The organism is Pseudoalteromonas sp. S8-8 (assembly GCF_000497875.1).
Lineage (GTDB): Bacteria > Pseudomonadota > Gammaproteobacteria > Enterobacterales > Alteromonadaceae > Pseudoalteromonas > Pseudoalteromonas arctica.
The window spans coordinates 1-115,343 of the sequence record NZ_AUTR01000070.1 but is presented as its reverse complement, the minus strand read 5'-3'; the positions used below and the strand labels follow the sequence as shown (position 1 = coordinate 115,343).

Sequence of the window (115,343 nt, the reverse complement as noted above, 5' to 3'; positions counted from 1 at the left end):
CGTTTTGAATGGGTAGTGCTTGACTGGAATAAACCCGCTATCGATTTTTACAATAACATTGGTGCAAAGCCGCAAAACGAATGGATTATATATCGCTTAACAGGGCAGGAATTATTAGACTTCGCTAAATAGTTAATGAAAATCATTTGCATTTAGTTTTGTGGGTGTGTAAGTTAAATACACACTCATAAATAAACGTGCAGATGATTATATGATCTCAAGTCAAAAACAACCCCACTCAGATTTACTTTATCTTGATCAAGCATTAAGCCCTTGGCAGTCGAATATAATGCAAGGTAATTATGCATTTGAACAAGGTGCACTTCTCGAAGCCCGCGATAAATACTTATTAGCTAAAACACTTGCAGATCATCTTCTTCAGCAATTTTTATATGCTCAGATTAATAACACTGTCATTCATGCTATTGAGCACTGTATACCCGCACTTGTTGTTGCGTCACATAATTTAGCTGATACTTATATAGCTATGCAACAGCCTGAAAATGCATGCAAATGGCTATGCGAAGTACACTTAACACTCTCTTCATTAATTAAGCATACTCATTACGATATACAAAAAGTGAGTAAGCATCATTACATTAAAACTTCCTCTGAACTTGTATCATTTGCAAGACGTTATCATTTTTTACCTGAGCTAATAGAGCAAGTGAATTTTTGCTTATGCTCTAAAGACTCAACAAACAGCCTGCTACATTAAAATAAAGGAGTAATTTATGGCGTTTACATTGCCAGCACTTGATTATGAATATAATGCGCTTGAGCCTCATTTAGACAGCAAAACTATGCATATTCACCACACATTGCATCATCAAACGTATATCAATAAAGCCAATGCTGCTTTAGCAGATACTGTATATGCAACCGCAAATGCTGAAAAATTACTTAAGGGAATAAACAGCCTGCCTAGTAATTTGCAAAAAGCAGTACAAGAGCATGTAGGAGGGCATTTTAATCACAGCTTATTTTGGCAAGTAATGAGCCCACAAGGAGGAGGTGAACCTGAAGGTATTGTGGCTCAGGTTATAAATGAGCAACTAGGCAGTTTTGATAAATTTAAAGACCAATTTACAGCCGCGGCAATTAGCCAATTTGGTAGTGGTTGGGCGTGGTTATGTGTAACGCCGGATGAAAAGTTGATTGTAGAAAATAGTGCTAATCAAGATTGCCCTTTAATGCAGGGAAATATCCCTATTTTGGGACTTGATGTATGGGAGCATGCCTACTATTTGAAGTATCAAAACAAACGCCCTGAATATATTGCTGCATTTTACAATGTAATTAATTGGCAAGAAGTACAAAGGCGTTATTTATTGGCTATTGGTTGAGTGCCGAATATGGCTAGTAATACAGTTTTTTTTGTATAAGCTAGGCTCTATAAGGTTTAATTTATAGAGCCGTTTATGGACACTTCACATTGGCAAAAAGCACGTCAGAGTCGCGATCCTCGTTTTGACGGGCTTTTTTATGTTGCGGTAAAAAGTACCGGTATTTATTGCAGACCTATTTGCCCTGCACCAACGGCTCACGAAAAAAACGTTGCTTATTATCAGTTTGCCCATAACGCGGCGCAAGATGGTTTTAGACCCTGTATACGATGCAGACCCGATAGTGCCCCTGGCAGCGCAGCATGGCAGGGTACAAAAACGACTGCACTTAGAGCAAAACAGTTAATAGATCAAAATGACGAGCACGACTGCGAAAAATTAGCAGCTCGTTTAGGTGTAAGTAGTCGTTATTTAAGACAGTTGTTTAAGCAGTATTTTGGCGTGTCGATTACGCAATATCGATTATTTAACCAATGTCACTTTGCTAAGAAGCTGATTCAAGAAACACATTTACCCCTTACCGAAATAGCGTTTTCCGCAGGCTTTAAAAGCATTAGGCGCTTTAATGATGCATTTTTACAGCAGTTAAATATAGCTCCCTCGAAGCTGCGCAGTGGCGATAAAAAACCAACGTCAACACTCACTTTAACCCTGCCATTTAGGCCGCCTTATAATTGGCCTGCTTTGCAGGGTTTTTTACAAAGGCGCTTGATAAAACCAATGGAGTGGATAACACAAACGAGCTACGGACGTACTTTTGCAAGTGAGGAATATAAAGGAAGCTTTACCGCTGAATTTATAGCGAGTAAAAACCACTTTAGTGTATCTATCAATATAGACAATACGGTGTACTTACAACCTGTTATAAATAATATACGCCGTGTGCTTGATTTAGATGCCGATATTAATTTAATTGAAACGCATTTAAGCGCCAATATAAACAATGCGTTTACAGTGTGTGAAGGGCTCAGGCTTCCAGGGATTTGGTCAAGTTTTGAAGCCGGTATAAGGGCGGTACTCGGACAACAAGTGAGTGTTACTGCGGCGCATAATTTAGTAACAAAGTTAGTTGACGAATTAGGCGAAAAAGAGGGCGATGCCGTTTATTTTCCTACAGCTAAAATTGTTGCTAATAGTGATTTTGCATTTTTTAAAATGCCACAAGCACGCAAAAATGCGCTACACAACTTAGCCCAGTTTTGTGCACTAAATCCTGAAAATGACGATTTAGACGAATGGCTTAATTTAAAGGGAATTGGTCCTTGGACGGTAAATTATGCAAAGTTGCGAGGGCAAAGCCAGCCCGATATATTACTTGATGGCGACTTAGGTGTTAAAAAAGCTCAAGCGGCGGCAAACCCTTTCGTACCTGCTAACAGCGCTCCTTTTCGCTCTTACTTAACTTTTCAACTTTGGCAGCAATTATAATGATCATTCAAACATCAATTTCGAGCCCTATAGACGACATAATTATTCAAGCGACAGATAAAGGAGTGAGTTACGTTGGGTTTTATCCTCCAGTTGAGCACCCTCATACGCCATTTGAGCAAGTCGCTAACAAGGCGGTGCTTATTTGTGCTGCGCAGTTAAATGAGTACTTTGCAAAAAAACGCACTACTTTTGATGTACCACTTGATACAAACGGTACAGCATTTCAACAAAGCGTATGGCAAGCACTATTAACGGTACCTTTTGGAAAGTCGCAAACATACGGCTATATTGCAAACCAACTCAATAATCCAAAAGCAGTGAGGGCAGTAGGCGCTGCGAATGGTAAAAATCCGATTAGTATTATAGTGCCTTGCCACCGAATTATTGGCGCAAATGCAAAGTTAACGGGCTATGCTGGTGGGCTTGATAGGAAGCTTTGGTTGCTGAAACACGAAGGATTAATGTAAATTAATGTAACGAATATTTTGTATGTTTAGTTCTACATACTACACTGTAGATTTAGTTTATAAATAAAAATCACTATGAAAATTAGAACGTTGCTTTATATTTTTGTTTTGAAGTGTATTGTTTTTTGCGATGGCGTTACGGCCAAAGAATTACTTTTTTGTTATGAAGATAAAAACGCAGCACCACTATTTTTAGGTGTTGATAAGGCTATACCTATTGATCAACCTGATGCCTCAGTTGAGGTTTTAAGTTTATTAGATAAAGCGATTGATGGTGTTGAGATTAAGTTTGTTAGAAAACCATGGCGTAGATGCTTAAGCGATTTAGAATTTAATCGAGTTAATGCTGTTATTGCCAGTTACCGCAAAGGACGAGAAAACGTTGCTGTTTACCCTGTTGATCAGCAAGGTAAGTTACAAGATGACTATGCAGTAAGTGAATTTAGTAGCTGCCTTATAGGGCGTTATAAATTTCATAAAGAATGGGAGACTCGCGAAGTATTTCAAAATAAAGCATTTACGATAGCTATTCCTAATGGCTATGGACTAAATAGCGCGTTAAAAGAAGAGCCATTTTTTATTCATAATACGTTTTCTAAAAGCAAAGCTTTTGAGTTGCTAGATAAGGGCGTGGTGCAGGCGAGCGTTGATCTATGCCAAGTTGATGGCTTAAAAGTGTCGAGTTATCCGTATGAGGGTAATAATGTCAAACCTATTTATCCCCCTTACGAAACCAGCCATGGTTACCTTGTTTTTTCAAAAAAATTCTACGAAGAAAATAACACTCTAAGTTGGGAAATATGGCATTGGCTATCAAAATTTGAAAGTGCACCTGTGTATATTAAATACTTACAAACACCTAAATAACCTCATTAAATTCGCGTTTGTAAATTGGTATTAATTTAATATTAAGGTAGCATAAGCGCACTTTTTATAAAATGGCACCACAATGGCTCAATTATACTTTTACTACTCTGCAATGAATGCAGGTAAATCAACCACGTTATTACAATCTGCATTTAATTATAAAGAACGTGGCATGGAACCTGTGATCCTTACTGCTGCCATTGATGATAGACAAGGCGTGGGTAAAGTATCGTCTCGTATTGGCTTGCAAGCAGATGCGCATGTATTTGATGCTAGGAAAGATGTTTTTGATCTTATTCAATCACTCAATAATGAAAAAAAACGCCATTGTGTGTTAGTTGACGAGTGCCAATTTTTATCAAAAGAACAAGTAATGCAATTAACCGATGTGGTTGATGAATTAGGTATACCGGTATTGTGTTATGGCTTGCGCAACGACTTTAGAGGCGAGCTATTTATAGGGTCGCAATATTTGCTTGCGTGGGCTGATAAGTTAGTTGAGCTTAAAACTGTATGCCACTGTGGACGTAAAGCAAACCATGTACTGCGTACCGATGAAAATGGTGAAGCAATAGCCGATGGTAACCAAGTAGAAATTGGCGGCAATGACCGATATGTTTCGGTATGCCGCAAACATTATAAAGCCGCGTTAAATATGGGCCGACAAAGCATTTAAAAATGTATCAATATCTTCGCGCGTAATATCTAAATGCGTTACTAGCCTAAGCTGCTTGCTTGGGCTAAATAGTATACCTTGTTGTTTAAGTGCCTCAGCAATCTCTTCAATGTTTATACTGCTAGTGTATGTTGCGTAAACCATATTAGTGGTGTTACTCAGATCTACATTAAAACCACTGATTTCACTTAATTGTTTAGCCAAATAACGTGCATTTGCATGATCGTCTTTTAAGCGCTCTACATTGTGCTCAAGTGCAAACTGCCCGGCGGCTGCAAGCATTCCGGCTTGGCGCATACCGCCACCAAGTACTTTTCTCCATCGTCTTGCTTTATTAATAAGTGCTGGTGAGCCTAATAATAAAGAGCCTACGGGCGCCCCCAATCCTTTAGATAAACAAATAGAAACTGAATCAAAGTGTTTTGTAATTTCAGTGATATCAATATTTAGCTCAACAGCGGCATTAAAAGCACGTGCGCCGTCTAAGTGCAGTGCTAAATTATGTGTATTAACAAAGTCACGAGCTTGGGCTAAGTACTCAAGCGGGAGTACTTTTCCGCCTATGGTATTTTCTAAGCTAAGTAATCGCGTTTTTGCAAAATGACAATCGTCTGGTTTTATAGCGGTCGTTATTTTACTAAAAGGTATACTGCCATCAGCATCGTTTTCAATAGGCTGTGGTTGCACAGACCCTAAAACAGCTGCTCCGCCGCCCTCAAACTTATAGTTGTGAGCATTTTGGCCACAAATGTATTCGTCACCTCGCTCACAATGCGCCATTATTGCAAGTAAGTTGGCTTGTGTACCTGAGCTGCAATAAAGTGCGGCTTCAAAATTAAAACGCTTACACGCATAGGCTTCTAGTTGGTTAACGCTTTCATCATCACCATATACATCGTCACCAACCGGTGCGTTGTACATAATATCGCGCATTGTTTTTGTTGGTTTTGTAACTGTATCAGATCGAAAATCTATCATGATTGCCTTATCCTTTTTATTGTTTTTAATAAAATTGGTACTAAGCCAGCTCGCTACAAATTTGTTCACGGGTTTCTTTATCAAAGTAGCTCCATGCAATAAAGCGGCTAATTTTTTGACCTTGTGCCATATCAACTATTTTATATTGTGCTATTGGGTGGGCTTTTAATACCTCTTCAAGGGCTGCAATATTATCTTTTTTAGAGACTAACGACGTAAACCACAGTACTTGCTCTGCAAAGTCTTCGCTTTCTTTAATCATATTAGAGATAAACTGTACTTCACCGCCTTCACACCATAATTCATTATTATGGCCACCAAAGTTAAGTGTGCTACTGGGTGTTTTTCCTAAGTTTCTCCATTTACGTTCACTGCCTTTACTTGCCTCTTCTTCGTTTGCATGAAACGGAGGGTTACAGAGCGTTAAATGATATAGATCTTTTTGATTTACAACGCCTTTAAAAATATGTGATGCGTTTTTTTGTTGTTTTAGGGTTATTTTTAAACCATTAAACTGAGCAATTTGTTTTGCTATTTTTACTGAGGCTGCATCAATATCAGTCCCTGTAAAATGCCATTTATATTCACTTGTACCAGTAAGCGGATAAACTAAGTTAGCGCCAGTGCCAATATCAAGCACTTTAATTTGCTTACCTAAAGGTATTTGTTGTTGGTTATCGTCACTTAATAAGTCGGCTAAGTAATGAATGTAGTCAACACGCCCAGGTATAGGTGGGCATAAATTATGCTCAGGAATATCCCAAAAATCAATATTGTAGTGAGCTTTTAAAAGCCCTTGATTAAGTGTTTTAACGGCTTTGTTATCACTAAAATCAATACTTTTAGTACCTGCAGGTGTGGTTATAACAAAAGGCAGTAGAGCAGGGTGCTCTGTTGTTAATAAATCGAAGTCGTACCCATTTTTATGTAGGTTACGAGGGTGTAATTTTGAACGTGCTTTATTTTCTTTCATGGCTTCATTTTAACAACAGATATGATGTGGTGATTGTAACAAATGCTGATGAGTAAAGTGCAGACATTTCCTTTGGTATATTTAATATTGCTGGTAGGATGAGTTGAAAATAATAAAAAGGAATAACTGTGGCGATTTCTCAGCAATCAATAATTATCAATTTAGACGCTCACCAAACACTTCATTTACGTCGAATCAGCGATGATAATCAGCAAGGGCCTGTCGTATTTTTTATGCATGGAGCTGTAGAAAACGGTAAAATTTTTTACACCCATTCTAATAAAGGGCTTGCCCCTTTTTTGGCTGAGCATGGGTACCGATGCTATGTGGCTGATTTACGTGGCCGAGGTGATAGTAAGCCGATTATTTCAAGTGACGCTAAGTACGGGCAAACCGAGGCCATTTTAGAAGATATTCCAGCCTTTATTAAGCAAATAGAGTTGATTGAAGGCAAGAAGCCTGACTACTGGGTCGCTCACTCTTGGGGCGGGGTATTGATGAACAGCGCGTTTGCACGTTTTCCAGAATATATTAATGATGTAAAAGCGTGTGTGTATTTTGGCTCTAAGCGTTCTTTATTTAATAATCATCCTCAAAAATTATTACAAGCCAATTTAATTTGGTATTTTATGGCACCTTTACTTGCTAAAAAACACGGCTATTTAAATGCTAAAGGTTATAAGTGGGGAAGCGATAACGAAACTCAAAAGTCGCATTATCAAAGTATGCAATGGGCTAAAAAGAAGCCATGGATAGATTCTGATGATAATTTTGATTATGCAAAAGCGCTAAACAACCTGCATTTACCGCCAACGCTTCATATTGCTGCGGTAAAAGATAAAGCATTAGCGCAACCAATCGATATTCAAAAGTTTATGGACGAATCAGGGCCTGGCATTCAACAAATGCGAATTTACGGTCGTAAACACGGGCATAATTTTGATTACGATCATATTAATATGCTTACCAACCCAAGTGCGCGTGATGATCAATTTAAAGATTTACTTAATTGGTTTAAAGCACGTCCGATTAATTCTCATCAAGTAACTTTAAAAGAGGTGTTTTGTAACGCTCCCACTTAGCGATTGCGGCGTTATTAATAGGTTGGCGAATAGCATGTTTACTCAACGTGGTTACCGGTGTTTTTTGTTTATAAAACGCTAAGCAGCGCTCTTCAAAATGACAGTTTAAAAAGCCAAGTAACTGCGTTAGCTGCTCTTTTGGGTTGCTCACTAAATCTTCGTAACTGACATCATAAATTGGCATACCTTTAAAGGAGTGCCAATGGCTCATCAGTTTTTCATACACACTATGGTAAAGCTTAAACTCAGGTAGTGAGCAAAAATAAGGCTCGTTTTCGGCAAAGTAATTAGTGAAAATAGAAAACGCAGTAGCATTAAAATTACGACTTAAATTTATAAATTTGGCATTTGGAAATAGGATATATATTAGTCCGAGCGACTGATAATTACTCGGCAGTTTATTTATTATAAAAGGTCTGATGGGCGATGCTGTTTTTAATGTTGTGATATAAAGCTCGCGGGCTTTTTTGATTAAGTCAGGTGTTAAATGCGCTAAACATTGCGGGTAAGCAACTCCCGTTTTTTGTTCGATAAAAGCAACCGCGTTATTACTAATACTCGTACTTTCTCCTAGGCTCGAAAACTGACTATGGCTTGCCAATATTTGCTCCAGGAGGGTAGAGCCACTACGAGGCATACCAATAATAAATACAGGTGTAATATTACGGGTAAATTTTTTATCGGCGGAGGCAATAAATTCCTCGGTGTTGTATTTTATTATTTCATCGTAAAAAGGGATTAAATCTTTAGTGTTAAATTCACTTAATTTTCTTTGTAATTTATTCGCCAATATAAAATAATTAAATGCTTGCTCGGTATCTTCAAGTGCATCGTAACTGTTTGCTAATGCGTAGTAACACACCATTTTTAAGCGTAAATTGCTCGTTTGAGTTAATAAGTGATGCAAATTACTTACATAATTATGCTCTTTATCAAAGCGGCCTAACTGCACAAGTTCAAATAAAATATAAGCTGTTACAGGGTATACCCCAATACTGAGTGCATGAGCAAAGGTTGTATGGGCTTTATCTAACTCGCCATGTGTTAAATAGTGCTGTGCTAAGTAGTAATGAGGCTCTGGGTTATGACTTGCTAATTTCTTAGCGTATTCGAGCACCGTTAACGCATCGTTTGGCGAATTAACACCGTTAAATGCATCAGCAAGGGCGTGTAATGGTTCAAGCATATGAGGCAAGCGCTCACAGGCTTTTTGGAGTAGGTATACGCCAGCGTCATAACGTTCTAGTCGTAAGGCAATTCTGCCTAAGCCAAATAAAGCTTCACCATTTTCAGGGTTACTATTTAATAGCGTTTTAAAATGAAACTCAGCTTCTTTGAGTTTATTTTGTTGCAGTAGTTGGTTGGCTTTATTAAGTAACATAGTTATACCAATTTTATTAAAAAAATAATCATTCTATCGCATTAAATAGCGAACTCACTGCGTTAAAAATTATTCATATAGAGCAACTACATATCATAGTTTTCGCCTTGTTATTACGCTATTTTCTGAGCGCTATAATAGAACACTTATTCAATGCAATTGGTATTGTTCATTATTATTTTTATTAACTATAAAATTAAAAAGGCGAAATGTCTTTAACATTTCGCCTTTGGTTCTTCATGAAAATAGTTTAAAAAGTATATGTTGCTTTAGCGTAGTAAAAGCCACCGTTAATACCAAACGGAGATGTTTCGTAGAACTGACCACCCCAGTTGTTATTAGGGATACCCGTTGCATCTGCAAAATCAAGTTTTTCAGCATCTTGGTCGAATAAGTTTTGAGCGCCTACAGAGAAGCTAACTGATTCATTTAAGAAGTAAGTTACTTCAGCATCAATAGTGACTGCAGCATCTGCTGTTTTAGCTGTTGCATCATAATCAACGTGAACACCTTGGTATTCGCCGTAGTAGTTTGCACGAGCAAATGCAGAAACTGATTCCCATTGTTGAGACAATGTGAACGTTGCACGATGGTTAGGTAAATCTTCTTCTAAGCGTTTAACTTTAAACGCACCTGTAATTTCACTAAATTGAGTTACTTCAGTATCATTCCAGTTATAAGCAAGGCTAAATGTAGAGCTACCGCCCATTAGTTCAGCAGTATAGTTTGCAACTAAATCGATACCTTGAGTTGTTGTATCAAAGTCATTTGTAAAAAAGCTTACCTGAGCAAGACCTTGTACATTAGGAACTCCAGCTGCTGTAAGTGTATCTTTATCTGCTTGGCTTAAGTTGATTTTATCTGATTGGCTAATACGGTCATCTACTTGTATGTTGTAGTAATCAAGCGTTAAAAATAACTCGCCGATTGTGTATACAGCACCAAGTGTATAGCTTTGTGATTCTTCCGGCTCAAGCTCTGTACCACCTAATTGCACTGCAATAGGGTTTGTTGGTGGAAGAAGCGCTGAATCTTGTAATACACCGCTGTCTAAGCTTGTTTGTACGTTACTTACGTTAGCTTGACCAACTGTAGGTGCACGGAAACCGCTACTTACAGAACCACGAATATTTAAATCTTCAGTTAAATGGTATTGAGCCATTACTTTGTAGTTAGTTGTAGTACCAAAGCTGTCGTAGTCTTCAAAGCGAAGCGCTACGCCCATTAAGAAATCTTCAGTAAATGGTGCTTCAACATCAACATACGCTGCATAGTTACGACGAGAAAACTCACCTGCTTGTGATGGTTTAAAACCAGGGAAGCCGTTAGAGCCAATACCAAAACCTTGTGCTGTTAAAGGGCCTGCTGTGTAAGATTCTTCATCACCAGAAATGATAGTGAATGTTTCTTCATGCCATTCAAAACCACCGGCAATGTTTACATCATAAGCTAAACCAAAGTCGACACCCTTTGATAAATCAAAGTTAAAGTTTTTCTCTAGCTGTTCATATTTACCCGGACTGAAGTCACGTGGTGTATCTGCACCTAAAGAAGCATTAACCGTGTCATAGATGAAGTAACGTGATTCATTTAAACCCACAGTACCGCTTAAGTCATAGTAAGTATCTTTTAAGAAACCACCAGTGAATCGCCCTTTAGTACCAATAGTTAAAGAAGTATCAGTAATGTTGCCGCCAAAGTTAGGTGTAAAGCCACCTGGAAGCGTTTCGTTAAAGGCAAAACAATCTGGGTTGTTCGCTACACCATTTATATAAGCAGGATCATCTAATACGTTGCCATCTGTTATTGCAATAGTAGGACAGTTAGCGCTCATATCAGGTGTTAAATCTGCAACAAGTAGTGTTTCGCCACCATCATTTGAGTAAACGCCAGAACGTGTTTGCGGGTTACGGTAGTAAAAGCCACCACGTACATCACGTTCAGAGTAATTACCAAACATGTAAAATTCAGAATCGTTTGTTAGCTCTAAACCTACGTTACCAAAAATTGTAATATCGTCGTTTACTTCTGGTGCGCCCCATACTTGTGCAAGAGAAGATACATCAGGAACACCGGCAGCTGAAAGTGCTGCGGCATCGGCACGTTGAACTGAGCGGCTTGTTGCATCAGCTGTTTTATATTGAAAGCTTAAATTAGCAAAGCCATTGTCGGTAAACGGTAAACCCACGTTACCCGACACTTGTGTTGTATCGCCATCACCTTCATAAAATTGACCATGGCGGATTTCTAATTTACCACCTTCAGAAGCGTCTTTTAGTTGGAAGTTCATTACACCGGCGATTGCATCAGAACCATATTGTGCAGCTGCGCCATCACGAAGTACTTCTACTTGTTTAATAGCAATGCTTGGAATAACTGAAATATCTGCGCCTTGCGCGCCATCGTTAATACCACCGCCTAAAAATGCAATTACAGAAGCACGATGACGACGTTTGCCGTTTAAAAGAACCAATGTGCTGTCTGATGGTAAACCACGTAAGTTAGCTGGGCGAACAAGAGAGGCCGCATCACTAATAGGATTTTGATGTACGTTAAAAGATGGCACGGCACCTTTTAAAAGCTCAAGCATGTCGGTATTACCTGATCTTTCTAATTCTTCGCCGCCAATAATATCGATTGGAACTGGTGAGTCACCGATTGAACGTGGAGCTGAGCGCGTACCTACTACGGCAATTTTCTCTACGTTTTTATTTACTTTAGTTTGCTGTTGCTCGTCTGCTGCAATAGCAGAACCCGAAAAAAACAACCCTGCAGTGGTTGTAGCTAAAGCAAATTTGATTGCTTGGTTTAGCGCATTATTTTTTAATTTCATTCTAATTTTCCCCAGTTAGAATAATTCTTATTTTTGATGCTAATTTCACATCATTTATTTTTTACTTAATTTTTGTTTCACATAAGTTTGAGGTCTTACCTCAAAAGCCTAATCAATTAAGCTTACTTTTTGTGAAGTCCTATCTACAGACTATAGGTAAAAAACGAGGAGAGCAATTGTTAATTAACCGTTTGATAACAAAAAGGTTCAATTTAATAAAAAATGCAACAGTGGTGCAAAGTGAAGTGGAAATGAACTAAATAAGTGCAAATAGGGTTGTTAAGAGGAATTTTAATGCGTTGGAAATATTAAAATGTTATTTATTTGTTTCTTCCTTGTGTTTTTTAATGTTTTGTATGCAGCGCCAAGCCACTAATTTTTCTTTATATTCATCCCACACACAGGGGCAGCAACTGCCACCACCACAACATTCATCAGATTTTGGTTTTTCAGGTTTTTGCGGTAGTTGGTTTGTCATATTCAGTGTTGTTGTATGTATTTAATACTAATTTGGTGCAAAGGATAAGTTAAAGGATGTTGTAAGTAAATTATTCTTTGTGAACCCGTGCTGCTGTGTAAAAATAAAAGTTATGCGATTATATAAAGTTATTCACCGTGCACCTTGGCGGGTAGTTAAAATTAGTAAAAAACGCCAACAGCTGCGTTTTCGCCGTGCTATGGTGGCGCTTAAAATTGCACTTGCGCAAGAAAAACAAGAAACCAAAGAAATGCTCTCTATTTATAGGCGCTACACTCAAGGCCAAACAAGTAAAGAGGAGTTAAAACGCGCTAATGAACAGTTTGTTGATATTTTAAAAGGGTTAGGGCTCGGTGTGTTTGCAGTATTACCTTTTGCCCCGCTTACAATTCCTTTAGTTGTTAAATTAGGGAGTTTAGTGGGAGTTGATGTACTGCCAAGTTCGTTTAATATGAACAAATCTATTAAAGAACTTGATGCTAAAATAGATCAAGAAAATCAAAAGCAAGAATCCAAAAATAGCTTAAAAAAGTAGCTAAAATCCCTTCAAATTAGCGATACCTTTTAGGTGCGCTTATTGATATGCTCTTAAGTACCATTTTTATATTATATGAGCTTTTTAATGAGTGCATTACTACGTCATACATCTTCTGGTATTCCTTTATCTTTTATTCTTAAAAACGAATTATCTGACTGGCAAGCACAGCAGCCTGCATTTATACAAAATTGGTTAACTAATACAGGTTTCGAAAAGCAAGGTGTTGCTTTAATCCCTGATGCTAAAACGGGCGAGTTAAGCCAGGTATTTTGTTTAATGCAAAGTAGCGATGATTTTTGGGCTGCGGGTAATTTAGCAAATACACTTCCTACTGGTACTTATCAAATTCAAGGTGAGAGCGCTTTTGTAGAGCAAGTTGCTTTAGGGTTTGTGCTTGGTGGTTACGAATTTAGTGAATATAAAGAAAAACCAACAGCAAAAGCGCAATTAGCCATTAGCGATAAAGCGTTGTTTGAGCGTATTAGCCAACAAGCTGATGCCATTACACTTGCACGTGATTTAGTTAATACGCCAGCGGTAGACATGATGCCGCAACATTTATCGCAAGTAATGGAAGATTTAGCTGCAACTTACAATGGCGAATTTTCACAGTGGATTGGCGATGAGTTACTAGAGCAAAACTACCCGACTATTCACATGGTGGGTCGTGCAAGCGAAAATAAACCGCGTTTACTTGATTTAAAATGGGGTGCGACAGATGCTCCATTAATTACACTAGTAGGTAAGGGCGTATGTTTTGACTCAGGCGGACTTGATTTAAAACCAAGCTCTGGCATGCGTAACATGAAAAAAGACATGGGTGGCGCGGCGCACGTAATTGCACTAGCACAGCTTATTATGGCAGCTAACTTACCAATTAGATTACGAGTGCTTGTACCTGCTGTTGAAAATGCAGTATCGCGCAATGCATTTCGCCCTGGCGATGTTGTTAAAACACGCAAAGGCATTATGGTCGAAATTGATAATACAGACGCAGAAGGGCGCTTAGTATTGTGTGATGCATTAAGCGAAGCACAAAACGATAATCCTGAGCTAATTATTGATTTTGCTACCCTTACGGGTGCATGTCGTGTTGCGTTAGGCACGGAGCTTCCGGGCTTTTTCTCAACAGAGCGCGATGTAGCAAACGGTATTATTGATGCAGGTTTAAGTGTCCATGATCCTGTTTGGCAACTTCCGTTGTTTGAGCAATATAAAAGCTTACTAAAAAGTGATGTAGCCGATATGGCAAACTGCGCAAGTACACCGTTTGGTGGTGCTATTACTGCAGCGCTTTACTTAAAAGAATTTGTTGAACCAACAACACCGTGGGTACATTTTGATGTAATGGCGTGGAACTTACGTGCATTACCAGGTCGCCCAACGGGTGGTGAAGCATTAGGTATTCGTGCTGTATTTAACTACTTACAAAATCGTTTTAATAAATAAGTTTTTGATTCAATAGTAAGAACTTGAGCTTATGAGTTTTAAACCTCATAAAGCTCAAGTGGCAAGTTATCTGGATCGGCAAAAAAGGTAAACTTTTTGCCGGTTATTTCATCCACTCTAATATCCTCAACGTTTACTTCGCACGACTCTAAATACGTTTTTGCAATCTGTATATCCGCTACCTTAAAAGCTAAATGTCTTAAGCCTTGTGCTTCGGGATAGGTTGGTCTTGCGGGAGCTCCATCAAACGAAAATAGCTCTATTTGGCTACCATCTGGCATGGCTAAATCTAATTTATATGAATTACGATCAGCTCTAAAGTGCTCATTAATAACGTTAAGTTTAAGTACATTGCTATAAAAGTGTTTAGAACGTGCATAGTCACTACAAATAATCGCAGCGTGGTGAATACCTAAAAGTTTCAAATTTAATTCCTTAAAAAGCAAAAACGCACTTAAATAAGTGCGTTTTATATGTTGCTTACTACATGTTGTGTTAGCTTGGCTGCGCTTCTTTACATGCTTTAACGGCCGGTGCTACAAGTTCTAAACCGGTTTTATCACATGGCGGTAAAGCGGCATCGCTTACACTAATAGGCGTTACGCGTTCGCCCCATTTTATGTAACTTGCAGCCCAGGTAAGGCCTGCACCAAATGCAGCAGACATAATGTTTGAATGCGGTTTAATTAACCCTTGCTCAACGGCTTCACATAACGCAATAGCAATCGTAGCAGCAGAGGTATTACCATACTCACCAATGTTAACCATTACTTTTTCGTCAGGTACTTTTAAACGATGCTGAATAGCTTGAATAATACGTAAGTTAGCTTGGTGTGGAACGAGTACATTAATGTCATCAAGGCTCAAATCGGCTTGTTTAAGTACATCGTCGCACGCTTCGCTCATGCCTTTAACAGCACGTTTGAAAATTTCACGACCTTCAAATAATAAATCAGATGGTCCAATTGGCTCATATTTATTTAAATCACTACCAAAGTTAGTGATGTGTAAAATATCGCGGTCTTCACTGTCACAACCAGTTTTGGTTGCTAGTAAACCAGCTGGCGTATCTGTCGCTTCAAGTACTACTGCACCTGCGCCATCGCCAAATAAAACAGCGCTATCGCGACGTGCCCAGTTTACGTACCAGGTCATACGCTCAGCGGCAATGACCACTGCTTTTTTGATCATACCCGCTTGAATTTGTGCTGTAGCAGCTTGCAATGCATATAAAAAGCCCGAACATGCCGCGTTTGTATCCATTGCGGCAGCGCCTGTTGCACCAATGTTTTTTTGCACTTGTGAGGCGGTATTTGCCACAACAGTAGAAGGTGTACAGGTTGCTAATATTACTAAATCAATATCTTTAGGATCAACGCCTGCGCACGCAATAGCATGCTTAGCTGCAACGGTTGCCAGCTCGGCGGTACTTACATGGCTCACTCGGCGAGATTTAATGCCTGTACGCGAGGTTATCCACTCGTCGGTGGTATCAACTATTTCACTAATTTCATCGTTGCTAATGCTTGCTGGTGGAATGCATTTACCCCAACCAGTGATATGTGCGTAAGGCATAGTATGTTCTCTTAAGGTGGTCTGACATGTATTACTAATGGGTGAGTTATACCAAAAAACGGCTTTCAAGACTAGTTTATAGCATGCTTTGTGTCGTAAATATTCGCAATTACAGGTTATTTAAGGTAATGCTAGTACAAAAAAGGAGCAAGTATGAAAACAACACTAATAACAACATTCACTGCAATAACGCTGGCATTAATAGCAAATGGGGCTTTTGCTCAACAGCATAAAATTATTTATGCGGGCAGTTTACTTGCATCCGAGGATCAAAAAGTAAAAACAGAGCAAACGTTAGTCATAACAGATAATTCAATAACAGCCATTAAAAACGGCTACCTCACAAAAGCAGAACTTAACCTACCTGATGCCGATATTATAAATCTTAAAAATCAATTTGTAATGCCTGGTCTTATTGATATGCATGTTCACGTTACGTTTGAGCGAGATGCTAAAGCAAACCCTCACCGCTGGGCAACTGAATATGATGCCGATTATGCTTTGCGCTCAATTAAATATTTACAACGTACGCTCGATGCGGGTTTTACATCAGTGCGAGATTTAGGTAGCGATCACAAAGTAATATTTCCGCTAAAACGTGCTATTGAGCGAAATGATATTAACGGCCCTCGCATTTTTGCAGCGGGTAATACAATATCGCCTACCGGTGGACACGCAGATATGCACGGTTATCGAAAAGATATTACAGATGCGGTTACAGGCGGGATTGGTATATGTAATGGCGCGGATGATTGTAGCCGTGCGGTACGCGAGGTAATTAAAAGTGGCGCTGATGTAATTAAAATTACTGCCACGGGTGGAGTACTAAGTAATACCGCTGCTGGTGTTAACCAACAACTTACAGATGCAGAGCTGATTGCAATTGTTGATACTGCTCATCACTTGGGTCGTAAAGTTACAGCGCATGCACACGGTACACAAGGTATAAAAGCGGCCTTAAAAGCCGGTGTAGATTCTATTGAGCATGGCTCTTATTTAGATAAAGAGGCAATAAAGTTATTTAAAAAAACGGGGGCTTATTTAGTACCGACGCTTTTAGCGGGTGCAACGGTAAGTGAAGAGGTGCTTACAAATCCAAATATGCCACCGGCAATAGCCGACAAAGTGCGTGAAGTGACTCCAAAAATGCAGGCTTCGTTTAAACTTGCACTGAAAAACAAGGTTAATATAGCTTTTGGAACAGACTCTGGGGTGTCGCGTCATGGGCTCAATGCTAACGAATTTAGTTTAATGGTAAACAATGGTATGAGCGAAGCCCAAGCTATTAAATCAGCAACCATACATGCAGCTAAACTGCTGGGGCAAAGCGCACTCATTGGCGACTTGAGTGTTGGTAAACAAGCAGATATTATCAGTGTGAATGGCTCACCGCTTAAAAATATCGACGTACTTAAAAACGTGCAATTTGTTATGAAAGCCGGGCAAGTTTATAAACAATAGGGAAGGTTATGAGCAGCAAAATAAAAGTGTCGTTATTTAATCATTTAATTGACGCTGAGCGCCAGTTACTCGACCCAGAAGTTCGCCAATCTGAGCGCGCATTAGATGCTTTACTCGATGATGAATTTATCGAAATTGCTGCCAATGGCACTACATTTAATAAATACCAAGTACTAACTCGTTTACCTACCGAGGTTGTGCCACAGTTTTATAATCAGCATTTTAAGGGCCGAATGCTAAGCGATGATGTAGTGCAACTTAGTTATCAAGCTGCTTATAGGCGCTCTGCTCGCAGTGAATTTAATTATTCATTGCGTATGTCGCTTTGGCGTAAACAAGGCGAGCAATGGCAAATGGTGTTTCATCAAGGAACGCCTTGTGCGCCGTTTTCAATTTCGATGGATGATGATTAAAAATCATATAACCGTTAAAATAACCTTATTAAACATTTGATTGGGCAATAACCTCTTGTTAATGCGTACCGACCCCACCATTAGTCGATTATTAATGCTGCGAAGCGGCGCAATTGCGGTGCAATTAATTGCGGTGCTTAGCGTTTATTTTTTATTAGAACATCAAATTGCATTACTGCCTTTACTTATTGTTATTGCCGTTGAGGCTGTGTTTCAGCTTATTAGCCTGTTTGCCTATCGTAATGTAAGCCGTGCTAAACCTTTGGGTATGTTGATGCAGCTAACTGCCGACGTACTATTTTTAACGGTTTTGCTATCGCTAAGCGGTGGTGCAACTAATGCATTTGTATCACTGTTATTGCTCCCGATAATGATAGCTGCTGTTACGCTGCGAGAAAAAGGATTAGCTTATATTGCGGTATTAGCCATTGCCGCATACAGTTTGCTACTGATTAAGATGCCCGATCACAGTATGCATCAAATGAATATGAGTGGTCACTTTATTGGCATGTGGGTCAATTTTGTTTTAAGTGCCAGCGTAATCGCATTAGTGATTGGCGCAATGAGCAGGGCACTTAAAGAGCGAGAGCGAATTATTGCAAACGTGCGTGAAAAACAATTGCGTAATGAACAGCTTGTTACCCTTGATGGGGCCGCTGCACAAATCACCCATCAACTAGCGACCCCAATTGCAAACTTACAGTTCTTGTTTGAAGAGCTATTAGAAGAGCAACCAAACAATCCTATTATTAAGCACATGCAAGCGCCGCTTACTCAGTGCAGTACACAACTTAACGACTTTAGAAAGCTCTCGGAGCAGTTACGCCTTAAAAATTCACAAGAACATGTGACGGTAAAGCAACTGCAAACACAAATTACAGATACACTTTTACTGCAATACCCTTATCAACAAATTAAATGGATTACGCCACCTATTGCGGCAACGCTATTGAGTGATGCGATGTTATTGCCTGCTATTTTAAATTTATTGCAAAACGCCGCGCTCGCTAATCAAAAACAAGGTCAAGCTCAATTAGAGCTGAGTTGGCAGCAAGATAACTTACATAGTGAATACGTTTACTTGTTAATTCGCGATTTTGGCCCTGGCTTTTCATCATCGCAATTAGCAGAGCTGGGCGGGCAACTTATGCCAAGCGATCAAGGGATGGGGATTGCTGTGCTTTTATCAAATGTTACTTTTGAACGTTTAAATGGCTCACTTACCTTGTTTAACCATACCGATGGCGGCGCTGTTGCCAAAGTTAAACTCGCTATTATAAACACTGAGAATAACGCCTCATGAAGTTACTTATAATTGAAGACGACATAAATTTAGCCAGCACACTGGCAAGGCGTTTAACTAAACAGGGCTTTACCTGTGAGGTGGCGCATAATCAAAGTGATGCGTTACTTACCGCGCGTAAACTATTGCCCGACTTTTTTTTATTAGACATGAAACTAGGTGACGATAACGGACTTGCACTCATAAAGCCGCTGCGTAGTTTGCTCCCCCAAACTCATATTGTTTTACTAACTGGGTTTGCAAGTATAGCAACCGCAGTAGAGGCAATGCGTTTAGGCGCAAACGATTACCTTACTAAACCGGTTGATATGGCAACATTATTAAAAGCGCTTAACACCGAGCCTGTGGCATCGGCATCGAATGTTATTGATGATGCAGTTATGTCGCCGGAGCGCTTAGAGTGGGAGCATATTCAACAAGTACTGCACAGTAATAATGGCAATGTGTCGGTTACCGCGCGGCAACTTAATATGCATAGACGTACTTTGCAGCGCAAGTTACAAAAAAAGCCGGTGCAGCAGTAATTTAGTACTTAATTTAAGGAAAGTGTTATGAGCGATGATGCAGCTACACTAATGCAAAATCAAAAAATTATATTATTTGATGCGCAATGTAAGCTTTGCAGCGCGTGGTGTAACTTTATTATTGCTCACGACACTAATACCATTTTTAAATTATGCAGCGTGCAATCTCCAAAAGGAGAACTGTTGTTAACACATTTTGGTTTTTCAACAAGTGAATATGCCTCAATGGTTTACCTAGAAAACAGTAAAGCGTATACGCAAAGCCATGCTTTTTTTAATGTTGTTAAGCAGCTAGGTTACCCATATAAACTAGCAAACGTATTTAGTATTTTGCCAAATAGGTTTAATAATTGGTTATACGATAGGGTTGCTTTAAATAGGTATTCGTTATTTGGAAAATATCAGTATTGCAGAATTCCCAACCCAGAGGATGCTAAACATTATTTAACCTGAACGCAGGTAAAGAAATTTACTAATGTTTTGAATCATAGTGCTCCATTAGACAAATACTTTAAGCAGTGGAATAACCGCAATGATGCAATATAAGCTGCTTATGCATCGGTCAGCTGTTAGGGTTTTTTCTTCTTGCCTTTGGTTGATTACTGCTAATCTTGAGGTATTAATTTATACAAATTGATAGGTTATAAAATGGCTAGGCCTCTCAGGTTAGAGTGTACGGATGCGTTATAGGGCTATCCTCCCCGAAAATTAATAGAAGCCAAATGTATAATTTTTCTTATTGTAAACATAGGAGGAAAATATGAAAAATTTATATCTATGTCTAAATTGTTATTTTTAATAGTAGCTGTTTTTTCTGTAAAAGCATTTCCTTTACAGGAAAATATTGAATGTAAAAAAGTATCATGGGGTCAACTGTTTAAGAATCAAAGTGAGCTGATTGGAACTAAAGTGTGCTTAGTTGGATATTATGGACACCTTGATTTTTATGAAGATCGTGCAGCTTTAGAGAATATGTCAAAGCAATACTTAGTATTCCCATTTTACGGTGATGTAACGGAGGGGTTTGTTAAGCGTTGTAGCAATAGAATGCTTTTAGTGGAGGGCGTTATTTCCAGCCATGAAAAAAGTAAAGCACCACGAATAAGGAAAGTAACTAGGTTAAGCCCATTCTCAGACCCTGAATATAGCTGCTTAGATCAAATATCAGGTTTCGTGAATTAAAGTATACTATTGAGTGTTGCCAATTATTAGATTGGTTAGCTATAAGTAGATGCTAGGTTTAGGTGGCTGTGCTAAAATCGCCGCGTTTAATTTTAGCTAACGGTATAAAAGGCTTTTTTAATGGCAAACACAGCACATGCACTTCACATTTTGGTTAAGCACAAAGAAATTGCAGAAGATATTATTAAGCAATTGGGTAAAGGTGCAAAGTTTCAAACCTTAGCTAAAAAGTATTCGTCATGCCCATCGGGCAAAAAAGGCGGAGACTTAGGTGAATTTGGACGCGGCCAAATGGTTCCACAGTTCGATAAAATTGCGTTTAAAGGCGCAATTTTAGAGCCTCACCTAGTTAAAACAAAATTCGGCTGGCATGTTATTAAAGTGCTTTATCGTACTTAGTTTATCTAAACTGTTTAGCAATTGACGCGTCTTAGCAAGCGTCCTTCTCATCACCTATCCTAAATTTACACTTTGACGAACTAAGAATTAGGGTGGGTGTCATCTTAATTTATTCCAATATGGGCAGAATATGAAAAAATGGGAGGGGTAAGTCATGTTGATTTTTAGACTTTACATATTATTCAGTTTTTTTCTATTAGTGTCGTGTGGAGCGGATGAAAATTACGAAGCTATAAGTGAGAGTTTAATTTTAGAAAGTGAAAATATAGCTTCTAAAATAGTTTCTAATAATCATAAAGAATTAATTGCAATATTGAAATATTTAAAAGAAAACCCAAATGAATATATAGCAGGAAGCAACTTTCCTTTAGTCAGTAGTGATTTAAAAAAAATCGATGTGGAGCTATATGAGATCACTAAGATAGCAAGCGAAATTGGGGTTTTATCTGGAAAAAGAAACTCATATGGGATTTATGGTTTAGAGGTTATTAGAAAAGATACTAAAGACTTTAAGTTTACCTATGCTATAGCAAGCAAGAGTAAGGATAATATAGATAAAAATACCTTCACAAACACTTGTAACCCTATTTCTAAAGAGGGCCTATGCTTACATAAGAAAAGTGATAACTTTTATTTTATTTACAGCTTCAAGAAAAAGTAAATAAATAGAGTCAGGTCTTTTTGTTTTTAGGTGATGAGGTTTATTTTTAATAAGGATATTAAATAAAATGTTATTTAGAGTATTTATTAGTTTTTTATTTTCTGCCAATGCCAATGCCAATGCCAATGCCAATGCCAATGCCAATGCCAATGCCAATGCCAATGCCAATGCCAATGCTAAATAACACTTACACCTACCCCTATTTCTTAGGGAAAAATGGAAAGGAAAAAGATGAACTCTAAGTTTAAAAAGTAAATTTAGTAGCACAGTTTTGTTAGTCCAAATAACGTGACAGTCTATTTTAATTATTGAAGCAGCTATTAAACAACCAAGGATCTATACATGGTAATTAAATGATTGAAACAATTATTGGTTTTGTCCTTTTATTTTTATTCTTAATATCATTTTTAAGTGTGCTCGGCAATTTATTAGCTGCTTTAATGAATCCTATTGAAATGAAATTAATTGCCTTCAAAAGGTTGAGTATATCCTTGGCTATACTGATAGTTACATTTTTAGTCGCATATAAATTAGGTTATTTTATTGATAAGTATTAATAAATAAAGGAAATTATGAAGACACAAATGAATGTTCCCTTTTAGTCAAAATGAGTTAGTTATTATTTTGCTAAATTAAAATCTATAGTCATTTCTAAGTCTTCATCAACTACCGCAATACCATTAACTACTTTAGGTGCGTAACGCCATTTAGAAAGAGAGCGAATCGCTGCTTTATCAAAAATTTTCACAGGCTCAGCTTTAATCACTTTAATATTAATGGGCTTACCAGATGTATTTACATCAAAAGACATTGTCACACTACCTTCAATTTTTTCACGGACACTTTTAATTGGATACTCCGGAGGGCTGGGCATTATTAGCGTAGAGTTAGGGCTATCAGGTAGAGGTGTTGTCGAACATGCGGTTAAAAGAAACAGTGACGTCAATGTTGTAATTATATATTTCATTATAAATCCCTTTATAGGTATTGTTATCGATTTTTTAGATGTCGTTTCTATAATGACACCAAAAGAGATTCAAGGTAAATAATAAATTTGTATTTTTTTGCACTGATGAATATACAAGAAAGGCTGCAATGTGCAGCCTTTCTTAATTTTAAACTTTATTTGTGTATTAAGCGTCTTGCTTAGCTTCTTCTTCACTAATTTGTTTAAGTGCTTGAATGAATGAGTCGCTTGGTTGTCCGCCAGTAAGTGCATATTTATCGTTTATGATAAATGTAGGTACTGACGTAATACCCATCTGTTTAAAGTTGTCTTGCTCTTGGCGTACGTCTTGTACGTATTTGTCTGAATGTAGAATACCGCGCGCAGTTTCTTTATCAAGACCCACTTTTTCAACAACGTCGAGCAACGCTTCTTCTTGGTTTAAGTATTTTAAATCTGTGAAGTGCGCTTCAAAAAAGGCGAGTTTTAGCTTCGTTTGTTTACCTTCTTCACGTGCCCACATTAATAAACGATGCAAATCAAAGCTGTTGATCATGATGCGTTTGCCATCAAAATTAAAGGTAAACCCAGCACGCTGACCGGCTTCGAACATGTTTTTACGATTTTCGTCGCCTTGTTCTTCACTTAGGTTGTACTTTTGCATTAAATGTTCGTTTAAGTCTTGACCTTCAATTGGCATATCTGGATTTAGTTCAAAAGGATGCCACGTAATATCTGCGCTCATTTCGTCTTTAAGTTGCTCTAGTGCAGTTTCTAGGTTTTTATAACCCACTACACACCAAGGGCACATTACGTCTGAAACGATATCAATTTTAAAGTTTTTCATATTTATCCTTTTGAGGATTGCTTATAACTAAGTATAAAAAAGGATATTGGGATTAATTTAGCTTTATCAATACCAAACTAAAAAGAGCAACTAAACAGCTGCTCTTGAAGGTATTCAGTTTTAAGCGTTAAGCCCAAATGGGTCGTCAATACTATAACTTGGTTGTGTAAACCAATGAGGGCCGTTGTCGGTCATGTAAAAATGATCTTCTAAACGTACGCCAAATTCATCAGGTATAACTAACATTGGCTCGTTACTAAAGCACATGCCTGGGGCAAGTGGGGTTTTATCACCGCCAACTAGGTATGGCCATTCATGAATGTCTAGCCCAATGCCGTGACCAGTTCGATGCGGGCAACCCGGTGTTTGGTAATGCGGACCTAGCCCTTGCGCCGCTAAATAAGTACGTGCGCCAGCGTCTACGTCTTCGCAGGTAGCACCAATTTTAGCGGCATTAAACGCAGCCATTTGCGCTGCTTTTTCATGATCCCAAAACATGCGTTGGCGCATTGTTGGTTCGCCAAATACATAGGTACGGGTTATATCTGATAGGTAATCGTGTACTTTACAGCCGGTATCTATTAATACCATATCGCCTTTTTTAAGCACTTGCGCGTCTTTAACACCGTGCGGAAAAGACGTTGCAACACCAAATAAAACAATACAAAAATAGTTACCTGGTGCGCCTACTTTTTGATGTGCTTGCTTAATAAAGGCTTCTACTTCGGTGGTGGTTATTCCCTCATAAAGCATGCTTGCTGTGGCTTGATGCACGGCTAAGGTCATATCCATTGCGCGCTGCATTAAGCTAAGCTCGTGAATTGATTTATGCATACGGCAATGCGCCGTTACAGGTTGTGCGTTTATGAGTGTTAAACCCGTTTGCGCTTTATTAATGCCGTCGAATATAAAAAATTGTGCGCTTTCATCAATGCCAATGGTTGCGTTTTCATTAATGTTTAGTTTTTTTAGTACTTCAACAAAAAGTGCATAAGGGTTTTCGTGCTCTTGCCACCCATGAATAGGCCCCTCTATTACTTTAAACCCGTTTAGTGAACCAATTTCGAAATAAGGCGCAATGTATTGTACTTCACCAAGGGCGGGTAATATCGCGCCAACCATGCGCTCGCTCGCGTACCATTTCATGCCTGTAAAGTAGGTAAGGTTGGTGCCAGCGTTTAAATAAATTGCATCTATGTTGTTTGCTAGCATATACGCTTGCGCTTTGGCTATGCGCTCTAAATGTTCGTCAGCAGCAATAGGGGTTAGCGTTTGCGTCATATTACTTAGGCTTGCCAACGCTTGCTCGCTCGATTGTGTACCAATACCGATGGTAGTCATATTTTTCTCCTTGGATTTTTAGCTAGTGTGATTAATACCAAGGTAAAATTCAATGTTATGCGATAAGAGGCTAATAGTTTATAGCCTCTTAAATGGTCATATTATTTTTTAGCGTAAGGTAAACGCGTGAGTTTATTGCTTGTGTGGTAGCTATCAAGCCCGGTTACTGCCACTGTTTCTATTGCTTGTAAATCTAGGAAACCATCGCTTTGCAGCGCGGCTTTATCAACAAAAACATCCATAATTTCGCCAATAACGAGCTCAGTCCCATTGATGGCTAAATGTTGGTTTTCTACAAGTTTAACCGAGTACTTTAAGCGGCTTTCTTTTACAAAAGGCGCTGCAAAGTCGTTTAAGTATTCAGGAGTTAAGCCTGTAGCATCAAACTCAGACTCGTCTTTATCGTACCGAGCTGAGGTTTGATGAGCTTGCTTATAAATCGACTTATTTACTTGATTAATAGTGTAAGTGCCCGTTTGTAAAATATTTTCAAACGTATGACGCGGCACACTATGAGGGCGCATAATCATGGCGACTAACGGTGGGTTAGCCCCAAGGTGAATAACCGAGCTTACAATCGACAAGTTGGTATTGCCGAGTAAGTCTTGCGTGCCAATTAAATTAGCGCTTTTAAAACCCGAAAGGGAATTAATTAAATGTGTGCGGGTATGTTTTTCAAGTGCGTCTATACGCGCTTTAGTAAAATGCATTAAAAATCCTTACCACGGTATGGTTGAGCCTTGCCAGTCTAAATAAGCAGGCTCACCGTTTAGTTTTAAGTCAGGGTTATTGTTTGTTAATTCAAATAGTTGCTTGGCTACAAATTCAGGCGTAAATAATTTGCCTTCGGGTACATTTTTTTGAAAGGGCTTTGAAAGTGCTGTATCGGTAGTGCCAGGGTGAAACAGAATGAGTTTGGTATTTTTAGCACGACGAGCAAGCTCTATAGCAGCGGTTTTAAATAGCATGTTAAGCGCCGCTTTAGATGCGCGGTAAGTATACCAACCACCTAATTTATTGTCGTTTATGCTGCCTACGCGCGCACTTAATGCAGTAATAGTACACTGCGTTTTGTGGGTTAATAGCGGTAATACGCTCTGTAAGCAAAGTAGGGGAGTTAGAGTGTTTGAATTTAGAAGTTGGCTAAAATACTCAGCGTCTAAATCCTCCAGCTTTTTTTCGGGCATATGGGTTTCGTTGTGCAGTGTACCATTGAATATAATAACTTGTTGTATATCGGCATTTTGCTCTTTTAGGTAATTAGTAACGCGCACTAAACTTTGCTTTGTGTAGTCAGTATGCAGGTGGACAACACTTGAGCCAGACTCAATACTTTTTGAACTAATACAAACGATCTGATGAGTAGGCGTGTTTATTTGTAGATGTTCTATATATGCATTTGCTATGGCACTGCTTGCGCCGAATAAAACAATAGTTTTCATTTATCACCTTTTGCTTTTAGTCCACATTGGCCGTTACTGCACTGAGTATTTGGCATTAAAAAGCGACTGATGGGGTGCCGATACTTAGCAAATAATAGGTATCCGCAGTCAGCGAAAAAGCGAATTATTGGCAAGCGAAAAATTTTCAACCAGCTGTGTTTACCCACTATTTTCCATGCTTCGTAAGTTACATCAAGCCCATAAATCATTTCACCTGATCGCTTTTGAGCTTGCAGGTAGTTCATTGCTTTGTCTTTATCAATATACGGGTAGCGCTCACTGAAGTCGCTCGCGTTAAGATCTTCAAGCGTAATTAAGTTTTTGTTATCAGCGTGTTTTAGTTGCTGCATTTCGGTGCTACAAAGAGGGCAGTTACCATCGTAAAAAATGATCATGTGAATGCTTTGTGATTATTTTATATATACTTTTTTACGACAAGACATTGCAAATGGATCTATTAAATATCTCTTCATGATGATATTAATAGTGTCCTACGAAAAAATGGAGACTGATAAATGAGTGAACAATACGCCGCCTTGCGAGGTAATGTAAATTTACTAGGGCAACTACTAGGACAAACAATCAAAGATGCCCAAGGTCAAGCGATTTTAGATAAAGTGGAAGAAATTCGTGCTTTATCAAAATCATCTCGCAGTGGTAACGAAGACGACAGACAAGCGCTAATAGATGTTTTACATGCGCTTAGTGATGAAGAGCTTTTACCGGTTGCCCGTTCATTTAATCATTTTTTAAACCTTGCTAATGTAGCAGAGCAATTTCATACCGTTTCGCGTTTTAATGACGTTGGCCTTGGTCAACAAAACCCTCTCACTCAAACATTAAAAACGTTAGCTACAAAAGCAGAACAAGGCCAGTTAGACAGTAATCATTTGGCCGAAACACTCTCAAAACTCCACATAAACTTAGTATTGACCGCTCACCCAACCGAGGTTACGCGCCGTACTATTATTAACAAACACGTTGAACTAAGTGATTGCTTAGCGTCATTAGAGCGAAAAGATAACTTAGTGCAAGAGCGGGACAATATTTTAAATCGTATTGAACAGCTGATTAGCCAAGCTTGGCATACCGACGATATTCGTCGCTCTCGCCCAACGCCAGTTGATGAAGCCAAATGGGGCTATGCAGTAATAGAAAATAGCCTGTGGCATGCGGTTCCGCGCTTTTTACGTGAATTTTCAGCGAATGTTAAAGACCAGTTGAGCTTAGAGTTACCAATAGATTACAGCCCAATTGAGTTTACATCGTGGATGGGTGGAGACCGTGATGGTAATCCATTTGTAACATCGCAGGTAACAAAAGAAGTGCTTGATCATGGTCGTTGGATGGCACTTAACTTATACATTCAAGATTTAAAAACGTTGTGCGCTGAACTCTCTATGTCAGATGCCAGTGATGAGCTTGTTGAGCTTGCAGGGCAAGAGTTTGAACCATATAGAGCGGTAATCAAAAAGCTTAAAAACCAAGTTGCAGAAACAGTGGCGCACTTAGGTGCTAAAATTAAAAATAAGCGCAGCGATTCACAAGATTTAATTACTAATATTAATCAGCTTAAGCACCCAGTTGAAGTGTGCTATCGCTCGTTATTAAAGTGTAATATGAAAGTAGTTGCGGATGGCTTATTACTTGATTTACTGCACCGTATAAATAGCTTTGGTTTGCGTTTAGCTAAACTTGATGTGCGCCAGGATTCGTCTCGCCACGGCGATGTGTTTTCAGAACTGACTCGTTACTTAGGTTTAGGCGACTACAACCAATGGCAAGAGCAAGACAAACAAGCATTTTTACTTGCAGAGCTTAACTCGCGCAGACCGCTTATTCCAAAACATTGGCAACCAAGCCCAGATGTACAAGAAGTACTTGATACCTTTGATGTAATTGCCAAGCAAGACGAAGCAACATTTGGTTTGTATATTATTTCGATGGCGCGAACAGCGTCAGACATCTTAGCAGTACAACTATTGCTAAAAGAAAGTGGCTGTAGCTTTGATTTACCAGTAGCACCGTTGTTTGAAACACTCGACGATTTAAACGCAGGCAGTGATGTAATTACCACATTGCTTGATAATGTTTGGTATCGCGGGCACATTAAAAACACCCAAAACGTAATGATTGGTTATTCTGATTCAGCTAAAGATGCTGGCATGATGGCAGCAGGTTGGGCGCAGTACGAAGCAATGGATAAACTAGTACAGCTTGCTGATGCACGCGGTATTGAGCTTGTTTTATTCCACGGACGTGGTGGTACAGTAGGGCGTGGTGGTGCACCCGCTGCACAAGCGCTGCATTCACAACCGCCTGGCTCATTAAAAGGTGGCTTGCGTGTAACCGAGCAAGGCGAGATGATTCGCTTTAAATTTGGTTTACCCGATGTAGCACTGCAAAGCTTAAATATTTACGCAGGCGCAGTTCTGCAAAGTAACTTATTACCGCCACCAGAGCCAAAACCGCAGTGGCGCGAAGTAATGAAGCTAATAAGTGAGGAGTCGTGTGAGCATTACCGTAATGTAGTTCGCCATGATGAAAACTTTGTACCTTACTTTAGAATGGCAACACCTGAACTGGAACTGTCTAAGCTACCGCTTGGCTCTCGCCCTGCAAAACGTAATCCTAATGGTGGCGTTGAAAGCCTGCGTGCTATTCCATGGATTTTTGCGTGGAGCCAAAACCGTTTAATGCTTCCTGCATGGCTAGGTGCGTTAACAGGCTTAAAAGCTGCGCTTAATAAGTACGGCGCTGAAACCCTAAACGAAATGAGCTTACAGTGGCCGTTCTTTAGATCGCGCCTAGAAATGCTAGAAATGGTATTTAGTAAAGCCGATTGTTGGTTGAGTGAGCATTATGATAATGCGCTGGTGGAAGATATGTACAAACCACTGGGTGTAACACTTCGAAAAGAGCTTCAAGAAGCCATTAGCTTGGTACAATCACTTAGCCCGCAAAAAAGCCTACTAGCCGAACAACCTTGGATTAAGGAGTCGATTAGTTTACGTAACCCGTACACCGATCCACTTAACTTACTACAGGTTGAGCTTTTACGCCGTGCTCGCTCAGAGGAAAAACGCAACGAAGGTGACATTGATAATGCATTAATGATCACGATGACAGGTATTGCAGCAGGTATGCGTAATACCGGCTAACACTTTATTTTGTTAGGTATACCTATTGGTATTAAAAGGGAGCACGCGATGTGCTCCCTTTTTTTGCGTTAAATAGGCTGGTATTTAACATCCTAACCTTTTAAACTACTTAGCCATTGAATAATTAAAAAATGTTATGGCTTCAGCAACTTTTACTGTACAGCAAGATACAGCACTTACAAATTCTCACATCACATTAAACGTAGCGCAAACAGCGTCATTACGTAGTCAATTAAAATCACAACATGGCATATTAAATTCTAATAATATTAAAGCGTTATGCGCACAACTCAATGTGTCTGATGATGCATTATTACAAGGTTTAGTACTTTTGGCTTCTGAGTATGCTGTTGCGCCGATATCAGATTTTCATGTAGGCGCAATTGTTAAAGCACTTGATGAAAACGATGAGGTAAACTTTTACTTTGGTGCAAATGTAGAGTTTGATCATCAAGCATTGAGTTTAGTGGTTCATGCAGAGCAATCGGCTATAAATAACGCATGGTTAAACGGCGCCAAAAAAATAGTTAAAATAGCGATTAGCGATGCACCGTGTGGGTATTGTCGTCAGTTTATGAACGAACTCGCTGATGCGAAAGAGTTTGATATTTTATTGCCAGAGCAACACTTTAAATTGGCAGAATTACTGCCGCACTCGTTTGGGCCGACTGATTTAGATAACGCGTTTAGCTTGTTTAATCCAGAGCCTCACCAGCAAGTATTTGCAAATGATCAACTAGATGAAAAACTAGCAAGTACAGCATTAAACGCATACGTACCCTATAGTAAAAACTTTAGTGCAGTAAAAATTAGTACATTTGAAAATGGTGATTTTTACGGAAGTTACGCAGAAAACGCAGCATACAGCCCAAGCTTGTCGCCACTACAAAGTGCACTTAGCCAATTATTTATCGCAGGGCTTAGCTTTAACGAAAGTACAGTAAAATCAATTACACTTTTAGAAACCGCAGGCCATGAAAACCAAGCGGGTGTAGCACGTGCTGTACTTGCAAGTTTTAAAAATCTACCGGCAATAGAAGTAATTAGCGCTCAGCTAAAATAACCTCTTAAAAACAATAAAGCACAGCCAGAGCTGTGCTTTATAATTTTATCTATTGAGTTTACTTGGTATTAATCAAGTAATACTTTAGCCGCTTCTAATACTACCGCTACAGATTTACGCTCAATTTCACCATGGTCAACATTTGGTATTTCTTGGCGAGTACGATTAACAAGTACGCCTGCTACACATGCTGCTTGTAAGCCAAGGGCTGCACACATAGTAAATAATGTTGCTGATTCCATTTCGTAGTTCATCACGCCCAGTTTTTGCCACTCTTCGCAGCTACCTTGTAGTGATTTAGGAACGTAACCAGAATGCGTATCGTAACGCTCTTGTCCTGGATAAAATGTATCGCTTGATGCAGTAATACCAATATGAAAATCGATATTTAAGTTTTTACATGCTTGTACCATAGCTTGTGTTGCATAAAAGTCAGACACAGCAGGGTAGCTAAGAGGAGCAAAATGCTGGCTTGCACCGTCTAAACGTACAGACGCTTGGCTAATTAAAATTTCACCTTCGTTGATATGTGGCTGAATCGCACCTGTTGTACCAATACGTAAAAATTTACGCACGCCAAGTTGTGCTAATTCTTCTACTGCAATCGACGTAGATGGACCACCAATACCCGTAGAACAAACAACCACCGAATGGCCGTTTAGTTGACCTAAGTAAACATGAAACTCACGAGTTTGAGCAAGGCAGGTTGGGTTGTCTAGGAATTGTGAAATGCGTGCAGCACGATCTGGATCGCCCGGTACAATCGCAAGTTTTGCACCTTTAAGATCGTCAATACATAGTCCTAAGTGAAATACCTTTTCCATAGCTAAGCCTTTTTATAATAAATTGTGTCAATCTAGCATCATTGCTAGAAACGTTTATCAAGTACAGGACGATTGTCCGTTTTATCTTAACTCCTCCAATTAAGTCTTAATAATTTTAAGAACTAATTTGATTTATTCATCAACTATGAATATTCAATCAAGTGCTTATACAAGTAGCCTTGTTGTGCTGTTGACATGTTCAAGCAGACATAATAAGTATCAACCAAGCGCGTAACTACAATTAAATAGTTTATGGTAAATGTTCATTAATATTAAATTAATTCAATGGCTTAAATTTTTATTAAGCACGTAAAAGATAACGTGTTTATTTATATTAGGTTCAGACTTATTTAGCAAAGTGGAATTTATTTGAAGTTTAGGCACTTTTGGTGATTTTGCATAACTAATCAAAAGTAATTAGCTACGTACAGAATAAAAATCGAAGGAGTTTATTATGAGCACACAATTTGAAGCATTTAAAAACAAAGTTGAGCACTGTTTGTGCGCACCGGGTGATGGCGTATACACAGTAAATACTGCAAAGGAGCGCAAAGCCGCACTGCGTAATAAACTTTATGGACAAACTGAAAACGTTGATAATTTGTGGCGCGAGTCTTTAAATGAATTACCAAATTCTCCACATAAAGCCGTTATGTTAGGTATTAGCTCAGACTGTGGCGGTGGTATTTTACGCGGTGCAAACTGGGGGCCACTGTTTGTGCGCTCAGCTTTAATTGATCAGCAACCGCAGTGTCACTCGTTTGATTTAGGCGATGTACGTGTAATCCCACATTTACTTCATGATAAATACCTAAATGATGCAACCATTTCTAATTGCCAAAAAGCCCTATACGGTAATGAAGATAACGACTACTACGTAAGTCCGTTATCAATCACAGAGGATGTATGCGACAGTTTTTACGCAACATTTAAAGATAAAGGGATATTTGGTATTGGTGGCGATCACTCAATTAGTTACCCACTTACCAAAGCCTACTTAAAAGCAAAACGTGAGCAAGGTAAGCGTACCGCTATTATTCACTTTGACGCGCATACCGATTTACTTGTTGAGCGCCTAGGCATAGATTTATGTTTTGGCTCGTGGTGTACGCATATTTTAGAGTTTTTACCGGCACCACATCATTTAATACAATTTGGTATACGCTCAAGTGGCAAGCCTAAAGCGCACTGGGAAAGTACCTTTGGCGTTAAGCAACATTGGGCACATGAAATCATTGAGTGCGGCGCAGCAGCGGTTGCTGCCGACGCTATTGCACAATTAAAAGCTGATAACGTTGATGAAGTATACGTAAGCTTTGATATTGATGCGCTTGATGCAGAGTTTGCATCTGCCACAGGTACGCCAGAACATAATGGTTTAACACCACAGCATGCGCTTGATATTTTATCAGCCATTGCGGATGAGTTTCCGATTACGGGTGCGGATATGATGGAAATAGCGCCATTTACCGACAGCTCTTTAGTGGGCCAATCAAGCTCTGAAACGACACTTAGAGAAGGCGCTAAAATTTCAGCCTTTTTAATTAGTGCGATGAACAAGTAAGCTGTATGCGCTATAAATACTAGCACTATCAGCGTATAAGTGTGCATTACATGACTAAAAACTAGCAGTTCATAAAGCCTCAGCTATATTTATTAAATACTTATAATGAGTTAGTTGAGGCCTTGCTGAATGAAATTATTGATCTTTTTATTGTTCATTAGCTGTATTAAAGTTGATGCAACTGAAATCACAATAGTAACGGAAGTATTTCCGGACTTTCAGTATCTCAATGAAGATAATAAACTCGTTGGCCGTTCTGTCGATAAAGTTCATAAAGCGCTAGAAGGCACTGGTATAAAATACACTATGTTGGCGCATAGTTGGGCCATATCTTACAATGCAGCGCTACGCGATAAAAATACCTGTATATTTTCAATTGTTCGACTACCTAATAGAGAAAGTAAGTTTAACTGGGTAGGTGAACTGGAAAGCTTTGATTCTGCTATTTATGGTCTAAAGTCCAGAGGTATAAAGTTAAATACTCTCAATGATGCTAAAAAATATAAAATAGCAGTACTGCGTGATAACTTTAGTCATCACTATTTGCTTGAGAGGGGCTTTAGTGAGAACAAGCATTTATTACTCATCGATAGCCTAGATAAAATAGATAAACTCATAAGCACTCGGCACGATATTCTTGATTTTGTTGTTCTTAGCAAAAAGCAATTTAGCTATCGAATAAAAACTGAGCCTAGGCTTGAGCTACTCGAGCCATTACTAAATCTAAATACAGCTCAATCTCCATTATTTTTTGCTTGTAATATAAATATGGATCCGGCCTTAGTTGTTCAATTAAAAGTCGCCTTTAAAGGCAATTAAACAGTTTAAAAAAACAGTTTAATCAATGTAACCTCATGAAATTAAATTACTTTAATATATTTTATAAATATAAATTGCCGCATTTTAAAAACCGATTATAATCCAGCTGCTTTTTGTTTAAAAAAGCACTAACTTTTTGGAGCGTTAAATGGGTGATTTAATCGGGATTAGCTTATTGATCTTGATCAGTGCGTTGTTTGCTATGTCAGAAATAGCAATTGCAGCGTCGCGTAAAATAAAACTGCGAGTAATGGCAGATGAAGGGAATATAAAGGCAGCAGCGGTACTAAAGCTACAAGAAAATCCAGGGGCTTTTTTTGCCATGATCCAAATAGCACTCAACGCGATAGCGATTTTGGGTGGTATTGTGGGCGAGCAGGCCTTATCGCCTTATGTTGAAAGTGTGTTGGTATTGTTTTATCAAGGTGCGCATTTAGAAAAAATTAGCTTTTTATTCTCGTTTTTTACTATTACATCCTTGTTTATATTGTTCGCCGATTTAATGCCAAAGCGTTTAGCGATGATCATGCCAGAAGCGGTCGCTGTTAGAGTGGTTACAATAATGCGCTGGGTTACCTTTGCATTAACCCCGCTGGTGATGTTTTTTAATGGTGTCACTAACTTTGTGCTGCGCTTATTTAAAGTGCCCGCTGAGCGAGAAGACAATGTGACAACAGAGGACATTGTTGCCATGATGGAAGCAGGTGCTGCATACGGTAGTTTGCAAAAGCAAGAATATGAACTCATTGGCAATGTGTTTGACCTAGAAGCGCGATTTTTATCAAGCGTAATGACGCCACGCGACCAAATTGTATATTTTGATTTAAACGAATCTAGCCATGATATTGCGACTAAAATTATTGACCATCCTCATAACCACTTTTTAGTGGTGTCAGGAAATTTAGATAAGTTGCATGGCTCTGTTGAATCTAAAGATATTTTACGACAAGTACTAAAGGGCGAAGCTGCCAATATAAACGATGATCTCATTGATAAAGATGTTTTTTACTTACCGGAAACACTAAGCTTATCTGAAGCTTTAAATGCGTTTAAAAGTGCAGCAAAACCATTTGCTGTTGTCGTAAACGAATATGCGCTTTCGGTGGGCATTGTAACGGTAAAAGATTTAATGAAAGGGTTTATGGGTGATTTAATTACTCATCAAGGCGACGAATTAATCATAGAACGCGATAAAAATTCATGGCTTGTAGATGGCTTAACCCCAATTACCGATTTAGCAAAAGTACTTGATATAGAAGAATTTCCTGACCAGATGCACTATGAAACGGTCGCTGGCTTTTTAATTTACAATATGAAGCGAATACCTAAACGTGCGGAGCATTTAACTTTTTCAGGTTTTAAGTTTGAAGTTGTTGATGTAGAAGGAATTAGGGTAGAGCAGTTGTTAGTTTCAAGGGTTATTAACCCGCAGAGTGCTAATATCCTTTAAAATAAGGTGTGTGCTTTAGTTTTTATATAAATAGCCAAGCTGTATTTGCTTGGCTTTTTTGTGTCTGTTAAAAACTTTGTTTCTAAAATGGGATATTATTTCAATATGTTAAGTTGTTTTATTTTCATACAGTCTTGATTCTATTTTCATCTAATTAACATTAAATGCAACCTAAGACGTATATTGTACTGAGGAGTGTAAGTTTGTGTAAATTTCTTCTAATTAAGATTCATTATCAGCGCGTTTTAATTTAGAATGATCGTTCACTCTAAACTAAAAGGTATTTAACATGCAGCGTTCCCGCATCGCTTTATTTGTATTGTCAGCCCTCGTCGGTTCTGTTGCTTTAACTGGTTGCGATCAGGCTGCTGAGCAGTCACAAGCTTCAGCTCCTAAAGCTGTACCAGTGGGTGTACTTACATTAAAAAGCCAAGCGCTTACTCTCAAAAAAGAACTTCCTGGTCGTATCAGTGCATTTCAAATTGCTGAAATTCGCCCACAAGTAAGTGGTATTGTGCAATCTCGTTTATTTGTTGAAGGTAAAGAGGTTAAACAAGGCCAAGGACTGTATCAAATAGACCCTGCGACATTTGAAGCAGACTTAGCAGCAAGTGAAGCAAGCGTAGCACGTGCTCAGGCGAGTATTTCAAGTAGTAAAGCTAAAGCATCTCGTTTTAGCGAGCTTTTAAAAATAAAAGCGGTAAGTCAGCAAGACTTTGATGAAGCAGATGCTGCATACAAACAAGCAAAAGCAGAATTATTAACGGCTAAAGCGCAGTTAAAATCGGCGCAAATTAACCTTGATTACAGCCATGTGTCGTCACCAATTAGTGGTCAAATTAGTAAATCAAGCGTAACTGTAGGTGCACTAGTTAGTGCTAACCAAAGTACTGCACTTGCTACAGTGACTCAGTTAGATCCAATTTATATCGATTTAACACAATCAAGTAATGAGCTTACCAAACTTAAAAAAGCAATATCATCAGGTGCTCTAAGTGTTGATTCGACTAGCCAAACTGACGTTGAACTTATTATGGAAGATGGTTCTGTTTATCCTCATAAAGGCACATTGCAGTTTTCTGAAGTGACAGTTGATCCAAGTACTGGCTCAGTAATACTACGTGCTAAATTTTCAAACCCAGAAAAATTATTACTGCCAGGCATGTATGCCCGAGCTTCTATTGTGGAAGGTGTTAAGGCGGGTGCTATTTTAGCTCCGCAACGTGGTGTTAGCCGTAATTCAAAAGGCGAACCAACAGCAATGGTTGTGAGCAAAGACAACACAGTAGAAAGCCGTGTTTTAAAAGTAGACCGCACAATAGGTTCTGATTGGCTTGTTACTGATGGCTTAATGGATGGCGATAAATTAATAGTTGAAGGCTTACAAAAAATCCGCCCTGGTGCACCAGTGAATCCTTCTGAAATTCAATCGTCTACTAAAGCCGATCAAGCGCAATAACGGAGAGTTTTAATGTCACGATTTTTTATCGATAGACCGATATTTGCTTGGGTACTCGCTATTGTAGTGATGCTTGCAGGTATTTTGGCGATTAGGAGCTTACCTATTTCGCAGTATCCTTCAATTGCACCGCCTGCAGTAAGTATTACAGCAACGTACCCTGGTGCATCTGCACGTACACTTGAAGATACGGTAACGCAAGTTATTGAGCAAAAAATGAAAGGCCTTGATGGCTTGCTTTATATGTCATCTACGTCTGAGTCGAGTGGTTCTGCTACACTTACACTTTCGTTTAGCGCCGAAACAGACCCTGATATTGCACAAGTTCAAGTGCAAAATAAACTAGCGACAGCGACTCCACTTTTACCAGAAGCCGTACAAAGGCAGGGTGTTGTAGTTGCAAAATCAGCGCGTAACTTTTTAATGGTTTATGCATTTGTGTCTAAAGATGGCAGCATGACCAATATTGATATTGGCGATTATGTTTCATCAAACGTGCAAGATATTGTCTCGCGTGTTGAAGGCGTAGGTGAAGTACAACTGTTTGGTTCTCAGTACGCGATGCGTATTTGGTTAGACCCTGCAAAGTTACAAAATTATAAGCTTACACCTGCTGATATTAGTGCATCAATTAGTGCGCAAAATGCACAAGTATCTGCCGGTCAACTTGGCGGTATGCCTGCCGTTGATGGTCAGCAACTTAATGCAACAGTAACGGCGCAAAGCCGATTACAAACGCCAGAGCAATTTAAACAAATATTAGTTAAAACCAATCCAGATGGCTCTTTTGTACGTCTAGAGGACGTTGCTAAAGTAGAGCTTGGCGGTGAAAGCTATCGCGTTGTAGCTCGTTACGATGGGCAACCTGCATCAGGTTTAGGTATTAAATTAGCCAGTGGCGCTAACGCACTTGATACCGCAGAGGGCGTTAAAAAAGCAATTGAAGAGCTAAAACCGTTTTTCCCTGAGGGGTTAGATGCCGTAATACCTTACGATACAACACCGTTTGTATCGTTATCTATTGAAAAAGTTATTCATACATTAATTGAAGCTGTTGTACTTGTTTTTGTGGTTATGTATTTGTTCCTACAAAACTTTAGGGCAACGCTTATTCCAACTATTGCCGTACCTGTGGTTTTACTAGGTACATTTGGTATTTTATACACCTTTGGTTATTCAATAAATACGCTAACGATGTTTGCGATGGTACTTGCCATAGGCTTATTGGTAGATGATGCAATTGTTGTTGTAGAAAATGTTGAGCGTTTAATGACCGAGGAAAAACTCTCGGCACTTGAAGCTACACGTAAATCTATGGATGAAATTAAAGGCGCGCTGGTAGGTATTGCCATGGTGCTTTCTGCGGTATTTATTCCAATGGCATTCTTTAGTGGCTCTACCGGTATAATTTATCGTCAGTTTTCTATAACACTCGTATCGGCGATGGGGTTATCTGTTTTAGTGGCTCTTATTTTAACGCCAGCATTATGTGCAACGCTTTTAAAACCAAGCCATGTACATAACAATGACACGTTGTTTGGCCGGTTTTTTACAGGCTTTAACCGTGGTTTTGATAAAACAAATTCAGGTGCACAAAGCTTTGTAGGGCGCATGCTTACTCACTCTAAACGCTACTTACTTATTTATGGCGTGATTGTGGGCGGTATGGTTTATGTATTCTCAAGCTTGCCAACGGCATTTTTGCCTGACGAAGACCAAGGTATTTTGTTTAACCAAGTATCATTACCAGCGGGTTCTACAACACAACAAACGCTTGAGGTTGTTAAAAAGGTAGAAAACCACTTTTTAAACGATCAATCTGAAGCAGTAAACGGTATTTTTACCGTGACTGGTTTTAGTTTTGCAGGTTCTGGCCAAAACTCAGCAATTGCCTTTGTAAATCTTAAACATTGGGATGAGCGTCAGCGTGACGAGTTATCTGTTCAAGGTGTTGCAGGTAAAGCGATGGGCTACTTTTCAACGATAAAAGAAGCATTTGTTTTTGCCTTTCCGCCACCTGCAATTGTTGAACTGGGAACCGCTAATGGCTTCAATATTTTCTTACAAGACCGTGTAGGCCTTGGCCATGACGCACTTTTAGCTGCACGAAATCAGTTATTAGGCTTAGCAAGCCAAAGTCCAATTTTAGCGGGCGTACGTCCAAATGGACAAGAAGATATGCCAGAGCTACAACTTGATACAGATTTGGCAAAAGCCGAAGCGCTTGGTGTGTCGCAAAACGATATTAACAGTACACTTTCGACAGCATGGGGTAGTAGTTATGTGAATGACTTTATTGACCGTGGTCGAGTGAAAAAAGTGTATATGCAAGGTGATGCACAATCTCGCATGGTGCCTGAGGATCTAAATAAGTGGTATGTACGCAATGATAATGGCGATATGGTGCCGTTTTCAGCGTTTGCTAGTGCCTACTGGACGTATGGTTCGCCGCGTTTAGAGCGTTACAATGGTTTTTCAGCAATGGAAATTCAAGGTAGTGCAGCGCCAGGTTACAGTACAGGCCAAGCAATGGATGAAATGGAGCGCTTAGTTAAACAATTACCAAATGGTATTTCGTCTGAGTGGACCGGTATTTCATTCCAAGAGCGCTCTAGTAGCGGTCAAGCACCTCTACTATATGGCTTATCGCTGTTGTTTGTATTTTTATGTTTAGCCGCGCTTTATGAAAGTTGGTCGGTACCGTTTGCGGTAATGATGATTGTGCCACTGGGTATATTTGGTGCAATTATGGCAGCGCTTGGCGGTGGCTTATCTAACGATATTTACTTGCAGGTAGGCTTGTTGACCACCATTGGTTTGGCATCTAAAAATGCGATACTGATTGTAGAGTTTGCGATTCATAAAATGGAAGAAGGGCTTGGCTTAGTTGATGCGGCTATTGCTGCTGTTCGCCTTCGTTTGCGTCCAATACTTATGACTTCGATGGCCTTTATTTGTGGTGTTTTACCGCTTGCTATTGCCTCAAGCGCGGGTTCTGGTGCGCAAAATGCGTTAGGTATTTCGATTATTGGCGGCACACTTGCATCATCAATATTAGTTGTTGTTTTTGTTCCGTTATTCTTTGTGTTAGTACGCCGTGTATTTCCTGGCAAAGCTAAAGAGACAACGAAGGAGAGCGCAGAATGAGCATTAAAACATTCAGCCTAAGTGCAATTGCTTTATTGGTGCTAAGTGGTTGCCAATTAGCGCCAGAGCAAAAAGACCTTGCTCTACCAGTATCTGATGCTTATGCATCAGATACTGGGCAAAGCGCTGCGCAGCAATTAAATTGGCAGCAGTTTTTTAATGACGAAAAACTACAAACGTTAATTAGTCAAAGCCTTGAGCATAACAAAGACATGCAAATTGCAGTGCTTAATGTGCAGCGTGTGCGTGGTTTATATCAAATTGAAGACTCTGCTTTGTATCCATCCCTTGATTTAAATGCCTCAGGTACGCGCCAGCGTTTACCGGCTGACTTATCAGGTACTGGCGATGCAGCTATTAGCTCGCAATACAGTGCAACAGTGGGTATTACCTCTTACGAGTTAGATATTTGGGGCAAGGTAAGTAACCAATCAGCGCAAGCACTGCAAAACTTATACTCTACAGAGCTTAGTCAATACAGCACGCAGGTGTCTTTAATTTCAGAGTTGGCAAATGCGTGGCTAAATTATGCAACTGATTTGCAACTGCTAGAGCTTGCAAAAGAAACGCTTACCTCTCAGCAAGAGTCATTATCGCTTACGCAAAAAAGCTTTGATTTAGGTGCAACTTCTTCAATTACCCTTGAGCAGCTTAGAAGTACAGTTGCTACAGCAAAAGTAGACATAGCAACGTACAAGCGTTTGTTAAAGCGTGATAAAAGTGCCCTAGATTTATTAGTGGGTAAATCTGTTTCAGCTGATTTACTGCCTAGTAAAGACCTGACTAACTTGATCAGCATGCCAGAAGTGCCGGTTGGTTTACCGTCTGACCTGTTATCGCAACGCCCTGATATTAAAGCCGCTGAGCATTTAATGCTTGCTGCAAATGCCAATATTGGTATTGCACGTGCGGCGTTTTATCCAAGTATTAGCTTAACAGCCAATGCCGGATCTGCTTCAAGTGATTTAAGTGGCTTGTTTGATTCAGGCTCAGGTACATGGAGTTTTGTGCCGTCAATTAGCTTACCTATTTTTAATATGGGACGTAACCAAGCAAATCTTGATGTAGCAAAAGCTGATCAAGAAATTGCAGTGGCTACTTATCAGCAAAAAATTCAAAATGCGTTTCGCGAAGTTGCCGATGCACTTGCTGACAGAGAAGGTTACCAAGAGCAATTAAGTGCCCTTGATATGCTTATAAGTAGCCGACAAATCACGTTTGATTTATCAAAAATGCGTTACGAAAAAGGCGCAGATAGCTACTTGCAAGTACTTGATGCTCAGCGTACGTGGTACGGCGCTCAGCAACAATTAATTTCGGGTCAGCAAGCGTATCTTGCAAGCCAAATTAATCTGTACAAAGCGCTTGGTGGCGGATGGAACGTAACCAGTGAAACAGCTCAGGAAGAGAAATAATATTTGCGGCTTTTAAAGCCGCATTACATATTTATATAGCGAGACTATTTATAGCTCTTGCTTTACTGAGTTTATGACTTGGTAGTGGAGTTGAACATGAAGCCTAAAGCAAAAAGGCAAACAGATCCCGCGATAGCACTTGCTAGGCGTGAGCAAATATTAACAGCTGCTGCAGAGTGTTTTCGCCGAAAAGGTTATCACGGTGCAGGTATGGCTGAAATATCTAAAACGGCAGGGATGAGTGCAGGCCATATTTATAATTACTTTGAAAGTAAAGAAGCCATTATAGAAAGCATTATTGAAAAAGACATGGAAGAAATGTTTTCTATCTTCCAACAGTTTGAAGATCACCCTGGTGATGTTTTGGCGGCTCTTTTAGATGGCTTAAACATTGGTGTTCAAAGGCACATGGACACAGGGGCATGTGTAGTTGACTTAGATATGATGGCTGAAGCAGGTCGAAATGTTAAAGTAGCTTCATTGCTACGTGATATGGATACTCAAGCACGCGGGCGCATGAGACAGCTTTTAACAAGCGAGCGAAGTGCGCTCAAAGACATTGATGAGCTTGAACTTGAAAGCCGAATTAACGTTATTTTTTCGATGATGGCGGGGTTATTACTCAGAAAGTTACTCTACCCTGAGCTAACCGAAGAAACGGTACTAATAGCGCTTCGCCCTGCGATGAAAACATTACTGATGCCATTTGATGAAGCCCAGTAACGCTCAAAATAAATAACCAAAAGTAAGCTAGCCAATACTTTGGCTAGCTTTTTTATTTTAGTCTATTTAAAAGCGCTCGATTGACCACTGAAGTGCAATGATTACGATAGCAACGGAGCCCATTGGCATTAACCACTTTTTATACCAAGTGTAGTGTCGTACATAAATGAGTATTGGTAAGGCTACTAGTAAGATACTAAGTTGACCGATTTCGACGCCTAAATTAAACGCCAATATACTAAGCAGCTGATAGTCGCTCGACAAGCCAAGCTCGCCAAGTACGCTCGCAAATCCCATCCCATGTAGTAAACCAAAAGCAAAAGTAAGCCAACCTAAACGAAGTACCAACGGCCACACATTATTTAATGCTGCAAATAAAACCGATATAGCAATTCCAAGCTCTACCCAGCGGCTATTTGGTGATACAAGGTTCATAGCTGTTGCGGTAAGCGTAATAGAGTGCGCAAGCGTAAACGCGGTTACTATCCATGCTGTGTGTTTAATAATTTGTTTTTTAGAGCTAATACCTTGCCATGCTTTATCGCTGCGTTTTAAAACACAGGTAAGTAACAGGGCGATTAAAAATAAAATATGATCAATACCAATCCAAATATGTAAAACACCCTGATACACGTATTGATTAAACGTACTTAAATAACTTGTTTGCTCAAAGCTGAACGTTTGTTGTGCCTCGTTGATATTAAATACACGAGATACACCGTTTATATTTACGATGGATTTATGATTGGCATCGGTATTAAAAAAAGCAGAATAGGAAAGGGAGATTGCTTCATTGTCATCACAGCTAAACAGCAACGGAATCACCAAATAAGGCTGGTTAAAATGGTTATCTAGCTGATAGATACCTTCACTTTTTAAAAGGCATGATTGCGCGTTTTGCGTGATATTTAAATTTTCTTCAATGAAGTTATTAATTGAGCTGCGTTTTGCTTTTATTTCTGCCCACGAAATTTGCCCGTTTTTATCTAAATCCAGAGGCACTGCGTGCTCTAAGTCGGCTATATTAATTTGCCAAGTACCCGTGTATTGGTTTTTGTTGGTGTCGTTATTGTTCTCGCTATTTAAGGTTATATAACTTGTACTTAGTTGATGGGCAAAGCTGTAAGTTGAAAAAATGCACAGCATTAAAGTGAGTATAAATAGATAAGGCGTTTTCATAGTGTATCTCGTTGCATCGCTTTTGCTTGAATAAGTAATTGCTCATCGGTGCTCATTTTAGCCTGCTGCCAATTAATATGAGCCCAGTAAAGTGCTTTTTCGCGATTTGGTTGTACATCAAGGTAATATTTAGCTAAGTCACTTGCATGAAAAGAATCTTTGCGAAGCTCTCGTAGTGTAACTCTTTGCGCTATTGTATTTTGCCATTTTTTATCGCGTTTATTTAGTTTTTTTTCTGCGATTGAAAGTCTTAGCAAAATAGCATCCTCTAAATTACTTTTATCAGGAAGCAGTACGCTTAATGTGTTTAATACTTGTTGTGGTTGATTTAGAGCAATTTGAATATCGGCCCATAAAACAATAAGGCTCACAGGGGCTTGAACTAAATCTACACTTTGTAAGTGAGACATAGCTTGTTTGTAGTTATTTAAACGGTAGCTCATTTCACTTAAAACATGGTTTGTAGCTAGGCTAGTTTGATTATTATTTATAATTTTTACTAATCCTTGGTAGCTGTCTAAAACGCTTTCATGTTGGCTTTGTACATCGAGTACACAGGTGCTAGCAGTAATAGTGCTTACTTGCCCAATTAAGACTACGCAGTGTTTTTTTGCTTGTGCGAACTTACCTTGAGTCATAAATATATTGGCTAGCAATAAATGGCTATTACTATGTTTTGGCTCTCCAATCAAAACGTTGTTAGCAATATCAATGGCTTCGTTGAAAAGGTGCTCTTTTTGTAAAACGCGAGCATATAAGTAACCAATTTGAGATGAGGGTGTTTGTTTATATAGCTGGGCTAAACGGGTTTTAAGTAGCCCCTGTAAGCGCTCTGTTTGGCCGGCATATTGGCTGTTAGTGACTAATGTATTTATTTCGTCAACAGAGAGGGAAGCACTAAGCGTTGAATTACTTTTAGCAATAACTGCATCATCTTTTGGGGTAAAAGGCGCAGCGCTTAACGCAAGGGGTGTTAGGCATAAAGTAATAAATGCGACGGACTTAAAAATTGATAAATGCATTATAAATATCCTTTGAAAAAAGCCATCCATGGCCTGTCAGCTTAATTACTTGTTTAGTAGCTAATTTATTTACCGTTTGTTGAAATCAATCCATCAACATCGGTATCGGTGTTTGTAAACACCCGACCGTTAACAGTTAACGGCTCTGCATTTGGGGCTTGATTAAATGCATCGGTTGCAAATTGAGCAAAGTCGACTTGTAGTGCGTCAATTGTAATGTTCACTGTTGCAGTTACTTGCGAATTAACGCCATCACTTACACCAAACATAAAACTATCTGAACCTGTCACTTCTTTATTCGGTGTATAGGTAAAGTTACCATCGCTATTAAGGGTAACAGTTCCAAGAGTTGGCTCACTTGTTAATGAGTAAGTCAGTGAATCGCCATCATTGTCGGTTGCGCTAAGCATATCGGTAATGCTTACTTCAGTTTGTGTAGTTAGCATTGCATCACTTGCTGTAGGCGCTGTGTTTACAACCGGTGTAGGCTGTTTTTTATCATCATCGCTACTACATGCTCCCAATGTTAATGCACTGAGGAGAACACAAATATGGGTAGTTTTTAAATTACGCATTATTTTACTCCTTATTTAGAGCCAGCAAGCGGTGTTGCAAGGTATGGGAATGATGAATCCATCATTGTTGCATCAATAGGTGCACCGTCTGTAAATGGCACTGTGCCTGTATTAGCATCCTCTGGTGCACAAAGTCCTAAATCAGTGCCTTCACCATTTACAGGAATAGGATGACATAAACGACCCATCACAACACGAAGTGCAATATCAACCACATCATCACCCGGGCGACGACCATTTGGGAAGCCGGCTAAATCATTACCCGCTACACCAAATGCAGATTGATCAGCTTGCGCTGTTGCTGCAATGCCTGTATTTAAACGTAGCATTTCTGAAGGTGTTACCGTAGCTTGTTGATTAACGCCTGCAAAACCTGTTAAAAATGCAGTGATTAAATCAGTACGCGGGAAGTTTGTGGGTGCCAGTGTTTCTAAGTTTGCGCCAAGGGTCGTATTAACAGCATCTTTAAACAAAATGTTTAATAACTCAGGTAGTGCTGGATGAGATACATAATCTAAAAATTGTGCATCATCTTTAGGGTGAGCAGTAGAGAATGTGTCTTTGTCTTTAATGCCAATTACAAGCTCGTTTACAAGCGGGCTACCCAAGCGTGAAACTTGTGTTAAAGCACCACCATTAACGGCGTTATTAGCAAATTTAGCATTAGGGTTTAATACGCGAGCTTGAGGTAGGCTTGCTGTTGTCCACGAACCTATTACGCCATTTCCTTCACCTACAACACAGCTTTTAGGAATTTCGATAGCGATTGACGTTACGTTTTTATCTGCAAGGTCGTCGTTATCAGCTGATTGTGTTATACCACCTGGAAAACCACCGCCGTCACCAGCACCAGGGGCGCTATCACCCTCTACAGGTACATAGTTAACTAAATCAAATGTTTTACCTAGGTTAACTACAAATGGGTCTTTACGTTGTCCTACAAAAACTTGTGCCATGCTTTCACAGTTAGGAATTGAAACCTGATACACAAATTGGTCAGCGTAAGTTTGGTAATCGCTCATTGAACCAAATGTTTTATTGCCCACATAATCAAGTGGTTTAGAAAATGTACTTGAGTTTGATGCTGTGTTGTTTAATACCGTTGTTTCGCCAGTACGCTGCGCGCCGCTAATCATGCTCATTGTGTATGATTCACTAAAATTTGCAGCGCTGTCATCACCGGCAGATACACCGCCTACATTTTTAAGCGGTACAGACACGGTGCGTTGATTACCTTCAGGTCCAACAGTTAATTGCACACCTTGGTTATCATTAGGGAGCATGCTTTTAAAGTTAAATGCAAATGTAATATCTTCAACGGCATCGCCGTCGTTATCTATATGAATGCTGTAGGTAGCATCTGGGTCCATTGCAAAGTAATTAGGACCGCCGTATGCATCTTGCAGCGGGATATAGTTAGCAATTAATGTTACAAAATCATCACGACCTTGCTCGTAACTATTAAATACATAAAAATCGGTTGAATCTAAAGTCGGGAAACGGCTTATATTTGGCGCTTCTCTGTGGCTTGATGCTTCACTTGGTGCACTTACAAACGTACTACATATTACTACTGCGAGTATTGATGGAGTTAAAGCTTTCATGACTTTGTCCTTTAGTTTTGATTGAAGTCATAGCTAATAACGGGGCAGGATTTAAATTGGATGCAAAAAAGTTAAATTATTTTTATTTTTTGTTAAAAATTTTAAAAGTAGGTTGGCTGCTTTGTGTAAGCAGCCAACTTTGGTCATTATTGTAGGGTTATAAAAGTACTAGCTCTGTGGTGTAAAGCACTTCAGTAGGAGAGCCATTTGGCGAGCCGCCAATAGGTTCTAAGCTTACGGCAAGCAACGCTATGTCGGTTGCGTTAAAACGGTTATCTTTTAATAATATTTTATTGCCTTGCTTGGGAAGTAAACCCAGTGAAATAGGTGCATCTTGCCCTTTTAAAATCATCCACAACTCATAATCTTTATTAGTTTGAGCAACCAATTGGCTACTGGCTTTAATTGAGAGTCCTTGCTCGTTAACATTAATAAACCACAATGATTGTTTATCTTGATTTTGAACCAAAGCAATTTGTTGAGTGTGCATAACATTGGTACTAGGTTGAATAACTAAAAAGGCTAAAACAATACACGCAGCAGTTGCCACAAAAGACCATGTACGCCAAATTGAAGGCTTGGTATGTATCACTGTTTTACTTGTTTGTGGCCTGTTTTCAATACGTTGTAGTATATTTACCCATACATCGTCACGTGGCGTTTGCGGCGTAATAGCACTCGCTAAGTTGTTTAGGTTTTGCTCCCATAGACTTGTTGCTTCACGTGCTTGATTTGAATTAAGCAACAGACGCTGAAAACGCTTACGGGCAAGCCCTCTAAGTGTGCCAAGCACATACTGCCCAGCAAGCGCGTCTAATAGTTCGGGTTTATTATAATTCATAATGTTAAACACCTTTGTAGCTGCATAAGCCCACGCCTGATCCAGCTTTTAACTGTACCTAACGGCGTTTCTATATGATCCACTAACTCGCTATGACTCAGCCCCTTGTAATAAGCTAAGTGAATAGCTTGTTTTTGTTGAGGTTCAAGTTGTTCGATACAATTAACCAGTTTCGTTTCTTCATCGTAATTAACGTCGATACTTTCATTTTCATTTTCATTTTCATTTTCATTTTCATATTCGTCATCGCCTAACGACTGCTCTTTTCGTACTTTGTGATAGCGCAGTGAGTCAAGACTTCTGTATCTAACTATACTTATCATCCAACTAATAACGGTGCCTTTAGAGGCGTTATATTCAGATGCGTTATGCCAAATTTTTATAAAAGCATCTTGTAGTGCCTCTTCCGCATAAGCTCTGTTAGTGAGCATATTTAAACTAATAGCAAAAAGTTTGCCGCTAGTTTGTTGATATAAACTTGAGAAAGCATTTTTGTCTCCCTGTGCTGTTGCGCACAGAAGAGGGAGTAAATCATCGTTATCCATAGGGGTCCTGTTTTTCTTATTATCATTGAGTAAACGGTTGAGGGTGTGATTTGGATGCAAAAAAATTTAATTGCCTTTTAGATTAGCTGCTTTATACGTAAGTACAAGCAATAACCGATCAGTGTTTGAAATTTAGACGTGTAAGTATAATTTATTCACATGTTTGTAAAAAATGCATAAAGAGCGGTCTGTAGTAGATTTTAGTTTATTAATTACTATATATATCAATGACCTATTGTTTGCGTTTGAATTTTAAATGGCATTTATATGGCGTGATATTTGCAAAAGACTACTTAAAGCCGTTTAAATTAAGATTATAAATCGGCATTATTTTCACAAAGGAGAGACTATGTGGGCTGCAATTAGTTATTTACTATTAGCACTACTGCTTATTTTTATTGGTTGGGAAGTGAACTCTGTCTATTTTGCTATTGTTTTTTATTGGACTGCGCTGTCACTTTTATTAGTGAGTACCGCGTATATTTTTAATACAGCAAAAATATTTAGAAAGCGTGAAAATGGGGTGATCCCATTTTATATACGGTGGGCGTTTGTGCCATTTTTATTCGGTGTGCAAATTTATAATGCCTGGTCACGTAAGCGCGATAAAGTGCCGCCCATTCAACAAATAAACGAAAACCTATTTTTAGCTTGCCGATTATTTCCCTCAGATATAGACACATTAAAAGATAACGGGATTACGGCGATTTTAGATGTTACGTGTGAATTCGACGGACTCGAGTGGAGTTCAACACAAGAGAATATTAATTATTTAAACATTCCGGTGCTCGATCATAGTATTCCTACCCATTCTCAGTTAAATCAGGCTATTAATTGGATTCATCACCATATTAAAGAAGACCATCGCGTAGTCGTTCATTGTGCTTTAGGGCGTGGGCGCTCTGTTTTTGTCATGGCGGCTTATTTACTGAGCCAAAACAAAAATGCAGATGTGCATGAAGTACTTGCACAAATAAAAGAAACCCGCGAAACCGCAAATTTAAATAAGCATCAACTTCGCCATTTAGCTAAGCGACATAAAAAAGGCGAATTACTGATTAAAAACAAAGCCGTTTTAATTGCAAACCCTGTATCTGGTACACGATTATGGGAAGAAAAAGAGCACTTAATTGTTGCGCGGCTATCGGATTATTACGATCTGAAAGTACTCACTACTACAAAAGAAGTTAACGGTATTGAGCTGGCTAAACAGGAAATTGCGCAAAATCCGGATATTATTATCGCATGCGGGGGAGATGGTACGGTGGCGGAAGTTGCAAGCGTACTTGTAAATACACAATGTAAACTAGGCATCATCCCTATGGGGACTGCAAACGCCCTTGCGCATGTATTGATGGGTATTACCTCTAAATTTATTCCTGTTGAACAGGCTTGTGACTTAATTATAGATGGTCAAACAAGCATAATAGATACTGCCTATTGTAATAATGAATTAGTACTACTGCTCGCGGGTATTGGTTTTGAGCAATCAATGATAGAAAAAGCAGATAGAGAGTCGAAAAATAAGTCGGGGCAACTTGCCTATTTAAATGGTTTTTTTGAAGCGTTTGGCGAGCAAAAATCGCAGTTACTTAAAGTAAAACTCGATGATAATGAGCCAAAAGAAATATGTACTAATAGTTTTATTGTAGCCAATGCTGCGCCTTTTACAACGTTATTGGCTCAAGGTGGCGGGCAACCTGATCATAGTGACGGGCTACTCGATATAAATTGGTTAACACCAAATAATGAAGATTCAACCACAGTACTAAGTATTGCAGAGCTGATGTTTAGTAGCTTAACGCAAACACATTTAGCTATAAACTCTCATCATACAAATGCCAAAAGAGTAGAGGTTACAGGCGAAGGAGAGCTTAAGTACGTACTAGATGGTGAAGTTAAAACCGCTCAAAAACTAGTTATTACTATTGAGCCGGCTTCATTAAATGTGATTTGCAAAGAGCAATAAATCGCGCAAGTTATAATCAAAAAAGGAGCTAAATTAGCTCCTTTTTTACATCATTTTTTAATTGATGGCCAAACAAACCCTGTTGTATCCGGCGCTTGAGAAGATGTTTCTCTTGGTGCACTTTTTGGTCTACGAATAGGTTTGTTATTTATAGTGTGAATATAAAGTGCTTCCACTTTATCGCGAGCCCAAGGCGTTTTACGCAAAAACTTTAAACTCGATTTAATGCTGGGTTGATCAGTAAAACATTTAATTTTTACTTGCTCGCCAAGTGTTCTCCAGCCAAGTCGTTGCTCTAACTCAACAAGTATTTGTTCTAATGTTACCCCATGTAAAGGGTTTTTAGGTTGATTATTCATAGCCATACTACTTATTTAAACTGCATGCATTGTAGCTTAAATCAGCTTTTAGCGCTAATTCACAGTGATTGTTTTAGGAGCTGTTGGGTAAATAGCATTACCTTGCTTATCTATTTTAAGCCAAATGAGTTGGCTGTTACTGTGTTGGGGTGTTTTAGCACCACACAAAAGTGTAAAAGAATGAACTTGTATTAATGCCCCTTCGCTATAGCGTTTGTTGTCGTACCAACAGTTAGCTTCTTCATTTACAAACTGGTTTGCATCAATAATTGAATGGGTTTTTAGCGTTGTTGCTTCACTAAGTATTGAATACGATAAGCTGCTAAAACAAAAACATAGAATTAAAAAGTTACGCATTAGAGGCCTTTAAATAGGGAGGGTTAAAAATAATACATTAAGCTAAAAAACGTGCTAGTGTAAAGTACACAAAGTGATTTTAAGTATAAACTTAGTTATTCACAGAACAATAAAAAGGTGCACACAATGCAATTTAATCAAACAATGATCGAAGAATTCACACTATTAGCAAAGTTTCCTCGCGACAGTAAAATGCAGGGTATTAAATTACATTCAGACGCAGAGCCAAGCTTACTTAGCGCAGCGCAACGTTTATTTGAAAAAGGGATTATAGATAGCCCAGATGGCGGATATTTAACTGATCTGGGCTTAGATTTAATTGAGCACGTTACGGTTATTCATAGCGCGCTACAAAGTTAATCTAAATTAGCTTAATTTGCATCGGGTTGATTTTGCGGTGCAGCGTCATTAAATGCAGCTAATTTATTACAATGTTCGTAAATGGCTGCAATTTTTGGATAAGCGCTCATATCTACGTTAAAACGAATTGCATTAAATACTTGCGGCACTAAACAAATGTCAGCAAGTGTTGGTTGGTCACCAAAGCAGTAGCCATTATTTTCGTTTAGCATCAGTTCTATTTTTTCAAAACCCACTTCTATCCAATGTCGATACCATTTATTTTTAGCCTCGTCATCAACACCTAATTCGTTTGATAAATACTTCAGCACGCGTAAATTATTAACAGGATGAATATCGCAAGCAATGGCAAAGCTTAAGTTTCTTATTTGCGACTTTTGCCACGCAGTCCCTGTAATTAATGGCGATTGCGGATAAGTTTCATCTAGCCACTCAAGTATTGCAAGCGATTGTGCTAAAACACCATCATTGGTTTCAAGTGCCGGTAGTAAGCCTTGCGGATTAGTCGCTAAGTATTCTTTCCCAAGCTGCTCCGATTTTAAAAGGTTAACAATAGCAAGTTCATGATCGATTGCTTTTAAGTTAAGCGCTATACGCACTCTATAAGCCGCTGATGAGCGAAAGTAGCTGTATAATTTCATAATTAATCCTGTGAACCTGTAAATTGTTTTTTAATTGTGCGCCAGCAATCGGTGTAATTTGGTTGGCGCTCTTTACCTTCTAATGCATATTTTGTCGGTGAAATTATATAGCGCGACTCAAACATAAAGGCCAATGTGTTTTCATATTTTTGTGGTGTAAGCTCAGCGTTTGAGGCTTTTTCAAATACGTCGGCTTCAGGTCCATGTGGCGACATACAATTGTGTAAACTTGCGCCACCAGGTACAAAACCATGCTCTTTTGCATCATACACACCTTCAATTAAGCCCATAAATTCACTCATAATATTGCGGTGATAATACGGCGGGCGAAATGTATTTTCGGCTACCATCCAACGCGGTGGAAATATCACAAAATCGACATTTGCCATACCCTCAGTAGCAGAAGGAGAGGTTAGTACAGTGAATATAGAAGGATCGGGGTGATCAAAGCTCACTGTATTCATTACATTGAAACGCGATAAGTCGTATTTATAGGGCGCACTATTACCCGTCCATGCAACTACATCAAAAGGAGAGTGCTTAATTTCACAGCTAAATAAATTACCGTTAAATTTAGAAACAAGCTCAAAGTCACCCTCTTTATCTTCAAAGGCCGCTACAGGGTATTGAAAGTCTCTGTCGTTGGCATAACCGTTTGCACCAACAGGTCCTCGCTCTGCAAGCTCTAACGCATGGCCATAATTTTCACAAATATAACCACGGGCTGTATTATCAATTAAGTCAACAGAGAACTTAATTCCTCTGGGAACTACAGCAATTTCACCCGGTTTAATGCTTAACTTACCGCACTCGGTGTGAATTAATAACTCACCTTGCTGAGGGACAAACAACATTTCGCCATCGGCATTACAAAAGTAACGCCCTTGCATTGACTGATTAGCGACATATACATGAATGCCAATACCAGATTGCCCATTAGCACTGCCATTAGCTGCCATAGTTACTAACCCATCAATAAAATCAGTAGGCTGTGAAGGCATATCAATAGGATTCCAACGTAGCATTGTTGGTGGTGTTACGGCTTCAGTGATTGGGGCTGTTCTTATTAGGCCGTTATCAATTGCTTGGTAATCACCTTGCACTACAGACGGACGAAGGCGGTAAAACCAAGTGCGACGATTTGAAGCGCGAGGAGCCGTAAATGCAGTCGAACTAAATTGCTCTGTGTATAAATCGTATTTAACTTTTTGTGGGCTAAATTGTCCTATTGGCAGTGCACCGGGTAGCGCTTGTGTTTCAAATTCATTACCAAAACCGGTCATATAACTTAATTGTGTCGCCATTACTGACTCCTGTGAGAGGGGGTTGGTTTAATATTATTTTTATTTCAGTTAAGATACTCTCAAGTGAGACTAATATCAAATGTGCAACTACGCATCCGTGTAAATATTAATGAACACTAAAGTAAGCCTTATAAAGCTGGGATAACTAAAAATGAAAATTGATTTAGCAACGTTTTTACCTTATCAATTAACGAATGTAGCAACACGTGTAAGTAATGACTTTGCCGAGGTTTATCAAACTAAATACGGTTTAAATATTCCGCAGTGGCGAATACTTGCTAATTTAGCGCAGTATGGTCAGAGCAACGCAAAGGATTTATGCACGCAAGCAAATATGGACAAGTCGACAGTGTCGCGTGCGGTAAAAGTTTTAATAGATAAAGGTTTAGTGAAAAGTGAGTTAAATGCACAAGATAAACGCGCGGCCTTACTTGTACTGAGCAAAGCAGGGCAAAACTTATATGAGCAAATAGCACCCGATGCACTGAATTGGGAAAAACAATTACTGAATACTTTAACCAACGAAGAATACGAAGTGTTAGTGGGTATTTTTGAAAAGTTAAATAACAAATTAAAGGCATAAAAAAGCCCACCAAAGTAGGCTTTTAAAAGATGTTTTAGGCTACAGTTCTAAATTAGAAAGTGTAACGAACACCTACACGCATTTCCCAAAGAGATGCATCACGTTGAGTTGTGGTGCTTGCGTTATTCCCGTTAAAGTTTGAATAAACGTAACGGCCTTGGTCATCAATATCTGTTGAAATCATACGAGCACCAACGAAAGGACCTTTTTTCAGTACACCCCAATCATCGTTTAACATATTAGTTAAGTTATCGATTACGAAGAATGCTTCACCTTTATGGCCATCCATGAACCCAGGTACTTCTTGAGTTAGCTTAAAGTTAAACTTAACAAACCAATCAGAGTTTTGCGCGTTACGACCTGAAATTTCACCACGTTTTAATCCTTCAGATGCAATGAACTCATTAAATTCATTAATCTCATCTGCTGACATGTTATAAACAACGTTAGGATCGTTTACTAACGGTACATAAAGTAGTTGGCGAGAATCATTTGAATTAAAATCACCAAATGTATCTTCATCGTTACCATTAAATGTGAAGCTGTAAGGCAAGCCTTTGTATGCTTCACCAAATAAATTAAAGCGAGTGCTATATCCATCGATAAATTCATGTGTGTAAGCAAGGTTTAATGTAAAGCGATGAGGTATTTCATAATCTGATGAAGATACACCAGGATCTAACGGGTTAGACGTTGCCAAGTTACCGTAGTTAGAGCTCGCTGTTGAACTTGTCATTGGGTTAACATCATCAGCATCTGTATAAGCATATGATAGTTGTACTTTAATACCGTTATCGAATGCTTTGCTTACAGCTGCAGAGATAATTGAAGTTTCACCACTGTCACCATTAACATTTGTTAAAAGTAAATCACCGTCACGTCCTTCAATAGAGGTTAAAATTGGACGACCATCAAAAGTAGTAGTACCACTGTCAGTAAGGGCTTGGTCCATTAACGTTGCTGCATCACGCTTTTTGGTGTAGAGATAATCTAATGAGATTACATATTCGTCTTCTGTTGTATAAGTAGCCCCTACTGAATATTTCCATTCCGATGGGATTTCAAAATCAGAAGCTACGGCGTTCGTAAAGCTATCTCCAGAACCGATTACTGTGTTAGCTACTTTATCAAACTGTGATTGTGGTACATCAAAACCTGGTTTTCCACCATTCACATTTGGTGTAGCAAATAAATCAATAGATCCAAACTGATTTGCGCTAATATTTGTGATGCCGTCGTTTGAATATGAGTTAGATAACCACACATTCGGATTACCACCTGAAAATAAGCCCAAACCTGCGCGAACTTCAAGTGCATCAGTTGCATACCATTCAAAGCCAATACGTGGTTGAACTAAATCCACACCATCAAATGTTGATTGGTTACTGAAACCATAACGTGCAGTATAGTTTTCATTTAAAGTAGGCTTGTCATCGCTAGTGTAACTGTCGTAACGAAGACCAAACGTTAGTGATGCATCAATGTCTGAGAAGCTATATTCATCTTGAATATAAAAAGTATGTTGAGCATATGAGAAGCTAGCGCCGGCATCTGCAGCATTATTCGTACCTGCGGCATTATTGTAGAAAATTGCACTTGCAATTCCTGCTTCGTAATCATCAATACTTGCAAAACTCCATTCACCTTGCGTGTGTTGAACGAATTGGTTAAATACTTCTAGCTCTTCATACTCGTAACCAGCTGTTATCGTGTGCTGGTCAAGGTAGTAAGTACCAGCAAGTTTAAATGTAGTTGTATCGTAATTTAAATCGTTTGATTGACGAGAATCATCTGGACCTAAATATACTCGACCTCCATCCGATGTGTTTACTTGGAATTCACCAAAGCTGCTTGCAGCATCAAGTGATTCAACACGTGCATCTAGTTCCGATTTACCTAAACGAACTTCAGTTGAAAAATCGTCATTCCAGTCTGAGTATAATGAACCGATGATTGAAGTAAATTCTGCACCTTGCTCATAAAAGTGACTATCTAACGATAGGCGAGTTGAACCAGTATCTGATTGAGATAATGTAAAGCCGTCATTATAGTTATAAACTAAGTTAGCACGGTGAGAATCGTTAATGTTCCAATCTAATTTAATTAATATTTTTTCATCTTCTACAGGTGCACTCGAAGGAGTGGTACCTGCATCATAACCATACACATTTTGTGAAATTTGTTGGATACGAGCTAAGTCGCTTTCAGAAACACTTGAACCTAAAGGGTCATAATTGAATTGTGCTACCCCTTCTAGCTTTTCATATGAAGTATATAAAAATAATGAATCTTTAATTAGAGGTAAGCCAACATTAAAACCGTAGCGTTTTTCATTATAACTACCGTTATCAACGTCTTCGCCTTCAATTTTATCACCTTTCATTGAATCATTTGTGTAATCGAAAAACACGCCACCATGAATTTCGTTGCCGCCAGATTTAGTTACAGCATTGATGTTACACGCTGTAAATCCACCGTACTGAACATCAAATGGTGCAAGTTCTACAGCTACTTGCTCAATTGAATCAAAAGAAAAAGGTGCGCGAATAGTAGGGTAACCATTTGAGCTTAAGCCGAAGTTATCGTTCATACGAACGCCGTCTAGCGTTAAACTATTAAATTTTGGATTACCGCCACCACAGTTAATAGTGCCGCGGCTATCATCTATTGCTACTCGTGGATCAACACGAATGATATCTTTTAAATCACGGTTAATAGCAGGCTGATTCTCTAGATCTGTAAGTGTGAAAGTAGACGCCGGACCAGTACCGCCAGACATAGAGCTAATTGGCGCGCCAGAAACTACGATTTGTTCCATGCTTGATTGTGACTCAAGAGAAACGTTTACTGGGTAATCGTTACCAATATTAAGAATAATGTTATTGAATTCTTGGTCTGCATATACATCTGAATCAACAATTACTTTATAAGGACCGCCAACTCGCAGGCCTTTAGCTGTGAAATAACCAGCGTCATTTACTTCAGTTGTTTTTACTGATCCAGAAGGTACGTGTAAAATTGTTACTTTAGTGCCGGCTGCTGGGTTGCCGTTAGGCCCCATTACTTGACCTTTAATTGCAGAGGTCGTTTCGTTAGCCATTGCAGCGCCACTTACACCAACACATGCTGCAATAGCAAGTGAAAGAGCTGTTTTGCGTAATTGAGTTTTCATTTAATTTTCCCGTGTAGTTATTAATTAAATTTTTATATTTTTATTTTAAAATTTTTCAAAATAAACAGTTAAAGTTCATTTATTCAAAATCCGTTACTAGTGTACCTTATTTATTCGTTACAAATAAAATACAACTGCAATATATTTTTAATAAATAGTACTATTTTTGTCTATTTGAGTGTTTTTTTGAGCAATAACTCTATATCGGGGTATATATTACGTGGGCTTTATGACAAACATGTGAAATTGGGGTGTGAAAAACAAAAAACCCATTACAATTTTGCAATGGGTTTTGTTAACAAATAACTTAATGTGTTATTACTTACCTATTAAGACTTAAAACTTGTAGCTAATACCAACTTTAGCCTGCCAAGCTGATGACGATGAACTGATTTGCGAGTAATTACGCACATCCGCACCACCAAAGCTGTTGTCTATTTTATATCTGCCTTGATCATCAAGACCACCAAAGTCATAAATAGTTTGGTTAGAGTAACCTAAGCGTTTTTCTACACCCCAATCGCTGTTTAGAAGGTTTGCGAAATTATCAATCATTAGATAAACCTCACCAGTGTGACCTTCAGCAAAGCCAGGTATTTCTTGCTTAATGCTAACGTCCATTGTAGTAACCCAAGGTTGCGTTGCTGTATTTTTACCTAAAATCCCACCACGTTGAGATATACCAGCACGCTCTAATAACGGTTCTAACTCAGCCCAAGTCATTTTAGAATCAGCCCAATTTACATTCGGATCATCAGCACCTGTAGGGATATAAGGTAAGTAAGCACCATTAGTGAATAAAGAGCTAGTATCACCTAAGTCTTCATCTTTATACATATTCATTGTGTAACTAAATGGGCGACCTGAACGACGTTCAAAATAAACATTGAACTTGGTTGCATATCCTTCAAAAAATTCAGTGTTATACGCTAAGTTAATTTTAAAGCTGTGCTCAACTTCGTAAAAGCCACGTGCTGCAATATCTTCATTACGATTTACTGTAATATTGTGCTTATAGTTACCTTCTGCCTGAGAAGCTGAACCTGCTGATGATTCTGTAACATCTTGGTGAGCATAGCTTGCCGATACAAACAGGCCATTGTCCCATTGTTTAGCAATACCCGTTGAAATAATAATTGAACGACCATCATCCGATGAATTAGTCATTTCTATGTCAACATTATCGCCACTGTAAATACTTTGATTGATAACACGTTCGCCGTCCGCTGCTAAGCCTACTGGGTTAATAGACGAATTATGCCATACCGCTTCATTCTCTTTTTTATGGTAAGCAATTTCTGCTTGCCATTTAAAACCATCACCTAATAGTTCAGAATCAAACTCATATTCAAAACCTATTTGGGTGCGAATGCTTGAAGGCAATTTAAAATCAGGGTCGATATACGCAATGCTACCAGCACCTTGCTCTAATGTATTTTTTATTTCATCAGGAACCTGAGTAATATCAGCTGTGTTATTTGCATAGTAATCATTAATTACATCGTTTTGTGCTGATACTAAAGTAATGCCATCACTTTGGAATGAATTGTTATACCAAACATTTGGAATGCCGCCTTGGAAACGACCAATACCACCATTAATAGTAAGCGCTTCTGTTACGTAGTACTTAAAGCCAACACGAGGAAGTATAATGTCTAGGCCATCAAGATTTTCTTGGTTAGTAAAGCCATACGTATTAGCAAAGTTTTCATTTAGAGTTGGTTTATCATCAGATGATAAGCGCTCATAACGAACACCTGCTGTAACTTCTAAATCATCACCTACATAAAAAGTATCTTCTATGTAAAGCGCTAGCTGGTTACGCCTTACATCATATGCTGTATCAGCTGAATCATTAGTGTAAGCATTTTGATAAGAGAAATCATAAGAACCAATTTCACGGTTTTCAAAATTTTCTAAGCTATCAAATTTCCACGTTCCAAGAGAGTTTTGAGCAAACAAGTTATATAAACGAAGTGACTCGTACTGAGCTCCAAAGTTTATTTCATGCTCATCCATTAAATACGTAGCGTCTAACGTAAAAGTTAGGTTTTGTGTTTCTGAACGGTTTGCATGGCGGTATTGATCTGTACCAAAGTTGTAAGAAGGACCATTTCGACCGTCTTCCTCAACAGTAATGCTTCCTAAGTTAGAGCGAGTTGCGCTATCAGAGGTCACATCTTTATACGACACACCAATTTCTGTTGAAAAGTTTTCAGTCCAATCAGAGTAAAGTTTAGATGAAAAGTTATTAAACTTAGTTACGTATGCATAAGTGCTTGAAACTAAGGCTATATTATCACCGCCAGTGCTAGAGTTACGCTCATCTTGGTCGTCTTGCCATTGATAAGTGAAATCTAAACGGTGTTCATCACTTGCGTTCCAACTTAATTTAACAAGCAAGTTTTTGTTTGTATCTTCTGGCGCACCGGCTAATGAATCAGTTAAGCCGTATTCATTATTTAAGATAGAAATGAAACGATTATAGTTAGCTTCAGAAGTATTAAATTCATTTGAAGCACCAGAACCGTCAAAGCCGTAATCTAGATCTAATTCACTTGACCATTCTGCATAGTTAACAAAGTAAAACAGTTCATCTTCAATAATCGCTCCACCGACATTAAAACCAAATCTTTCTTCAGTTTTAATCGGCTCTACTTTATTTGTAGAGTAAGTTTTATGACCTAGCTCATCAAGATTGTCTTCTTGTACAATATTATGAACATCGCCAGCTATCTCAGGAGTAGATATTTCATAAAAGCCAGAGAACTTAAACTCATTTGTACCAGATTTTGTTACTGCGTTAATAGTACCGCCACCAAAGTTACCTTTAGAAGCTGAGAAAGGAGATACATCAACAGAAACTTGTTCAATAGCGTCAAGTGCTACAGGAGGCTGAGAAGTAGGGTAGCCACCAAAGTTCAAGCCAAAGTCATCATTTTGACCAATACCGTCAACTGTTAAACCGTTGGTACGAGGGTTACTACCTGCAAACGTTAGCTCGCCATTGCCATTAATACTGGCAAGTGGGTTTAAGCGCGCAATATCTTTAATGTCGCGATTAAAGCTTGGCATATTTTCAATAGTGTCAGAGCCAAATGTACTGCTAGAGCCACCTGATTGTTGAACAATCTTATAACCAGACACTTCAATCTTTTCGATGTTTAGCGGAGCAAGCTGCGAGCTTAAACGGTAAGTTTCACCAAGGTTCAAGTATATATTTTCAACAGTGGTATCGTTAAACGTATCAGAATCAATGATAACCATGTAAGGACCACCTACACGTAAACCATTAGCGATAAACGTACCACTTTCGTTTGTAGTTAGTTCGCTAATAGTTCCCGTCGGTTGGTGAATTACTTTGATTTTAACGTTTGCAGCACTGCCACCTGAAGGCGTTGTAATTTTACCACGCATTGCAGATGAAGTATCAGCAGCCATTGCGCTTGTAGAAACACCTAGAGCTAAAATTACCGCTCCAGTTAATTTCGAAAGGCGAAGCTTAGTCATAATGTTGATTTCCCGTGTGTAGGTTATATAAATTTAATACAGTTTATTTGTCAGTCGTCATTTTCAGTGCCGTTTCTAACTCTTTTGCAGAAGGGTCAAATAGGGCATTTAGTAATCCAGCTAATCGAATACCCGCTTGTTGTAAGCGCGTCTTTATAATTGGAGTATTGTTATATATGTAGCTATAACCAATTTCGTTGTTGGTATATTTATAAATTTTTGTGGCTAAATTATGAGATTCTTCAACCCATGTCATAGGTGAGCTTTGTAAATACTCAGCAATTAACTCGCTGTTATTTGTATCAATAAATTGTGCGTACTCAGTAAACGATAAATTCTCGTTCTCAACTAACTTTGTATCCCAAAGGCTGTGAAGATTTGTTTCTTCGTTAAAAAATGAAACCTTAATACGGTTGCCACCTCTATCTTCACTTCGACCAGCATGAAATGGTTGGTGACTATCGCCCACCAAATGTACTAAAAAACGTAAACTGAACTGTTTAGCATCTAAGGTGCTATTTTTATCAGTGAGCGTTTGCATTGAATAGTGAATGCCTTCTAGGATATTACTTACAGATTCTTTGTTTTTAGTGTGATCGTGATTGAAGCTGAAAGATTTTCCTGGTGCTGCATTAATATAATGCCAACGAGATGATTGCTTTTGCCAAAACTCGCCAGGGGCAGAGCGCATTTCATCAGGCCACGTTGATATTTGTGCAAGTGATTCACCATCAAGGTAGGGTTGTATTGCCGCTTTAGTTGTTTCGCTTATATGAGATTCTGCAATCTTACCTACAATGCGGTGGCCATTTTGACCCCAAGCATGTGAGTCAGTGCTTGTAAATATTGCACTAATCAAAAGCGCAGAAGATATCGAGTACTTTATATTGCTATGCATTAGAACTTCCTTAATGAATATTTCATGGCGTTGCTACAGGCTAATGCGGTCAATTGTCCTTACTTTTGGTGTTGATAGGAAGGACTCATTAAAATTCATAGTTTCTTATTCACATTACTTTTAAATCAATGGTTTATGTTTAACAGGTAAAATTACTTGTTGTAATAAGTAAGCGAAATTGTTCAAATGCACTATATAGTCTATTTTTGAGTGGCATTGCTTTGAATTTTAAAAATATCGTGTTGCACAAAATGTTAATTGTTACATTTTTGTTTCTATTATTGGTCGTTACGTGGGTTTGCGGTCAAGTTAGTGTATACAATGATGAATTACACTTTCCAGTTATGATCGAAACCTCAACAGAGTGTCAAACAACTGCAACAAGTAACAAAGGCCAATTAATTGTTTTTACGCAATCAAAAAAAATAGCTAAGTTATTAACACAAAAGTTATGCTCTGATAACGTGGTGGCTAAGCAATATGGCTCTGTAAAAGGGTATTGGGGGTATAGAACGGCAGACAGCTTTGAGTTTGTGGGTAAAGGAATTGCTGACTTAATTTTGGCTAAAAACAATATTATGGCAGCCTTTAAAGCAGAGTCGACATATAACTACCAGCCCGTTGTTGGTTTTTCTGACTACACGGCTTTTTTTATATCTTCTAAAGAAAAACCTCGAGTCACTAAACAATACTTTTTAGATAAGCGCATAGGTTTGCTTGATTATCCGACCAGCCGATCAGGGCATATTTTACCAAAGCAAACGTTTAAAGAGTTGGATATTAATTTAGCCAATTTGAAAATCACTTATGCTAGCTCTCATAACGAATTACGTGATTTACTCGCTAATGGAAAAGTAGATATTATTGCTTCGTTTTGGAAAGAGAGCGACGAAAAACGTTTTTCAAAAAACTATATTACGCCATTGAGTAATAATATTTCTGGAACAAGATGGTATTTAAAAATGCAGCAAAACAACACTGATTTATTATGCGCAGTGCAGGAAAATTTGCTTGATATGTCTAAAGATCAAAGTTTGCATTACTATCAAAACGTCCAGCCATTTTGGCGCTGTGGCGCCAGCTTAGTAGGCTTAAAAGAGGAGGCTGGTGATGAGTAAGTATAAGCAATTACTTGTTATTATAAGTTTGTTTTTTATTTTGTCGTCTGTCTTTTATATTTCTGTAACTCAAAAAAGCCAGCAAGTAGCTAAACAAAAAATTACGCAGATAGAAAGGCAAATAGCACTCGACTTACCATTACTCGATTTATCGAATGAGCTGCTAAAGCATTCAGGTAATAAAGATGCAGTTAACAGCTACATTAAAACTTTAAACAGCTACATTAATTCGAACGAGCTCAAAGTTGTTGCTATTGCACCAAAAAACGAGATGGTAACACCTGTAAACTCACACCAAATAATACGTAGTTTGAGCACTAGTAATGGGTTCGTATTAGTTGTATTTAACGTCCAACAAACCCACTTTACATTGAGTCATTTTATTTACTATTTTATATTTTTAGTATTAAGTGTGTTGATTAGTTTTTGGATGAAATTTGCGTTTATTAAACAGAGCAATAAGCAGTTTAATAATGCACAGCATCAATCAATTGTAGAGCCTACGCCGTTGATACTTATTGTTGACCTTAATGATAAAACATTATCAAGTAGTTGTAATACAGAACAAAAAATGTGTTTAGCCAATAAGCCATTGTGCTTTTATTTAGCACTTGTAGAGTATTGTACAAATAACGATGATGTAGCGCTTAGTCATAATAAAGATGTGCCAGAGGAGCTGCTAGAGCTTGCTAACAAGTATTTTTATAGGTTGGTCGAACTCGGCCATACAGTTAGAAAAAGGCCTAACTTTAATAATAGCCTAGAAAAAACCCTGAGCGAAGTACGTGCTGCATTAGATGAAGTACTCAGCGAGTATCCCGAAGAAAAAGAGTTATATTATCCACCTAAAGCATACGGGGAGGGTTCTCGCTCTCGTCTGCATAGTTATGGGCTGGCAAATATTAAAAAGGGCAGTATTGAAATAATAGGAAAGTAACAAGGTTACTTTCCTATTATTAGAGGCTATTTAGGAGTAAATTCAGCCGTTTTAAGAGGGCTGTTTTTTGATATAAAATCTTGAAGTGCTTGGGCATCTGTTTCGTCTGTACTAACAAAGCCTTTTTTATTTGTAAGCGCAGGATAGCCATCACCGCCTGATGCGTTATAGCTATTTAAGCTCATACGGTAAGTTTTATTTTTGTTCAAAGGTTGGCCGTTAATAACAACATTAACTAACTGATTATTTTTACGCTCAAACGATAGTTTATGGTATTGCAAATAAGCGCCAGCATCCGGTGGGAAGCTCGTTACTGTATTTAAATAGTCCCATAAATCACTGCCTTGCCAATCCATGTAAGTAATACGATTTTTAAAAGGATGTACTTTTAAAATATCTTTATAGCTCACTTCACCAGCCTCTATTGAGCTGCGAATACCACCACCACTTATTAGTCCAAAGTCTGCACCCACTACATCCATTTGAGCTTGAATAATTACGCGTGCAAGATTTGTTTGTTGGTAGCGAACTTTGTTTCTGTCACCTTCTAAGCGAGCATCTACTTCACCAATGGTACCTTCAATTTGTTTAGCGCCTTTAGCTTGGTATACCGCTAAATAAGATTCAAGTTTTGAGTCTGGTTTAATGTACTCGTTTGCTAATACTGCTTTAGTTGAGCCATCAGCTTGTACTTTATCTACATACAAATTAACTGGCATCAGTTTGTAGTCTAGTAACGTTAATTTTCCATTTTCAAGCTTAAACTCAGCTTTACCAACATACTTACCCCATTCATGGGCTTGCATAATGTAAGTACCGTTTTGTTTGTCTGGTTTACAGGCAAGACCTGGTTTAAAGCTATCGTCATTTACATTTGTATCGCTCATACATACAGGTTCTTGAGAGTGGCCACCAATGATCATATCAAGCGTGTTTGCAGGAAGTGAGCGAGCAAGTGTTACATCACCGGGTGCGTTGATACCAAAGCTAGCATCAACATAATGACCCATATGAGTCAGGGCGATTGTAATATCAGGGTTGTACTTAGCTTTTATTTCTTTAGCTAGTTTTGCTGTAACATCAACAGGGTCTTTAAACTCTAAGTGCCCAATATATTGAGGATTACCAATTTTAGCTGTGTCGGTTGTTGTTAAACCAATAACAGCAATAGTTAATCCATTCTTTTTGAATATTTTATAGCTATCAAACGCGTGTTCGCCTGATTCCTTTTCAAATATATTGGCTGATAGAAAAGGAAAATTCACCCATTTTTGCTGTTGCTTCAATACATCAATAGGGTTGTCGAATTCGTGATTACCCAATGCCATTGCATCGTAACCAATCAGCGACATTCCTTTAAAGTCAGGCTCTGCTTTTTGTAAGTCTGACTCAGGAATACCTGTATTTATATCACCACCAGAGAGTAGTAATACTGCATGACCTTGCTTTTGAGCTTTATTGCGTAAAGAGTCAATTAACGTTTTGCGAGCGGCCATACCGTATTCGCCTTTTTCGTTTTGCCAAAAACGCCCGTGGTTATCATTAGTATGAAGAACAGTTAAATATTTAGTCGGGGTAGCGCTAAACACGGATTCAGGAGCAGGAGATGTGCATCCAAGTACACTAAAAATAACCGAAAATAAAATAATTATACGCATAAAATACCTATGGATTAAGGTCTACTTAATTTATCAGGCAGCTAGTTTAAACTAGTTCTATGCTAAAAAAACGTACTTATTTTACATTTTATTTGGAAGGGGCTGTTAATTGGTTTGTGGCAGCACGTTCACGACGCTTCAACTCCGTATTCGCATACTCTCGCTTATGGTGATTAGTACCTATCATCCAGGTTAAAAAGCTTGCTGGCAGTTTTGTATAGGGTTCGCCTTTGTGTAAACCAAAGTCGCAAATTGCATGTTTAGTGTGTGGCATTATAAGATCCTGTTGTTTTGTGTTTTTTAAAGGTAACAAAAAGTAGCCATACTCTTAAGATGATTTAATTTTAAATAATTAGATTTATATAGCTAAAAAGAATATAAGTAATGGTATATGTAATTAATTTGTTATCAACACGGTCTAATTTGTATCAACTCTCACTTTAGAATCGATTTTAATCGCCTATGGCATTAATGTGTTAACGCATTAACAATTATCTAAAAATATAACAACAGGAATACAACATGAAAAAACTTTTACTTGGCTCAGTACTCGCCGCAGCAAGCTTTACAAGTGCTGCCACTATTGTCGAAATGAACACGAGCCAAGGTGTCATAGAAATTAACTTGTTTGATCAACAAACACCTAAAACAGTTGCAAATTTTTTAAGTTACGTTCAAGACGATTCATATAACGAAACAGTAATTCACCGCTCTGTTAGTAACTTTGTTATTCAAGGGGGGGGATTTACATTTTCTGACTCGCTAGATGCGATTACCACAAAACCTGCTGTAGAAAATGAACCCGTTTTTTCTAATGTTAAGGGCACCATTGCGATGGCTAAACTATCGGGTAATGCTGATAGTGCAACGAGCCAGTGGTTTTTTAATATTACAGACAATAGTGCAGCACTTGATACCCAAAACGGTGGCTTTACTGTGTTTGGACAAATTACTGCAGCAAGCCAATCAACGTTAGATAAAATTGCAGCATTAGTACACTGTGGTGAAACACCCGTTGTTGGTATTACTGCTGAACAATGTGCAAGCACTGATGTAACAATTAGCAGTGCTAATTTAGTGACTATTCAAAATGTGGCGATAATGGATGATGATCCTAATTCAGCCGCAGGTCTTACTGTTACTGAAAATACGCTAATTGATTCTAACTCATCAACAGATTCTAGTAGCAGTTCTGGCGGCGGGTTAATTTGGCTGTTAGGTGCTTTTTTACTTGCGGTTCCTCGTTTAAAACGTGCTAAATAATTAAAATTAATGGTAATGTGGATGGCGTAAACCAGCCGCCCACATTACCATTATTAAACTTTGCTATTTAAAGTAACACTCGCCAAACCATCGCTAGCCAAATTGAAAACACACAAACACAACCTAGTAAAAACACTTTAAAACGTGCTCGTACGTTATTTTCACCTAAATGAATAACACTATGCACAATACGTGTTGCTACAAATAAACAGGCCAGTACAGCCACAAGTGTACTGGCGCTATTTAGCTGTAGTGCAAGTAAACATCCCGCGTAAAAAAGTACAGGTATTTCAAACTGATTTGAAAAGTTTCTATCTGCAACCCTGATAGTGTCGCCAGCCTTATCTAACTGCATTGTTTTAAAATCGCTTAAATCAAGCTGTTTGTTTTTAGCTGCTGCAAAGCGCCTTTTACCCATAATGAGCATTACAACCAGTGAAAGCGTAACTTGTGCAAACATGGCAAGTATGATGATTTTTTCCATTGTTTTTCCTTATTATTATTTAGAGTTTGTGTATCTTTTTATATTGAATGATTTTTAATCTCGAAGGTTGGCAGACTCGCAACTAATAGCCGATTATGAAGACATTTTTCACAATGTGTTACACAAAATAGCGTTATTTTGTAGAAAGTTATTAATTGAAAATGTTAGTTTAGCTTAACTATATTGCTTTGAATTGGCGCATGCTATTTTGCGCAATACTTTTTAATGGAAAACAAAAATGAAAAAGATTATTGGTTTTAGTGCTATCGCACTTGCAGTTTTAAGTGGTTGTTCAAATACAGCTTCGGTTTCTGTGGCGCCTCCGGCCTCTTTATTATCAGACACGTTAGTTGTAAGCCCTAACGATAACCGCGAATATAAAACACTTAAATTAGCAAACGACATTGAAGTTATTTTAGTGTCTGATCCGGGTGCTGAAAAGTCAGCAGCGGCACTTAGTGTAGGTGTAGGTTTACTCCACGACCCGATGTCGCAACAGGGTATGGCGCATTATTTAGAACACATGCTGTTTTTAGGCACTGATCGTTACCCAGATACAAAAGGGTATTCTGATTTTATGACCAAGAATGGTGGCGCGCACAATGCGTATACTTGGCTCGATATTACTAATTACATGTTTAAAATTAATAACGACGCGTTTGATGAAGGGCTAGACCGTTTTGCCGACTTTTTCAAAGCACCTAAGTTATACCCTGAATACACAGACAAAGAAAAAAATGCAGTAAACGCAGAGTGGTCAATGCGTCGCGAAATGGACTTTTTTGGTCAATTTAAACTCGCGCGTAAAATGATGGGCGATCACCCCGCTAATCGCTTTTTAATTGGTAACCTAGAAACACTTGGTGACAAAGAAAATAGTTCTCTTCACAAAGAAACGGTTGATTTTTATAATAAATATTATTCTTCAAATGTTATGAAAGTAGCGCTTATTTCTAATTTACCTATTGCTGAAATGGAGCAAAAAGCACAAAAATACTTTGCTGATATAAAAAATAAAAACATCGAAAAACCAGCAGTAACTGCAAAACTTGATTTTGATAACGCTGGCGGAAAACGCGTGTTTTATGCACCAAATGAAGATGTAAAACAGCTACAACTTGATTTCACCATTGCTAATAATAATAGCGAATTCGCGCTTAAACCAAATCGATTTGTAGCGTATTTACTAAGTAATGAAATGCCGGGCAGCCCAGCGCAACTGCTTCGTGACAAAGGGTGGGTATCTCAGTTGTCAGCTTCAGCTGCACCAAATCAATATGGTAACTACGGGTCATTAAACGTAAACGCAGAGCTTACAGATGAAGGCATGAAAAATCGTGATGAAATAGTTGCAACTATCATGCAGTACATCGATTTAATTAAAAAAGAGGGCGTTGATAGCAAGTACTTCAACGAAATTCGTACATCACTAAATAACCAGTTTAAGTTTTTAGAAAAAGGTGATGAGTTTAATTATGTAAGTTCACTTACACAAAGCATGCAAGACTATCCGTTAAATCACGCTATTAATGCACCTTACTATTATGCAAAATTTGACGCTGATGCTGTAAATAAAGTACTTGAGCAGTTAAATGCCGATACTCTTCGTATTTGGTATGTATCGCAGCAAGAAGAGACAGACTCACAACTACACTTTTACGACGGTAAATATCGCATCAGTGACATTAGCGAACAAGAGATTGCAAGCTGGAAAAAACCAAGCGAATTTAAGTTAGCACTACCGACTGTAAACAATTTATTGCCTGAAAATTTTGCAATAAAAACTCAAGCATTTAAAGAGCAAAAACATCCTGAGCTTGCTTACGATAAAAATGGTGTAAAAGTATGGCGCCAAGCAAGTCAAAAATTTGCAGAGCAGCCAAAAGGGCTTGTCGAAGTTTATATAAATACTCAACCAGGTTTGAACGATATTAAAGCAGAAGTACTTTATTCTGTTTGGGCTGATTTATACAATATTCAACAAAGTCAGTTAAGTACCGAAGCAGCAATCGCTGGTATGAGTGTAGGCCTTGCGCCGAGTAATGGTCTTGTTTTATCTATGAGTGGTTTCACAGACAAACAAAATGTATTGCTTAAACAAGCTTTAACCGGATTAAAAGCCGATGAAACAGCACAAGCATTTAGCCAAGCAGTTGATCGCTTTAAACGTAATTTACTAAACCAACAAAAACAGTTTCCGTATGCACAAGCATTTGGCGAGTATTCAAAACTAACGCGTACAGGTGGTTTTGATACAGACGCGCTTATTAAAGCCGCTGACTCAGTGAGTGTTGCCGACTTAGCACAATTAAAAACAGCTACGTTTGCACAAAACGATTTACGCGTATTTAGTTACGGTAACTACAATCAGCAAGATATAGACGCGATTGCAGACGAATTAAGTGCAACGCTACCAAGCAACCATAAACGCAGTGAATTTGCGCGCAGCAAAGCGTGGTTACCACAACCGGGCGAAACGCTGGTACTGCAAAAAGATATTGATGTAGCTGATGTAGCGGTGGTTGATATGACCGTTCACCCTGTTGCGGGTTACAAACAAAAAGCAGAAGCGGCTGTATTACAAAGTCACTTTAGAACAGTTGCGTTTGATAAAATGCGAACTGAGGAGCAACTTGCATATGCAGTAGGTGCATTAGCTCGCCCAATCGAGGATTACTCTGCAATTGGTTTGTATATTCAAACACCGGTTAAAGGTCCTAAAGAAATACAAGCTCGTTTTGATAAGTTTAAAAAAGAATACGCAGTTGAACTTGATAACATGAGCGAAGAGACTTTTGAGCAGCTTAAAAATTCAACCCTAGTATCGCTTAAAGAGCAGCCTAAAAACTTAAGTGACGAAATGAGCCCACTTATAAACGATTGGTACCGTGAAAACTTTACCTTTGATTCTAAGCAAAAGCTGATTGATGAAGTTGAAAAAGTAACGCTTGCAGATATAAAAGACTACTACAAGCAAACAATGCTTAATCCTAATGCCGCACGTTTAAATGTGCAATTACGTGGTACTAAGTTTATAGAAAGTGACTTTGCCGATTTACCAAATCAAACTAAAATCACAACGCTTGATGCCTATTACAATGGAATTAAACTACAAAAATAAGCTTTATTTATACAGCTAAAAATAAACCCCAATGTATTGCTACATTGGGGTTTTTATTTATTAAGCCATTATTAAAAAGCCTATAACAGCTAATGCCGCAGCAATTAGCGTGTAAGGCAATTGTGTAACGGCATGGCTCATTAAATTACAACCAGAGCCTTGCGCTGCGAGTACGGTTGAATCTGAGTAAAAACACGCTTGGCTACCAAAAGAAGAAGCCGATAATAGCGCACCAATGACCAGTGGTATGTTTGCATCAACCGCATTAGCCAGTGGCATAACAATCGGAATTGATACAGCAAAAATACCCCAACTCGACCCTGTTGCAAACGCTAAAATAGCCATTGAAATAAATACCACGGCTGGTAAATATGCTGCGGTCATATAAGGGCTTAAGCTACCAATAACAAACTGAGGCAAACCAATTAAGTCGCATACGTCTTTGAATATAAACGCCGCTATAACAGTACCAATAGCGGGGATCATACTTTTAAAGCCATCAAGCATGCGCTCAATCATTTCACTTACGCTCATTAATTTTTGTAGCGCATAAAACGGGAGAGTGACCGCCATTGTTGCTAGTAAGCCTTTGTATACGTCTATTTCAAAGTAAACAGTAAATGCGATTAGTAAAATAATCGGCACTAAAAAGTTACGTAATTTACCTTTAGGATCAGCGTCTTCAAAGTTTTCTTCAGCTGCTTTTACTGCGTATTCATCTGCTGTTTGAACGTTATTGTATTGAGCTGGATCGACTTGAGCTTGCTCAATTTGCGCCATTTGTTCTGCTTTTTTCATTGGACCAATCGCAGGAATAACACCCAACACAACAAGTAAAACAACAAGCACTGCAAACCACGCGTAAAACATGTACGGAATAGCTTGAATATAAACAGCAATACCTTTGCCTTCTTCAGCAATACCGTTATCTACCAATAAGCCACTAAAAAATACCGCCCAGGTAGATAAAGGGACAAGCACACAAATTGGTGCCGCAGTTGAGTCAACAACGTAAGCAAGCATCTCACGGCTAACTTTAAATTTATCGGTAATGCGTTTCATGGTTTCACCCACAGTAAGCGCATTTAAGTAGTCATCAATAAAAATAACCACACCTAAACAAAAGGTCATGAACAACGATGAACGCTTACCTTTGGTGTACTTAAGAGCTAGCTTGCCAAAAGCTGATGCGCCACCTGTGCGTACTAACAGTGCGATTAAAGCGCCAAAACCACCACATACAAGTATTAGCCAGCCGATGGTTTCGTCTGTCATTACTTTTAGCGATGTACTCGCAAAGTTAGTAAGTACCTGTGCAGGATCGGCTATAACTAAACCAACTAAAGCACCAATAAGTAAAGATAAAATAGGGCGGCGTAATACAACAGCCAATACAACCACCACTAACGGTGGTAGTAAACTCAACGCAGAAGGTTCAAGCATTTAAGTATTCACAAAATTAAAAGCATGCATAAAAATTAAATTAATTTTCAAGCCGCTTATACAAAAACAAAGAAGATGATAAGTTTGTTGTTAAATCATTTTCCAAGTCACTGCTTTTGTACGCGTGGGAGGGATACATAAACAGTTATGTTAAATAGCTGTTTAAATGAAACGCGTTGGCTTTGGCGCCAGACGGTGCAAGGAGTGCAAACCGCTATTGTTGTGCCTGTAAAAACATCGGCGCAAAAATAATCCGCTTTTTAATTTCAGTCAACAAAAAGTTACATGCAAAACAAAGTTTTTTAGAGGAACTTACATTGAACGCAGTATTTAAAACAAATCGACTGTTGTTGCGCCATGCAAATGAGTTTGATGCAGCTGTTTTACTTAAGCTAGTTAATCAGGCTAGTTTTATAAAGCACATTGGCGATAAAGCAATTTATACCCTTGATGATGCCAGTCGTATATTATAGGGCCTGTTTATCTTTCGAGGTTAAATTTGCAGCAGTATGTTTGGTATTTAGGCAAGGCAGAGCCTATGTAGTGTGGTTATTCCCCATAAATAGGCGATAACACAGCATAAATGCCAAACATGCGCTGCCCGAAGGGTTCTACCTAGGGGCAATTAACTCTTTGTTGCTCGGTTTTTACTTAGCCCACTAGGTTACAAACCTCACGCCGCGATTAAATCGCCCCTAGATTGAACAAATTTTAATCCTGAAAGGTCAACAGGCCCTAGTCATTTATTGCTTCTCATAAATACCAAGGCTTTGGGCCTTACGTTATTACTTTGCATAATGCTGTAGTGGTTGGCGTTGTTGGGTTTTATAAGCGAGCAGCGTTACAACAACCTGATTTAGGTTTTGCTCTTGTAAGTGGTTTTGAAAAAAAAGGCTATGTTTTTGAAGCGGCCAGCGCACTTTTGCGCCATAAGCATGAATTTGGAATTACAAAACTGTGTGCAATAACATCACCAGATAATAGGGCATCGCAGAATGTGTTGTTAAATTGGGCTTTAAAATAGAGGGCAAGGCGGTTATCAATAATGATAAAACCGCCGTAATTATATTTTCACTTAATGATTAAAGTCTTGCTTGTTCTATTTGTTTTGCAACATTTAGGTTTATATTTAGCCATATTGCTTCAAGTGTCGAAACCAGGCCGTCGTATCCATCATCATCAATAGGGACCAATTGCGAAAAGTTATGAATACTTATAAGGCGTCGGCCTGTTTCTGGGTGTGTGTAATATAAACGCCAAAGCCCAGAGATATCAGCATTACCTTTCATATCGCCATTAAAGTGGTGAATTTCGTATTCCAGTTCATAAAACGTTTGTTGATCGAGTTCAGTAATGACCGGTAAGCCCTTTATTACCATCCAATTTGGCATAGCATTAAAAAGAGCTTGCTGGGCTGTTGTAGTAAGCATTACATCCGGCGATTCGCCCCACAAGTTGTAATTAGCAGCATGAATTTGGTTGCTATCTATTTTCATAGCAATACCTAAATTATTTAGAGCACCTCTAAGTACAACTGTTTGTATTCTTAATTGTGCGTCTGTGTCTGTCACATTTCGAGACGATGCACCAATAGGCTGCTCAAACTGATAATACTGTGTGGCAGTTTGTATTGATGAACTACAACCTGCCAATAGTAATAATAAACTTGCAGTTAAAAATAACGATTTCATTATTGCTTCCTTGGTTTTGGATCTGCTGGTAATGATTTATCAAAAATTAGCATATTAGGTTGTTCGTTTAATCCGCGAGTTAGAGGCTGTAGGCCCTCACTTAAACGTTTAAACTCTTTTAATGTTTGCTGTATTTGATGATGAAGTTCAGAACCTGCTTGGTAACTGGCCATGGTTTTATCAAATTGGCGCATAGTTACTTCAAACTGCTCCATACTTTTTGTCATCTTTTCGAAGTTACGATTAAAGTCGCCTGGTAAGTTTTGTGTATCTTTTTGGCTTAGCAGCTCTCGCATTTCATTAGCAAGCGCTCGGTAATCGGTAAATGTGGCTTGCATTTGTTCTAAGCTATCTTCAACTTTTAAGTTATTTACCTTATTAAGTACGTCAGAGACTTGGTCTGCTAATACGGTTATGCCGCTAGAAATACTCGGAAAAACATCATACTGTACAAGTTTACCTAGGTGTGCTTGCGGTGCATCTGGGTATATATCAAAATCAACGTACACTGCACCCGTTAATAAATTACCAGGCTTTAACGAGGCGCGCATACCACTTTCAATCCAGCCTTTTAAACTACCTTGCCAATACTCTTTAGCTGAGGCACTGTCGTGATACAAGCGTCCGTATTCTACTTTTATAAGTACTGGAACCGCCGTATTATGGTTTCTAAAGTGGGCAGGTTTACCGTCAATAATTACATTGGCAGGGGTTTCAACAACAGTACCTACACGCATACCTCTATATTCGACAGGAGCACCTGGGCGTAGTCCTCGAACTGATTGTTCAAATTCAATGAGGTAGTAATCAAAATCGTAAAAGCGCTCTTCTAGCGCCTCTTTATAGCTTTGGCTTAATGAAAAGCTATGTCCGTCTTGTGCTATTTCACCCGGGGCCTGTTGTTCAGGTAAGCCAACCGAAATGCCGCCTTTTAAAAGTTTACTTAAAGAGCCCGTATTAATATTGATGCCATCGGCAGATAGGTCAATTTCAATCCCTGCGTTCACCCAAAAAATAGAGTTCATGGTGATGAGATTTTGATAAGGCTCTTTAATAAATACGCCGTACTTCATTGCTTGGTTTTCCCAATCAAAAGTGGCGGTTTCTATTTGCCCTATTTTATAATTTTTGAAAAATATACCGGTACTCACATCAAGCACTTCAGCGTTGTAACTCATTAATTTGAAACGGCCACCTTTCACATCTTTACCAATGAGGGCGGGTTCGTCTTGTAATTTAAAACGCTCTTTTAGCTCTTTACTTTCACCGGGTGAAAACTCTAAATATACACCAGATAATAGCGTGCTCATTCCGCTAATACCCGTTTCATCAATGCGTGGCTTTACGACCCAAATTTTGGCATCATCAGTTAATAGGTTATTGTAGTTTTTGTCTATTTGTGCACGGGCAATAACGCTGTCTTGGGTGTCTGATAGTCGAACATGATCAATTTGACCTATTTTTACACTGCGCACTTTTATTTCAGTTTTACCTGCAATAATGCCCTCGGCTTGTGGCATCTCGATAAAAATTGTAGGGCCTTTATTAGCTTGGTATTGGTATAACATCCACATGCCCACTAACAGCGCAATTGCCGGAATGATCCAGATAGCGGAAATTTTCGGTTCTTTTGTTATTTCGGCAGTTTCGGTCATGCTTTGTTCTCTGATTTTTTGTTTTTAGGGGAATCCCACAACAAGCGTGGGTCAAAGGCATGGGCAGCCATCATTTGGCATATTACCATAACTGTAAAAAATACAATGCCTAATCCTGGTGTTACTGACATTAAATTACCCAGTTGAACTAAGGCAACTAAAATAGCAACCACGAATACATCTATCATCGACCATTTTCCAATAAACTCAGTCAGTTGATAAATTCGGGTGTAACTTTTTGTATGTCTATTGGCAGGTCTCGTTACCATAAAGCATAAAAAGCTCAATACAAAAGCTTTAGCAAGTGGCACCACAACGCTGGCTAAAAATATAATAGCGGCAATAGGGTAGGAGCCACTTTTCCAAAGAGTAATAACACCACCAATTAAAGTCGAAGGGGATTCATCCCCAAGACTAGTGGTATGCATAATAGGCAAAACATTAGCTGGAATATAACAAACAACAGAGGTAATTAGCCAAGCTGCTGCTTTTTGTACGCTGTAAGGATTTCTAACGTGCGTTTTTGTATGGCAACGCTGACAAATATTACCGGTACATAGTTGATGGCACACATGGCAGGCTTTAATATTTTCATCTATTGCACGTTTAGCATGCTCTGCGCCTTCGAGTACTTTTACAGGCTTTATTTGAGCCCATAAGCGTGGGCGATTTAAGTGAACAAGCGCAGCTATGTATAAAATAACAAACCCCACATAAGCCCAAAAACTCGTGCCAAAGCTAATATCAGCCAGCGACATGATTTTAACCATACTAACAAGTACGCCAATTAAAAATATTTCCGACATAATCCACGGTTCTAACGCAAGGGTGAACTTTAGTAGTCGCCTTGCTATGCCCTCTGGTAATGTTTTTAAAAGCCCAAGATGCAAAGGAATTAAAATAAGAAGCAAACCCATAGGCAGAGCAATAATGCTCAAATCGATAAATAAGCCAAGCAGTTCACTATCGTAATTAAATAAAATCCGAGCCGCGTCGGGCAGAGTAATAGTTTGAGTAATACCACTACTGCTAAAAGAAATAAAAGGGTAAAACATACTGCTCAGCAGCATTAATAGTGCGCTAAAGCTTAGTGCAACTATACGACTATCGTGATTAACATCGGCTTCGCAAAGTTTATGGTGGCAATGTGGGCATATCGCCATTTGTTTTGCGATTATGCGAGGTATATCTATGATCAGATCGCAGCAGGGGCATACAGTTTGCAATTTAATACCAAGCAAGAAGAATATTTCTTCAATTTTGCTATATTTAATACATTAATACAACGCGTTCTGCCATCAAGCTGTTCGTTATATAAAGGAAGCGTGTGAAATATTATTTTTACTACATATTAATGTGGCTCTTTTTTTGCTCGCAAAATGCTGTGGCTATTAATAAAGAGCGAGAGGTAATGATCGCTGCCAGCGCATCAATTCCACCCTATGTTTTTGTAAAAACGGACTCGGGTATACACCTAAATTTAATAAAAGCCGCGTTAAAGGCCAATGGATTTACTAATATTAATGTGCAATATATGTCGAATAAACGCGCTGAGCATCAATTACATAATAAAGGAGTAGATATACTTTTAAATTATGCTGGAGGAATTAGTGCTGGTATTTATCCAAGTAAAACGGTACTTAGTTATGAAAATGTAGCTATTACACTCAAGCGAAATAAATATAACATTGATAAAATAGAAGACATGTTTAATAAAAATGTTCTTGCTTTTCAAAATGCAACGGCATATCTGCCTCCTATATTTAAAAGGAATGTTAAACACTTTAGCTCATATCAAGAGGTTATTAATCATAAAGCGCAGGTAGATAAGCTGTTAAAAGGTTGGGTTGATGTAATTGTGTTAGATAAGCGTATTTTTTACTATTATTACAATCGGCATAAATCCCCCGAAGCTGTACAAATTTACACTTTATTTCCAAAAGCAGATCGACCTGCTTATTTTAACAACTTCTCTTTAGCTACTGAGTTTGATATTGGTTTGGCGCTCATCAAGCAAAATGGTACTTATAAAAGGATTGTTGATGAAGGCCAAACCCAATCATCAATCAAATAAAGCCACTGTTTGACGTGTAAGCGCTATTAGCTCACCCGACTGCGACCATATACAGCCATCCTCTAAACCGTAACCATCTTTTGAATGATGAGTGATTGCTTCAAAGCCAAGCCACTCGCCGGGTGTTAAGTTTGGCTCTTGTACAAATTCTAAATACCACGACATGCTACTTGCAGGAGCGGGTTGTTTAAACATTTGTAAAAGTGTTGGCGGCCATGCATCTGTCAATGCAATAACATGAGCCTCTGTAATTTGCTCTGGGGTGTGCTTAAAGCGCATCCAGCCACCTAAGTGAGAGGTTTCTGCACTACTAAATGGCATACCCCCTTGCTGTGGGCATAAATCAACATGCTGAAAAAATTCAGGCATCTGACCTTTTATAAAAGGTAATGTATGGCGCTCATCTACTGGCTTTAAACCCAAAGATTTTGAAACAGGCACATTAATACCCGACTCTCTACTTTTAGCAAAACACGCTTGTACAATTACGCACACTTGTTCATTTTGAATCGCTTTGGCGAGTACCTGTGTACTGCTTTTACCTTGGCGCAGTATTTCAATTGATAAAGAAAAAGGAGTATCGGCAAGTAATGGTCCTACAAAATTAGTACTGAGTGAAAGTAAGCGACGATCATCCGTTACCTTACCTCTGATTGCTTGATACAACAGTGCGGCTGAAAGCCCACCAAAAGCAGTTCTGCCTTGGCACCAGTTTTCTGGAAATTGCATTGTACTATTTAATTGTTCTGTATTTTCGGCTTGACCAATTTTTTCCGCTTGTTGAAGTAGTTGCTCAAAATGCATGAAGATGTCCTTTTGTAGTGCTATTTAATAAATTTATAACACAATCAAACTAGTCAGACCAGTAATTAAAAGCGTCCCTGGCGGTGTAAAAATCACCATTCCTTACAATTATTAGGGTTATTTTGTAAATAAATCACAAAAAATGAATTTTTTTTCATTTTTACAGTTGAAATAAGTTTGGAGCAACCCTATTTACTAGTCATCGAACGTTTAACGAATATTGAAGTTGGAGAGATTTCATGGGTAAAATTATTGGAATAGATTTAGGTACTACAAACTCTTGTGTTGCAGTACTTGATGGTGGCAAAGCACGTGTTATTGAAAACGCGGAAGGCGATCGCACAACCCCGTCTATTATTGCTTATACGCAGGACGGCGAAACATTAGTAGGTCAATCTGCTAAGCGTCAAGCGGTTACTAACCCGACAAACACATTATTTGCAATTAAGCGTTTAATTGGTCGTCGTTTTGAAGACGAAGAAGTACAACGCGATATCGGCATCATGCCGTTTAAAATTGTTAAAGCTGATAACGGCGATGCATGGGTAGAAGCGGGCGGCGAAAAACGCGCTGCACCACAAATTTCTGCTGAAGTACTGAAAAAAATGAAGAAAACAGCTGAAGACTTCTTAGGTGAAGAAGTAACTGAAGCCGTAATCACAGTACCTGCATACTTTAATGATTCACAACGTCAAGCTACGAAAGATGCTGGTCGTATTGCGGGTCTTGAAGTTAAACGTATTATCAATGAGCCAACGGCTGCGGCACTTGCTTACGGTATGGATAAAAACCGTGGCGAAAACGTAGTTGCAGTATATGACTTAGGTGGCGGTACTTTCGATTTATCAATCATTGAAATTGATGAAGTTGAAGGCGAGCACACTTTTGAAGTACTTGCTACAAACGGCGACACTCACTTAGGTGGTGAAGATTTCGATAACCGCGTAATCAACTACTTAGTAGCTGAATTCAAGAAAGATCAAGGCTTAGACCTTAAAAATGATCCGCTTGCAATGCAACGTGTTAAAGAAGCTGCTGAAAAAGCAAAAATTGAACTTTCATCTGCACAGTCTACAGAAGTAAACCTTCCGTATGTAACTGCTGATGCATCTGGTCCTAAGCACATGAACGTGAAACTAACACGTGCTAAGCTTGAGTCACTAGTTGAAGATTTAGTAACTAAAACAATTGAGCCACTTAAACGTGCACTTGCTGATGCTGATTTATCAGTAAGCGACATCAACGACATTATTCTTGTTGGTGGTCAAACACGTATGCCTTTAGTACAAAAAATCGTTGCAGAGTTCTTCGGTAAAGAACCTCGTAAAGATGTTAACCCTGATGAAGCAGTAGCCGTAGGCGCAGCGATTCAAGGTGGTGTACTTGCTGGTGACGTTAAAGATGTACTATTACTAGACGTTTCTCCATTATCTCTAGGTATTGAGACAATGGGTTCAGTAATGACTGCACTGATTGAGAAAAACACAACGATTCCTACTAAGAAATCGCAAACGTTCTCAACAGCTGAAGATAATCAATCTGCTGTAACAATCCATGTACTTCAAGGTGAGCGTAAACGTTCAAGCGACAATAAATCTCTAGGTCAATTTAACCTAGAAGGTATTCGTCCAGCACAACGTGGTACACCGCAAATCGAAGTAACATTTGATGTTGATGCCGATGGTATCTTACATGTATCTGCTAAAGATAAAGATACAGGTAAAGAGCAAAAAATTACGATTCAAGCATCTTCAGGCTTAAGCGATGACGAAATTGAAGCGATGGTTCGTGATGCAGAAGCACATGCTGAAGACGATAAAAAGTTTGAAGAGCTTGTAGCTGCTCGTAACCAAGCTGACGCTTTAGTTCACGGTACACGTAAGCAAGTTGAAGAAGCTGGCGATGCATTACCAAACGAAGACAAAGAAGCAATTGAAGCTGCTGTTGTAGATTTAGAAGCTGCAATTAAGAGCGACAATAAAGAAGAGATTGAAGCTAAAACTCAAGCTCTTGCTGAAAAGTCTCAAAAACTAATGGAAATTGCTCAAGCGAAAGCACAGCAAGGTTCAGCAGACGCTGGCGAACAACAGTCAACTAAGCAAGACGACGACGTTGTTGATGCAGAGTTCGAAGAAGTGAAAGACGACAAGTAATTGTTGCTACCGCTTCTCGCTAGCCAAAAACACTTAACTCAGTTAGGTGTTTAGGTTAGGATGAACAATTGAGGCGCGCGAGCAATAGCTTGTCGCGCCTTTTGCATGTATTCAAGGTTTAAAAATTCAATGATAAATCGATGCGATTTATCGATTTATCCTGCAGCTTACGCTGTAAACAGAAAAGAGTAGTGTGATAGATATGTCAAAACGCGATTATTACGAAGTCCTCGGCGTAAGCAAAGATGCGAGTGAGCGAGACATAAAAAAAGCGTATAAACGCTTAGCGATGAAATATCATCCAGATCGTACCGCAGGCGATAAAGATCTCGAAATAAAATTTAAAGAAGTTAAAGAAGCGTACGAAATACTAACCGACGATCAAAAACGTCAAATGTATGACCAACATGGTCACGCAGCCTTTGAACAAGGTGGTGGCGGTGGTCACGGTGGTTTTGGTGGCGGACATGGCGACTTTGGTGATGTATTTGGCGACGTATTTGGTGATATTTTTGGTGGCGGCGGTGGTCGACGTCAATCTCGTCAACAACGTGGATCTGATTTACGTTATAACATGGACTTAAGCTTAGAAGAAGCTGTTCGTGGTAAAGAAGTTGAAATTAAAGTACCTACATGGGTTGGTTGTGAGCCATGTGATGGCAGTGGTGCTAAAGCGGGTTCTAAACCTAAAACATGTACTACATGTCATGGTGCTGGCCAAGTGCAAATGCGCCAAGGTTTCTTTGCTGTTCAGCAAACGTGTCCAACGTGTCAGGGACAAGGTCAAATTATTTCAGATCCTTGTAACAGCTGTCATGGACAAGGCCGCGTAGAAAAAACTAAAACGCTTTCAGTTAAAATTCCAGCTGGCGTTGATACAGGTGACCGTATCCGCTTAACGGGTGAAGGCGAAGCCGGAATGCATGGCGCGCCATCGGGCGATTTGTATGTGCAAGTGTCGGTTCGTGAACATGAAATATTTGTACGTGAAGCGAATAATTTATATTGTGAAGTGCCAATTAGCTTTACTACAGCAGGCCTTGGTGGCGAAATTCAGGTGCCAACACTTGATGGTCGTGCAAAACTTAAAATACCGTCTGAAACTCAAACGGGCAAAATGTTCCGTATGCGTGGCAAAGGTGTTAAGTCTGTACGCAGTGGTGCCCAAGGCGATCTAATTTGTAAAGTGGTAATCGAAACGCCAGTTAATCTTAACGAGCGTCAACGTGAACTACTTCAAGAGTTAGATGAAAGCATGGGCACAGATAGCTCTAAAAACCGTCCTAAAGAGCAAGGCTTTTTTGACGGTGTTAAAAAGTTTTTTGATGATTTAACTAAATAAATTTAAATTATTATGAACAAAAAAACGACGCTTTTAGCGTCGTTTTTTTTGCTTTAAACTTAATTTTTGTTACTGTGAATAAAAAAGATGAAACAGCATGACACCAGCAATAGATCTGCTTAAAAAGCAAAAAAAAACCTTTGAAGTACTCAGTTATGAGCACGATAAGAATAATAGTCATTACGGGCTTGAAGCCGTTGAAAAGTTAAATTTAGACAGTGCACAAGTATTTAAAACCTTAGTACTTGAAACACATGAAGGGCATCTGATTGTTGCTGTAACGCCTGTATCTCAACAAGTTAATTTAAAACAGTTAGCTAAACTATGTGGTGCTAAAAAAGTAATTATGGCTGCCCCACAAAAAGTACAAGTTAGTACCGGTTATATTTTAGGAGGGGTGAGTCCGCTTGGACAAAAAAAACGTCTAGCTACGTTTATTCATAGCAGTGCTTCTCTCTTTGACACTATTTATGTGAGCGCCGGAAAAAGAGGCTTAGAAATAGCACTCTCGCCAACTGATTTAGCCTTATTGACCAATGCAAAATTTGGCGATTTATAAATTTTATTTTTATAATTACCTTCTATACCAAAAATTAATTTAAGTTAGGCCATTTGCTCAATCCCCTATTTATAACTACATTGGGAGTATCTTTATACCGTTAATATTTAATACCAAACGGTATTACACTTTTTGTATATGGCTGTTTGTATGAACCTTTTAGATGTTGATTATTTTGCGATACTAGTGGCTGCACTGTCTTCTTTTATGCTTGGTGGTATATGGTATTCAAAAGCTCTCTTTAAAAATGCATGGCTAGAAAGTATTGGCTTAACTGATCTGGATTTACAATCGGCTAACCCTAAGTTGATATTTGGTGGCAGTTTTTTTTTAGTTTTTATAGCGGCTTTAATGCTATCTCTTTTTTTAGGTAAGGATGCAAGCGTAGGTGAAAGTATAGGAACCGGCTTTGTGATCGGCTTTTTTTGGATCAGTAGTTCATTTGGATTGAGTTATATATTTGAGCAACGCCCTCTAAAGCTTTTTTTAATTAACGGGGGGTACCATATTTTACAGTTTTCGTTAATGGGGCTCATTTTAGGAATATGGCCGTAAGATTTAAATAATCAGCAAATCCAAATTTGATCCTTATCTACGAGTAGAGTAGTTTTATATAATCCCATTTATACAATTTGGTAAAGAAACTAATGAAAATATTAGTTGTTGATGATATGCCACTCATGCGACACGTATTAATTAATATGCTTAGAAAACTAGAGTATAGCAATATCGTTGAAGCAACTGATGGATTGCAAGCTTTGGTATTTCTGCGCAACCAGCATTTCGATTTGGTTATTACTGACCTTCATATGCCAAAAATGGATGGCGTTAGTTTACTTACTAACATTCGAAAAGATAAAGAACTCGCTGATATTCCCGTTTTAATGGTTACTTGTGAAGACAGTACAGATAAAGTTAAGCAAGTTATTGCAGCTAAGGTATCAGGGTTTATAGTCAAACCTTTTAATATGAATGTATTGTCATCTCAGTTAAACCGCTTCTTTTTTAAAGATTAGAATGTGTTTATTTTATAAGGGCTATATTTTAATGGGCCTTTATAGATTAAGTCTGCCGTATCTAAATTCTAAGTCAGAGGTGGTAACCTTTACCCATCTAAACTGATATAATTGCTAATTACTCTTTATATAATACCGCAGGACGTAATGGCAAAACCCAACAAAAAAGGCCCTACTAAAACGGTTGATATTTTTTGCTCTGCTTGTAAAGCCTCTTTATTTAAATATCGAAAAGGGGGGAAAGGAGCATTAGTTAAGTGCTTTAAAGAGCGTATTAGCCAAGACTTTACAACAGAGGCTTGTATTTGCCCTAACTGTAGCCGGCCATTTGCCCGAGAAGCGATTATTCGCGGTGCGCCTGCCTATAAAATAATTGGCGGCAAAGTAACCTTTAAATAAGGTATATGAAGTAATACTAAACCGCAATAATACTTAATTAAGCGAATAAGTATAAAGCCTTGTGCATGCGGACATATGGCCTTGTTAGAATTTACCATATTGATAGAATCGCCCGGTTTGCTGTTTCAATGAATGAAAAAATACCCTCCCCATGGATCGGGCCAGTTTATTGGGTTATTTAAAAATGGATAAAGGATAGTTTCGTGATAGCACTCTTATTTGACATCATAGGCATGACAGGTACTTTTTTAGTAGTTGGTTCATTTTTTTTACTGCAGCTAGGTAAAACATCTCCAGCTAGCTTAACGTATAATATGATGAATTTAACAGGGGCAATTTTACTGTTAATTAGCCTTTGTTATAACTTTAATTTAGCGAGCTTTGTAATCGAGATATTTTGGATTGCAGCGTCGTTAATTGGCTTATATAAATATGTTAAAAATAGATCAACATTAGCTACAAATTAATTGTTTTTTAATTTAATGCTAAACAGATCGCTGTAAACATAGTTGTTTACGGCGATTTTTGTTTTTAAACACTTTAAAACTGTTGTTAACAAAAAGTTTATATCTCTGCTAGAGATTAGCCGTTACACTAGCGCCCTAAAATTTTCTTGGCTATTTTTTGCGAGTTCTTCATGTTTTCTTTTTCTAAAAAAATCATTACTGTTTGTGTGTTACTCGTACTTATATTAGTTGTTACGTTTTGGCTTGGTCGTTCTCATGATGTTGAGCAAGCAACCTACCAGGCTGAGCGCCAAGTTACGCAATTAAATAACTATATTGATACTGAGCTTGCTCGTTTTTCTGCTATTCCCCAGTTACTTACCTATAACTCGTTAATGATAGACTTTGTAGATGCGCAGCCACAGCACTATAACGCTATTAATAACTACCTTGCTGATATTCAACAAGCCAGTGGTGCCTCAGATATTTTTGTTCTAAATACTCAAGGCGAAGTTATTGCCAGTAGTAATTGGCAAGCAGATTATACTTTTTTAGGTAGCAACTTTGCGTTTAGACCTTATTTCAAACGTGCATTTGCAGGCGAAAAAGTAGCGTACTTTGCATTAGGCATGCGCTCTAAAGAGCGTGGTATTTACTTTTCACAAGCAGTATATCGCGACAATAAAGCCATTGGTGTTGTTGTGTTAAAAGTGAATGTAAGTAAATTTGAGGATGACAGAGAGCTTCTAAATACTTCAAAGGGTAGTCACTTTTTTTTGCAGCTTGCAGATGAGGTAATTGCAATGTCAGATATGCAAATGTGGCGATTAAACAGCTTCACTGAGCTTGATATAACGATGCGCAGAGATATTAAATCTCGTCGGGCTTATTTAGATCATCAGCCTTTGTATATAAAGCAGTTTCAATTTTCTAATGAAGGTATTAAACATTTAAAAATAGATAAAAAACTTTACGTAATGTCGCAAAGACCTTTACGATATTTTAATGCCACAATGAACGTACTCGTTGATATAACAAAAGTTAATTCAGCTCAACTGCCTCGCTTATTTTGGGTATTTATTATCTGTAGCTTAGTTATTATTATTAGTTATATTTTATTAACTCGGTTTGCGGGTTATAAAAAGCTGGTGTACTCCAGACATAGCCTTGAACTTGAAGTCCTTGAGCGCACTCAGGCTTTGGAAAAAGTACAAACGGCTTTAGTGCAGTCTGCAAAGCTTGCGACAATAGGACAGCTAAGTGCAGGAATTAACCACGAAATAAACCAGCCGCTCAGTGCTATTAATACTTATTTAGCTTCGGCAAAGCGTTTATTAGCTAAAGGAAATACTTCAGCACTTGGTGAAAGCTTAGTAGTGATTGAGGGATTAGTTAATCGAGTGCACCAAATTGTAGGTCAGTTAAAGCATTTTAGTAAACCTTCCAAAATGCAGCTCAGACCTTACCCTCTTGCAGGGCTTGTTAATAACGCATTAATGATTTCTAGCGCGCAGTTAAAGCAAGATAACGTACAAGTAGAGCCACCTCAATTTGATGAAACAGTCGTTGTGTGGGTCGATTCGCTTAAATTTGAACAAGTACTCGTTAATTTAATTACTAATGCTAGCCAAGCTATGAATGGCGCAATTATTCGTAACTTAAGTTTTCAGCTGGAGTGTTTTGAAGAGCGCGTAAAACTGTCGATTTTAGATACTGGCTCTGGTATTGAGCAACATGCATTTGGTAATTTATTTGAACCTTTTTATAGTACTAAATCAAGTAAAGGTTTAGGCCTTGGTTTATCTATATCAAAACAAATAATAGATTCGTTTAATGGTTGTTTGAGCGCGCACAATCGAGTTGAAGGCGGGGCTGAATTTATAATTAGCCTCTCTAACAGGCAGGAAAATAAAGATGATTGACAGCTCTCCATGTAATCACATAATAGTCATTGATGATGAAGCAATGATCAGAGACTCTTTAAAGCAATTGCTCACTCTCGAAGGATACACCGTTGATTGCTTTAATGACGCAAGTACCGCTCTTAGCAAACTCAATAGGCGCTTTGCTGGAGTTGTGCTGAGCGATATAAATATGCCGAACATGGATGGCTTAACGCTTTTAGAGCAAATAACGGCTTTTGATAGTGAGCTCCCTGTAATATTTTTAACTGGTTACGCTGATGTATCGATAGCAGTTAAAGCGATGCAATTAGGTGCGTATGATTTATTTGAAAAACCAGTTAACGAACATCTTCTTGATTGCATAGCACGAGCGTGCGACAAACGAAGCCTTGTTATGGAGAACCGCGCATTAAAAGTGGCTGTACAGAAAACCTCAGCCCCAGGTGTACGCATACTAGGTGACACACCTAAAATGCAACACATGATGCACTTATTAAACACAATTATAGATACCCCAACCGATGTAATGATTGAAGGTGAAACTGGCACAGGTAAAGAACTTGTAGCGCGGTATCTACATGATCAGAGTAATCGCTCTAGCTGTAATTTTGTTGCTATTAATTGTGGCGCAGTACCAGAGCAGTTAATAGAAAGCGAATTGTTTGGTGCAGCAAGTGGTGCATATACAGGGGCTACTCAAAGTCGAAAAGGTAAGTTTGAATATGCACAAGGTGGTACGGTCTTTTTAGATGAAATAGAAAGCACTCCAATGGCACTGCAAGTTAAGTTATTACGCGTATTAGAAGAGCGAAAAGTAACACCTGTAGGCGATAACAAAGCAATTGATTTAAACATCAGAATTGTTGCAGCTACAAAAGTAGACTTACTTGCGTTAGTTGAAAAGGGTGATTTTAGAGCTGATTTATATTACAGACTTAGTTTGGTTAACGTTAATATTCCGCCATTACGAGAGCGAAAAGCTGACATATTACTTTTGTTTAAACACTTTAGCTCTATTGCTGCAACTCGCTATCATAAGCCGCCGGCGGCAGTAAATTACGAAATACAACAGCGGTTAGTTGCCTATGACTGGCCGGGCAATGTGAGAGAGCTAAGAAATCAAGCAGAGCGAGCTGTATTACTTGGTGCCGAACTTGCCTTTGCTGAAGTTAAAACACAACAATTAGGTGGCTTATCTCCCGATTTAAGCTTATCTGAAAAAGTCTCTTTTTATGAGCAGTCACTTATTGAGTACGCGCTTGAGCAAAACCACGGCAGTATTAAAAACACCATGGAAACACTGCAAATTGCTCGTAAAACACTTTACGATAAAATGAGTAAATACAATCTTAATAGAGATATGTTTACTGACTAAATGTGTGGGTTTGGTGACAAGACCCACTTTCTTATGTGTGGTAATTCACACGCTTTTATTTAAATTAAACGACTTATTTTAGTAAGCTATTGAAATAGATTGCTTTTATACACTTGGCAGTAAAGTTGCCTTATTAGCGCTACAACAAGTAGATTCTAATAATTAGGGCACACGATGACAAAAACTACACACACCTGTATTTTATTTCTATCCTATGGTTGCTTAGCTACATTTTCACACACATCTTTTGCTGCAGAGTACGCTGTATACGGTAAAGCCGAAGTACAAATTGCCAGTACTGATACGGGCATAATGCGTTATGCCGAAGAGGGTACTCAAATTGAAGCGCCATACTCGCGTATTGGTATTAAGGGCGATCATAAACTTAACGAATATTTAAGTGCTGTTTTTAAATATGAGGTACAAGTTAAAGGTTTTGAAGAAGATGATACGCAAGAGCCTTTTACTGCACGTAATACTTACTTAGGTTTAAAAGGTGCTTTTGGTGAAGTTGTTGTAGGTCGTAACGACACTCGCTTTAAATACTCTGAAGGTAAACTCGATAACTTTAACGAAACTCAAGCCGATATGGCACAGGTTATTGCAGGTCAAGACCGCCTCGGTGACACAATAACTTACACCTCAAACTATTGGCATAATACGCAGTTTTCATTTACTTATGCGCCAAAAGATGACAATAAAGACGATAAAGCAGGCTTTGCTGCTACGCTTATTTATGGCGACCGTAATTTAAAAAGTACTTCATATTATGTGTCGTTCAGTCATGTAGATTCACTTAACAATGTAAAAGCAAGCCGCCTTGTTGTTGTTTATAAGTTCGAACAATTACAACTTGGTGCGTTATACCAACATTCAGAATCAGTAGATGGCACAAAGTCGGGCAATGGTTACGTATTAAGTGCCAGTTATACACTTGATAAGTGGGTGCCAAAAATTCAATTTGGTAAAGATGACTCAACTCTTCGTCAAGCATCTGAGGCAACGCAATGGAGCACAGGCCTTGATTATGTATTTGATAAGCAAACTACAGCTTATCTTTTATATACCGATCTTAATTTAGAAGAACAAGACGACAGCAGTGTTGCGCTTGGTCTTAAATACAAGTTTTAGAGGCTAGCCATGACAGATAATATATTGACGCAAGAACCAGATAAGAACAGACATTTTCAATGGCTTTTTTTAGTACTGGGCCCTTTAGTAATGCTATTAACATGTTTACTTGATCCGCCAACAGGAATGTCGGTTGCGGCATTTAAAACCGCAGGTTTAGCGTTTTGGATGGCATCGTGGTGGGTAAGTGAAGTTGTACCAATTCCGGCAACTGCATTGCTACCACTGGTAATATCACCACTGGCTGACATAGCAGCAATAAAAAGTGTGGCTGCGCCATATGCACACCCGTTAATCTTTTTATTTTTAGGCGGATTTTTAATCTCAATTGCTATGGAGCGTTGGGGTTTACATAAACGTATTGCATTAAGCACCATGTTATATGCGGGTAAAAAACCAAGTTTACAAATTTTAGCTATGATGCTTGTTACTGCATTTTTATCTATGTGGATGTCTAATACTGCGACAGCCGTAATGATGTTGCCTATTGCACTTTCAATTACCAATTTGGTTAAGCAATCAGACCCAAGTAATGAAGGGTTTGGCAAAGCATTGCTACTATCAATTGCTTATGGTGCAAGCATTGGTGGTATTGCTACTTTAATTGGTACACCGCCTAATGCATTAATGGCTGCATACCTATCTGACAGTTACCAAATTGAAATAGGCTTTGCTCAGTGGATGATTGTAGGCGTACCACTGTCTTTAAGTATGCTTATTATTAGTTGGGTTTGGCTTACCAAATTTGCGTATAAAGTAGATGCTAATGTTAAAAACGATCAAAAAATTGATACCAAAGCGGTATTTTCTGAACAGTTAAAAAAGCTTGGAATAATGCAACGCGCAGAAAAAGGCGTATTGTTTGTATTTGTGCTTGCTGCACTTTGCTGGATATTTAGACCTTTATTGGGTGATATAACAGGTCTTAAAATTTCAGATACTACAATTGCAATTGCTGCTGCATTACTGCTGTTTGTAATGCCTGCTAATAAAGGCAGTGATGAGCGTATTCTTGATTGGCAAAACGCCTCACAAGTGCCTTGGGGCGTATTGCTATTGTTTGGGGGCGGACTTACGCTTGCATCTCAAATTAAATCGTCAGGTCTTGCCGAGTTTATTGCTCACATGATTGAAGGCGCAAGTGCGATTCCTCTTGTTATGAGCGTACTTGTTGTGGTTGCTTTAATTACATTTTTAACTGAAATTACAAGCAATACAGCAACCGCTGCAGGTTTCTTACCGTTATTAGGTCCTGTTGCTGAATCGATAACAGGTTCACCCCTTGTATGGGTTATTCCTGCTGCTATTGCGTGTAGTTGCGCATTTATGATGCCTGTAGCAACACCACCAAACGCTATTGTGTTTGGCTCAGGGCAAATTCAAATGCGCGACATGATAAGAGCCGGCTTTGTGCTAAATATTGTGGCTATTGTATTAATTACGCTGGTAACAATGACGATTGCAGCGCAAGTATTTGGCTTTTAAAGCTGTACTAAATTAGTTCCAACCAGTAGCTTTGTTTATATTTACAGTTTTAAACAAAGCTACTCTTTATACTTATTTATATTGCTCAAGAAGCTCTTTTTTAGATAATTAGTGTTATTGCTCGAAAAACAGAACAAGGTTATAGTCTGCGGTAACTTTAAAAATTGAGTAATCTATTTTGAGCACCGACACATCACAGGCAATGCCTTTAATTCCCCTATTTGATGAATTGCAAAAAAGCTTTCTCGAAACACCTTACTTGCCAATTGATAAACGTCTCGTTTTATTAAAAAAACTCCGTGTACGTATTGTTGAACTTGAGCAAGAGCTAGTGGATGCTGCTTCAAAAGACTTTGGTTACAGAACCGCTTTCGATACTCTACTTGGCGATATATTGCCTACGGTTCAAACACTCGCGCACATTATCAAAAAGCTACCAAAATGGGCAAAGCCAAGTAATCGCTCTGTAGGTTTAAGTTTGTGGCCTTCAAAAGTAAGTGTTAATTACCAACCTAAAGGTGTGGTTGGTATTATTGCACCGTGGAATTACCCGATTCAGTTAGCGTTAGTACCTGTGCTTACCGCCATAGCTGCCGGTAATAGAGTTATGCTCAAATTAAGCGAGTTTACACCTCACACAAACGCCGTTATCGAAAAAATATTTAAAGACGACATGCAAGCGCATTGCAAAATAATACAAGGCGGTAGCGACGTAGCCGCGCAGTTTTCATCACTACCATTTGCTCATTTATTATTTACGGGGTCATCGGCCGTTGGTAAATTAGTAATGGCTTCAGCGAGCCGTAATTTAACACCAGTAACGCTTGAACTCGGTGGTAAATCGCCAGTTATTATTACGCAAAATGCCGATATTAAAAAAGCGGCGCAAGCTTTACTGTTTGGAAAAATGGCCAACGCAGGGCAAATATGCGTTGCTCCCGACTACGTATTTGTACCCAAAGAGCTTGAGCATCAGTTGGTTCAGCAATTATGCGAGCTTTATAAAAAGCACTTTAAAGACGGTGTTGAAGGTAAAAACTTAACCTCTATTATTAGCGATGCACACTATAAACGTTTAGCAACCTACTTAGAGCAAGCCCAAGAGCTTGGCGCAAACATTATTAAGCCACTTGAGCAAAACCAGCAAGATGAGCAAAAACATCGTATGGGGCTGCACTTAGTGACTCAAGTTACTGACGAAATGCAGCTTATGCAAGATGAGCTATTTGGCCCAATACTACCAATAATGAGTTATGACAAGCTCGACAGCGCAATTGACTATATTAAAGCCCATCACCACCCGTTAGCGCTTTATATTTTAGGGCAAGATAAGCACGCTCAAGAATATATTATGAAGCAAACAATCAGTGGCACTGTAGCGATAAACGATACGTTAGTGCAAGTAACTGCTGACGATGCCCCTTTCGGTGGTGTAGGGCATTCAGGAATGGGGCATTATCATGGCATAGAAGGGTTTTTAACGTTTAGCCATGCTAAAAACACGTTAGTATCGGGCTCGTTTAATCCTCGTATTGTTATGCTGCTAAAACAAAGCAAACTTCTTATTAAGCTACTAAAGTGGCTTTACATAAAATAAGAGTATGTTGATTTTGTAAAGTTGAATAGATTTTGAATCTGCTAAATCAAGATATTAAAAAGGCTGAATTACGTTATGTAATTCAGCCTTTTTTAGATTAGTTTCAAACTAAGGTCTTAAACTCTTAAACTTTAAAATAAGACTTTAAAATAAGCGACCTTCGCCAGCATAAGTACCCACTTGTATTTTTGCATAAATGGCATCGGCTTTTTCTTTAGCTTCTTCAATTTCTTTAGGCAGCATTTTACGCTCATCAAGTTTGCGGCTATGACTCGCTTGCATATTGCCGTTGTACTCAGCGATAGTATTCCAAATGTATGACTTTTCTAAATCTTTTGGCATACCTAGCCCTTCAAAATACATGAGGGCTAAATTGAATTGTGCTAAAGAGTAATTGTTTGCAGCCGCTTTTTCGTACCAGTTGCGTGCCGCTTCATAATCTCGCGTAACGCCCACGCCATTAGAATACATTACACCTAAATTAAACTGAGCCGCAGGCAGGTTTTTATTGGCTGCTTTTTCAAATAAGGTAACAGCCATTTGGTGATCAAGCTTTACGCCTTTACCTTCGTCGTATAAAACAGCTAACGCAAACATTGAATCCGGATGGTTCTTTTTAACGCCTTGTTGATAAAGCGCAGCAGCTTTGCGGTAATCGCGTGTTACACCGTATCCACCTTCGTATAATTTAGCTAGTTCGTAAATTCCTGGCGCAAAACCTTTATCGGCAAGGTATTGAAATTCTTTTAGGGCGACTGCAAATTCACCTTCGTTAGCTGCTCTTATGCCATCTTCTAATGTTGCATGAGCGAAAGGGCTGGCAAGTAAAACGCCAGCAAGAACGAGTGCTTTCAAATTAAACTGTGACATATTAATGTCTCCAATTAGTAATAGTTACGATAGGTTTTAGGGCCAGTATATCTTGCCGCGATTAAATAGCGCCTAAATAGAACAAGTTTTAATCCCGAAAGGTAAACAGACTTTAGTTAAATGCTAAATTATTAAATTTTTGCACTATTTGCGCATTTTAAACGTTTAATACTCAATGCATTTAAGTAGAGACTAAATCGGTTATTATAAATAGATGCAAAAAAGGATGTCTACTGTTATGTTTTACGCCAGCTTTAGCGCAAACGCAAGGCGATACCTTATCAGATCGTGCGTATAAAATGTAAATAATAGCGCGGTGGGCTTTTAAGGTAAGTAAACGAGTTTAAGAAGTGTAAGATACAGATTTTATAGAAAATTTAAAGAGATAAAAAAAGCCCGTTAGGGCTTTTTTGAGTCATATTAACCGTCACTAATATGAGCAATGTAGCAAGTAAATGTGATATTTGATGTTATTACTTGGGTCGAGTAAGTAATAACACGAAGCGGCACGATCTTCTTTTAATGTGTCAGCATCCTTGCTGAATATTCTTCCGTAGGCACTGAGGTCGTTACACTGTGTTTGTGCGAACGATTATCAGTTAGATCTAAATGCAAGTCAATACTTAAATGATAATTATTATCAAATGAGTTTTGAGCTTTGCCACAATCTAAATAATAGAGAAGGTTATGCTTAATAATTTCAAAGCAAAAAAACTAAAACAGATATGCCTTGCTGTAAGTATGTTGTTTTTATGTAGTTGTTCGGCATCTTTTACTTACAATAATTTGAGTTGGCTTTCATCGTTTTGGGTTGACGATTATGTTGATTTAAATAAAAAGCAAAATACACAGCTAAAAAACATAATTACAACAACACAAAATTGGCACCGAACTACCCAGTTACCCGCCTACAGACAAGACATACAAAATATAAAAGTATTGTTTAACCAAACATTGGAGGCTAAACAATTAAAAACACAGGTTGTGCTTGCAAAACAACATTGGCAGAACCTACTTGGATACGCAAAGCTGCCTTTAGCTGAACTTGGGGCAACCTTATCAAGTGAGCAAAGAGGTGAGCTTTTAAACAATATCCAAATAAAAATTAACGACGAACGCGAAGAGTTTAACGAACAAACCCCGCTTGAGCGAAAAAGTGAGCGTTTGGAAGAGCAATTTGAATACTACGAGCAGTGGATAGGCAAGCTTAATAAACAACAAAAAGCGCTGATTAAATCAACTAATGAGCAACATAGAGACTCAGGAGCGCTGTGGTTAGAGTATAAGCAAAACCGTTTGAATGCAGCCAAACAGGTATTCAAAAATGCTGAAATTACAAAAAAAGAATTTATAAATCAGTTAAGTACGGTTATTAAAGAGCGCGAACTTTATATGAGCGACGCACTATTGAAAAGCAATGAAGCAAACTTAAATTTATATATAAATTTACTCTACGAATTAAACCTAACTCTAAATGATAAACAACGCCAAAGCGTTAATGATCAATTTGATGAGTTAATTGAGACCTTAAACGATATAATAGAAAACTAAATTGTGCGTGAATTATTAAGTTTTAAATTAGCTGTTTAGGCTGGTTTGTTTTTAAACGCAAAAAATGCTTTTTAAAGGGCAATATATGGTTACAGATTTGAAAAGTATCTTAAACACTTGGTATCTCAATAGGGACAACCAAGAATGGGTTTTAGCTACTTTGTACAAAATTGAAGGCTCTAGCTACAGAAAACTAGGGGCTATGATGCTTATTTCGAGCCTAGGCGAGCGCTTGGGGATGCTTTCGGGAGGCTGTTTAGAAGCTGACATACAGCGCCACGCTAAACAAGTAATGAGTACTTTAACCAGTAAAACCATTAGTTATGATGCTACCGATGAAGACGATTTAACATTTCAACTTGGCATTGGTTGTGGGGGCATAGTACACATTTTACTGCAGCCCATTCACAAAGCTAATGACTATTTACAGCTAGAGCTTGTATCTAAAGCACTTAATGAGAATAAACCAGGGCGATACCTTCAACAAGTAAGCCCCATTTTGCCAGCCGGCAGTGGTGTATTTACGCAAAATGATGAGTTACATGGTTTATCAATGAACCGCAAAGCGCAGTTGGTAGAATTACAAGGCGCTACGTGCTTGCAAACTTCTATTTATCCGCCGCCTCATTTATTAATAGTGGGTGGTGGCGCAGATGCAGTTCCGGTTTATACATTTGCCAAACAACTTGGTTGGAGTGTAACTGTATGGGATACACGTGCTGCCAATGCAAAAAGGCAATATTTTAAAAATGCTGATGCTATTTTGCGCTTCACACCGAGTGAGTTAAAAGAATATTGCATAACTAATAAAGTAGATGCTGCTATTTTAATGGCTCACAGCGTTGAGCTCGACGCGAGTACGTTGGCTCAATTTAAAGATGTTCCTTTTAAATACATAGGGTTATTGGGTCCTAAGCACAGACGTGAACAAGTTTTAGAGCACGCAAATACGCGTGTTTCACAAATTAAGTCTCCTGTTTTTGGGCCTGTCGGTTTAAATTTAGGCGGCGACTCGCCAGAGAGTATTGCACTATCGCTGATCAGCGAAATACATGCAGTGCTGTGTGATAAAGATGCCCAATCACTAAGTCATTGGGGGCAAGAGCCGTGCTAATTGCAAAAGTTGTTTTAGCCGCAGGTCAATCATCTCGCTTTAACGGCTGTAAATTAACAGCTGATATTGGCTTTGGCAAAACAATGATTGAGCATGCTGTAAATACACTGCATGCACTTGATGACACGCCCGTGTATGTAGTTACCGGGGCATGGCATAAAGAAGTAGCGCAAGCACTGGCAGGTTATAAAAACATAGAGCTGATTGAGAACAAGCAATGGAGCCAAGGTTTGGGTCATTCAATCGCGACAGCTTCTCAAACTGTGTTTAAAAATAAGTCCTTTGATGGGATTTTATTTATGCTCGCGGATCAGGTTGAGCTAAAAGTAGCGCACTTAAGTGAGCTAGTTACTGGTTTTACACGTAATCCATCGCGCTGGTGCGCAAACTATGGCGAGCGTTTAGGTGTACCCGCTATATTCCCAGTGGTTGATTTATCTCAGCTTGCAAGCTTAACTTCAGATAGAGGTGCACAGCAATTACTGCGCTCCAGCAGTGAGGTCGTCAATACAATTAGTTTACGTAGTGCGAGTTTAGACATAGATACTCAAAAGCAGCTAAGTAATTTTATAGCTAAAAATGAGTGAAAAAGTATTAGTAGGGCAAAATAAGTTTTAGCTGCGCTAACGCTTTAGTGCAGTGGTTATGGTATTTAGCTGTTAATGTAGCTGATGCGGTAACTATATGTGTTATGGATTAGTAGTTACAACAATCTTAACTGTTATAACCTGTGTTTAAATTGGATAATTTAAACACAGGTTATAAAGCTTAATCAAGGGGCAAGCTATGGTGACGTTTACAATTAATGGCAAGGTGGTTGAATCACACGCAAGTGAAGATACACCATTGTTATGGGTTATTCGTGATGAAATTGGATTAAAAGGGACGAAGTTTGGTTGCGGTATTGCAATGTGTGGTGCGTGTACGGTGCATTTAGATGGGCAAGCAACTCGCTCATGTGTTTTACCAATTGGCGCAATTGCAGGAAAAAACATTACCACAATTGAAGGGCTTAATAACGAACACCCACTTCAAAAAGCATGGGTTGAAGAGCAAGTACCACAGTGCGGTTACTGTCAATCGGGGCAAATAATGCAAGCTGCTACTTTGCTGGCAGCTAATCCAAGTCCTTCAGATGAAGAAATAGTAAGCCATATGAATGGTAACTACTGCCGCTGTATGGCTTATAAACGTATTAAAACGGCTATTCAACGCGCTGCAGATGAGTCACAAAGTGTAGTAAATATATTTGATCCAAATGCACAAGACGCTTAACTGGAGCCGATAATGAAAAAATTATTTCAAAAAAATAGCGAAACCGTTAATTTAAATCGTCGTTCGTTTATGATTGGCACTGCTAGCGCAGGTTTAGTCATGGCGTTTGCCCCTGCGTTATTTTCGGGTTCGCTCAGTGCAAAAGAATCAATTGCGCAACAAGCTTTTTCACCCACTATTTGGTGGACTATGAGCACCGACGGCGCCGTAGAAGTAAGTATTGCAAAAGCTGAAATGGGTCAACATATTGGTACTGCTCTTGCGCGCATTGTGGCTGATGAGCTTGAATGTGATTGGGATAAAGTATCAATTACCTACGTAGATACCCATGAAAAATGGGGCTTTATGGTAACGGGTGGTTCGTGGTCTGTATTTCAAAGCTTCAAGCCATTATCTCAAGCCGGCGCTGCGGGTCGAATTGCATTAATAGAAGCCGGAGCTAAAATGCTCGGCGTGCCTGCAGACAAATGTCGTGCTGAAAAGGGCTATATTATTGCAGGCGAAAAATCGGTTAGTTATGCTGACATAGTTAAAAAAGGCGAGTTTAATCGTACATTTACCAGCGATGAAGTTGCAAACCTTCCACTAAAACCTGCTAATAAACGTCATTTAACTGGGCTTAAACAAGACTTTAAAGCGCTTGATATACCAGCCAAAACAAATGGTACCGCAGTATACGGGATAGATGTAGAAGTTGAAGGCATGCTGTACGCGCGACCAGTAATACCGCCAACCCGTTATGGCAGCACAGTAACAAACGTTGACGATAGTGCAGCAAAAGCTATTAAAGGTTACAAAGGCTATGAAATTTTAAATGACCCTAGTAACACAGTGCAAGGCTGGGTTGTTGTATTAGCTGATAGTTACCCAAGTGCCATTAAAGCAGTAGATGCTTTAAAGGTGAGTTACAAAAAGGGTGAGTCAGCAAATATATCTGAAGCTGATATTCAAAAAGAAGGTAAGCGATTATGCGAGCAACGCGACTCGGGTACTTTATTTGTTGATCAAGGCGATATAAAGAAAACTCAAGCAGACGCCAGTGAGTCGTTAGAATCAATGTATACCACAGCGACAGCGAGTCATTATCAGCTAGAGCCATTAAATGCGGTTGCAGAATTTAAAGACGGAAATTGGATTATTCATACAGGTAACCAGTGGCAGTCACTTACGTTACCTGCGCTTGCTAAAGCACTCGAAATAGAACAAAACAAAGTAATTATTCGTCCTTATTATTTAGGTGGTGGTTTTGGTCGTCGATTATTTGGTGACTGGACTGTACCTGCAGCTCTAACCGCAAAAGCAGTAGGTAAACCAGTAAAGCTGGTATTTACACGAGCAGACGATAGTTTATTCGATCAGTCTCGTTCTGCATCTGCTGCAAAAATGACGGCGTCGTTTGATAAAAACGGTACTTTTACTGGTTTAGAGCATGCATTTGCTGCAGGTTGGCCTACTAAAGCAATGGCACCAGCGTTTTTATCACCGGGTGTTGATGGCAAAGGTAAATTTGATGCATTTTCGGCATCGGGCGCTGATCATTGGTATAGCATGAGCAGTCATCGTGCACGCGCTATTAATAACGAAGTTGCACAAAGCACCTTTACTCCAGGTTGGTTACGTTCAGTAGGGCCAGGTTGGATTGCTTGGAGCCTTGAGTCGTTTATTGATGAAATTGCCCATAAGCAAGGCAAAGATCCAGTTCAATTTAGAATTGAAATGTTAGACGGTAAAGGCAAGCAAGCAGGTAAAGCACCTGAGAGCGTTGGCGGAGCACTGCGCTTACGTAATGTGCTTAAAACGGTGTCTGACAAAGTAGCTTCTGTAAAATTAGCTAAAGATGAGGGCATTGGTTTTTCTGTAAGTTCAGGGCAAGAACGTACTATGCCAGCATGGCTTGCAACCGCAGCGCATGTTCATGTTAACCGTGATAGTGGTAAAATAACGCTCAAGAAGCTCTATGTTGTTGTAGATGCGGGCTTAATAGTTCACCCAGATGGCGCACTGGCGCAAATTGAAGGGTCGTTACTATGGGGCAGCAGCCTTGCATTGCATGAATCAAATACGTATAAAGATGGACAGGTATCAGCGACTAACTTTAATACTTATTTACCGCTAAGAATGCAAGATGTGCCAGATATTGACATTGAATTTTTACAAAGTGATGAGTTTCCAGTTGGTTTAGGCGAACCTGGCGTTATAGGGGTTGCTCCTGCTATTGGTAATGCTGTGTTTAATGCAGTAGGCGTGCGTTTACGTGACCTACCAATGAAGCCAAGCGAACTTAAAAAAGGCTTAGAAGCGTAAAACAAAAATAACTAAAGGGGTATGCTTTATGCTGCCCCTTTAAGTTATTAAATATATTTATGTAATTATTATTTATGTATCAATAAGTAGCGTTGTTTATACCAATTTGCTTAATTAAATGATTAAGTATTATTGCAAATTGGTATTAGGTTGTTATTACTTGTTGATATTAGTTAAGGTTTATTTATGCTAATCGACCCAACAGGGCGAGAGTTTAGTTACTTACGTTTGTCTATTACTGATGTATGTAATTTTAAGTGTGTTTATTGTTTACCAGATGGTTATCAGGGTGGTCATGACCGTGGCTTTCTCACAATTGATGAAATTAGCAACACGCTTAAAGCGTTTGCACACCATGGTATCGAAAAAGTAAGGATCACTGGCGGAGAGCCAACCCTTAGAAAAGATTTTATAGATGTTGTTCGCGCGGCAAAAGATGTCGCGGGCATAAAAAAAATTGCAATGACTACCAATGGTTTTTCCCTTCATAAGAATATTCATGACTGGGTAGATGCAGGCTTAAACGCCATTAATGTAAGCATTGATAGTTTAGATTCGCGCATGTTTAACACCATTACTGGGCATGACAAATTTACCTCCGTAATGAAAGGTATTGATACTGCGCTTGAAACGGGTATTGATTCGGTAAAAATAAATAGCGTGTTGATGAAGCAATACAACGCAAAAGAGTTTGATACATTTTTAAATTGGGTTAAACACCGTCCCGTTACCATCCGCTTTATAGAATTGATGCAAACAAACGACAACAAAGCCTTTTTTGATGCTAACCATGTTTCTGGGCAAGTTTTAAAAACTCAGTTATTACAAACGGGTTGGCAGCAAGTTGCGCGTAGTGCATCAGCAGGTCCTGCTCAAGAGTTTGCTCATCCTGATTATCAAGGCAGAATTGGTTTGATCATGCCTTACAGCAACGACTTTTGTAGTACCTGTAACCGATTAAGGGTTACAGCAAAAGGGAATCTGCACTTGTGTTTGTTTTCTGAAGAGGGTATTTCGCTAAGAGAATATATGAACGACAGTTCAAACAGTGAATTAATGGCATTGTTATCTCGTTATATTAAAACCAAAAAGCCAACTCACCTTTTACACCAAGGTAATACAGGTATTACTACTAATTTATCCATGTTAGGTGGCTAGTTGTTAAAGCCACTTAGTGATACTAAAGCATCAAACGTGTTTCTAAAATACACTACATTATCCCTAAAATGTAAATAACTGGTTGTATCTACATGGTTTTATATGAACAAAGCTTGTTAAATTGTATTTTCACGTTAAACTTACTTTTTATTTTTATTAAGTGATTAGAATGGATATCGCGGCTCTTAATAGCACTAAATCATTAAGAAAGGACGTCCTGAGAGGGATGTGTCTTTGTTTTGGTTTTTTATCGGTAGGATTTGCGGGATTTAATTTAACCGTAAATAACTTTCCATTGCTTGGCTATATCGAAATCTGTTTTTCTATTTATTGTATATTTACTTATATTTCACTTAAACGCCGTCCACTACAGTTTTGGCAATCCTTAATAATGTGTGTACTTATAACGTTAATTGTTATTTTAGGTACATCCTTAGCATCGCCTCGTAATGGTGTGTTTGTATGGTCATTTGCATTACCTATTTTGTACTACCTTTTATTAGGTAAACAATATGGTGTAATTTTCTCTGCAAATTTATTAGTTATCCAAGTGTTTATTTTAGGGAGTAAGTCTACACTTGCCCCCTTTGAAACTTTTAACTTATCCCTTAATCTATTCTGTGCTTATTTAAGTATTTGGGCGATTTCTCATGTTTTTGAAGGGAGCCGCTCACATTTTTCAAAGCGCCTTAAAAATTTAGCCTTACTTGATCCGTTAACGGGTGCAGGTAATCGCCTTTCAATGAACCACTACTTTGAAGTTGAACTACAAGATAAGTCACAGTTATATTTGTTTTTACTCGATTTAGACTTTTTTAAGCAGATAAATGATGAGCATGGCCATGGTGTCGGTGACCAAGTACTTATCGAAGTTGCCACTTTACTAAGAGTTGTGCTTGGTAGAGGGTATGTATTTAGAGTAGGCGGTGAAGAGTTTGCTTTATTTAGCTCTTTTGCAAATGAAGAGGCTGCACTTAATACCGCTGAACAAATAAGAGCACGCTTTGAAAATACCACATTTGACATTGACGGCCTTGCAATTAATGTTACAACCAGTATTGGTGTGGCAAAATTTAAAAGTACTAATTCATTGGAAAGCTTTGTAAACCAAGCAGATAAACAGTTATACAAAGCAAAACAATTTGGCCGCAATAAAGTGTACTGTAAGTTTAAAAAAGAACATGACTATGAAACGGTAGTTGCTTAAGCAGGGTTACTTAATACATTTGCTCAAAATTGGGGATCCCGTTTTCCCAAATCGGTTTATCTTTTCCTAAATGCTCGCGTACAGCATCAAAAAACAACCGGGTCCTCACTGGTAAATCTCGGTGCGGATATACGGCATACATCGCACTAAACTCCATCAGTTTTACATCGGTCAATAAAGGCACTAGCTTACCTTGTATTATTTCATCACCAATAATAAATGCAGGGGCAACAAAGTAAGTTGTTCCCGATAATGTTTTCATTAACAATGACTCGGCATCATTAGCACGAAACACACTTTTTATTTTTTGCTCGCAGCGTTCACCCTTACTATCGTAATAATCTATGGTTTCTACTCGAATAGAATTACTGGCATAGCTTGCTGCTGGTAATTGCGCTAACTCTTCGATTGTTTTTGGCATACCGTAAGTTTCAATAAACTGCGGTGCAGCTAAAATTAATAATCGGTTACGCGCTATTTTACGTGCAATAAGTGACGAATCTTTAGGCTCACCTACACGAAAAGCCAAATCAAATCCTTCAGAGACTATATCTACTAATCTATCGTCTAAACGCAGTTCAACTTCTACTTGAGGAAAGCGTTTTTGAAAATCATTAAGTACAGGTTGTAAATAACGACGACCAATAAGTGTTGAGGAAGTGATTTTTAATACGCCACGCGGTTCTAAATGGTAGTTTTCGGCCATGCGTACGGTTTCGCCAAGCAGCTCTCTAAGCTCTGCGGCTTTTTTGATCATTTCGGCGCCTGCCGCTGTGAGCGAAAATGAACGTGTGGTTCGGTTGAGTAACCTAACGCCTAACTCATCTTCTAAACGACTAATTTGCTTGGATATAACAGAGCGATCTATGTTGCGTATTTCTGCAGCTTTTGCAAAAGAGCCTTGCTCAACCACTTCAAGTAACATTAAAAGTCGACTTGTTGTATCCATTATTACACCTTAATTAATCTATTGATGCCATTTTGGCATTAATGAATTTAAAAATCTATGGTTTTTACACACGGGTTTAATCCGTATTATGCGAGGCTAATCAACAATGGAGCGTCTTCATGAACAAACATCTAATTGCTGCTGCACTTACTGCGGCATCTTTAACACTTGCGGGTTGTGCTGATGAGAGCACAGCTCAATCAGCACCTGCACAGCAACTTCAACCAATTGATGTAGCACAGGTGCTTGTTAAGCCGGTACAAAGCTGGCACACATATACAACTCGTTTAGAGTCTCCACAAGAAGTTGCTTTAATGCCGCGTGTATCGGGAATCATCGATAGCATTGAATTTAAAGAAGGCGATGTGGTTAAAGAAGGCGATGTTTTATTTCAATTAGATGCTCGTCCATTTGCTGCTGTGGTTGCTAGCTTAAAAGCGCAAATCAACAGTGCAGAAGCTGCCTTAGAGCAAGCTAAAAGTGAAGACAAACGTGCGGTACGCTTATTAGACCGTAAGGCAATCTCAACTGAGCAAGCACAAGCGCGTACTTCAACACTGCGCCAACGCGAAGCACAGCTTTCTGCACTTCAAGCTCAACTTACTTCAGCAGAGCTTGATTTAGAGTTTACGTCAGTAGTATCACCAATTGATGGCATTATTTCTCGCGCAAATATTACCAAAGGTAATAACATACTTGCGGGTCAAAGCGTATTAACGTCAATTGTTTCAAACCAAGCTATGTACGCTTATTTTGATGTTGATGAACGCACATGGAATAGCTCTTTTAATGATGTTACTGCTGCGAGCCACCAAACTGTTGTAATGCAAAAAGTGGGTCAAAGCGATTTTGCATACAAAGGCTACATTAACTTTATCGATAACCAAATTAATTCATCAACGGGTACATTACGCGTACGTGCAGTATTTAATGAAGACAGCGACCAATTACGCGCAGGCTCGTTTGCACGTATTAAGCTTGCAGCCAACTCTATTAGCGACGCGATTATTATCCCAGAACGTGCAATTGGTACCGACTTAAAAAATCGTTTTGTATTAACGGTTGGCGAAAACAACGTACTTGAATACAAACTTATTACTACTGGTGAGCGTTACGGTGCATTACGTGCAGTTACATCGGGCCTTAATGAAGGTGATGTTATTGCTGTAAATGGCCCAGCTCGCGTAGGCCCTGGTATGCCAATCTCTCCGCAAACAGTAACAATTGATACAAGTGGTGTGGCATTTACATTGTTAAATGACAACGCACAACTTGTGGCTAAGCAATAAGGTTTATTGATGAAATTCTCGCATTTCTTTATACAGCGTCCAATATTTGCGGCCATGCTGTCATTGGTTATTTTAATTGCTGGTGGTATATCACTATTCCAATTACCAGTAAGTGAATACCCAGAAGTAGTTCCTCCAACAGTTGTTGTTACCGCCAACTACCCAGGTGCTAACCCTACCGTTATTGCGCAAACAGTGGCAACACCGCTGGAGCAAGAAATTAACGGTACTGAAAACATGCTATATATGTTTTCGCAAGGTACCAGTGATGGCCGCATGACACTAACGGTAACCTTTGCTTTAGGTACCGATTTAGACCGTGCTCAAGTACAAGTGCAAAACCGTGTAAACAGTGCGCTTCCGCGTTTGCCAGAAGAAGTACAACGTTTAGGTGTTGTGGCTGAAAAGTCATCACCAGATTTAACCATGGTAGTGCATTTATACTCACCTGAAAAAACGCACGACACAGCTTACTTATCTAACTATGCTGATTTAAACATTAAAGATGAAATTGCGCGCTTACCAGGCGTAGGTGATATTCGCATGTTTGGTGCTGGCAAATACTCAATGCGAGTATGGCTAAACCCAGATGCACTTGCTGCACGCGAATTAACAGCAACAGATGTAGTAACAGCACTTCGCTCGCAAAACCAGCAAGTTGCTGCAGGTAGCTTAGGTGCGCAACCAATTTCAAACGACAGTCAATTTCAAATATTGTTAAACGTTAAAGGTCGTTTAAACAGTATTGAAGAATTTGAACAAGTTATTATTAAAGTAGGCGACGAAGGTCAGTTAACGCGTTTATCTGATATAGCCCGTGTTGATTTAGGTCAAGACACTTACGCACTGCGTGCAGAGCTTGATAATCAACCGGCTCTTGCAATGCCAATATTCCAACGCCCAGGTTCAAACGCTATTGAGCTTTCTGATCAAGTACGCGAAACAATGGCGCGCTTATCTAAAGATTTCCCTACCGGTGTTGAATACGACATTGTGTACGATCCTACGGTATTTGTTCGCGGCTCAATTGACGCGGTAATTGCAACGTTGCTTGAAGCAATTGTGCTGGTAGTTATTGTTGTTATTGTATTTTTACAAACCTGGCGTGCATCAATTATTCCGCTAATTGCTGTGCCTATTTCGCTCATTGGTACGTTTGCCGTAATGCAGTGGTTAGGTGTCTCAATTAATACCTTGTCGTTGTTTGGTTTAGTATTGGCCATAGGTATTGTTGTAGATGATGCGATTGTAGTTGTTGAAAACGTAGAGCGTAATATTGAAAAAGGCTTATCGCCACTTGAAGCAACCCGCGTTGCAATGAGTGAAGTAACAGGCCCTATTATTGCCATTGCGCTAGTACTAAGTGCTGTATTTATTCCTACTGCGTTTATTACCGGTTTATCAGGTCAGTTTTATAAGCAATTTGCACTTACAATTACAATTTCGACGATTATCTCAGCGTTTAACTCATTAACGTTATCGCCTGCGCTTGCTGCATTGTTATTAAAATCGCATGATGCAAAACCAGATGCCTTCACGCGTTTACTTAATAAATTGTTTGGTCGTTGGTTATTTAAACCATTTAACCGCGTATTTAATCGTGGTGCTAAAGGTTACGAAAAACTGGTACAAAAACTAATTCGTATGACCGTTGTTGTAATGGTGGCTTATATTGCACTTGTTGGCGGTACAATTAAGTTATTTGATACCGTACCAGGTGGCTTTATTCCACAGCAAGATAAACAGTATTTAGTGGCTATTGCGCAGTTACCTGACGCATCAAGCCTTGATCGTACTGAAGACGTACTTGCTCAAATGCAGCAAATTGCATTAGAAGTACCAGGCGTTGCACATACTGTTGCTTTTCCTGGCTTATCAGTGAACGGTTTTACGAATAGCCCTAACAGCGGCATTGTATTTACACCACTTGAAAGCTTTGACAAACGTACCGACCCAAGCCAATCAGCTATGGCGATAGCGGCGCAGTTGAATAAACGTTTTGCCGCCATTGATGAGGCATTTGTAGCGGTATTTCCACCGCCGCCAATTCAAGGATTGGGCACAACAGGTGGTTTTAAACTGCAAATAGAGGACAGAGCTAATAAAGGATTTGAAGCACTATTTAATAGTCTGCAAGCCGTAATTACTAAAGCGCAACAAGACCCTGCATTAATGGGCCTGTACTCAAGTTTCCGTATCCAAGTTCCACAAATGGATATTGATATTGACCGTGAGCAAGCGCTTATTCAAGGTATTCCACTTGATGAAGTATTTAACGCACTGCAAATTTACTTAGGCTCTGTGTACGTAAATGACTTTAATATGTTTGGTCGTACGTACCAAGTAAATGCACAGGCCGATGCTGACTACCGCTTAGACCCTGATCAAATACTTAATTTAAAAGTACGTAACCGCTCAGGTAATATGGTGCCACTGGGATCTGTACTAACTGTAACACCAACAATTGGTCCTGACCGTGTTATGCATTACAACGGTTACCCAAGTGCAGAGCTAAATGGTAGCCCAGCGCCAGGTTATAGTTCTGATCAAGCACAAGTTGCTATTGAAAAAGTACTCGCAGACACACTACCAACAGGTATTGAATATGAGTGGACTGAAGTAACGTACCAACAAGTACTTGCCGGTAACACCATGGTTTATGTATTCCCGTTAGTTGTATTACTTGTATTTATGGTACTTGCAGCGCAGTACGAGAGCTTACGTTTACCACTGGCAATTATATTAATTGTACCAATGACTATTTTCTCAGCCTTGTTAGGTGTGTGGTTTGTTGGCTCTGACAACAACATATTCACTCAAATAGCGTTAATAGTACTGGTCGCGTTGGCTTCTAAAAATGCAATATTGATGGTTGAGTTTGCAAAAGATAGACACGACTCAGGCTTATCGCACTTAGAGGCAATACTTGAGGCATGTCGTATGCGCTTGCGCCCAATATTAATGACCTCAATTGCATTTACAGCAGGTGTTGTACCGTTAGTACTTGCCACCGGTGCAGGCGCCGAAATGCGACACGCAATGGGTAACGCAGTATTCTCAGGGATGATAGGTGTAACCGTGTTTGGCCTATTGTTTACGCCGGTATTTTATATGTTAGTGACTAACAAAAAAGAGAAAGCGCAGGAGAATACTCATGACTAAATTAATGCAAAAAAGACTTAAAACAAGTCTGACCGCCAGTGCAGTATTAGTCGCTGCGTTTTTAGCCGGGTGTGCGAGTAAAATAGACACCATGAGCGAGCAAAAAGCCGTTAACGAATTTGTTGCCAAAGCTAATATTGCTAGTAACGTTAGCGTTGCTGATGAAACAAACTGGTGGAAAAAGCTTAATTCTGATCAACTAAATGAGCTTGTTACCGGTGCGCTTGCAAATAACTATAATTTGCAAACAAGCCAGCTAACACTTAAAAGTGCATTAGCGCGACTAGGAGAGCAAAAAGCCCAGTACCTTCCGCAAGGTGGCGTAAATGTTGGCGCAGCTCGAAGCGATGCACCAAGCGTTTATGACCGTCAATCAAGTGCAAACGTTGCACTTGATTGGCAGCTAGATTTATTTGGTCGTATAACGGCGTTGGTTGATGCTGCAAATGCATCAGCCATGAGCCAAGCAGAGCAAGTACGTTTACTGCAAATTGAAGTTGTTTCGTCAGTCGTTAAAGGCTTTGTAAGTTATCAAGGCAATTTTGAAAAACAACACATTGTTACGCTTCAAATTGAAGCGCTTGAGCAAAGTATTGACGTTCTTCAAGCCCGTGTTGACGAAGGCGTCGCAAACGAGCTTGATTTAAACCGTACTATGGCGCAGCTTAGGCAGCAACAAGCACTAATGCCTGCCATTGAGTATGCAAAATACAGCGATTTATCTGCCCTTGCAGTACTAAGCGGTAAGTTAGCGCAAAATATTGCTATTGAAAACGAGCAAGGTGTGCTTGAACGTGACTTTAGCGTAGCACTAAAAAACGCTAATAATGCCATTGCCTTACGTCCAGATATTAGCCGTGCATTGTTTGATTTTAGCCAAGCAAATAGTTTAAGTGTTGCAGCTAGCAAAGCGTTATTACCAGATATTAGCTTATCTGCATTTGCAGGGGTTGTGAGTATAGATAGCACAGGCTTAAAAAATACCGACCAACAGTGGCAAGTAGCGCCGCAGTTGCAATGGTCGTTATTAAGCTACCCAGCATTATTAGCACAGCGCGACGCACAGCAGTTTTTAAGTGAAGCCGCATACAGCGATTATCAACAAGTGGTATTAACTGCACTAAGTGAAAGTGAACTTTCACTGCAATTGTTGGTCAATCAAGCACAGCAAAAACGCTTTGCCGATGAGCGCTATGACTTTGCTAATAAAGCATTTTTACAAGCCCAAGCAATGTATGAAGAAGGCCAAATTCCTTACCTTGAGTTGTTAGATGCGCGTCAGGATGTTTTAATAGCACAAGAAAATGCTGTTGAAACAACAATTTCTTCACTGCTTGCCAAAGTAAATGCTTACCAGTCATTTAATGGCCAATGGAGTTATGCGTTAAACGACACTAATAAGTAGAGTTATATTGATGCCAAATACTGAAAATTTACATGAATACATTATCCCGCAAACAATGCGCGCTATTGTACTGCCAGAACCAAATGAAGCAATTAACTTAGCGGATGCTGAGCTGCCTGTTCCAGACTGTGCAGATAACGAGCTGCTTGTAAAAGTAGAGTACGTTGGTTTAAATCCAGTTGATGGTCAATTTGCTAAAACAGGCTTTTGTAAGTGGCAGTATCCACACATTTTAGGCTTAGATGCCGTAGGTGTTGTGGTTAAAGCTAATAAAGGTGTGTTTCCAAATGTTGGCGAGCGGGTTATGTGGCATGCCAACATTGGTGAGCAAGGTGCTTTGAGCGAATACACCAAAGTACCTAACTTTGCAGTGTCGGTTGTGCCAAGCGGTTTAAATCCGGCCATTGCAGCAACACTTCCATGCGCCGGTATGGCAGCACTTATCAGCTTAGATAAAATAGGCATTAGTGAAGGCGATACTATTTTTATTGAAGGCGGAGCCGGAGCGGTAGGGCAGTTTGCTATTCAATATGCAAAACAGCGTGGTGCAGATGTATTTACCACTGCATCAAAGCGTAACCATAAATTGGTAAAGCAGCTAGGCGCTGATGTGGTTTTTGACTATAGCGATAAAAAGCTATGCGAAAAAATCCGCAGAGAACTTGGCCCGCAAGGCTTTGATGCGGTTATTGATACGATAGGAGGTGAGTGTACTCAGCGTAATATTGAGTTAATGCGTTTTTGCGGACGTATTGCCTGCTTAAATCCGCTACCTTGTTTTGATCAAGACTTAATGTATCACCGAGCGCCCAATATTAGCGTTGTATCGATTGGTGGTGCATGGCTTGCTAATAGTTTATGTGCACAACAACGCTTGAGCTTTATGGGCAACCTGTTACTTGAAGGAGCTGTTAGTGGCGACATTAAACACCCAGAAATAACGCCCGTAGATTTTAGTGCTGAGTCAGTATCGCAAGCGCTTAATAAACAACTTGCTGGTGGTTTTACCGGCAAGCAAGTTGTTAAAGTTGCTAAGTGAAGCGCTTATACAATTTGATTTAAATTTAAGTAGTTTTAGTTAGATTAACTGATAATGTAGCCTCTATAAATTGAATAAAAACGTAGCCTATTTGTGCTGCGTTTTTTTATGCCCATCAAAAAATAGATACAGCGCTAGAGCTTTTGCTGTTTTATTCATCATTTTAGTCAAAATACTTTTTTTCAGCGTACAACTGTAAGCCTTTGTGTTTCAACAGTTTACGTTCAGGTAAAGAAAATAAATTGAAAAAACTGTTAATTAATTGAATAGAGTAATTGATCTAAACGATTTTTTATGACGTAATGTAGGTATTATTTAGCTGGTCGGATGAGTTCAATCATGAGTTTACGTACAAAACTAAAAAAAGTATTACCAAGTATTTCTATCACAGAACAAGAAGCGCTAGACGCGGGTGATGTATGGCTTGAAGGTTCTATCTACCAAGGTAAACCTGATTTCAGCGCACTTCGCGACGTACCTGCTGCTACATTAAGCGCAGACGAGCAAGCATTCTTAGACGGTCCAGTAAAAGAACTACTGGGCATGATTGACGATTCAGTGATTCAAAACGGCATTCATTTACCAAATGACATCTTAGAATTTTTGAAAAAAGAGCGTTTTTTCTCGCTTATCATTCCTAAGTCGTTTGGTGGTTTAGAGTTTAGCCCTTATGCAAACTCTACTATTGTTGGCACAATTGCGACTAAAAGCTCAGCAGTTGCGGTAACCGTAATGGTTCCTAACTCGTTAGGCCCGGGTGAGTTATTACTCCACTTTGGTACGCAAGAACAACAAGCGCATTATTTACCACGCCTAGCAAATGGTACAGACATTCCATGTTTTGCACTAACAAGCCCAGAAGCGGGTTCTGATGCAGGTGGCATTCCAGACATTGGTACAGTAACTAAAGGCATGTACAACGGTGAAGAAGTGCTTGGCCTTGAGATCACATGGGACAAACGCTACATAACGCTTGCACCTATTGCTACTGTACTTGGTTTAGCCTTTAAAGTAATGGACCCTGATGGTTTATTAGGTGGCAAAGAAAGCTTAGGTATTACCTGTGCACTTATTCCAAAAGAGCACCCAGGTGTAGAGCTTGGTAATCGCCACGACCCTATGGGTATTCGTTTTTACAACGGTACTACACGTGGTAACAAAGTATTTGTACCAATGGATTTTGTTATTGGTGGACAGAAAAACATCGGCCGTGGTTGGCAAATGCTGGTTAGCTGTTTAGGTGCTGGCCGTGGTATTTCATTACCTGCGCTAGGTGTTAGTACAGCACAAGTTGCATTTAAATCAGCATCTGAATACGCAGCAGTGCGTGAACAGTTTGGTTTAGCCATTGGCCAGTTTGAAGGTATTCAAGAAAAACTAGCCGACATTGCAGGTAAAACATACCTACAAGAAGCAATGCGCGTACTTACAACTGAAGGCTTAGGCATGGGCTTAAAACCATCAGTAGTAACCGCAATCGCTAAGTACCATATGACAGAGCTTGGTCGCGACGTGCTTGATTCAGCAATGGACATTCAAGCAGGTAAAGCGATTCAAAACGGTCCACAAAATACATTAGCAAGTGGTTATGTTGCTCAGCCGATTGCCATTACGGTAGAAGGTGCGAACATTCTTACTCGTAACCTAATGATATTTGGCCAAGGTGTTATGCGTTGTCATCCATATTTACAATCTATGGTTGAGTCAATTCACAGCGAAGACAAAGGCGCTGATAAAGAATTTAACGGCATTTTACGTAAAACAATTGGTTACAGCACAGCAAACAGCTTACGTGCTTTCCGCCTAGGTGTTTTACCATTTACCGCAAGTGCTAAGTCAGAATTACCAGAAGTACGCGACTACGAAAAAGCAGTACATAAATTATCTGCAAAACTTGCAGTGTACGCAGACTTTTCGTTACTTGTACTTGGCGGTAAATTAAAGCAAGCAGAAATGCTATCGGCGCGTTTAGGCGATGTAATGAGCTTCTTGTACGCAGCTATGGCATCAATTAAATACTACGAGCAAAAAGTATCAAGTAGTGACCGTGAGCAAGCTGCGCCGTATTTCCATTACGCGACTCGTTTTGCACTACAAAGTGCTGAAGAAGCATTGCATAAGTTTTTAGATAATTTCCCTGCAAGTGGTACTCGTAAGTTTATTCGTTTCATTACAATGAACTACTCAACTAAAATGCCAAAAATTAGTGACGACTTAATCCGCGAACTAGCTAAGCAAGCTCAGCTAGATACCGCATTTAAAGCGCAAATCACGCATTTAGTTAAACCAGTAGTAGGCGATGGCCATCATATTAATGAGCAAGCTTACAAAGCTAAAATGGCATCACTTGGCGAGCTGGCTAAAGTTAAAAAAGCACTACGTGCTAAAGTAATTAAACCAGGTATACGCTTTAACATCACGCTTGATAACGCACTAGCGGCAAACGTAATCACGCAAGCTGAGCACGTTCAGTTAATTGATTACAACATCAAACGTGAAAAGGCGATTCGTGTAGATGAGTTCGATTTTGATATGAACATACTAGATGATAACGCACAGCCAATTAACCCGCTTAAAAGCGTAGTTAATCAGTAAGTTAAAGTAATTAAATTCAATGATGCAAAGCGCCCGCAGTATCGGCGCTTTTATTTTTGATTAAAAAATTAGTGTGGAGCCCCGTTTGTGTAAAAACAAGCGGGGCTTTTTTATGTTTTTTAAAAGTAGAAATAGATGGCGGTATTGGTCTGTAAGCGAGTATGTATGTGTAGAGGATTAAAAAGAGACGCTTATAATCTTGAAAAAGGGCTGATAACCCCGTTAGCACCTTGTTGTAGTACATGGGTATATATTTGTGTAGTACGCACATCGCTGTGACCTAGCTGTGTTTGTACTGTACGAATATCAGCGCCGCTTTGCAGTAAGTGCGTAGCAAATGAATGGCGCAAAGTATGTGGCGTAACGTGTTTATTAATTTCAGCTTTTGTTGAAGACAGTTTAACTGCCTTTCTTACCCCTGAATGATCTAAGTGGTGACGTCTTATTTCTCCTGTTTCAGGGTCCGTACTTAATTTATGTGATGAAAATAAATATTGCCAGCCCAGCTGTCTATTGTGGTTTGGATATTTTTTACGTAATAAATGAGGCATGTAAGGGCCGCTATACAAGGGGTTTTTCAGATCTAATTGCAGGTAACTATCAACTAATTGTATTTGAGAACGTAATTGCGGTGTGAGCTCTACTGCAAGCGTTACAACACGATTTTTGCCTCCTTTGCCATCCCAAATTCGAATGCAGTTATAGTCAAAGTCAATATCGTGTATCCGTAAACGCAGTACCTCCATTAAGCGCATACCGCTACCATAAAGTAATCCACAGGGTAAATAATGCTTTGCAGAGCACACTTTAAAAAAATTATTTATTTCTTGCTGCGTTAAAACTACCGGTAGTTTAGTTGCTCGTTTGCTCTTAATAAAACCTAATGATAATGAAAGTGGTTTTTTAATCACTTCTTTAAATAAAAAGCTCAATGCATTTAAGGCTTGTGCTTGAGTGTTAGGAGCAACATTTTGTTGGTTGACAAGGTGGTTTAAAAAAAGTTCGACCTCATTGTCTCCCATCGTTGTTGGGTGCCTCATAGAGTTAAATCGAATAAACAAAGCTATCCAGTATAAATACGCTTTAACGGTACTTTTAGCATAACGCTTTAGATACATTTGTTCGGCTATCATAGTTAAAAAAGGTGATTTCATGATATGAATCTCTAGCAAAAGTTAACTGTATATATAGACAGTGCTTGTTGTTTTGTCCAATATTACTGATCTCCACCATTTCGGTGCATTTTCGCACTGATTAAAAATAATTTTCAGTTAACTAATTGTTTACAGGTGTTTATTTGATGGTTAAGATAAATGCACTGTAATATATGGACATTTTTCGGTTTATAAAACGACAAATGTCGTAGACAAAGTTGTTATAACTCACAGGAAGTGTCGTGATAAATTATATAGATGATAGAACTGAACTTGATATTAAATCTGCATTTTCATTGTTCGTAGTTTTTTTAGTTGCTCTATGTTTTTCTGCTTGGATCGTTTCTTTATTTAGCTTTGAGACTAAGATATTTGATAAAGAGTTAACTAAACATTTATCAGAAATAATGACCGAGCATGAGGCAGGGAAAAGCATGTTTGTGCTTTCAATATTTGCTCTTTTATTCTCTTACTCTAAATATCTATTTTCACTCAAGTGGGGCGTTAACCCATTTCTAAATAAATACTTAGTTTTAGCTCCTACAAATTTTTTAGTTAGCTTAGTGTTTGTTGAGCTAGCTGTAACATATAGTGTTGTAATTATGGTGCCTAAAAGCCCAATTCCACATTGGGATGTACTTTTATATTTGGGTGGCAAAAACACTGTGCTTGGTATTGCACTAATTTTATCTTTAGCTGTAATTAACAAAAATAGTTCATTAAATATAAATAAAACACAGCAGTTTTTCTTATCCGTAATTCTTGCTGGTATTTATTTTTGGGCATTAACGTGGTGAGTTATAACAAGTTACTTAAACGGACGCTAAACAGTTGGCTAGCGCTCGTTCCTCGCAATTTTAGCCAACTATTTTTCGCCGCTTAGCAAAGCGTTAGTTTACAAAAAGGATTTTGGTAGTGTTTGAAAGTATTGCGATCTATTCAGGGTTAATTGCAACAATCTGGATCTTCATTGGTGTTTACGTAGCAAGTAGATTTTATGCTGGTTACAGCCATTCTAAACAATTTTGTAGTGAGTTAGGTGCAACAGGTAGCCCAACAGAAAAATTGTCACCCTTAATTAATAATTACCCTTTAGGCTTTCTCTTTTGCTTTTTCGGTTGGTATTTGGCGCAGCTTTCAAGCGTTTCAATCTTAGTGAATATTGCGGGTTGGTTGGTCATAGCTCATGGCATTGGTACATGGGTAGCTGGGTATTTCCCTATGGACGCAGATCCATTTACTAAGAATCCAACTTTTAATTGTAAGGTACATTCTTGGGCTGGTTTTATCATGTTACTTTCGCTAGTTGTAGCACCAATATTAGTAGCTATAAGTCCAACAACAGAAATTATCCCTCTATATTTCCGTATTTTTTCAGTTATTTCTGTTATCGCTGCGGTTTATTATCTATTCGCTATGGCTAAAGCCGTAAAAAATCAAAGTAATCCTGGCATTCATCAACGTATTTCATATGGCTTTCAGCTAATTTGGCTAAGTGTCTTTTCATTAGTGTTGGTGTAATTGTAAACTAACAAGGCAATCAAACGGAAAATTATAGTTGGCTGTTTTTCGTTCCTCAAACATTTTAGCCAACTATAATTTTCCGCTTATTGCGGCGTTGAGGCTGTAGAATTACTCTTTTTAGGAACGTATCCAACTATTCTTGGTTGGTTGCTTTTTAACCTTGAATCCATCTGTTTGCTGTGATCTAATAGATATTATTCACCCACGGTAAACTGTTATGGCTAACTACAAGCCTGACTTATCCTGTCAAAATAAATTCATTCCTATCAATTTCGCTGAGCAAATTCTGCCTGGCACTTTTGAGTATGCCCTTTGTTATATTGTCGAAAATAAACTCGATTTATCGGGATTTGACGCGTGGTACAACAATGACAAAACGGGCGCGGCGGCGTATCCACCTTCGGTAATGCTAAAGATTATTTTACTGGGCTATGCACATGGTTTGATCAGTAGCCGTCGAATTGCTAAAGCGTGTGAGACGAACATTTTATTTATGAGTGTGTCGGGTGATATCCAGCCACATTACACATCTATAGCGGGTTTTGTGGCTAAAATGCATGAACAGATTGAGCCACTTTTCACGCAAGTGCTGATGATATGTGATGAGGAAGACTTGATAGGCCGCAATATGTTTGCCATTGATGGGTGTAAATTAAAGTCCAATGCGAGTAAAGAGTGGAGCGGCACATTCGATGAGTTAAGCCGCAAAAAAGCAAAACTAGAACGCGCAAGCAAACGTATTATTGAACGCCACCAATCACAAGATGGACTGGGCGAAGAGTTGATAACTCAGGACTTAAAACAAAAAGAAAAGCTGGATAGAAGTGCAGGTAAAATCACCGAGTTTTTAGCCACTCACGAAGAGAAAACAGGCAGTAAAGGCAAGCCTGTTAAAAGTAATATCACTGACCCAGATAGTGCGAAGATGACGACCTCAAAAGGGACAATTCAAGGCTACAACGGCATCGCGATAAACGATGATAAACATCAAATCATCCTGCAAGCACAAGCGTGGGGCTCAGTGGGCGAACAACAAACTTTACAGCCAGCCGTTGCACAATTAAAACAGCAGCTTGCTAAACTCAATACAGAAAAAATGGCAGATAAACACACCATCAAATTTACCGCAGACAGTGGGTTTAACAGCGAAGTAAATCTTGAGTTTATGGCGCAAAGTGGGTTCGATACCTACATTGCGGATAACCAATTTAGAAAACGAAATCCGCTATTTAAAGACAGCGAAACATACGAAACAGAGCAAGAAAAACGGCGACTAAAACGCAGCAAAGGCAAGCCTCGGTTATTTACCTCAGACGATTTTCATTATGATGAGACAACGCAAACATGCCGCTGCCCTGCAGGCAATGCCATGTGGCGAAGCGGGGTCAATGTAAACAGCCATAACCAGCAATACACGCGATTCTGTGGTTACTTAAAAGACTGTAAAACATGCCCGCTACAGCAGCAATGCATGCGAAAACCACCGATAGAAAGAGGACGACAAGTGCAGTTTATAAATAATGAATCGCGCAAAAAGCTGAGCTATGTCGATAAGATGAAAGTTAAAATAGACAGCCCAATCGGACGACGACAATACAGCAAACGGCTCGGCTGTATTGAACCGGTGTTCGGGAATATTACAGTGAACAAAGGCATGAATAAATTGACCTTACGGGGTCAAGCGAAAGTAAATGCGCAATGGCAATTGTATTGCCTTGTTCATAATATAGAAAAGCTGAAAAATACGATACATTAAAAAGGGGAAGCCCTTTTAACCTAAATTAAAGCCACTCAAACACCCGTAATCCCTTCCAAAACGCCAATTAAAACAATATCAAACACTTCTATATTCTGCATAAAAATATAGTAATCAATTGAACCAAAATAGGAACTCAGCTATGGTTTGTTTATCAATAAAAACAAATTTAAAAACGAGTTAATCTACAGGCTCGTTA

Annotated in this window: 103 protein-coding genes (1 of these 103 running past the window's edge); 65 read left to right on the top strand and 38 right to left on the bottom strand. The window is 38.9% G+C overall.

From position 1 onward, the window contains the following. The 7 genes from L659_RS0121420 to L659_RS0121390 form a co-directional block, all read left to right on the top strand. Positions 1–132, top strand: the final stretch of a protein-coding gene (locus tag L659_RS0121420) for a GNAT family N-acetyltransferase (RefSeq protein ID WP_024591859.1). 351 nt of this gene lie to the left of the window's left edge; only the last 132 of its 483 coding nucleotides appear in the window; the start codon falls outside the window, past its left edge; the stop codon is at positions 130–132. A gap of 79 nt (positions 133–211) precedes the next feature. Further along, positions 212–718 (top strand): hypothetical protein, encoded by a 507-nt coding sequence (locus tag L659_RS0121415; RefSeq protein WP_007582333.1) that lies wholly within the window; start codon positions 212–214, stop codon positions 716–718. 16 nt (positions 719–734) lie between these two features. Further along, complete coding sequence (locus tag L659_RS0121410; protein WP_024591858.1) at positions 735–1,346, top strand: superoxide dismutase; 612 nt, start codon at positions 735–737, stop codon at positions 1,344–1,346. 75 nt (positions 1,347–1,421) lie between these two features. Beyond that, entirely contained in the window at positions 1,422–2,774 is a 1,353-nt protein-coding gene (locus tag L659_RS0121405; protein ID WP_024591857.1) for a DNA-3-methyladenine glycosylase 2 family protein, read from the top strand. After that, complete coding sequence (locus tag L659_RS0121400) at positions 2,774–3,244, top strand: methylated-DNA--[protein]-cysteine S-methyltransferase (RefSeq protein ID WP_024591856.1); 471 nt, start codon at positions 2,774–2,776, stop codon at positions 3,242–3,244. The genes L659_RS0121405 and L659_RS0121400 overlap by 1 nt, the downstream gene beginning before the upstream one ends. Positions 3,245–3,319: 75 nt before the next feature. Continuing rightward, positions 3,320–4,111: an amino acid ABC transporter substrate-binding protein gene (locus tag L659_RS0121395; RefSeq protein ID WP_024591855.1), complete on the top strand. Its 792-nt coding sequence runs from the start codon at positions 3,320–3,322 to the stop codon at positions 4,109–4,111. A gap of 82 nt (positions 4,112–4,193) precedes the next feature. Next, positions 4,194–4,787: a thymidine kinase gene (locus L659_RS0121390; protein WP_024591854.1), complete on the top strand. Its 594-nt coding sequence runs from the start codon at positions 4,194–4,196 to the stop codon at positions 4,785–4,787. Here L659_RS0121390 and ltaE read toward each other — a convergent pair. After that, positions 4,761–5,765: a low-specificity L-threonine aldolase gene (gene ltaE / locus L659_RS0121385; protein ID WP_024591853.1), complete on the bottom strand. Its 1,005-nt coding sequence runs from the start codon at positions 5,763–5,765 to the stop codon at positions 4,761–4,763. The two genes, L659_RS0121390 and ltaE, sit on opposite strands and share 27 nt — an antisense overlap. Positions 5,766–5,805: 40 nt before the next feature. Further along, the gene (gene rlmF, locus L659_RS0121380; RefSeq protein ID WP_024591852.1) at positions 5,806–6,738 is read right to left on the bottom strand and encodes a 23S rRNA (adenine(1618)-N(6))-methyltransferase RlmF; all 933 of its coding nucleotides are present in this window, start codon (positions 6,736–6,738) and stop codon (positions 5,806–5,808) included. A 128-nt stretch (positions 6,739–6,866) separates the two neighbouring features. Here rlmF and L659_RS0121375 point away from each other — a divergent pair, with 128 nt between their 5' ends. Continuing rightward, positions 6,867–7,820: an alpha/beta fold hydrolase gene (locus L659_RS0121375; protein ID WP_024591851.1), complete on the top strand. Its 954-nt coding sequence runs from the start codon at positions 6,867–6,869 to the stop codon at positions 7,818–7,820. Here L659_RS0121375 and L659_RS0121370 read toward each other — a convergent pair. The 3 genes from L659_RS0121370 to L659_RS1000000123590 form a co-directional block, all read right to left on the bottom strand. Beyond that, complete coding sequence (locus L659_RS0121370) at positions 7,768–9,201, bottom strand: tetratricopeptide repeat-containing sulfotransferase family protein (protein ID WP_024591850.1); 1,434 nt, start codon at positions 9,199–9,201, stop codon at positions 7,768–7,770. The genes L659_RS0121375 and L659_RS0121370 overlap by 53 nt on opposite strands. A 250-nt stretch (positions 9,202–9,451) precedes the next feature. After that, positions 9,452–12,034, bottom strand: a complete 2,583-nt coding sequence (locus L659_RS0121365) for a TonB-dependent receptor plug domain-containing protein (RefSeq protein WP_010553992.1) — start codon at positions 12,032–12,034, stop codon at positions 9,452–9,454. A gap of 316 nt (positions 12,035–12,350) precedes the next feature. Next, positions 12,351–12,512, bottom strand: a complete 162-nt coding sequence (locus tag L659_RS1000000123590; RefSeq protein ID WP_081709178.1) for an oxidoreductase-like domain-containing protein — start codon at positions 12,510–12,512, stop codon at positions 12,351–12,353. A 112-nt stretch (positions 12,513–12,624) separates the two neighbouring features. Between L659_RS1000000123590 and L659_RS0121360 the strand changes: the two genes are divergently transcribed. Beyond that, complete coding sequence (locus tag L659_RS0121360) at positions 12,625–13,047, top strand: hypothetical protein (protein WP_007582356.1); 423 nt, start codon at positions 12,625–12,627, stop codon at positions 13,045–13,047. Positions 13,048–13,134: 87 nt separating this feature from the next. Further along, positions 13,135–14,499, top strand: a complete 1,365-nt coding sequence (locus L659_RS0121355; protein WP_010553989.1) for a leucyl aminopeptidase family protein — start codon at positions 13,135–13,137, stop codon at positions 14,497–14,499. 38 nt (positions 14,500–14,537) lie between these two features. Here the strand turns inward: L659_RS0121355 and gloA2 are convergent, their stop codons facing one another. Both gloA2 and L659_RS0121345 read right to left on the bottom strand, forming a co-directional pair. Beyond that, positions 14,538–14,924, bottom strand: coding sequence for an SMU1112c/YaeR family gloxylase I-like metalloprotein (gloA2, locus tag L659_RS0121350; RefSeq protein ID WP_024591849.1), 387 nt, complete (start codon positions 14,922–14,924; stop codon positions 14,538–14,540). A 70-nt stretch (positions 14,925–14,994) separates the two neighbouring features. After that, a complete protein-coding gene (locus tag L659_RS0121345) occupies positions 14,995–16,074 on the bottom strand; it encodes a ketoacyl-ACP synthase III (protein ID WP_024591848.1) in 1,080 nt (359 codons plus the stop codon). 153 nt (positions 16,075–16,227) lie between these two features. On the opposite strand from L659_RS0121345, the gene L659_RS0121340 reads away from it, so the two are divergent. The 9 genes from L659_RS0121340 (at position 16,228) to L659_RS0121295 (ending at position 22,574) form a co-directional block, all read left to right on the top strand. Continuing rightward, positions 16,228–17,535 (top strand): metal-dependent hydrolase family protein, encoded by a 1,308-nt coding sequence (locus tag L659_RS0121340; RefSeq protein WP_024591847.1) that lies wholly within the window; start codon positions 16,228–16,230, stop codon positions 17,533–17,535. Between the two features lie 8 nt (positions 17,536–17,543). Then, entirely contained in the window at positions 17,544–17,948 is a 405-nt protein-coding gene (locus L659_RS0121335) for a nuclear transport factor 2 family protein (protein WP_008171412.1), read from the top strand. Positions 17,949–18,009: 61 nt separating this feature from the next. Further along, positions 18,010–19,251, top strand: coding sequence for a sensor histidine kinase (locus L659_RS0121330; RefSeq protein ID WP_029769958.1), 1,242 nt, complete (start codon positions 18,010–18,012; stop codon positions 19,249–19,251). Further along, the gene (locus tag L659_RS0121325; RefSeq protein ID WP_024591845.1) at positions 19,248–19,775 is read left to right on the top strand and encodes a response regulator transcription factor; all 528 of its coding nucleotides are present in this window, start codon (positions 19,248–19,250) and stop codon (positions 19,773–19,775) included. Before L659_RS0121330 ends, L659_RS0121325 begins: the two co-directional genes overlap by 4 nt. Positions 19,776–19,802: 27 nt before the next feature. Further along, positions 19,803–20,228: a thiol-disulfide oxidoreductase DCC family protein gene (locus L659_RS0121320; protein WP_024591844.1), complete on the top strand. Its 426-nt coding sequence runs from the start codon at positions 19,803–19,805 to the stop codon at positions 20,226–20,228. Between the two features lie 324 nt (positions 20,229–20,552). Beyond that, entirely contained in the window at positions 20,553–20,957 is a 405-nt protein-coding gene (locus tag L659_RS0121315) for a hypothetical protein (RefSeq protein ID WP_024591843.1), read from the top strand. Positions 20,958–21,077: 120 nt separating this feature from the next. After that, a complete protein-coding gene (locus L659_RS0121310) occupies positions 21,078–21,356 on the top strand; it encodes a peptidylprolyl isomerase (RefSeq protein WP_008171402.1) in 279 nt (92 codons plus the stop codon). A gap of 154 nt (positions 21,357–21,510) precedes the next feature. Beyond that, positions 21,511–22,017 (top strand): hypothetical protein, encoded by a 507-nt coding sequence (locus L659_RS0121305; RefSeq protein WP_024591842.1) that lies wholly within the window; start codon positions 21,511–21,513, stop codon positions 22,015–22,017. 353 nt (positions 22,018–22,370) lie between these two features. After that, positions 22,371–22,574: a hypothetical protein gene (locus tag L659_RS0121295; protein ID WP_024591841.1), complete on the top strand. Its 204-nt coding sequence runs from the start codon at positions 22,371–22,373 to the stop codon at positions 22,572–22,574. 62 nt (positions 22,575–22,636) lie between these two features. Here the strand turns inward: L659_RS0121295 and L659_RS0121290 are convergent, their stop codons facing one another. The 6 genes from L659_RS0121290 to L659_RS0121265 form a co-directional block, all read right to left on the bottom strand. Then, a complete protein-coding gene (locus tag L659_RS0121290) occupies positions 22,637–22,984 on the bottom strand; it encodes an energy transducer TonB (RefSeq protein WP_024591840.1) in 348 nt (115 codons plus the stop codon). A 166-nt stretch (positions 22,985–23,150) separates the two neighbouring features. Next, on the bottom strand, positions 23,151–23,810 hold the full coding sequence (locus L659_RS0121285) for a DsbA family oxidoreductase (protein ID WP_024591839.1): 660 nt from the start codon (positions 23,808–23,810) through the stop codon (positions 23,151–23,153). 120 nt (positions 23,811–23,930) lie between these two features. Beyond that, positions 23,931–25,151: a M24 family metallopeptidase gene (locus L659_RS0121280; RefSeq protein ID WP_024591838.1), complete on the bottom strand. Its 1,221-nt coding sequence runs from the start codon at positions 25,149–25,151 to the stop codon at positions 23,931–23,933. A 101-nt stretch (positions 25,152–25,252) separates the two neighbouring features. Further along, on the bottom strand, positions 25,253–25,861 hold the full coding sequence (locus L659_RS0121275) for a flavin reductase family protein (RefSeq protein WP_024591837.1): 609 nt from the start codon (positions 25,859–25,861) through the stop codon (positions 25,253–25,255). Positions 25,862–25,870: 9 nt separating this feature from the next. Further along, positions 25,871–26,593 carry an SDR family NAD(P)-dependent oxidoreductase gene (locus L659_RS0121270; RefSeq protein ID WP_024591836.1) on the bottom strand — a complete coding sequence of 241 codons (723 nt, stop codon included), beginning with the start codon at positions 26,591–26,593 and terminating at the stop codon, positions 25,871–25,873. Then, positions 26,590–26,988 (bottom strand): thiol-disulfide oxidoreductase DCC family protein, encoded by a 399-nt coding sequence (locus L659_RS0121265; RefSeq protein ID WP_024591835.1) that lies wholly within the window; start codon positions 26,986–26,988, stop codon positions 26,590–26,592. The genes L659_RS0121270 and L659_RS0121265 overlap by 4 nt, the downstream gene beginning before the upstream one ends. Positions 26,989–27,108: 120 nt before the next feature. On the opposite strand from L659_RS0121265, the gene ppc reads away from it, so the two are divergent. Then, the gene (gene ppc, locus L659_RS0121260) at positions 27,109–29,754 is read left to right on the top strand and encodes a phosphoenolpyruvate carboxylase (protein WP_007582382.1); all 2,646 of its coding nucleotides are present in this window, start codon (positions 27,109–27,111) and stop codon (positions 29,752–29,754) included. A gap of 136 nt (positions 29,755–29,890) precedes the next feature. Next, a complete protein-coding gene (gene cdd, locus L659_RS0121255; protein WP_024591834.1) occupies positions 29,891–30,817 on the top strand; it encodes a cytidine deaminase in 927 nt (308 codons plus the stop codon). Positions 30,818–30,885: 68 nt separating this feature from the next. On the opposite strand, the gene udp is transcribed toward cdd, so the two are convergent. Beyond that, complete coding sequence (gene udp, locus L659_RS0121250; RefSeq protein WP_007582384.1) at positions 30,886–31,641, bottom strand: uridine phosphorylase; 756 nt, start codon at positions 31,639–31,641, stop codon at positions 30,886–30,888. Positions 31,642–32,095: 454 nt separating this feature from the next. Here udp and L659_RS0121245 point away from each other — a divergent pair, with 454 nt between their 5' ends. The 7 genes from L659_RS0121245 to L659_RS0121215 all read left to right on the top strand — a co-directional run bounded on the left by L659_RS0121245 (position 32,096) and on the right by L659_RS0121215 (position 42,218). Continuing rightward, the gene (locus L659_RS0121245; protein WP_024591833.1) at positions 32,096–33,205 is read left to right on the top strand and encodes an arginase family protein; all 1,110 of its coding nucleotides are present in this window, start codon (positions 32,096–32,098) and stop codon (positions 33,203–33,205) included. A 129-nt stretch (positions 33,206–33,334) separates the two neighbouring features. Beyond that, positions 33,335–34,024, top strand: coding sequence for a transporter substrate-binding domain-containing protein (locus L659_RS0121240; RefSeq protein WP_024591832.1), 690 nt, complete (start codon positions 33,335–33,337; stop codon positions 34,022–34,024). A gap of 148 nt (positions 34,025–34,172) precedes the next feature. Further along, positions 34,173–35,474, top strand: coding sequence for a hemolysin family protein (locus L659_RS0121235; protein WP_007582388.1), 1,302 nt, complete (start codon positions 34,173–34,175; stop codon positions 35,472–35,474). Between the two features lie 289 nt (positions 35,475–35,763). Beyond that, a complete protein-coding gene (locus tag L659_RS0121230) occupies positions 35,764–36,933 on the top strand; it encodes an efflux RND transporter periplasmic adaptor subunit (protein WP_024591831.1) in 1,170 nt (389 codons plus the stop codon). Positions 36,934–36,945: 12 nt separating this feature from the next. Continuing rightward, on the top strand, positions 36,946–40,080 hold the full coding sequence (locus L659_RS0121225) for an efflux RND transporter permease subunit (protein WP_024591830.1): 3,135 nt from the start codon (positions 36,946–36,948) through the stop codon (positions 40,078–40,080). Beyond that, positions 40,077–41,495 carry an efflux transporter outer membrane subunit gene (locus tag L659_RS0121220; protein WP_024591829.1) on the top strand — a complete coding sequence of 473 codons (1,419 nt, stop codon included), beginning with the start codon at positions 40,077–40,079 and terminating at the stop codon, positions 41,493–41,495. The genes L659_RS0121225 and L659_RS0121220 overlap by 4 nt, the downstream gene beginning before the upstream one ends. A 96-nt stretch (positions 41,496–41,591) precedes the next feature. Then, positions 41,592–42,218: a TetR/AcrR family transcriptional regulator gene (locus L659_RS0121215; protein ID WP_024591828.1), complete on the top strand. Its 627-nt coding sequence runs from the start codon at positions 41,592–41,594 to the stop codon at positions 42,216–42,218. A gap of 66 nt (positions 42,219–42,284) precedes the next feature. Here L659_RS0121215 and L659_RS0121210 read toward each other — a convergent pair whose 3' ends face one another. The 6 genes from L659_RS0121210 to L659_RS0121180 form a co-directional block, all read right to left on the bottom strand. After that, on the bottom strand, positions 42,285–43,397 hold the full coding sequence (locus L659_RS0121210) for a HupE/UreJ family protein (RefSeq protein WP_024591827.1): 1,113 nt from the start codon (positions 43,395–43,397) through the stop codon (positions 42,285–42,287). Further along, positions 43,394–44,419 carry a hypothetical protein gene (locus L659_RS0121205; RefSeq protein ID WP_024591826.1) on the bottom strand — a complete coding sequence of 342 codons (1,026 nt, stop codon included), beginning with the start codon at positions 44,417–44,419 and terminating at the stop codon, positions 43,394–43,396. The genes L659_RS0121210 and L659_RS0121205 overlap by 4 nt, the downstream gene beginning before the upstream one ends. A 65-nt stretch (positions 44,420–44,484) precedes the next feature. Further along, positions 44,485–44,994, bottom strand: coding sequence for an Ig-like domain-containing protein (locus L659_RS0121200; RefSeq protein WP_024591825.1), 510 nt, complete (start codon positions 44,992–44,994; stop codon positions 44,485–44,487). A gap of 11 nt (positions 44,995–45,005) precedes the next feature. Further along, positions 45,006–46,598, bottom strand: a complete 1,593-nt coding sequence (locus L659_RS0121195) for a DUF4331 domain-containing protein (protein ID WP_024591824.1) — start codon at positions 46,596–46,598, stop codon at positions 45,006–45,008. 157 nt (positions 46,599–46,755) lie between these two features. After that, positions 46,756–47,439, bottom strand: coding sequence for an anti-sigma factor (locus tag L659_RS0121185; RefSeq protein ID WP_024591823.1), 684 nt, complete (start codon positions 47,437–47,439; stop codon positions 46,756–46,758). After that, positions 47,436–47,984 (bottom strand): sigma-70 family RNA polymerase sigma factor, encoded by a 549-nt coding sequence (locus tag L659_RS0121180; protein ID WP_024591822.1) that lies wholly within the window; start codon positions 47,982–47,984, stop codon positions 47,436–47,438. The genes L659_RS0121185 and L659_RS0121180 overlap by 4 nt, the downstream gene beginning before the upstream one ends. Positions 47,985–48,333: 349 nt before the next feature. Here L659_RS0121180 and L659_RS0121175 point away from each other — a divergent pair, with 349 nt between their 5' ends. After that, positions 48,334–49,953, top strand: coding sequence for a diacylglycerol kinase family protein (locus L659_RS0121175; RefSeq protein WP_024591821.1), 1,620 nt, complete (start codon positions 48,334–48,336; stop codon positions 49,951–49,953). 50 nt (positions 49,954–50,003) lie between these two features. Here L659_RS0121175 and L659_RS0121170 read toward each other — a convergent pair whose 3' ends face one another. Continuing rightward, a complete protein-coding gene (locus tag L659_RS0121170) occupies positions 50,004–50,312 on the bottom strand; it encodes a VF530 family DNA-binding protein (RefSeq protein WP_024591820.1) in 309 nt (102 codons plus the stop codon). A 54-nt stretch (positions 50,313–50,366) separates the two neighbouring features. Continuing rightward, positions 50,367–50,669, bottom strand: a complete 303-nt coding sequence (locus tag L659_RS0121165) for a DUF1496 domain-containing protein (RefSeq protein WP_002959040.1) — start codon at positions 50,667–50,669, stop codon at positions 50,367–50,369. Positions 50,670–50,795: 126 nt separating this feature from the next. Here L659_RS0121165 and L659_RS0121160 point away from each other — a divergent pair, with 126 nt between their 5' ends. Then, positions 50,796–51,029 (top strand): TIGR02647 family protein, encoded by a 234-nt coding sequence (locus tag L659_RS0121160; RefSeq protein ID WP_007375551.1) that lies wholly within the window; start codon positions 50,796–50,798, stop codon positions 51,027–51,029. A gap of 11 nt (positions 51,030–51,040) precedes the next feature. On the opposite strand, the gene maiA is transcribed toward L659_RS0121160, so the two are convergent. Continuing rightward, positions 51,041–51,670 (bottom strand): maleylacetoacetate isomerase, encoded by a 630-nt coding sequence (gene maiA / locus L659_RS0121155; protein ID WP_024591819.1) that lies wholly within the window; start codon positions 51,668–51,670, stop codon positions 51,041–51,043. 2 nt (positions 51,671–51,672) lie between these two features. Next, a complete protein-coding gene (gene hmgA / locus L659_RS0121150) occupies positions 51,673–52,974 on the bottom strand; it encodes a homogentisate 1,2-dioxygenase (RefSeq protein ID WP_024591818.1) in 1,302 nt (433 codons plus the stop codon). Positions 52,975–53,125: 151 nt separating this feature from the next. Here hmgA and L659_RS0121145 point away from each other — a divergent pair, with 151 nt between their 5' ends. Beyond that, entirely contained in the window at positions 53,126–53,557 is a 432-nt protein-coding gene (locus L659_RS0121145; protein ID WP_024591817.1) for a MarR family winged helix-turn-helix transcriptional regulator, read from the top strand. 52 nt (positions 53,558–53,609) lie between these two features. On the opposite strand, the gene L659_RS0121140 is transcribed toward L659_RS0121145, so the two are convergent. The 3 genes from L659_RS0121140 to L659_RS0121130 form a co-directional block, all read right to left on the bottom strand. Then, entirely contained in the window at positions 53,610–56,729 is a 3,120-nt protein-coding gene (locus tag L659_RS0121140; protein ID WP_024591816.1) for a TonB-dependent receptor, read from the bottom strand. A 336-nt stretch (positions 56,730–57,065) separates the two neighbouring features. After that, entirely contained in the window at positions 57,066–60,239 is a 3,174-nt protein-coding gene (locus L659_RS0121135; protein ID WP_024591815.1) for a TonB-dependent receptor, read from the bottom strand. Between the two features lie 43 nt (positions 60,240–60,282). Further along, complete coding sequence (locus L659_RS0121130) at positions 60,283–61,137, bottom strand: S1/P1 nuclease (RefSeq protein WP_007582418.1); 855 nt, start codon at positions 61,135–61,137, stop codon at positions 60,283–60,285. 251 nt (positions 61,138–61,388) lie between these two features. Between L659_RS0121130 and L659_RS0121125 the strand changes: the two genes are divergently transcribed. Both L659_RS0121125 and L659_RS0121120 read left to right on the top strand, forming a co-directional pair. Continuing rightward, complete coding sequence (locus L659_RS0121125; protein ID WP_029751213.1) at positions 61,389–62,255, top strand: hypothetical protein; 867 nt, start codon at positions 61,389–61,391, stop codon at positions 62,253–62,255. Beyond that, the gene (locus tag L659_RS0121120) at positions 62,248–63,192 is read left to right on the top strand and encodes a hypothetical protein (RefSeq protein ID WP_024591813.1); all 945 of its coding nucleotides are present in this window, start codon (positions 62,248–62,250) and stop codon (positions 63,190–63,192) included. Before L659_RS0121125 ends, L659_RS0121120 begins: the two co-directional genes overlap by 8 nt. 26 nt (positions 63,193–63,218) lie before the next feature. On the opposite strand, the gene ushA is transcribed toward L659_RS0121120, so the two are convergent. After that, positions 63,219–64,850, bottom strand: a complete 1,632-nt coding sequence (gene ushA / locus L659_RS0121115; protein ID WP_024591812.1) for a bifunctional UDP-sugar hydrolase/5'-nucleotidase UshA — start codon at positions 64,848–64,850, stop codon at positions 63,219–63,221. Positions 64,851–64,938: 88 nt separating this feature from the next. Then, positions 64,939–65,124, bottom strand: coding sequence for a hypothetical protein (locus L659_RS0121110; protein WP_024591811.1), 186 nt, complete (start codon positions 65,122–65,124; stop codon positions 64,939–64,941). 248 nt (positions 65,125–65,372) lie between these two features. Here L659_RS0121110 and L659_RS0121105 point away from each other — a divergent pair, with 248 nt between their 5' ends. Beyond that, positions 65,373–66,113 (top strand): peptidylprolyl isomerase, encoded by a 741-nt coding sequence (locus L659_RS0121105; RefSeq protein ID WP_024591810.1) that lies wholly within the window; start codon positions 65,373–65,375, stop codon positions 66,111–66,113. A gap of 67 nt (positions 66,114–66,180) precedes the next feature. Here L659_RS0121105 and L659_RS0121100 read toward each other — a convergent pair whose 3' ends face one another. After that, the gene (locus L659_RS0121100) at positions 66,181–66,597 is read right to left on the bottom strand and encodes an MAPEG family protein (RefSeq protein ID WP_024591809.1); all 417 of its coding nucleotides are present in this window, start codon (positions 66,595–66,597) and stop codon (positions 66,181–66,183) included. A 238-nt stretch (positions 66,598–66,835) separates the two neighbouring features. Here L659_RS0121100 and L659_RS0121095 point away from each other — a divergent pair, with 238 nt between their 5' ends. Then, positions 66,836–69,718: an insulinase family protein gene (locus tag L659_RS0121095; RefSeq protein WP_024591808.1), complete on the top strand. Its 2,883-nt coding sequence runs from the start codon at positions 66,836–66,838 to the stop codon at positions 69,716–69,718. Between the two features lie 60 nt (positions 69,719–69,778). On the opposite strand, the gene L659_RS0121090 is transcribed toward L659_RS0121095, so the two are convergent. After that, on the bottom strand, positions 69,779–71,161 hold the full coding sequence (locus tag L659_RS0121090; RefSeq protein WP_024591807.1) for a Na+/H+ antiporter NhaC family protein: 1,383 nt from the start codon (positions 71,159–71,161) through the stop codon (positions 69,779–69,781). A 317-nt stretch (positions 71,162–71,478) separates the two neighbouring features. On the opposite strand from L659_RS0121090, the gene L659_RS1000000123740 reads away from it, so the two are divergent. Continuing rightward, positions 71,479–71,634, top strand: a complete 156-nt coding sequence (locus L659_RS1000000123740) for a hypothetical protein (protein ID WP_374703132.1) — start codon at positions 71,479–71,481, stop codon at positions 71,632–71,634. Positions 71,635–71,951: 317 nt separating this feature from the next. Next, positions 71,952–72,185, top strand: a complete 234-nt coding sequence (locus L659_RS01000000123135; protein WP_231388462.1) for a GNAT family N-acetyltransferase — start codon at positions 71,952–71,954, stop codon at positions 72,183–72,185. 58 nt (positions 72,186–72,243) lie between these two features. Here the strand turns inward: L659_RS01000000123135 and L659_RS0121075 are convergent, their stop codons facing one another. From L659_RS0121075 to L659_RS0121065, 3 genes are read right to left on the bottom strand one after another with little or no spacing between them, the layout of a single operon-like run. Next, positions 72,244–72,852, bottom strand: coding sequence for a PqiC family protein (locus L659_RS0121075; protein ID WP_024591806.1), 609 nt, complete (start codon positions 72,850–72,852; stop codon positions 72,244–72,246). After that, complete coding sequence (gene pqiB / locus L659_RS0121070; protein ID WP_024591805.1) at positions 72,852–74,507, bottom strand: intermembrane transport protein PqiB; 1,656 nt, start codon at positions 74,505–74,507, stop codon at positions 72,852–72,854. Before pqiB ends, L659_RS0121075 begins: the two co-directional genes overlap by 1 nt. Beyond that, the gene (locus L659_RS0121065; RefSeq protein ID WP_010553945.1) at positions 74,504–75,670 is read right to left on the bottom strand and encodes a paraquat-inducible protein A; all 1,167 of its coding nucleotides are present in this window, start codon (positions 75,668–75,670) and stop codon (positions 74,504–74,506) included. The genes pqiB and L659_RS0121065 overlap by 4 nt, the downstream gene beginning before the upstream one ends. Before the next feature lie 164 nt (positions 75,671–75,834). Here L659_RS0121065 and L659_RS01000000123130 point away from each other — a divergent pair, with 164 nt between their 5' ends. Next, entirely contained in the window at positions 75,835–76,581 is a 747-nt protein-coding gene (locus L659_RS01000000123130; protein ID WP_024591804.1) for a substrate-binding periplasmic protein, read from the top strand. On the opposite strand, the gene L659_RS0121055 is transcribed toward L659_RS01000000123130, so the two are convergent. Further along, positions 76,570–77,385 (bottom strand): thioesterase family protein, encoded by an 816-nt coding sequence (locus L659_RS0121055; protein WP_010553943.1) that lies wholly within the window; start codon positions 77,383–77,385, stop codon positions 76,570–76,572. The genes L659_RS01000000123130 and L659_RS0121055 overlap by 12 nt on opposite strands. A gap of 239 nt (positions 77,386–77,624) precedes the next feature. Here L659_RS0121055 and dnaK point away from each other — a divergent pair, with 239 nt between their 5' ends. From dnaK to L659_RS0120995, 12 genes are all read left to right on the top strand, one after another. Continuing rightward, positions 77,625–79,538, top strand: a complete 1,914-nt coding sequence (dnaK, locus tag L659_RS0121050; protein WP_024591803.1) for a molecular chaperone DnaK — start codon at positions 77,625–77,627, stop codon at positions 79,536–79,538. Between the two features lie 202 nt (positions 79,539–79,740). Further along, on the top strand, positions 79,741–80,880 hold the full coding sequence (dnaJ, locus tag L659_RS0121045; protein WP_010553942.1) for a molecular chaperone DnaJ: 1,140 nt from the start codon (positions 79,741–79,743) through the stop codon (positions 80,878–80,880). Positions 80,881–80,977: 97 nt separating this feature from the next. Continuing rightward, complete coding sequence (gene ybaK, locus L659_RS0121040) at positions 80,978–81,439, top strand: Cys-tRNA(Pro) deacylase (protein ID WP_024591802.1); 462 nt, start codon at positions 80,978–80,980, stop codon at positions 81,437–81,439. A gap of 150 nt (positions 81,440–81,589) precedes the next feature. Beyond that, positions 81,590–81,994 carry a DUF1761 domain-containing protein gene (locus L659_RS0121035; RefSeq protein ID WP_024591801.1) on the top strand — a complete coding sequence of 135 codons (405 nt, stop codon included), beginning with the start codon at positions 81,590–81,592 and terminating at the stop codon, positions 81,992–81,994. 92 nt (positions 81,995–82,086) lie between these two features. Continuing rightward, positions 82,087–82,455, top strand: coding sequence for a response regulator (locus tag L659_RS0121030; RefSeq protein WP_010553939.1), 369 nt, complete (start codon positions 82,087–82,089; stop codon positions 82,453–82,455). 147 nt (positions 82,456–82,602) lie between these two features. Further along, positions 82,603–82,854 (top strand): hypothetical protein, encoded by a 252-nt coding sequence (locus L659_RS0121025; RefSeq protein ID WP_007585454.1) that lies wholly within the window; start codon positions 82,603–82,605, stop codon positions 82,852–82,854. A 203-nt stretch (positions 82,855–83,057) separates the two neighbouring features. Continuing rightward, entirely contained in the window at positions 83,058–83,321 is a 264-nt protein-coding gene (locus tag L659_RS0121020; RefSeq protein WP_010553937.1) for a CBU_0592 family membrane protein, read from the top strand. A 170-nt stretch (positions 83,322–83,491) separates the two neighbouring features. After that, positions 83,492–85,222, top strand: a complete 1,731-nt coding sequence (locus tag L659_RS0121015; protein WP_024591800.1) for a sensor histidine kinase — start codon at positions 83,492–83,494, stop codon at positions 85,220–85,222. Next, complete coding sequence (locus tag L659_RS0121010; protein ID WP_024591799.1) at positions 85,215–86,579, top strand: sigma-54-dependent transcriptional regulator; 1,365 nt, start codon at positions 85,215–85,217, stop codon at positions 86,577–86,579. The genes L659_RS0121015 and L659_RS0121010 overlap by 8 nt, the downstream gene beginning before the upstream one ends. A gap of 174 nt (positions 86,580–86,753) precedes the next feature. Further along, positions 86,754–87,710 carry a porin gene (locus L659_RS0121005; RefSeq protein ID WP_024591798.1) on the top strand — a complete coding sequence of 319 codons (957 nt, stop codon included), beginning with the start codon at positions 86,754–86,756 and terminating at the stop codon, positions 87,708–87,710. 9 nt (positions 87,711–87,719) lie between these two features. After that, the gene (locus L659_RS0121000) at positions 87,720–89,195 is read left to right on the top strand and encodes an SLC13 family permease (RefSeq protein ID WP_024591797.1); all 1,476 of its coding nucleotides are present in this window, start codon (positions 87,720–87,722) and stop codon (positions 89,193–89,195) included. 178 nt (positions 89,196–89,373) lie between these two features. Continuing rightward, positions 89,374–90,792, top strand: a complete 1,419-nt coding sequence (locus tag L659_RS0120995; RefSeq protein ID WP_024591796.1) for a coniferyl aldehyde dehydrogenase — start codon at positions 89,374–89,376, stop codon at positions 90,790–90,792. A gap of 144 nt (positions 90,793–90,936) precedes the next feature. On the opposite strand, the gene L659_RS0120990 is transcribed toward L659_RS0120995, so the two are convergent. Further along, on the bottom strand, positions 90,937–91,662 hold the full coding sequence (locus tag L659_RS0120990; RefSeq protein WP_007582012.1) for a tetratricopeptide repeat protein: 726 nt from the start codon (positions 91,660–91,662) through the stop codon (positions 90,937–90,939). A gap of 687 nt (positions 91,663–92,349) precedes the next feature. Here L659_RS0120990 and L659_RS0120985 point away from each other — a divergent pair. The 7 genes from L659_RS0120985 to L659_RS0120955 all read left to right on the top strand — a co-directional run bounded on the left by L659_RS0120985 (position 92,350) and on the right by L659_RS0120955 (position 100,271). After that, positions 92,350–93,213, top strand: coding sequence for a DUF6279 family lipoprotein (locus L659_RS0120985; protein WP_024591795.1), 864 nt, complete (start codon positions 92,350–92,352; stop codon positions 93,211–93,213). 85 nt (positions 93,214–93,298) lie between these two features. After that, positions 93,299–94,327, top strand: coding sequence for an XdhC family protein (locus tag L659_RS0120980; protein ID WP_024591794.1), 1,029 nt, complete (start codon positions 93,299–93,301; stop codon positions 94,325–94,327). Next, positions 94,321–94,914, top strand: a complete 594-nt coding sequence (locus L659_RS0120975; protein WP_024591793.1) for a nucleotidyltransferase family protein — start codon at positions 94,321–94,323, stop codon at positions 94,912–94,914. Before L659_RS0120980 ends, L659_RS0120975 begins: the two co-directional genes overlap by 7 nt. 199 nt (positions 94,915–95,113) lie before the next feature. Beyond that, positions 95,114–95,602: a (2Fe-2S)-binding protein gene (locus tag L659_RS0120970; protein ID WP_007582016.1), complete on the top strand. Its 489-nt coding sequence runs from the start codon at positions 95,114–95,116 to the stop codon at positions 95,600–95,602. A gap of 12 nt (positions 95,603–95,614) precedes the next feature. Further along, complete coding sequence (locus L659_RS0120965) at positions 95,615–97,906, top strand: xanthine dehydrogenase family protein molybdopterin-binding subunit (protein WP_024591792.1); 2,292 nt, start codon at positions 95,615–95,617, stop codon at positions 97,904–97,906. Positions 97,907–98,092: 186 nt separating this feature from the next. Further along, positions 98,093–99,064, top strand: a complete 972-nt coding sequence (gene moaA / locus L659_RS0120960; RefSeq protein WP_007582018.1) for a GTP 3',8-cyclase MoaA — start codon at positions 98,093–98,095, stop codon at positions 99,062–99,064. A 169-nt stretch (positions 99,065–99,233) separates the two neighbouring features. Continuing rightward, positions 99,234–100,271: a GGDEF domain-containing protein gene (locus tag L659_RS0120955; protein WP_024591791.1), complete on the top strand. Its 1,038-nt coding sequence runs from the start codon at positions 99,234–99,236 to the stop codon at positions 100,269–100,271. A 10-nt stretch (positions 100,272–100,281) separates the two neighbouring features. Here the strand turns inward: L659_RS0120955 and L659_RS0120950 are convergent, their stop codons facing one another. Then, on the bottom strand, positions 100,282–101,220 hold the full coding sequence (locus L659_RS0120950) for a LysR family transcriptional regulator (RefSeq protein ID WP_007582020.1): 939 nt from the start codon (positions 101,218–101,220) through the stop codon (positions 100,282–100,284). A gap of 119 nt (positions 101,221–101,339) precedes the next feature. On the opposite strand from L659_RS0120950, the gene L659_RS0120945 reads away from it, so the two are divergent. The 5 genes from L659_RS0120945 to L659_RS0120925 all read left to right on the top strand — a co-directional run bounded on the left by L659_RS0120945 (position 101,340) and on the right by L659_RS0120925 (position 110,710). Continuing rightward, positions 101,340–102,509, top strand: coding sequence for an efflux RND transporter periplasmic adaptor subunit (locus L659_RS0120945; protein WP_024591790.1), 1,170 nt, complete (start codon positions 101,340–101,342; stop codon positions 102,507–102,509). A 9-nt stretch (positions 102,510–102,518) separates the two neighbouring features. Beyond that, positions 102,519–105,671, top strand: a complete 3,153-nt coding sequence (locus L659_RS0120940; protein WP_007582022.1) for an efflux RND transporter permease subunit — start codon at positions 102,519–102,521, stop codon at positions 105,669–105,671. Further along, positions 105,664–107,076, top strand: coding sequence for a TolC family protein (locus L659_RS0120935; protein ID WP_024591789.1), 1,413 nt, complete (start codon positions 105,664–105,666; stop codon positions 107,074–107,076). The genes L659_RS0120940 and L659_RS0120935 overlap by 8 nt, the downstream gene beginning before the upstream one ends. Before the next feature lie 10 nt (positions 107,077–107,086). Next, a complete protein-coding gene (locus L659_RS0120930; RefSeq protein ID WP_024591788.1) occupies positions 107,087–108,115 on the top strand; it encodes a zinc-binding dehydrogenase in 1,029 nt (342 codons plus the stop codon). 339 nt (positions 108,116–108,454) lie between these two features. Further along, a complete protein-coding gene (locus L659_RS0120925; protein WP_024591787.1) occupies positions 108,455–110,710 on the top strand; it encodes an acyl-CoA dehydrogenase in 2,256 nt (751 codons plus the stop codon). Positions 110,711–110,901: 191 nt separating this feature from the next. On the opposite strand, the gene L659_RS0120920 is transcribed toward L659_RS0120925, so the two are convergent. Further along, the gene (locus L659_RS0120920) at positions 110,902–111,864 is read right to left on the bottom strand and encodes an integron integrase (protein WP_024591786.1); all 963 of its coding nucleotides are present in this window, start codon (positions 111,862–111,864) and stop codon (positions 110,902–110,904) included. Positions 111,865–112,106: 242 nt separating this feature from the next. On the opposite strand from L659_RS0120920, the gene L659_RS0120915 reads away from it, so the two are divergent. The 3 genes from L659_RS0120915 to L659_RS0120905 all read left to right on the top strand — a co-directional run bounded on the left by L659_RS0120915 (position 112,107) and on the right by L659_RS0120905 (position 115,144). Continuing rightward, the gene (locus L659_RS0120915; RefSeq protein WP_024591785.1) at positions 112,107–112,661 is read left to right on the top strand and encodes a hypothetical protein; all 555 of its coding nucleotides are present in this window, start codon (positions 112,107–112,109) and stop codon (positions 112,659–112,661) included. Positions 112,662–112,779: 118 nt separating this feature from the next. Then, entirely contained in the window at positions 112,780–113,385 is a 606-nt protein-coding gene (locus L659_RS0120910) for a DUF998 domain-containing protein (RefSeq protein WP_024591784.1), read from the top strand. A gap of 220 nt (positions 113,386–113,605) precedes the next feature. Continuing rightward, a complete protein-coding gene (locus L659_RS0120905; RefSeq protein WP_024590181.1) occupies positions 113,606–115,144 on the top strand; it encodes a transposase in 1,539 nt (512 codons plus the stop codon). Positions 115,145–115,343 lie beyond the last annotated feature (199 nt).

Bases quoted from the DNA above. Each gene is read 5' to 3' on its own strand.
- L659_RS0121415 (WP_007582333.1), top strand. From the start codon at position 212: ATGATCTCAAGTCAAAAACAACCCCACTCAGATTTACTTTATCTTGAT.
- L659_RS0121410 (WP_024591858.1), top strand. From the start codon at position 735: ATGGCGTTTACATTGCCAGCACTTGATTATGAATATAATGCGCTTGAG.
- L659_RS0121405 (WP_024591857.1), top strand. From the start codon at position 1,422: ATGGACACTTCACATTGGCAAAAAGCACGTCAGAGTCGCGATCCTCGT.
- L659_RS0121400 (WP_024591856.1), top strand. From the start codon at position 2,774: ATGATCATTCAAACATCAATTTCGAGCCCTATAGACGACATAATTATT.
- L659_RS0121395 (WP_024591855.1), top strand. From the start codon at position 3,320: ATGAAAATTAGAACGTTGCTTTATATTTTTGTTTTGAAGTGTATTGTT.
- L659_RS0121390 (WP_024591854.1), top strand. From the start codon at position 4,194: ATGGCTCAATTATACTTTTACTACTCTGCAATGAATGCAGGTAAATCA.
- ltaE (WP_024591853.1), bottom strand. From the start codon at position 5,765: ATGATAGATTTTCGATCTGATACAGTTACAAAACCAACAAAAACAATG.
- rlmF (WP_024591852.1), bottom strand. From the start codon at position 6,738: ATGAAAGAAAATAAAGCACGTTCAAAATTACACCCTCGTAACCTACAT.
- L659_RS0121370 (WP_024591850.1), bottom strand. From the start codon at position 9,201: ATGTTACTTAATAAAGCCAACCAACTACTGCAACAAAATAAACTCAAA.
- L659_RS0121365 (WP_010553992.1), bottom strand. From the start codon at position 12,034: ATGAAATTAAAAAATAATGCGCTAAACCAAGCAATCAAATTTGCTTTA.
- L659_RS1000000123590 (WP_081709178.1), bottom strand. From the start codon at position 12,512: ATGACAAACCAACTACCGCAAAAACCTGAAAAACCAAAATCTGATGAA.
- L659_RS0121360 (WP_007582356.1), top strand. From the start codon at position 12,625: ATGCGATTATATAAAGTTATTCACCGTGCACCTTGGCGGGTAGTTAAA.
- L659_RS0121355 (WP_010553989.1), top strand. From the start codon at position 13,135: ATGAGTGCATTACTACGTCATACATCTTCTGGTATTCCTTTATCTTTT.
- L659_RS0121345 (WP_024591848.1), bottom strand. From the start codon at position 16,074: ATGCCTTACGCACATATCACTGGTTGGGGTAAATGCATTCCACCAGCA.
- L659_RS0121340 (WP_024591847.1), top strand. From the start codon at position 16,228: ATGAAAACAACACTAATAACAACATTCACTGCAATAACGCTGGCATTA.
- L659_RS0121335 (WP_008171412.1), top strand. From the start codon at position 17,544: ATGAGCAGCAAAATAAAAGTGTCGTTATTTAATCATTTAATTGACGCT.
- L659_RS0121330 (WP_029769958.1), top strand. From the start codon at position 18,010: ATGCGTACCGACCCCACCATTAGTCGATTATTAATGCTGCGAAGCGGC.
- L659_RS0121325 (WP_024591845.1), top strand. From the start codon at position 19,248: ATGAAGTTACTTATAATTGAAGACGACATAAATTTAGCCAGCACACTG.
- L659_RS0121320 (WP_024591844.1), top strand. From the start codon at position 19,803: ATGAGCGATGATGCAGCTACACTAATGCAAAATCAAAAAATTATATTA.
- L659_RS0121315 (WP_024591843.1), top strand. From the start codon at position 20,553: ATGTCTAAATTGTTATTTTTAATAGTAGCTGTTTTTTCTGTAAAAGCA.
- L659_RS0121310 (WP_008171402.1), top strand. From the start codon at position 21,078: ATGGCAAACACAGCACATGCACTTCACATTTTGGTTAAGCACAAAGAA.
- L659_RS0121305 (WP_024591842.1), top strand. From the start codon at position 21,511: ATGTTGATTTTTAGACTTTACATATTATTCAGTTTTTTTCTATTAGTG.
- L659_RS0121295 (WP_024591841.1), top strand. From the start codon at position 22,371: ATGATTGAAACAATTATTGGTTTTGTCCTTTTATTTTTATTCTTAATA.
- L659_RS0121290 (WP_024591840.1), bottom strand. From the start codon at position 22,984: ATGAAATATATAATTACAACATTGACGTCACTGTTTCTTTTAACCGCA.
- L659_RS0121285 (WP_024591839.1), bottom strand. From the start codon at position 23,810: ATGAAAAACTTTAAAATTGATATCGTTTCAGACGTAATGTGCCCTTGG.
- L659_RS0121280 (WP_024591838.1), bottom strand. From the start codon at position 25,151: ATGACTACCATCGGTATTGGTACACAATCGAGCGAGCAAGCGTTGGCA.
- L659_RS0121275 (WP_024591837.1), bottom strand. From the start codon at position 25,861: ATGCATTTTACTAAAGCGCGTATAGACGCACTTGAAAAACATACCCGC.
- L659_RS0121270 (WP_024591836.1), bottom strand. From the start codon at position 26,593: ATGAAAACTATTGTTTTATTCGGCGCAAGCAGTGCCATAGCAAATGCA.
- L659_RS0121265 (WP_024591835.1), bottom strand. From the start codon at position 26,988: ATGATCATTTTTTACGATGGTAACTGCCCTCTTTGTAGCACCGAAATG.
- ppc (WP_007582382.1), top strand. From the start codon at position 27,109: ATGAGTGAACAATACGCCGCCTTGCGAGGTAATGTAAATTTACTAGGG.
- cdd (WP_024591834.1), top strand. From the start codon at position 29,891: ATGGCTTCAGCAACTTTTACTGTACAGCAAGATACAGCACTTACAAAT.
- udp (WP_007582384.1), bottom strand. From the start codon at position 31,641: ATGGAAAAGGTATTTCACTTAGGACTATGTATTGACGATCTTAAAGGT.
- L659_RS0121245 (WP_024591833.1), top strand. From the start codon at position 32,096: ATGAGCACACAATTTGAAGCATTTAAAAACAAAGTTGAGCACTGTTTG.
- L659_RS0121240 (WP_024591832.1), top strand. From the start codon at position 33,335: ATGAAATTATTGATCTTTTTATTGTTCATTAGCTGTATTAAAGTTGAT.
- L659_RS0121235 (WP_007582388.1), top strand. From the start codon at position 34,173: ATGGGTGATTTAATCGGGATTAGCTTATTGATCTTGATCAGTGCGTTG.
- L659_RS0121230 (WP_024591831.1), top strand. From the start codon at position 35,764: ATGCAGCGTTCCCGCATCGCTTTATTTGTATTGTCAGCCCTCGTCGGT.
- L659_RS0121225 (WP_024591830.1), top strand. From the start codon at position 36,946: ATGTCACGATTTTTTATCGATAGACCGATATTTGCTTGGGTACTCGCT.
- L659_RS0121220 (WP_024591829.1), top strand. From the start codon at position 40,077: ATGAGCATTAAAACATTCAGCCTAAGTGCAATTGCTTTATTGGTGCTA.
- L659_RS0121215 (WP_024591828.1), top strand. From the start codon at position 41,592: ATGAAGCCTAAAGCAAAAAGGCAAACAGATCCCGCGATAGCACTTGCT.
- L659_RS0121210 (WP_024591827.1), bottom strand. From the start codon at position 43,397: ATGAAAACGCCTTATCTATTTATACTCACTTTAATGCTGTGCATTTTT.
- L659_RS0121205 (WP_024591826.1), bottom strand. From the start codon at position 44,419: ATGCATTTATCAATTTTTAAGTCCGTCGCATTTATTACTTTATGCCTA.
- L659_RS0121200 (WP_024591825.1), bottom strand. From the start codon at position 44,994: ATGCGTAATTTAAAAACTACCCATATTTGTGTTCTCCTCAGTGCATTA.
- L659_RS0121195 (WP_024591824.1), bottom strand. From the start codon at position 46,598: ATGAAAGCTTTAACTCCATCAATACTCGCAGTAGTAATATGTAGTACG.
- L659_RS0121185 (WP_024591823.1), bottom strand. From the start codon at position 47,439: ATGAATTATAATAAACCCGAACTATTAGACGCGCTTGCTGGGCAGTAT.
- L659_RS0121180 (WP_024591822.1), bottom strand. From the start codon at position 47,984: ATGGATAACGATGATTTACTCCCTCTTCTGTGCGCAACAGCACAGGGA.
- L659_RS0121175 (WP_024591821.1), top strand. From the start codon at position 48,334: ATGTGGGCTGCAATTAGTTATTTACTATTAGCACTACTGCTTATTTTT.
- L659_RS0121170 (WP_024591820.1), bottom strand. From the start codon at position 50,312: ATGAATAATCAACCTAAAAACCCTTTACATGGGGTAACATTAGAACAA.
- L659_RS0121165 (WP_002959040.1), bottom strand. From the start codon at position 50,669: ATGCGTAACTTTTTAATTCTATGTTTTTGTTTTAGCAGCTTATCGTAT.
- L659_RS0121160 (WP_007375551.1), top strand. From the start codon at position 50,796: ATGCAATTTAATCAAACAATGATCGAAGAATTCACACTATTAGCAAAG.
- maiA (WP_024591819.1), bottom strand. From the start codon at position 51,670: ATGAAATTATACAGCTACTTTCGCTCATCAGCGGCTTATAGAGTGCGT.
- hmgA (WP_024591818.1), bottom strand. From the start codon at position 52,974: ATGGCGACACAATTAAGTTATATGACCGGTTTTGGTAATGAATTTGAA.
- L659_RS0121145 (WP_024591817.1), top strand. From the start codon at position 53,126: ATGAAAATTGATTTAGCAACGTTTTTACCTTATCAATTAACGAATGTA.
- L659_RS0121140 (WP_024591816.1), bottom strand. From the start codon at position 56,729: ATGAAAACTCAATTACGCAAAACAGCTCTTTCACTTGCTATTGCAGCA.
- L659_RS0121135 (WP_024591815.1), bottom strand. From the start codon at position 60,239: ATGACTAAGCTTCGCCTTTCGAAATTAACTGGAGCGGTAATTTTAGCT.
- L659_RS0121130 (WP_007582418.1), bottom strand. From the start codon at position 61,137: ATGCATAGCAATATAAAGTACTCGATATCTTCTGCGCTTTTGATTAGT.
- L659_RS0121125 (WP_029751213.1), top strand. From the start codon at position 61,389: ATGTTAATTGTTACATTTTTGTTTCTATTATTGGTCGTTACGTGGGTT.
- L659_RS0121120 (WP_024591813.1), top strand. From the start codon at position 62,248: ATGAGTAAGTATAAGCAATTACTTGTTATTATAAGTTTGTTTTTTATT.
- ushA (WP_024591812.1), bottom strand. From the start codon at position 64,850: ATGCGTATAATTATTTTATTTTCGGTTATTTTTAGTGTACTTGGATGC.
- L659_RS0121110 (WP_024591811.1), bottom strand. From the start codon at position 65,124: ATGCCACACACTAAACATGCAATTTGCGACTTTGGTTTACACAAAGGC.
- L659_RS0121105 (WP_024591810.1), top strand. From the start codon at position 65,373: ATGAAAAAACTTTTACTTGGCTCAGTACTCGCCGCAGCAAGCTTTACA.
- L659_RS0121100 (WP_024591809.1), bottom strand. From the start codon at position 66,597: ATGGAAAAAATCATCATACTTGCCATGTTTGCACAAGTTACGCTTTCA.
- L659_RS0121095 (WP_024591808.1), top strand. From the start codon at position 66,836: ATGAAAAAGATTATTGGTTTTAGTGCTATCGCACTTGCAGTTTTAAGT.
- L659_RS0121090 (WP_024591807.1), bottom strand. From the start codon at position 71,161: ATGCTTGAACCTTCTGCGTTGAGTTTACTACCACCGTTAGTGGTGGTT.
- L659_RS0121075 (WP_024591806.1), bottom strand. From the start codon at position 72,852: ATGAAATCGTTATTTTTAACTGCAAGTTTATTATTACTATTGGCAGGT.
- pqiB (WP_024591805.1), bottom strand. From the start codon at position 74,507: ATGACCGAAACTGCCGAAATAACAAAAGAACCGAAAATTTCCGCTATC.
- L659_RS0121065 (WP_010553945.1), bottom strand. From the start codon at position 75,670: ATGGCGATATGCCCACATTGCCACCATAAACTTTGCGAAGCCGATGTT.
- L659_RS0121055 (WP_010553943.1), bottom strand. From the start codon at position 77,385: ATGCATTTTGAGCAACTACTTCAACAAGCGGAAAAAATTGGTCAAGCC.
- dnaK (WP_024591803.1), top strand. From the start codon at position 77,625: ATGGGTAAAATTATTGGAATAGATTTAGGTACTACAAACTCTTGTGTT.
- dnaJ (WP_010553942.1), top strand. From the start codon at position 79,741: ATGTCAAAACGCGATTATTACGAAGTCCTCGGCGTAAGCAAAGATGCG.
- ybaK (WP_024591802.1), top strand. From the start codon at position 80,978: ATGACACCAGCAATAGATCTGCTTAAAAAGCAAAAAAAAACCTTTGAA.
- L659_RS0121035 (WP_024591801.1), top strand. From the start codon at position 81,590: ATGAACCTTTTAGATGTTGATTATTTTGCGATACTAGTGGCTGCACTG.
- L659_RS0121030 (WP_010553939.1), top strand. From the start codon at position 82,087: ATGAAAATATTAGTTGTTGATGATATGCCACTCATGCGACACGTATTA.
- L659_RS0121025 (WP_007585454.1), top strand. From the start codon at position 82,603: ATGGCAAAACCCAACAAAAAAGGCCCTACTAAAACGGTTGATATTTTT.
- L659_RS0121015 (WP_024591800.1), top strand. From the start codon at position 83,492: ATGTTTTCTTTTTCTAAAAAAATCATTACTGTTTGTGTGTTACTCGTA.
- L659_RS0121010 (WP_024591799.1), top strand. From the start codon at position 85,215: ATGATTGACAGCTCTCCATGTAATCACATAATAGTCATTGATGATGAA.
- L659_RS0121005 (WP_024591798.1), top strand. From the start codon at position 86,754: ATGACAAAAACTACACACACCTGTATTTTATTTCTATCCTATGGTTGC.
- L659_RS0121000 (WP_024591797.1), top strand. From the start codon at position 87,720: ATGACAGATAATATATTGACGCAAGAACCAGATAAGAACAGACATTTT.
- L659_RS0120990 (WP_007582012.1), bottom strand. From the start codon at position 91,662: ATGTCACAGTTTAATTTGAAAGCACTCGTTCTTGCTGGCGTTTTACTT.
- L659_RS0120985 (WP_024591795.1), top strand. From the start codon at position 92,350: ATGCTTAATAATTTCAAAGCAAAAAAACTAAAACAGATATGCCTTGCT.
- L659_RS0120980 (WP_024591794.1), top strand. From the start codon at position 93,299: ATGGTTACAGATTTGAAAAGTATCTTAAACACTTGGTATCTCAATAGG.
- L659_RS0120970 (WP_007582016.1), top strand. From the start codon at position 95,114: ATGGTGACGTTTACAATTAATGGCAAGGTGGTTGAATCACACGCAAGT.
- L659_RS0120965 (WP_024591792.1), top strand. From the start codon at position 95,615: ATGAAAAAATTATTTCAAAAAAATAGCGAAACCGTTAATTTAAATCGT.
- moaA (WP_007582018.1), top strand. From the start codon at position 98,093: ATGCTAATCGACCCAACAGGGCGAGAGTTTAGTTACTTACGTTTGTCT.
- L659_RS0120955 (WP_024591791.1), top strand. From the start codon at position 99,234: ATGGATATCGCGGCTCTTAATAGCACTAAATCATTAAGAAAGGACGTC.
- L659_RS0120950 (WP_007582020.1), bottom strand. From the start codon at position 101,220: ATGGATACAACAAGTCGACTTTTAATGTTACTTGAAGTGGTTGAGCAA.
- L659_RS0120945 (WP_024591790.1), top strand. From the start codon at position 101,340: ATGAACAAACATCTAATTGCTGCTGCACTTACTGCGGCATCTTTAACA.
- L659_RS0120940 (WP_007582022.1), top strand. From the start codon at position 102,519: ATGAAATTCTCGCATTTCTTTATACAGCGTCCAATATTTGCGGCCATG.
- L659_RS0120935 (WP_024591789.1), top strand. From the start codon at position 105,664: ATGACTAAATTAATGCAAAAAAGACTTAAAACAAGTCTGACCGCCAGT.
- L659_RS0120930 (WP_024591788.1), top strand. From the start codon at position 107,087: ATGCCAAATACTGAAAATTTACATGAATACATTATCCCGCAAACAATG.
- L659_RS0120925 (WP_024591787.1), top strand. From the start codon at position 108,455: ATGAGTTTACGTACAAAACTAAAAAAAGTATTACCAAGTATTTCTATC.
- L659_RS0120920 (WP_024591786.1), bottom strand. From the start codon at position 111,864: ATGAAATCACCTTTTTTAACTATGATAGCCGAACAAATGTATCTAAAG.
- L659_RS0120905 (WP_024590181.1), top strand. From the start codon at position 113,606: ATGGCTAACTACAAGCCTGACTTATCCTGTCAAAATAAATTCATTCCT.